Source organism: Haloarcula japonica DSM 6131, from assembly GCF_000336635.1.
In the GTDB taxonomy this organism is placed as follows: domain Archaea; phylum Halobacteriota; class Halobacteria; order Halobacteriales; family Haloarculaceae; genus Haloarcula; species Haloarcula japonica.
In genome coordinates, this window is sequence record NZ_AOLY01000042.1 from 102,136 (window position 1) to 217,478 (window position 115,343).

The following is a 115,343-nucleotide window of genomic DNA, read 5'->3' on the forward strand; positions in this document are numbered from 1 at the left end:
TCGTAGAAGATGGCGGCCACCACACTCGCGGCAACCACGATCGTGAGGTCGTAGAAAACGTCGAGTCGACCGAGGAGAAAGGCAATCGTGCTGTACACGTAGGCGCTCACCACGGTGATCGCGACGAGAAAGTCCGTATTCGGCTGTCGCATCTTCAGACTGACATACGCACCCTGTAACAGCGGCAGGCCGGTAAACACGAGGACGACACCCGTCAGAACGAGAAAGAGCGGGAGGATCAACAGGCCATCTCCACCGCCGATCCCGGACGTACTCGCGTACATATCGAGCGTCCCCTCACCAAAGAACGACGAGAGCTGCGCCGGATAGAGGAGGACCGCATATGGGAGGAGCATGAACGTCCCGAAAATGACGCCAGCAGCGTAACGGAATCCCAGCACCTCGTCAATCCCTCGTTCATTCGGCTCGTCCGACCGGCGCGACTGTCCGATTATAGTCGGTGTGTCATCGCTCCCTCCAGCACGGAGGGTTGCCGAATAGCCGAGTGTACTCAGGGTATCACAGAGAGTTTCCTTCGAGACGCGATCAGGGTCGTATGTGATACGAACCGTCTCGGTGACGTAGCTTGCTGCCACGTCTACAACACCCTCGCAGTCCTCGGCGACTGATTCAAGAAATGCTTCACACGTCGCACAGTGCATCCCGTCGACCTGAAAGAAAGCTCGTTCCTCAGACCCTAATCGAGGGGTATCCGCATCGCGTTCGCCCGCCCCAGCACCGGACTCGCGCATGGGGTCGTCTGTCGGGTCCATCCGACTGTGGACTCCATCGCCACCGAGTACTCGATGGACGTTTCGACATCCATCACAGCAGAAGACGGTGTCGTTCTCACCCACGACTCTATCGTCAGGGACAGCCCTACCACAAAGCGCGCACGTGGAAGATGAGGATTGAGATGAAGACACAATTGATTACCACCGGCTGACAGCTGACCGAGCACAGCCATGGAACCTCAACGGCGACCTCGGCCGAAGCGCCATTACCGGTGATACAGAGGCATGGGTATTAAGCGCTGTTTGGAGACGAGTGTACTGGTAGATATCCTCGATCCGAAGCTCTGCTTCTGAGTACCAGAGAGAACATATGCCATCCCTCAAAAATAGGGAGCAGACGGATGCACGATCTAACCGGGTTCCAGCGGGACGTCTTGTACGTTATCGCCGGGCTCGAGGAACCACACGGGCTCGCAGTAAAGGCCGAACTCGACGACTACTACGAACAAGAGATCAATCATGGGCGGCTCTATCCAAACCTCGACGACCTCGTCGGCAAAGGCCTCCTGGAGAAAGGTGAACTCGACAAACGGACGAACGTGTACACGGTCACACAACGCGGAGTGCGGGAGATCGAGGCGCGACGTGAGTGGGAAAGCCAGTATTTAGAGGACGTGAACGCACCCACTACGTCGTAGAACCAGGCGAGTAGAACTCAATATCAAAGCGGGACTGCTTTACCCACTTCCCACGAATACGCATTGAGATGGCTCGGCTCGTCTTCTATCATCACCCACAGGCCGAGAATTTCTCACTCAAATATAGCTCGGCATCGGTAGCAGAGATCCGGTCTCAGCAAGAGCAATCCGACGAGTCGACAAAGCTCATCGGGTACCCCTTCGAAGCTCCGGTCTATGTGCTCTATGAAGGCGATTCAGAGATCGAATCAGCGCAAGATATCGACTTTGATCAGGAATGGCTGAGCGATCGTATTCGTGACCTCCCCCGTGCTGGGCAGGTTGTCGCATTCCGATTAGTAGAGTTGCTCGAAGCCGCGGTCGAAGTTCGAGATGAGGATGAGTTCCGGCTCTACAAGGAGTTCGAACCACAAAAGATCCAGCAGGCACTCGATCACGTCTCCTGGGAAGCACCGCTTCCGACCGTCGCTGGAGAGGTGATGTCGAATTTGATCCTCCGACATTCCCTCCCGAATGCGAATCATCGAACTGGCATCGCGATGCTGCAGTTCTGTATTGAGAGTGTGGACCCGGATTTTGAGATGCCACGAACGCACGTCGACGACGATTCCTGGCGAGAGTGGGTCGATCCCTATATCGTCGATTCCAAACGGCTCATTACTGTCCGCCGGAACAACCTCCGTTTCAAGCAACTCGAAGACTTGGACGTCGACGTCGTCGAACGGAAAGACGGGATCCAAATCCGATTAGCCGAGTTCGAGCTGGATATGCACTGGAGAGAAGCCCTCACAGAGTATGCTGGGCAGCACGAATCTCACTGTACGGACTTCGCGCAGGCAGTTCTCGAACGAGCAGGACGGGACGATCTACTTGACCGTCAAGGACCAACGAAACAAGAGTTCCTCACGTATCTGGAGAACGGACTGGTCGAACGGGACTTCAGAGAAATGTTCTGATCAGTCGCGAAGCTCGGCGACCGACTGTCCGACCTCGCGAACGTGTTCACTTCGCTCGAGGTCGAGTTCCTCGGCGAGGTAGTCAACTGTCTCTTCGAGGCTCATGGTGGAAAGAAGTCCGTCAAGCGGTATAAACCTAGTGCTGGTGCAACAATGTAGTCCATCAGAGGAAGCGTCTGTGTATACCAAACTACGTATCCCTCGGGAAAACTGTGGAATCGGTGACTGCATAGCGATACCCACCGAAATCACGCAGTGTCGCCATTTGCTGTCCATCAACCGAACTCAATTGAAAGAAGCTCCGAAGCGATCGGGAGCGTTTCAGTCTGCAGGTTGTGCGTCAGTCGCTGGTGTCCCGCTTGGAAGCTCGGGGATGGACAGGTCCACGCGGCGGAGCAGCTGAGCGTTGATCGCGACGATTACTGTACTCAACGACATCAGGAGCGCACCCACAGCGGGGGAGAGCAGAATCCCGATCGGTGCCAAGACGCCTGCTGCGAGCGGAATTGCGAACACGTTGTAGCCGGCCGCCCAGACGATGTTCTCCTGCATCTTCCGGTAGCTCGCCTTACTGAGTTTCACGAGCCGAACGACGTCCATCGGGTTGTTCTGGACGAGGATGACGTCGGCCGACTGGACGGCGACGTCGGTGCCGCTCCCGATCGCGATACCGACGTCGGCCCGCGTCAGCGCCGGCGCGTCGTTCACCCCGTCGCCGACCATCCCGACGAGCTTGCCCTGGTCCTGAAGCTCCTGAACTTTCTCGTCCTTGTCTTCGGGGAGGACCTCCGCGAACACCGTGTCGATGCCCAGTTCGTCGGCGACAGCGTTGGCGACATCCTGGGAGTCCCCAGTCAACATCGCCACCTCGATGCCCAGATCGTGGAGGGTATCGACGACACGAAAACTCTCCTCACGGATTACGTCAGCCATCGCGAACGCGGCAATCAGCTCGCCTTCACGAACAAGGTATACCACCGTCTGAGCGTTCTGTCCCGCCTCGTCAGCGAAGCGGCGGAGATGGTCGGGTATCTCGCTATCGAGTTGGGTTAACAGGTTTGGCCCGCCGACGTACACCTCATTTCCGTCGACGTTCGCACGGACGCCCCGGCCTTTGATCGCCTCGAAGTCGGTCGCGTCAGGTGCGGTGAGGTCCTGCTCGTCGGCGGCCTCGCGTATGGCTCGCGCGATCATGTGTTCGGAATCGCTTTCGACGGCTGCTGCCAGCGCGAGAGCGTCGTCCTCTTCCACGCCCTCGACGGTCGCCATGTCGACGACGCCGTGTTCGCCTTCGGTGAGCGTCCCCGTCTTGTCGAAGATGATGGCGTCCAGGTTCCGCGCCTCCTCCATCGCGATACGGTCCCGGACCAGCATCCCGTTGCGAGCCGCCAATGACGTGTTGATTGCGACCACTAGGGGGATGGCGAGCCCGAGTGCGTGCGGGCAGGCGATGACGAGCACTGTGACGACGCGCTCGATGACCGTTGCGTCGAATGAGACCGCGAGCGTCCACGCGATTGCTGTCACGACTGCCGCCGCGAGGGCGACGTAGAACAGCCAGCCTGCCGCTCTGTCGGCCAGTACCTGTGTCTTGGATTTGCTCTGCTGGGCTTCCTCGACGAGGCGCATGATTCCCGCGAGCGTCGTCTCCTCGCCCGTCGCACCGACGCGCACGCGGAGGCTGCCGTCGCCGTTGATCGTCCCACCGATGACCTCGTCGCCGGGGTCTTTCGAGACCGGTTTCGATTCGCCCGTGATCATGGACTCGTTGACGTCGGAGTCTCCCTCTTCGACGACGCCGTCAGCAGGGACACTCGCACCCGGCCGGACGAGTACGAGGTCGCCCTCGGAGAGTTCACTCACCGGGACCTCCTCAGTGTCGCCGCCGTCGGTAATCCGCTCGGCGGTGTCCGGCATCAGCTTCGCCAGTTCGTCGACCGCACTCGAGGCCCGTCGCACCGACCGCATCTCGATCCAGTGCCCCAGCAGCATAATGTCGATCAGGGTGACGAGTTCCCAGAAGAACGCCGACTGCGTCGGGAAGACCACGCTCGCGAGGCTGTAGACGAACGCGACGGTGATCGCCATCGAGATGAGCGTCATCATCCCCGGCGACCGATCTTTCAGTTCCGGTACCGCCATCTGGAGGAACGGCATCCCACCGTACGCGAAGACGATGACCGCGAAGACGGGGTTGATCCACTCGCTGCCCGGGAACGCGGGGACGGAGAACCCGAGCCACTCCTGCAGCATTTCGCTGTATAGCAGGACTGGGATCGACAGGAGCGTCGAGACGAAGAAGCGCCGGCGGAACATCTGCTCGTGGCCCTCGTGCATCCCGCCATGCCCCTCACCGTGGCTCTCATGGGAACCGTGGTCGTGTCCTTCGCCCTCGTGTCCAGCGTGCTCGTGCTGCTCGTCGAGCACTGTCTCACTCTCCGCAGCAGGGTGTGCCTCTTCTTCCAGTAGCTCCTGTTCTACCCGCTGCTCGTCCGACTCGGCGTCCGATTCATCCTGCTCGCCGTGTTCGTGCTGGTGACTGCTGTCGTCCTGCTGGTGTTCCCCTCCAGGGGGATTCTCATTTGTATCTTTGTGGTCGTCCATAGCCCATATTCTCTGTAGAGGTGGATCCGCTGGCCCCCTGAATCTTCCCCACTGAACTGTACAGCAGGACCAGCGTAGCGAAGCTTCAAAGACAACGGTTGGCCGTTGTCTCGGAGTGGTCCGCGCGATTCTCAGGCGTAAGCGGTGTACCCGGCGTCTTCGACGGCCTCCACGAGAGCTGTGACATTTGCCTCACCATCGACGCTCGCCTGTTCGCTCTCCCTGTCGACGGTCACGTCAGTCACGCCGGATACCTCTTCGAGGGCCTCTTCGACCGTCTGCTCACAGTGACCGCACGTCATGCCTTCCACGATGATCGTCGTCGTCATACAGGGATACACACGGCCTCCTCTCTTTAGCGGATTTCCCCTTCGATCATACTGATATCGTGGGGCTCAAACTTTAGATTCAAAGTGATACCTGCGGCCGTAACGAACTAGACATCGGATGCGCCAGGTGTCAATAGCGAGGTGGCTCAAGTATCGTTGTGACGCTCTCTGTACGTCTTCGCCGCTAAAAAGACATAGAGTGCGCCGATAGCCCGAATGCCCAAGCGGAATCGCTCGTTCCATTCTATCGACTCTGGACGCTCGTACAGGAACGCGGTGGCAAATCTCTGATACAGGTCGGGAAATAAGAGGACTATCGCACCGAACACGCCGGTAAGATTCATCAGCAATGCGTATGCTCGCCCGTTAAAGAGTGAAAGCGCAGCTATCAGAACACCCTCCGACCGGACTGCTGGACGTATCCACCCTCTCACTGTTCCCTCGTCTGGATTCGAAATGGCGAGTTTCTCGAAGAGCTCGACGATTTCGTCCGGGAACAGCGCTGAGATAGCGCCGAGGACACCGACGAGTGTTCGAATCATACGATATGGTACGACCGATATGGATATAACTCCCACTGCGACGCTACACTATCGAGAACGAGGGGAGTCCGAACAGTAGCGGCTTCGAACCGGGCACGACGCGCAGAGGCCGCTTGTCGAATGGGCGTCCTGAATCCTTATGGATTCGGGGCATACAGGGCGTAGAGGATAGACAGCATCCCGGCTGCGGTGACGAGTGCTGCGACGAATCCTGCTTCGAAGATCGACACCTGGAGGAGTTCGAAGAGGACGCCTTCAAGGAGGCCGCCAAGCCCGACCAATGCGAAGCCGGCGGCGACGTACAGGAGTAACTGCGTGTGATGTCGTTGGTACCCGCGATAGGCCTGATATGCGATGACCAGTGCTAACGCGGTCGTGAACAGTTTGCCGATGACGAATAGCGTGTGGTCCATGATTCAGTCTCCCCGCATTTCCTCGAAGATGGTCGTAATCCGGTCGGCGGGGTCAGGCCGGATGTCGATGTTGACGTCGAAGCCCTCCGCCTGCAGGAGGATTTCGATGCGTTCGAGGCGCGCCTCATACTCGCTGTAGTGTCGTCCCCCGGGGTCGACGTGCGTATACTCCTCGAGGAGGCCCTGCTCGACGAGGCGGGTGACACGGCGTGAGACGGTCGGGCGTGACATGTCACATTCCTCGCTGAGTTCCTTCGCAGACAGTCGGTCGGTCTTCGTCGCCACGAGGATGTCGCGAGCGTACTCGTCGTTGAGTGTAGCGAAGATTTCCGACGGGTCGGACTCCTCGGTCACACGTCTCTACTCGCGACAGGAGCGTAATATAGCCCGCCGATTTTCTGACTCAGAACGCCGGCTCGCTACTATATCGTCTCTGCCTCCGTACTGATAGTTGAAGGTGCAATAACTATGTCCACACTTGACTCCGGCATGAACCAGCTCGAGAGCAGAGTCGGCGGCCTGACCGTCGGCGGGAAAGTTCACAGTCTCAGTGCGTGGTTCGTGCTCGCGCTCCGTCTCATGATGGGGTACGCGTTCGCGTACTCTGGGTTCACGAAGATCACCGGCGAGTTCGGCGCTGGCGGCTACCTGTCGAACGTCGCGGCGACCAACGGGAACCCGCTCGCGGGCCTGTTCGCGTGGATGGGCTCGACGCCGTGGTTCGTCGAATTCGCCAACGTCGCTGTCCCGTGGGGCGAGCTGTTCATCGGACTGGGCCTGCTCGTCGGCGCGTTCGTCCGCCTCGCGGCGTTCTTCGGCGCGCTCATGATGCTCATGTTCTACTTCGGCAACTGGGACATGGGCCACGGGTTCATCAACGGGGACTTCGCGTACATGCTCGTGTTCCTCGCGGTCGCCGCGTTCGCCGCGGGCCGCATCCTCGGGCTCGACCAGTACATCGAACAGTACGAGATCGGTGGAGAAGCGCTCGTCGAGCGCTACCCCGCCCTCGAATACATCCTCGGCTAACCACGCCGAACTCTCTTCAGGAGTACAATAATGCAAAATCCAATTCAATCACGCGGGATTCGTTCTCTGGGACTCATCGTCATCGGAGCACTGACGCTAGCCGTCATCATTGGAATGACCCTGACGCATGCTGCTGTTCCAGATACAGTTATGTGGGACTGGCATGACGGGATGTGGAATGATGGTCACATGGCCGGGTGGGGAATATGGAGCTGGGGGATAATGTTGATCGGTTTGCTGTGGATGGCACTTCTAATCGCCCTCCCCGTCTACATCGTCTACTGGCTGACAACGCGGTCGTCATCGGACGGCCCCACCGAGGATAGCGCACTCGCTGTCCTCCAGGAACGGTACGCTCGTGGCGAAATCGACGACGAGGAGTTCGAACGCCGGCGTGCTCGACTCACGCCTGACGGCGGCCGTTACTGACTGTTCTTCCGCTACTCGTCGACTTCCGTCTTCACGACGGTTGCTGGGCGGGTCGTCAATCGCAGGACGCGGTCGGTTACGCTTCTAAGCAAAGCCCGGTATTCTTCCGGTCGGTGTTTCGTCCGAGCACAAGTAGATCCATATCTTCGGCGTCAGCATACTGTACAATCACCTCTGCCAGTCGGCTGGCCTCTGCTACCGCGATTGCGTGAGATTCAGCCTCCTCAAAAGCAACGCCCCGTCAGTTGAGAGCAAAATCTTGTCGTACATCCTCTTTCCCCGGAGAAACTAACTCATAATAACCATCGCTCTTGGATAGTGGCGTAGCTGGTAACACCTTTTGTAACTTCACAAAGTTTGGAGATTATCGTCTCTCAGGGTTGAAGAGTCGAGGGTTTGGCTCTGTTTAAATCCTTCTCTTCAGACTCATACTCGTCCGAAACAGCTGGTCGCTGAAAAGTGCAAACCTAACATTGCTGCATGGATTTCGGCCAGTACTCTACACTTCCATTGTTGAGTAACGAGAATCGAACTCCGACGCAGTTCTCGTCGCCGTCAACGAACTCGGCTATATCGACCTCACGGGTTTCGCCATCCATCATGGTCCGGACGACGTAGTGACCTGGCTCATCGACAGGGTCCTCCACGTTGATGTTTGCAGTATCCGACGTCGCTCCCAACTGGTACGTTTCGGAAAACACCGACTTACCGTCCTCTTCGACGACCACGTCAACTTCGTACTCTTCCTCACGGTCGTTCTGTAACCAAATCCATGCGAGCTGTGGTTGTGGCCGGTTCTCGCCAATTTCGAGACAGCCGCCGAACAGCGAAGTCACACCGAGTAAGAGAAGGGCACGCCGCTTCATGTGGGTGCTATCCCGGTTGGAGTGTCATAGTGATTCGGATACTCAACCGGCTATACACCTATGTATACTACCTATCCTGAACGATTTGCGGGTGATGATTGTAGATCTGAACGACCGAGTCAGCGGTAAGACCGCGTCTGCAATCCGAGTGGTGGTAACTGATTCTCGATCAGTGGAGGGCCGGTCCGTCACTTATCACTGAGATGTGGATACACTAACTGGAGTTCGCCATCCAGCGTGTAGTCACTACTGAGAGTGCCGCCACCCGAGAGTTCGATGGTTGTGTGGATATTGAGGCGTGTAGCCGTTTCTGACCCCGGAATTACGATGAGATTGAGTGTGCTGATGGTTTCGTCTGCGAGGTCGTCTAAATCGGTGATCTCGATGATCGTTCCGAGCGCTTGATCAGGCGTATAGAGTGCTACCGATGGTGGTGGAGAGCTATCCCCTTCCACTGGCGAGACGACGGCGACCTCTGCGGGGGATTCCATTGCTGTTTCGGGCATCCAAACTCTCAGTTTGATCGATTCCACGTTCGTCCCGCCCCGGTGCCATATCTCGGTCGATAGATCGATACGTCCGGATGTCACGCTTCCATCGACACTTAAGTGACCGACCTCCTCGTCGTTCTCTGTGAAAATGAGAGCCTTCCTCCCGCTAGATTCCGTATTTACAGTCGGTTCAGAGAGTGTTTTGCTACCCGAAATTGTACTACATCCTGCTGTTGCGGCGACGCCAGCAGCACATACAGATGCAAGGTACGTCCGTCGGTTCACGTGGGGAAAGAGGTTTCCAGTTCATAATGTCGTGAGGAACGCTCAAACCCGTATTTGGGTCTCGATCGCTCTCACATCTGGATCGATACCTGCATTACCTGTACTGATCGATTGAGGGTACAAAACTATCAAATACTGAGGATTTCAACAGAGCCGGGGATTTCTATGACGACCAGCTGATGCTAAGCTATTTCCTGTTATGAATCGTACTGATTAGCATGGGTACCAGACCAACTGACCTCCGGATGGACATTGGGCGGATTGCTGACGAGTCGGTCGCCCGTGTCACGCCTGACGCCACGGTTGCCGAGATCGCTCACACGATGATCTCCCAATCGCGGTGTGCCAGGTACGTGGTCGTCGAAGAATCCGATCAGATCTCTGGTATCATCACCGATCGAGACCTGATTGCTAACCTGCTCACCGAGGAAAGCGAGTTAAGTGTGCTCACAGCCGAGACGAGTGGAGACGACGTACGAGCTGCTGACGTGATGACGCGTGACCCACTTACTGTGCCAGCAGATGCTGAGATTCCAAAAGTCCTGAGACAAATGAACGAAGCGGGTGCTCGACACGTCCCGGTTGTTGAAGACGGGAGCGTTATCGGGATGATCACTCTGGACGATTTAATTACGCATGTTGCTGGTGAGAGCGCACACGTTTCAGCTCAGATGGATAACGTAGCGGGCATCATCCGAACAGAGTCTACGCACGATTGAAACGCTAATTTGGACTCAAAGTTTTTCGTGTTGCTTGTGCTTCCAGAAATAGAGTCAGTTGAGAGAGATTATCGCATGAGGAGCCGTCTAAGGACGTAGTGGAGGATGCCGCCGTGTTCGATATAGGTCACGGCGGCCGGCGTGCCGACCTGTGCTGTGACCGGGAACTCGACAGTCGACCCGTCCGCGCGCTCGGCGATAACGGTCAGTTCGTCCATCACGTCGAGCCCGTCATCGAGGCCGTGGATCGTGAAGATCTCAGACCCATCCAGACCGAGAGATTCCCACGAGTCGCCATCATCGAACTGCAGGGGGAGCACACCCATGCCGACGAGGTTGTCGCGGTAGATGCGCTCGTAACTCTCGGCGATGGTTGCGCGAACACCGAGTAGGTCCGTTCCTTTCGCCGCCCAGTCCCGGCTGGAGCCGGTACCGAACTCTTCGCCTGCCATCACGACGAGCGGGACTCCCTCCTCGCGGTAGCGCTGGCTGGCTTCGAACACGGTCGTCTGCTCGTCGGTTGGGTGGTGGATCGTATAGCCACCCTCGACATCGTCGAGCATCTCGTTCTCGATGCGGACATTGGCGAACGTTCCCCGCATCATCACCTCGTGGTTGCCCCGGCGCGCGCCGTAGGTGTTGAACTCGTGCGGCTCAACGCCGTTATCGAGCAGCCACTGGCCGGCAGGGAGGTCAGATCCGAAGGGGCCAGCAGGGCTGATGTGGTCGGTCGTAACGGTATCGCCGAGTGTCAGCAGGCAGCGTGCATCCTCAATATCGGCGACGCCGGGTTTTTCGAGGGGGAAGTCCTGGAAGAACGGCGGCTCTCGGATGTATGTCGAGTTGTCGTCCCACTCGTAGACGTCACCTGTGGGCGCGTCGAGAGCAGCCCACCGCTCGTCACCCTCGAACACAGAGGCATACTTCTCCTCGAACATCTCAGGAGAGACGTTCTCGTGGATTGCTGCCTGCACGTCCGCTGCGTCGGGCCAGATGTCCGCCAGATACACCGATCCCCCCTCCTCGTCGGTGCCTAGCGGCTCGTTCTCGAGGTCGACGTCCATCCGCCCTGCGAGGCCGTAGGCGACGACGAGCGGCGGGCTCGCGAGGTAGTTCGCGCGGATCTTCGGGTGAATACGCGCCTCGAAGTTCCGATTTCCGGAGAGGACGCTCGTCGTCCAGAGGTCGTGGTCGTCGATCGCTTGCTCGATGGGATCGGGAAGTGGTCCGGCGTTCCCGATACAAGTGGTACAGCCGTAGCCGACGACCGCGTACCCGAGCTCTTCGAGATACGGAAGCAGGCCCGATTCCTCGAGGTACTGCGTGACGACGCGACTGCCGGGTGCGAGACTCGTCTTGACGTACGGCGGGACATCTAAACCTTTCTCGACGGCGTTCTGGGCAAGCAGACCAGCAGCGATCATCACCGACGGGTTCGAAGTGTTCGTACAGCTCGTGATGGCGCTGACGAGGACGTCTCCGTGTCCAATTTCCACTGTCTCACCGTCGAGGTCGACCTCGACGCGTTTGGTTAACGGGTGCAGTTCCGATTCGGGTTCGACCTGAACACCGCCGTCGGTCTCCGCACCAGCTGCATCACCTTCGCCGAGCCACCGCTGTAGGGCGTCTTCGTCGACATCATCGAGGTCGTCTTCGAACTCCCCGTGGAGAAGTCCCCGGAAGCTCTGTTTCACGTCCCCCATCGGAATCCGGTCCTGTGGCCGCTTGTGTCCGGCGAGACTCGGCTCAACAGTCGAAAGATCGAACTCGACCACCTCGGTGTATTCCGGTTCCTGTTCTCCGAACAGCCCTTGCGCTTCGAGATACTCGCGGACGAGGTTGATGTGGGCGGGGTCACGCCCGGTGAGTTCGAGATATTCGAGCGTCTGCTCGTCGACCGGGAACATGCTGATCGTCGAACCCTGTTCGGGCGCCATATTGGCGATCGTGGCCCGGTCGGGGACTGTGAGGTTCTCCACACCAGGACCGAAGAACTCCACGAACCGGTCGACGACGCCGACCTCGCGGAGCCGTTCGGTAATGTGGAGCACGAGATCCGTCGCCGTCGCGCCTTCGGGTAATTCGCCTTCGAGACGGACGCCAACGACCTCGGGGAGTTTCATCGTAACCGGCTGGCCGAGCATCGCCGCTTCCGCTTCGATGCCGCCGACGCCCCAACCGACCACACCGATGCCACCGATCATCGGGGTGTGGCTGTCCGTGCCGACGAGCGTGTCCGGCAGGAGCCAGTTCTCGCCGTCTTGCTCGCGGGCGTGGACGACCCGGCCCAGATGCTCGAGATTCACCTGGTGGACGATGCCGGTACCCGGCGGGACGACGTTGAAGTTCTCGAAGGCGTTCTGGGCCCACTTGATCGCGCGATACCGCTCGGCATTGCGCTCGTACTCCAGTTCGACGTTCTTCTCGTAGGCGTCTTCGGAGTCGAAGTAGTCGACCTGGACGCTGTGGTCGATCACGAGATCAATAGGAATCTCCGGTTCGACCAGGGTTGGGTCTCGATCTTTTCGGTCGACTTCGGATCGAAGGGCCGCCAGGTCGACGACTGCGGGCACACCAGTGAGGTCCTGTAGGACGACTCGTGATGGAGAGAACGGAACCTCCGCGTCCGGTACGTCTGGCTCCCAGCCAGCAGCATTCTTGACGTCCGCCGCAGTAACAGCTTCGCCGTCGGCGTTCCGGAGCACCGACTCAAGCAGAATACGGATGCTCACCGGGAGCGTGTCGAGGTCACAGAGTCCCTGTTCTTCGAGTGCTCGAAGATCGGCCATCTTGTACGTCGTCCCGCCGACGTCGAGCTCGCGGACGGCATCGAACGGAAGTGTATCAGTCATAGTATCTACACCTGGGATTGGCAGTCGTATCAATCCCTCCCCGAATCCGATTCGACGAGAATCGGGATTTGTTACGCGGAGGCATCGTATCCAGCGTCTTCGACCACAGTCACGAGTTCATCCCGTTCAGCGGACCCTTCGACTGTCGCGGATTCTGAGTTGCGATCCGCAGTTGCGGAAGTAACCCCCTCAACTTCTTCGAGTGCTTCTTCGACCGTCTGCTCGCAATGTTCACAGGTCATTCCTTCGACGGTGATTGTCTGAGTCATATCCATTCGTAGATAGGGGCGAGTATTCTATGTGGTTTTCTGCTTGGAATCCAATGTTATCGCAGCCTAGAATCGCCGATTTCGAAGGTGAATAGTGGACAACAATAATGTATCCTGCGAGACGAAGCGGTCGTATGCGCAATCTAGATGAAACCGACCTGGAAATCCTCTCGTTACTCGCTGATGACGCCCGCCGCCCGTTCAGCGATATCGGCGAGGAGGTCGGTCTGTCGGGGCCGGCCGTTTCCGACCGGGTCAAGCGATTACAGGAAGCTGGCATCATTAACAACTTCACGATTGACGTCAACCGAGCTCATCTCCGGGCTGGTGTTCCGGTATTTATTCAAGCCGAAATCGGCTCAGCATCGCTGGAGACCGCCCGCAATCAAGTTCGGGAATCCGATGGCGTTGAACACGTCTTCACGACCGCAGAAGGGGATCTTTGGTTCTATGCTCGTGTCGAAGCCCAGAACGTTCGTCAGTGGGTAGATGGACTCTTCAACGAGGTCGATGTAGCGGGTTACACCGTCACACTAATCGACGAGATCGAATGGACGCCGTCCGTCGATGGCGTCGAATTTGCGCTCACCTGTGCCGAATGTAACAATACCGTCGATAATGAGGGTGAGACGACGCGAATCGATGGTGAGATCTATCACTTCTGTTGTCCATCTTGTCTTGCACGGTTCGAAGACAGGTATCAGCGACTCGAAGAGGGAGCATAACGCGCTCTTTGGAATCTAAATTTTCCCGCGGTCGAAAACCCACCTCTCGAAGCAGCAAATCGCCTAAACCTAGACCCCGTATAGTAGAACAAGCATGACAAGCCAAACAATCCATCTTGATATCACGGGAATGTCCTGCGCCAACTGTTCGGCGACGATCCAGGACACTCTCGAATCGCTCGACGGGGTATCGGAGGCGGATGCGAACTTCGCCACCGACGAGGGTTCCGTCACCTACGACCCTGAAGAGGTATCGCTCAAAGAAATCTACGACGCGATCGACGAGGCCGGGTACGGCGCAGTCTCTGAGACGGTAACGATTGCCATCTCCGATATGACCTGTGCCAACTGCGCCGAGACCAACCAAACCGCTCTTGAAAATATTCCGGGCGTCGTTAATGCGGAGGTCAATTACGCAACCGACGAAGCACAGGTCACCTACAATCCTGCGGAAGTATCTATTGGTGCGCTGTACGATGCTATCGAGGAGGCTGGCTACTCGCCCGTCCGCGAAGATGGTGCCGACGAAGAGTCGGGCCAGGACGCACGAGATGCCGCCCGTCAAGCCGAAACTCGGAAACAACTCAGGTTGACCCTCTTTGGGGCAGTGTTATCGGCACCGTTGCTCTTCTTCCTCATCGACAATTATCTGCTCGGTGGCGCGATCGTCCCTGAAGCCGTCTTCGGTGTGGAACTTGGCTGGGTTGAGTTCCTCCTCGCCACGCCGGTACAGGCGATCCTCGGCTGGCCGTTCTATAAGAACTCGTACAAGGCGATCGTGAAGAACGGCCGCGCCAATATGGACGTGCTGATTGCGATCGGTTCAACAACGGCCTATCTATACTCTGTGGCAGTCCTTGCTGAACTCATTGCAGGTGGACTTTATTTCGACACGGCAGCCCTCATCCTCGTGTTCATCACGTTGGGTAACTATCTCGAAGCTCGGTCGAAGGGCCAAGCGGGTGAGGCCCTCCGAAAGCTCCTCGAAATGGAAGCCGAAACGGCGACCATTGTCCGCGAGGACGGCAGTGAAGAAGAAGTTCCACTCGAAGAGGTCACAACTGGTGACCGGATGAAAATTCGTCCAGGTGAGAAGATTCCCACAGACGGTGTCGTTGTCGACGGTCAGTCTGCCGTCGACGAGTCAATGGTCACTGGCGAATCTGTGCCTGTCGAGAAAGAGGAGGGCGATGAGGTCGTCGGCTCGACGATTAACGAGAACGGCGTCCTTGTCGTGGAGGCGACGAAGGTTGGAGAAGACACGGCCCTCCAACAGATCGTCCAGACAGTCAAGGAGGCCCAGTCGCGCCAGCCCGACATCCAGAATCTCGCCGACCGCATCTCCGCGTACTTCGTGCCTGCGGTCATCGCGAACGCCCTTCTCTGGGGTGTCGTCTGGTTCCTGTTCCCCGAGGCTCTCGCTGGCTTCGTCGACTGGCTCCCGCTGTGGGGTCAGGTTGCTGGCGGCCCGGCCCCGGTCGGTGGGACCGTTTCAGTCTTCGAGTTCGCGATAATTGTCTTCGCGTCCTCGATCCTCATCGCCTGTCCCTGTGCGCTGGGGCTGGCGACGCCCGCAGCGACGATGGTCGGGACGACGATTGGTGCCCAGAACGGCGTCCTGTTCAAGGGCGGTGACATCCTCGAACGCGCAAAAGACGTCGACACGGTCGTCTTCGACAAGACGGGCACCCTCACGGAGGGTGAAATGGAACTCACCGACGTGGTCGTCTTTGATAGCGATGGAAATGTGGTGACTGACGGTGGCGAGCCGACCCCAGATGGTGGACAGCTCAGCACCCGTGAGCGCCTCTCAGAGGATGATGTGCTTCGACTGGCGGCGATAGCTGAAAGCGGCAGCGAACACCCGCTCGCCCGTGCAATCGTCGAAGGGGCCGAAGAACGCGGCCTGGACGTGACTGAGCCTGACGACTTCGAGAACGTTCCGGGCCACGGGATCAAAGCAGTCATTGGTGACAGCGAGGTGCTGGTCGGCAACCGCAAGCTGCTGCGGGACAACGGGATCGACCCCTCTCCCGCTGAGGAGACGATGGAACGCCTCGAGAACGAGGGGAAGACGGCGATGCTGGTCGCCTACGAGGGGGAGCTCGTGGGTGTGGTCGCCGACGCCGACACAGTGAAGGAAAGCTCCAAGCAGGCTGTCACAGCACTCCAAGAGCGGGGAGTTGACGTGATGATGATTACGGGCGACAACGAGCGAACTGCCCGTGCGGTCGCTAAACAGGTGGGTATCGACCCGAAGAACGTCCGCGCAGGAGTCCTTCCTGAGGACAAGTCCAACGCGGTCGACAGTATTCAAGACGAGGGCCGGCAGGCGATGATGGTCGGTGACGGCGTCAACGACGCTCCGGCACTCGCGGTCGCACACGTCGGGACAGCAATCGGCTCCGGCACCGACGTCGCCATCGAAGCTGCAGACGTCACGCTGATGCGAGACGACCCGCTCGACGTGGTAAAGGCGATCCGAATCTCAGACGCGACACTCCAGAAGATCAAACAGAACCTCGTGTGGGCGCTCGGTTACAACACGGCGATGATTCCGTTAGCGTCGCTCGGCCTCCTCCAGCCCGTGCTCGCTGCAGCAGCAATGGCGTTCTCGTCGGTGTCGGTGCTGACGAACAGTCTCCTGTTCCGGCGGTACACCCCCGATCACGACTACAAGCTCTTCGGATTTCTTCGCTAACCGTCACCTCTAGATCAATGTCGAATATTTCCCGGCACACGGTTCGAAGGTACCTCGTCGAGACAGCCAGTAGCGAACCGACATACCTCCGGGCTCGCGAGATTGCCAGCGACCTCGACGGATCTCCCAAGGCAGTCGCGCAGTATCTCAGCCAGCTCCAGGACGAACTCACAATCGTTTCACTCGAACAGTGGGGGCGCTCGAAAAGCACGACGTGGCGATTGGAGGTGAACGGGTCGTGAGTACTGTCACCCGCCGCGTCGAGACTGTCCTTCCGGAGACCGGCTCACGCGAGTGGTGGGCGCTGTACCTGCTGGCCCCGCTCGTCCTCCTCGGTGGGGGCATCCTCGTGTTTCCGACGTTGGTCTACGACCGGTTCATCTGGCAGTATCTCTGGGGACCAGTCGTCGCCGATGCGGCCGGTCAGCCAGTCACGCACGAGGGGGTTCGTGCTGTCCAGGGCTACAACGCGGTGAACACGGTAATCTACCTCGCGGCAGTCGTATACAGCCTCCCCGGACTACGTGCGTATCTCGACCAACTCGACGTCACGTTCGACGCACGACTGGCCTACGGGTTCGCTCCGATCATCATCGCAGGTGGGGCGATGCGCGCCCTCGAGGATCTCGGGCTGCTCGGGGACTACGCGGTGTGGTTCATCACGCCATCGATTTACATCGTCGTCACCGCTGTCACCATCCTCGCGCTCGGTGTCGGTGCACTCTTGCGTGACCAAAATATCGGATCTATCCCGCTAACAGTCGGGCTCGTCGGGTCGGTGTGGGCTGTCGGGGCCGTCTGGTGGGCTGTTTGGCACGGCCTCTCGACATCGACCCCACTCCGCCTATGGGTTCCTGTCGCGACGACGGGGATAGCGCTCGGCGTAACCGCACTCTACTACTGGGGCGCGAGTTTCGTCAATATCACACACCTTCGACACCCGCTAATTCTGCTGGCCGTTTTCGGCCAGTTGTGGGACGCTGCGCAGAATCTCATCGGTGTGACGTTCCTCGGCTACTCCCCAAAGCTGGTCGTGACGAATCTCGTGTACCAGGCGACTGGATTCTCCGGATCGACGTTCGTGCTGAAACTCGTCGTGACTGTCGGCATCGTGTGGTATCTCGCCGATGCGAAAGAGGAGATGAATCACACGTGGTGGTGGCTTATGACGTTCTTCATCGGAGCGATCGGACTCCCGATGGGCGTTCGTGGGTCACTTCGGATGCTGTTGGGAGCTTAACGATGGCCTCAAAGATTGGCAAAAACCGATGACACGAACGTCCAAAATTGCGGTAATAGGTGGAGGGATGGCCGGGCTTGCAGCAGCTGCTGGATTCGACGACGCTGGATTCGTCGTCGAACTATATGAGCGGCAGTCCTACGATAGCAAACGCGTTAATTGCGGAGAAGCGATGACAGCGGTATCGAAGATCCCACTCGAGCCGACTGTAGAGAACGGCTTTCTCAATCCGCTGCCAGCGATGGAAGTGGAGGTGTATGACGGAATCGACGCCGATCGCCACCGCACTGGAGCCGGCACCTTTCCTGCTGCGGATACATATATAACGGACCGAAATGTCGTTGAGCAGTCCTGGGCAGAACAACTCTCAGAGAAGGGTGTTGACATCCACGAAAACCAGTCTATCACACGGACAGATTTCCACGAGTTCACCGATGAGTATGATCTCGTCGTTGATGCAACCGGTCAGCCATCACTCTCTAGTAAAGCGCTCGGAACAACCAACGAGTATTCAGGATATATGGTAGCGCTTAACAGTGATGTCGAAGGGGACTTCACCGAGTTGTACCCGAACAGCCGGATAATTCTGGAGAACTATACAGGGTACTCGTGGGCATTCCCGAAGACATCGCAACGAGCCAACGTTGGTATCGGCTGGACGGTCAGTGACCGGCCTAGTGATTATATGAAGGCATTGAGGGAAGCCTGTAAGCGGAATGGGTGGCCAGTCCCGTCGCAGGAACGGACGAACGTCGCAATCATTCCCGAGGGACCAAGCCTTGATCCCGACAGAACCTATCTACCGGAGCATTCCGTCGTACGGGTGGGTGATGCTGCAGGTATCGCAAACCGACTCACCGGAAAGGGGATCTCACAGGCCGTTGAATCGGGATTCTTGGCCGCAGAGTTGGCTAACAGCGGCCAATTACACAATTTTCCTGACAGTTTATATCAGAGGATGAAAACGGAGTACATTTTCGCCACAGTTGTGAGATACTTTCTTGAAACTCGTAATCCCAAGGTTCTGGGAGCAGCAATTCGTGCCGCTGCCGGGATCGATATTGAAGACGTTGACCGGTCTCCGAGTACAGTTCTACTGCGTCTCCTCCGCCACCCTGTTTTGTTTGCCCGTATTTTCTCGAGACGACGAGTTTTAAACCGTGTCTATGGAGGAATGACTAACCAATGGGAGTTGATTAATTGACATCCGCTCGAGTTAAATTCTCAGAATCTGTTAGCTACTGGGAGGATCGGTAAGTACAGAGGATTAAATCAGCAAATGGAGTCCCTCAAGCGAATTTTCCGAGATCCAGAATTCGGTGGGCTCGGCTTCATCAGTGTTCCCGCTTACACGCCCCAGCACACAATCAGTCCGTAGAGGGTGACCGAATTCCTTCTTGAGAATCATCCAACTCACCTCGGATATCCGCGTTCCTGAAATGAGCCCCGACTCTTAGAAATCACGAACACCATCAATCTTTTTTACTACATCTGACAAAATCAGCCGTGAGGTGAAGTATGCCATGTCAACTCAATCCATCCGTACGAATTTTCTCGGAACCGAGACGTCGTTCTCGGTCTCGGGAGCCTGGTTGTCGTATTGGATCCTGCTGCTCCGGCTGACCGCCGGGTGGTGGATGCTCCACGCTGGCCTTGACAAAATCTGGGCGTGGCCCTTCGACGCCAGCTGGTTCGTCGGCGGAGCCGCTCAGGGCACGATTCTCGCCCCCTTCGTCACGCCGTTCAGCGACGGCATCCTGTTGGCGTTCGTCAACGTGGCGGTACCGCTTGGGCAAACCGCCATCGGTCTCGGGCTGATACTCGGTGTCCTCACGAGGACCGCCGCCTTCTTTGGTGCCTTCATGATGCTGTTCTTCTACTTCATCAACGGCTACGGTGGCGGCTGGGCCAACGGTATGGTCACGGGTGAACTCCTTGGGATCATGGTCTTCGGAACCATTGTGGCACTTGGAGCGGGCGGCGTCCTGGCAGTCGATAACCGCCTGCGTGAGATGGAACTGTTCGAGAACACGCGATTACGGAAACTCCTCGGGTGACTACCAATGAGTGACTTATCAACGGCAGACCAAATCGCCATGTACGTCGGCGGTGGCCTGGTTGTCTTGGGCGTCGTCGTGATCGGCCTGCTCGACATGCTACTGGGAGCCGGGCACCCAGTCGATAGCGAGGGAGCAATCGAACACGCTGCAGTGGTCCCCATCGACATTAGGGCGGGCATCATCCTGCTCGGCTTGGTGATTTGGGGACTCGTCGCCGTTTACAAGTTTGCCGCAGGGTCGGCACCGTCGGGATCGACTACGGGCCAAACCCCATCCGGCATGGACGACTAGTTCAACAACTCAGTCCGTGGAGCCATTTGCCAGTTAACTTTTCGCGTTGCTCGCACTAACGTCCATCTGATGCACCTAAACGTGAAGACAAACACGATTTTTAGGAGTAGCCCTGTCGTTTCTTGGTTTTCCTTCTGGTCAGTACGCGCGCTTTATTCAGCAGAACGAACTTAACACTCTTTGGTTTGGTAGAAGAAACGGGGATTAATACGCAATTAGAATTTCCGAATTTAAGACTGAAATTAGTATATTACAAATAATATTTCAATATAGCCTTGACTTCCGATTCTGGTTTGTCTTTCGAAGAAAGGTGTACGGGTGTTTTTTCAATTCAGCTGTCCTTCGGTTAATCGTTAGAACGGGGTAATCTGCTTCCTCGATCACTTGAGCTGCGACGCTTCCCTGTAATAGCCGACGAATGCCAGTCAATCCTCGTGTCCCCATTGTAACAAGGTCGATGTCAGTCACCTCAGTGTATTTGAGAATCTCCTGCTGAGGTTGACCAAAGCTCAACGTAGTTCGGACAGGAACGTCCAAGGTCGCTGCCTTCTCCGTAATGTCCTCCAAGAGCCGAGTTCCCCGCTGTTCCCAAGAGTCAGTGACCTCTTCCCACGTGAATCCAGGCCGACTCGAATAGGACTGTTCGGAAATGATAAAAAGTCCATGTAGGGTTGCATCATACCGTTTAGCAATTTGTAGCCCATGTTTGAAGGCCACAGATGCCTCGTCGTATCCATCCGTAGGCACGAGAATATCTGTGAACTGACTAGTAGATAACTCTCCTACCGGATCAGAGGGATCCATATCAGGTATCGTCAAGACAGGAAGAGAGATATTTTGAATGATGTGGCTGGAGACGTCTCTCCGGAGAATTCGTGCTAATCTAGTCTGTGTAGGTTTCTGGTGGACAAGCAAATCGATATCATTCTCCTCAGCGTATTCCCGAATAACACCTGGAGAGTGCCCACTATCCACTGCTGGTATCACATTGAGTCCGAGCGAGTGGGCCTGATCCACCACGGGTTCAATTACCGCTGCTGCGTCCCATTCCTCTTGTTTAGTGACTTGATCGGATTCCACCTCCGTGCGTTCCTCATCTTGAATATATAACACGTGGAGAGCCGCATCATACGTTTCTGCAAGTGATAGGCCATATTGGACCACTGAGTCCCTTATATCAGCTCCGTAGAGTGGAATGAGGATCTGGTTGTACAGGTTGATGTCCGCACCTTCTCGAACTTCTAGATGGCTGGGGGAGTTCATACATATCTATACGTAACGACGATTTACCGTGCTTTCTGTTAAGAATCGAAACCGGGAGAACAGTCTCTGGGGTGGTGACTTGAGGCTTTTATCGCAAGTAACTCGCTATAGCACGTCTATTTCGAAAAGAGTGGAGACGTCGTTTGGAGTCGCATCAGTTCGACGAGAGCGTATTTCCCACAGTTTCGAGGAGTGAAGTGTCGGAGTCGGTGCGACGAGTCATGCTCTGGGTCATGTTGGGCGCAATTTAAGGCCGATATGCTCGTTGACGGAAAACCGTCACGGCAGCACCCTCGACCGATGAGGGTCGCCACATAGAGACGAATACGGGACTCTGACCTTTGGGGTTTCCTCCTCAGAACTGAAAGTCACCTTCCCCGTCGTGCTTGAATCCGTTCTCAATACACAGGAAAGGTCGACGTACAATTGAATACTTCCGAGCCAAGTGACGAGCATATGGAACGGGCCGTAACTCGTCGCGAACTACTACGGGTCGGTGCGACGACAGTCGCACTCGGAACCGCCGGTTGTTTGGGGTCATCGAGTGGGGATGAGTGGGATATCGAGGGAACGCTAGCGGTGACGAACGCCCAACAATACAGTTCACCAGGCTGTAGCTGTTGTGGAAAATATGCGTCGTACCTGCGGGAACAGCTCGACACGACGCTCGGGGAAACCGAAACCGAGGACGTGACGGATCTCAAGCGCCAACACGGTATTCCATCGGATCTACAGAGCTGTCACACACTCGTCCTCGACGAGTACGTCGTCGAAGGACATGTTCCTGCCGAGGTTATCGCGACGATGCTCGAGGAAGAGCCGGCGATTGACGGCATCGCGTTGCCCGGGATGCCGGCTGGATCGCCGGGGATGGGCGGGACGAAGTCCGACACATTCACCGTCTACAAACTCGGCGGCGGAAAGACAGGTGACGTGTACACCGAAATCTGAACAGAAAACACCTGGTCAAGATACTTTGGGACGGCAGTCGACACCCTAAACAATGATTCGACGACTCCTCCACGATCTCGGATACGTGCTTGCATACGTCCTTTTCCTCGGCGCGAATACGCCAGAATCGGTCGTTACCCGTCTTCGCATCGCCTATCGCCTTGTCGGTGTCCGGATCGTCGAGACGCCACAGGTTGATTCGGTCGAACGGACGATCTTCCTGTGTCCGTACCGAAATCTGGGCACTACGTGGGTTAGGGAGAAGTGGATCTGTCACGACATCCTGGACCGCGTCGACGACGGATACGTGACGTATCTCCGACGGCACAAGGGAATCGACTACCAGCGTCCTCGCGGGTGTGCCGACCTCGCGTACTGCGACGAATCCGAGTACTGCTATTCGGAGGTTTCCGAACTCGAGTAGGTGGCCGATGGATCAGAGTACTCTCCGCCACCGAATCACCGACCAGTTTTCTTACCGCGGCGAGCGAGCCGATATCTGGCGGGCGTTCGACCTCCTGTTCGATACTGACGAGTTCCTCAATCTCGGCTACTCGGAGTGGTACCAGCCACATATAGCCGGTTCGAGTCAACGTCGCCTCGTCACGGAAGTCGGCTCAAGGGTCGCGTCGCATCTACCCACAACCGACGGAGTGCGCCTCCTCGATGTCGGCTGCGGTCGGGGGGGTCCAGCCCTCCACCTCGCCTATCAGTTCGGCTTCAACGTCACTGGTGTCGACCTCGTTCCGTACAACATCCAGATGGCAACCGAGAACGCACGGGGTAAGCACCTCGATTCCGAGTTCATCATCGGTGACGCGACACAACTCCCGTTTACCAGGGACTCGTTTACCGCGTGTACAGCCATCGACGCACTCGTATACCTCCCCGAGCGGAATCGCGTTTTCGCTACAGTCGCAGATACCCTCGAACCCGAGGGGGTTCTCGTAGTCTCCGATCTCGTGATGCAGTCAGACGTGACTGAAACGGAACGGAGATTGGTCGATTCATTTGCGGATGCGTGGGATATGCCGTCCTTGGGTACTGTTGAAGGATACAAAGCTGCTCTCGACGAGACGAGCTTTGAGCTCAAAGCGGTCGAAGATATCACGAAACACAGCGTCGGACGCTTCCGAAAGTGGACGACGCTGTACCTCCAGCTACTCACGAGCCCGCTCCGGGCTCTCATTGAACGACTGTTAGGAGCGTATGATCTCGATCCCCCAGCGATTACTGAGCAGGTACGGAAGGCTCACCACGCGCTGCCGTTCCTGCGACACGTTATCTTCGTTGCGGAACTAGAGACTACTTGACTGCTACTTGCACGGCGCAAGAAAGAATCGGATCGTCACGTCGACGCTTGAGCATCCACGAATTTGGATGGACCTGTGGGGTCTTCACTGCTCGTGATTGTCGTGTGGTGGATCGTGACCCATAGGTTTAGAATTGGTTCAGACTCCAGTATTTATATAGGACACAGATAGGAATCCGTTGGTATACTCGAACGATAGTTCGGGATTGTGAGGTACTAACCGTTGATTGTGGAGTCAGAAAAGCCAAACCGTGCAGCACGGCTCAAATCGCTATGTATCCCGACTTTGGATTGCTAAGAACAAATTGCTTGATTCAGGCCCTCGTACCATTGATGTGGGGTGAAACCGAATGGCAACTGATCCAGTCTGTGGAATGGACGTCGATGAAAGTGATCCGGCGGCCACAGCTGAGTACGACGGTCAGACGTACTACTTCTGTGCCGAGGGCTGCAAGGAGACGTTCACCTCGACACCGGAGGAGTACGTCTAACCGTCACACCCCACACCTGCGTCGTAGCTCCCCCACACCCACCCCCATTCCGCCTTTCGATGACCCAACCAGAACTTGACGACACGGATCGCGAAATCCTCCGTCTTTTAGCGGAGAACGCGAGACGACCCTACAGCACTATTGCTGAGGCTGTAAATCTTTCACCCCCGTCCGTTTCAGCACGCGTCCGTCAGTTGGAGCAAGAAGATGTCATTCGTCGATTCACCGTTGATCTCGACCTCACACAGTACGAAAACCGGATACACGTCATGGTACGCCTCCAGCCTGAGCTCGGAAAGACGGATTCTCTTCGAGAATCGATCCTCGAGACCCCAGCCGTAGAACACGTATTCACAACTGCGGAGGGCGAAATCGTAGCTGTTGCGACGCCGCCGCGGAATACAGTCGGAAACTGGGCGCAGCAATATCTACCACTGACTGACGTGCGGCGATACGACGTACAACTGCTGTCGAACGCTGCTCAATCAGCGTATGCCGAGGGGACTGAATCCGCACTCAAATGTGCAAATTGCGGAACCACTGTCGGTGAAGACGGACTAGCCACCCGTGTCGGTGGTTCACTCCAGCAGTTTTGCAGTGAGAACTGTGAAACAACGTATAGGGAACAGTATACAGAAAGTCAAGAGAAATCTGATGCTTAGAGTCTAGCATTAGCTGTATACTCAATTCCTGATTGCTTACGAGTTTGCTGCAAATAGTTTTGATTTGAAACAGTAATCGCAGTGAATTAGAAGCGTGTGTATACACCTATGGAAGCGTCCACAACCACCAAAGGAGAAGCTACAAGCAACAAGGTACTCGTCCGTGCTAATGAGATTGAAAAAACGTACGGATCGAGTTTTCCATTTACGCGGTCAGTGACCGTCCTCACCGATGCCGATCTCGAAATTCGGACGGGGGAAATCGTCGGGATCGTCGGCGCGAACGGGTCGGGCAAATCCACGCTCATGAACATCCTCGTCGGTGTCCTCGAACAGGATTCCGGAACAGTCGAACGGACGGGAACCGTTGGCTGGTGTCCACAGGAACCACTGCTTTACGACCGCTTGACGGTCGGAGAGACGTTCCGACTGTTCGGTTCCGGATACGGAATGACCGCCGAAGAAATCGATGAGGCCAAACACCGCTTGGCGTCGAAACTCGATTTCGAGCAGTACCTTGACTACCGAATCGACCAACTCAGTGGTGGAAACCGGCAGAAAATCAATCTCAGTATCGCCCTGATGCACGATCCGGACGTCCTCATGCTGGACGAGCCCTACACTGGATTCGACTGGGAAACGTATCTCACGTTCTGGGATCTCGCCGAGGAACTCGCTGCCGACGGAACAGCTGTCACGATGATTTCACACCTGATCGAAGAGCAAAGTCGTCTCGACCGCATCTATGAGGTTCGTGACGGACAGGTCTACGACGTGACTGACCAGGAAGGCGAGACTGATGCAACGGCCAGTGAACGGGGGGAAGAGACCGATGAATAGGGTTTGGACGGGGATTCGGGCGAACGTCTCCACCTTCCTCAGAACCCCCCTGAATGTTGTCCTAGCACTTCTCCTTCCGATTGTCGTTATCGAAGGCTGGGGACAAGCAATGGCTGGGTTACCAAGTATGCCGACGGTCGAGGCGATTCCGATCGAGCTAGGTCGCCTTCTCGGAGCGATATTCGGGGTCGCCATCATTGCCGGCCTGATGGGACTCGCGCAGATGATTAGTGCGCGTGCAGCCGATCGGCGACTCGTTCAGACAGGCTATCCACCCCGAACACTGCTTGCGACTCGATTAGCGGCGCTCGGAGGAGTGACCGTTGTCGTGGCTGCCGTAAACTACGGCGTTCTCTGGCTGACGATTTCACCGGGAGCCCCTGTCCTGACGTTCGTATTCCTCGTACTTGCCGGCCTCGTCTATGCGTTTCTTGGCGCACTCGTCGGGGCGCTCCTTCCACGACTGTTCGAAGGCTCGCTCGTCGTGGTGTTCCTTGCAATGATGGATGCGTTCCTCAGTGGCGACAGTCCGCTGGCCGCCGACGTTCCCGAGTTCGTGGAATACTTCCCGCTCTATCATCCAAAGGAACTCCTTCAGGAGGCGATGTTCCAAGGCACATATACGACGGGTGATCTCGGCTTCGTCGCCGGATACCTGCTAGTCCTGCTTGTACTCGTCACCGCAGTGTTCGGAGTGACGATGCGCACCAGTGGTGGGTGGTCCGCATGAGTCGTACGACAACGGCGTTCACAATCGGCATCAAAGAACAGGCGCGAAACTACGTCCTCGTCGCTCTACTGGTCGTCCTACCGGTCTCGTTCATCACGTTGGCGTTCGCAGTCACCCAGGACGTCGAGATGCCGGTTCGGACGCTCGTCGACGGTGAGACGGTGACGGTCATGCGAGGGATGCCTGAGGTCCACGGCGTGATTATGACGCCGATTACGAGCGCCCTCATCGCGGGACTCGCCGGGTTGTTCCTGATGCGAGAAGCCAAAGACACAGACGGTCGTCTGGCAGTCGCCGGCTATCGTGCACGACAGGTAATCACTGCCCGGTTTGGGGTCCTCGCAGCAATCACTCTCATCGTTACCGGCGTCTCAGTCGGCGTGATGCTCGTCGATTTCCAGCCTGAGCATCTCTGGTGGTTCGTCGCAGCGATGCTCGTCGTCTCGGTCACGTATGGTCTCATCGGGATGCTCGTCGGGGCCGTTTTCGACCGCCTAGCCGGGATGTGGCTAATGCTGATTCTCCCGATGCTCGATATCGGACTCTTCCAGGATCCGCTGTTCATCCAGTCCGAGCCCGAATGGTGGATGAAACTACTCCCCGGCTATTGGCCCGTCCGTGTGATGGTCGATACCGGACTCACAACGGACGTAGATACGACTCTCTCATTGGTGTGGGCTACTGGATACCTCCTCCTCGTAGCTGTCCTCACAATCGGCGTCTACTACCGAATTACACAGGAGAAGTAAGATCAGGCCAGTAGACTACTTACTCCGGTAACTGTAGGGGAGAAGACCCAAACAGCACTATATCCAGCTTCGCTCAATTGGATAGTTTGACTCGGATTTCACTACGACCGTCTGATCGGGCAAACGGTTCGGTGGACTCTGGTTGCTGCTGTGTCCCTCGTTCTCTGGGCACCGATGAGTGCGGCTTACGTTCCGCGGAGAAGTGCCGCGGCGTAGGAACAGGTCTTCGAAGGACTCCTGAGCGAGGGACCTCAGGCGTGTAGAAATGGCGACGACACCGCGCCTTACCGAGATGGGTCTTCACTCCCAGTCTCCAACCGTTCACGACGCTTCTGGAACTCTTCTTCGTCGATCTCGCCTCGTGCGTAACGACGTTGGAGGGTTTCCATAGCGGAATCGTCACTCTCTGGAGGTGCATCGCCTCGACCCATTGCCCAGTAGAGGAAGCCGCCGACCAGCCCCAGCATCCCGAGTGCCCCGCCGACGAACGGCAGCCCACCGAACCATCCACCGTTCCGGCCGTGCATCATCCCTGGACCCATCATTCCGCCATCGGTACTCCCACTGCCGTCGACGTCCGAGCCGACGGCAACGGCGCCGTTCTGGACGATCGTTTCGCTGTCTGGGACCTCGCCGTCCGGGATCGGGCTGTCTTCAGCTGGACCGCCAGGGCTACCAACGACGATGCGACCGACCATGCCGACCGTCTTGTGAGGGATGCAGTAGTAGTCGTACGTTCCGGGCACCTCGAACGTGTGCTCGAAGCTCCCCTGCGAGATGGTCCCGCTGTCGAAGGCGGTGGCGTCGGCGGGAACGCGGTCCGGATAGGCCGTCGCCGAGTGAGCTCCGGCTGCTATCTCGAAGCGGACGGTCGTGCCAGGTTCGACGTGGAGCCCGATCGGGTCGAAGTAGTTGTTGCCCATCTTCACGACGGGCGTCTCCTGTGCGGCGACTGGTTGGGTGAATCCCGCACTCGCGACTGTGCCAGCACCGAGCGCTCCCAGGAACTGGCGTCTACTGTAGTCTGTCATTGTAGCTGGTTGGCTTCTGTTATCCACGGATGATGCTGGCGAGCCGGTTCGTGAGTCCGGGCGATTGCTGGCCGGCGCTCTCGATGGCAGCCTCCAATTCGTCCCGGTCGACGATGCCGATGAACTCGGCCGTCTGTTCCCCGTTTGCATACACGAGCGTCGTTGGCGTCTTTCGGACACCGTACTCCTCGGCCGTCTCCAGATCGGTCTGGATGTCGACCTCCCGGAACTCGACATCCGGATACGCATCTTCGATACCCTCGTTTTTCTCTCGCTGCGTTGCGCACGCTCCACAAGTCTCCTGTGTGAACAGGATAACTTCCGTCATAGTAGCTAGTATGGTCTTATGCTTTTAGCACACTTCTATTCACATCCGAAAGCTGTGAGGGTCACAGATTTCGGATTCCAAGGGGCCGGACGTGAGTAACGCCGGAGGTTGGTGGTCGGACCGTCACTCCGAGCGTTCGAGCTTGTTCCGACGCGCCTCGAACTCTTCCTCGGTGAGATCTCCGCGGGCGTATGCCATACGCAGCTCCTCCATTGCGGGATTCCGCGACGACTGCGATGCCGTCACGCGACGGAAGACGAGATATCCGCCACCGAGCAGGAGGAGGAGGAAGACCAGCTGGACGAGCATCCCGACGAGTGGCCACCAGCCGCTGGTCGTCCCGTATCCACCCATCATTCCACCGTATCCCATCATCCCGCCGAATCCCATCCCCATCGTGAGCAAGGGGAGGACGATGATCGCCCCGAGGATGAGGAGGACGATGGTTGTGGTGTCGAGTTGGTTTGATGATGTCATGGTTCAGATCTCGGTCGATGATTCGAGTTCGTCCGCGACGCTGGCGAGAACGCGTTCGAACCGGTCGTGGACCTCGTTCGCGATCGAGTCGAGTGCCTCGTTGTCGGCGATGCCGACGAGCTGTTGTGGGTCGACGGCACTCACCATGACCTCGCCGCCGTCGGTTTCGTAGACAATGACGTTACACGGGAGGAGTGCGCCGAGTTCGATCTCTTCGTTCAGGCCCTCGTGTGCCAGCCCCGGGTTGCACGCACCGAGGATGCAGTACTGTCGAAACTCCTCGCCGAGTTTCTCCTCGAGCGTCGCTTGGACGTCGATGTCACAGAGGACGCCGAATCCTTCGTCTTTGAGCGCCGCAATCGTCGTGTCGACGACATCGTCGAACTCACCGGTGACTGAAGTCTGTATTGTGTATTCCATGAAGTATCATACCCCGTCTACGGGGTTAACGGTTGGGTGCCGCAACGGCGGCCGTTGGGAATATGATGTATCGGCTGGAACAGCAGCTGCTCCAGTCATCCGGTGCGTTCGAGCTGTTCTCGCCGCCGATCGAATTCGTCATCCGAGAGCTCTCCGCGGGCGTAGCGCTCACGGAGAACCGACAGCGACTGCTCTTCGTTCCCACCGGAGCCTCGATTGAGGAGCGCATAGACAATGTAGAGCGGAACGGCGATGAGGAGCCCCATCCAGAGGAACCCCCAGAGCCCCATCGCTCCACCGAAGAGGCCCCAGCCGCCCCCCATCATGCCGCCGCCGTAGCTCCCACTACCGTGGGCAACAGCCGGTCCAGTCGCCGCAACTAGCAGCGGGACGGCGAGGATCGCGAGTCGCCGAGCAGTGCGTCCGATGTGAGTGGTGAGTTGCGTCATTATCTTGCGTTGGTGAGTTGTGGTGTTCGATTGGAGCGATCGAAACGGCCAGAGCCGTCAGCAGTGGCCCTGCCCGTACATCCCGCCGTTGTAGCCGTCGTCAGCCCCGTCGTGGTATTCCCCGTCAGCCATGTCCTGGGCCATCTCGTCGACGGTCACACCCATGTGCGACTCCATCCACTCGACGCTACCCGGGCCCATGTGTTCGGTCATCTGTGCCTCCATCCAAGTGGCCCATTCATCTGCGGTGGCATTGTCCGTAGGCGCGTCGTCAGCGGTCGTTGCGTTGTCGTGTGCGCTGACTGCCGGTGCGGCGAACGCGAGTCCGACAATCGCGAGCGCCACGAGCAGCCACCGGCCGAGTTTGAAGTTGGTCATTGTCTCTCTCCTCGGTTACTCGTAGGCCTGCTCGGGAGTTATCGACATGGGTGTGAATCCATACAGGAGAACGTTCGAGAACGTCTATAACATCTTCTAACCGTTTTGCTCGAGGGAGACCGTTCATACCTACGGAATTCGAGAGGGAGAGCGCCCGATAGATAGCGACTATTTTCCCGGTTGTTGCTGCCGAAGGTCATCACTCGGATACACACGATAGGTCCGACCCTGTCGTTCCCGATACAGCAGACCTCGCTCCTCGAGTGAACTCACGGTCTGGCTTACTTTACTCTTCGAGAACTCAGATCGATCCCGAAGTTCAATCTGCGTGATTCCGGGGGAGTTCAGGACGGGTTCGAGGACGCGTCGTTCATCATCCGGTAAGAGATCGAGAACGCGTGCTTGGGGGTCCGATTCAGGATTGATAGACGTCGCCGGTGCAGCGTCATCATCCATCGACGTAGCTGTTGCCGCCGATGTCTGTGCAGGATCGACAGGCGCCGTTGTGTCGGCCACTTCTGGATCGGTGAGTTCTCCCCGGACCACGTAATAGACGCCACCGATAACGCCAGCAACCAGCAGGGTTCCAACCACGTACCAGAGGGGGTCTGGGCCGTGCATCGTTCCCATAGATGAACCCATCATTGACCCCATCGATTGCTCGATAGCCCGACGCTGTTGATAGGCCCGCCAACTGAGTACCCCGCCGGCCAGGAGAACGAACCCGAGAAGCACACCGACGACAGTATCTGCTCGACGGCGATTCATATGACAGCCCCGAGTTGCGGGATTTGACTATTCATACCGTCTATTTGAGCGCAGTAGGTGTGACAATTGCGGATTGAAACTGTGATGATGAACCCCATCACAGCGGATGAACCACAGTGCGATCATCAGTGGTCATGATCGTGATCGTGGCTCGATATTTGCGGGCTTTGATTAGTAAATTCCGTTGGTTCTTCTTCGAACGTACGCTTGCATTTCTTTGAGCAAAAATAGTACGTCGTCCCATCGTGGGACGCACTCGGGCCCTCATCGTCGGTTCGCATCCCGCACACCGGATCTCGATACTGACCTGGTGCGCCGAGTCCCCGCCGGTAGACATACAGAAGGAACCCGGAGAGCGCAAAGGCGATAATATTGAGGTAGAACGTGTAGTTGAGCTCGAAGTACGTCTGTTCAGTCGCCGTCTCGCCGCCCGCCAGATCTGGAACGATACCCAGCGCGTCGAACAGCAGCTCCATGAGGAAGCCGGTGAACGCCATCGTGACGAAGAAGACGCCGAGGATGTACAGCATCACCTTCCAGCCGTAGTACTTCCGGTAGACGTTCAGGACGGGCACGGTGATGAGGTCGGCGTAGACGAACGCGATGATCCCGGCGAAGCTGACGCCACCACCCCAGAGCGCGACGGCGAACGGGACGTTGCCCATACTGCCGACGAAACTGAGGACGGCGATGATGACGCCCATGACGGCGTTCTCGGCAGTCACGAGCAGGCCGTCGCCCTGAATGAACAGCGTGTTCCACACCCACTGCGGGACGAAGACGATGACGAACCCAGAAATAAGGAAGCCGGCGACGATGTCTTTCCAGATCATCGACCACTCCTTGCGGTACTGATTCCCGACCTTGTACCAGCCACCCCACGACAGCAACTCGTCACGCCACCCGCCGCTACTCGACGTCTCCTGGCGATAGGTCTCCATACAGCCCTCCGAGCAGAATTTGAGCGTCTCACCGCCGTCGGTCGTGAGCGTGTACTCGTCTTTCCCCTCCATCCCGCAGGTGGGATCTTCCGTGACGCCCGCCTGGCGGTCGCGCTCGTTGAGCTTCTCGCGGACTTCGTTAAACAGGTTTTCGGGAAGCGTGAGGTGGACGATGGCGGCCATGACGGCGATGAGAATCAGGCCGCCGAGCAGTTCCGCGACGAGGAACTCCCAGCCAAGCAGGATGAGAATCATCAGCCCTAGTTCGACGATGAGGTTCGTCGACGCGAACATGAACGCGAGGAAGTTCACCGCGTGCGCCCCCTTCTTGAACAGGCCCTTCCCGATGGCGACGGCGCCGAAACTACAGCCACTGCTTGCTGCTCCGAACACAGTCGCCTTGGTAAGTCCAGTTAGATCGCCCTCACCCAGCACCTGTGCCATCCGCTCCTTCGAGACGTAGACCTGGACGAGACTCGTAATCGTGAGGCCCATGATGATCGCCCACGCCGCCGTCCAGAGAAATCCGACACCGATACGAAGGGATTCAAGAACTCCGTCGATTATCGTCGCCTGCATAGGTGTATCATTGTAGGGATCATCTATTGCGGTTTTGATTAGAATATACTGCCTATGAGGGTATCAGTACTATGGCATCGTAACCGTCGGCCATAGATGATCTATCGTGAAGAGGGGAAAACATTGCAAACCTCCACAAGCTCCACGGAATCCGACTTCAGATTCAAAAGGGGAATCTGATTAAATCACGCCGACGTATTAGAGGCTAATGGGACCAGTAGAGACCGATGATATCCCAAATGAGGGGAACACCACCTGGAAGAACAGCCTTCGCCGGCCTGCTCGGTTGTCCAGTACGGTAACTGTCACATCCACTTCCTAATTTACGATGGCTGTCGATCTGGCAATCCATGATGCACTCGTTCTCACAGCCGACGAGCGGAACCGCCTGTACGAGCGCGGCACAGTATGCATCACCGATGGCTGTATCGAAGAAGTCCGACCATCACGTGCAGGAGACGGAGAATTAGAAGCATCCACCGTTATCGACGGGAACGGGAAACTGGTGATGCCGGGGTTGGTGAACGCCCACACGCACCTGGAGATGACACCGCTCATCGGTGCGTTTAGCGAACTCGAGCTGACGGAGATGCTCGGGAGTGGGACGGCCTTGTTTAACAGACTAGGGAACGGCGAATTCGAGTACCTCGTCGAGGCAGGCGTCGAGCTCGCAGCGCTCAATTTCCTCCTGGGCGGTGTCACGACCGTGAACTCCATGGACGCACGGCCTGCCGCAGGTGCGGAGACGTTCGGGGAAGCAGGGCTCCGCGGATTTTTCGGCCCGGCGATCTCGGACCTCTTCTGGGACCAACCAGTCGATCAGCAGTTCGCCCGTGCTCGCGAGTTCGTCGAAACGTACCACGACACGTACGACGGCCGAATCAGGGCGACGATCTGCCCGCACGACGACTGGTCGTGTACCCGGCAGCTGTGGGAACGGACCGCATCCCTCGCCGCAGAGTATCCGGACCTGCTCGTCCACACGCACTTGCTCGAACTCGAGGAGAGTAACACGATGGCACGAGCGAACGGTGGCGAGGACTCGGTAGGATTGCTCGACGACGTTGGACTCCTGGACGACCGACTGGTCGCTGCTCACTTCCGCCTCGGCGACGAAGAGGACATCCAGCGAACCGCCGAGGCGGACGCGGCTGTTGCGCACTGCCCGTCCGTCTTCTGTTACTGGAATCCGGACGGGGAGACGCAGTGGACGCCCGTTCCCGAGCTTCGAGCCGCCGGCGTCGACGTCGGAGTAGGGATTGACGACCACTACTGGCACGACTCGTACAGCATGTTCGGTGAAGCGCGGCAAGCTCGGCTGGCGGCAAATCTCAAGCGTTCAGCCGGGCAGTTCGACTCGATGGAACTGATACGAATGCTCACTATCGAGGGCGCACGCGCGCTGGGGATGGGCGACGAGATCGGCAGTATCGAAGCGGGAAAGCGCGCGGATATTATCCTCCTCGACGTCGACAAACCGAAGTTCACGCCACTGACCAACGTTCCCGCACACGTCGTGAACAACGCGGTCCCGGCCGACGTCGAGACAGTGATCGTTGACGGCGACGTCGTCCTCCGGAATGGTGTGCCCGAGACAATGGACTCGGACGACGTGCGACAGCGAGTAAATCAGGCTGTCGAACGCTTCATGGACGAGACAGGCTGGGAGTTAGACATTGGTGGTAGTGAACCGCCGACCAGCATCGAGACTGTACGGGACCTCCCAAAGCGTGGCCCTGCGCGACTCCTGACTCGCCTCGCGATGCAATCCGCGCGTGATCGGTTCTCCTTCTAAGACCCTGCCAGCGTAGGGGTGGTTCCCCCTCAGGAATTTCTGTGGGCGCGAACGAACGCACGTCGCAGGACGGTCAGAAGAACGTACGTCTCGTACTTCTGGGTCTGGCAGTGCTCGCAGGGCTGCATATCCTCGACGATCTCCTCAATAGCGTCGTCGTACTCGTCGGTGAGCGTAGTGAGCGCGTCCGTGATCTGGGGCTGGGCAGCGTCGATCATCTCCTCGACGGCGGCGTCGGCCGAATCTGGTAGTGAGTACGAGAGGACGATCGTGTTCGCGTGGTAGTACTTCGTCGTCCCACCACGCCCCTCCTCGAAGCGAACGACGTCGACGAGGCCCGCATCCCGGAGCTCGTTGATGTGATGGCGGACCGTGTTCTCCGTCCGGTCGATGCCGCGATCGTCGAGGCGTTCGTGGACCTCGGTCGCAGTTAGGGCTTCCTCGGACAGAATGTCGAGGACCATCGCCCGCATCGGCTCGTCGATGGCGTCCGAAATCCGAGTGTCTCGCACCGCGATGTCGTCGAGACGGTGGTCGGTATCGGAATCACTCATACGAGGACTGAGCGCGAGCACGCGGGAAAAGGTAGCGGGGCAGGAGTCGGGTAGGTGTCTGTCGAGGTATCCAGTACAGGATGGACCCGCGATAGCGAAAGCTCTAGACGACCCGTTTGACTGTTCCAACGACTCGTATCCGAATTCAAACATATCATATAAAAAATACTTATTGAGGTACGGGCACTATCTCAAACTGTAATGAGCGACACAACCCAATTCCGCGTCCTCGACTTCGACTGCCCGACCTGCGCGAGTACCGTCGAACGCGCCCTGTCGAACGTCGACGGCGTCCAGCACGTCGAAGTCCACTACGCGACCGGCCGCGTCGAGATCGAGTACGACGACAGCGTCGCTGACCCCGACGCCTTCGCAGAGACCATCGAAAACCAGGGGTACACTCCCCAGCCCGCCTAACACTATGAACAAACAATCGATCACGCAGTACTACCGGAACCACCGGAAGGCCATCGTCACGGCGACAAGCGGCCTGCTGTACGGCGGTGGCTGGAGTCTCGGCTACCTCACGAGTTTCGAGATGGCAAGCGCCGCCATCCTCGTCCTCGCGACGGTCGTGGGTGGCTACGACATCGCCAAGACCGCTTACCACGAGGTCACCAACCGGACGCTCGGCATCAAGACGCTGGTGACGCTGGCCGCCATCGGTGCTATCGTCATCGGGGAGTACTGGGAAGCCGCCGCCGTCGTCTTCCTGTTCAGCCTTGGCAGCTACCTCGAAGGCCGGACGATGCGGAAGACCCGGACGGCACTTCAGGAGCTACTGGAGATGACGCCCGACACGGCGACCGTCCGTCGCGACGGGACACTCCAAAAGGTCTCCGCCCGCGATGTCGAAGAGGGCGAAGTCGTCGTCGTAAAGCCGGGCGGGAAGATCCCGGTCGACGGAACCGTCGTCGACGGCGAGAGCGCAGTCAACCAGGCGCCGGTCACCGGCGAGAGCGCGCCCGTCCACAAGGCCGACAGCGACGAGGTGTACGCCGGGACGGTCAACCAGGAGGGCGCGCTAGAAATCCGGACGACGGGAGCGGGATCGGATACGACTCTCGAACGGATCATCCGTCGCGTCGAGGAGGCCCAGGAGGCTCAGTCGCCCACGGAGAGTCTCATCGACCGGTTCGCGAAGTACTACACGCCGGCCGTCATTGCCCTGGCTATCGGCGCGTACGCGGTCACGCAGAACGCGATCCTGTCGCTGACGCTGCTGGTCATCGGCTGTCCGGGCGCGCTGGTCATCGGGCCACCGGTCAGCATCGTCTCGGCCATCGGTAACGCCGCCCGGTCGGGCGTGCTGATGAAGGGCGGCGAACACCTCGAACGCGCCGGCAAGATCGATCTCGTCGCCTTCGACAAGACGGGGACGCTCACGAAGGGCGAGACCACCGTCTCCGGTATCGAGGGGTTCGGCGTCGCCGCCGCCGACGTCCTCTCGCTCGCAGCGACCGCCGAGAAGAAGAGCGAACACCACCTCGCGGACGCCATCGTCGACATGGCCCGCGAACGCCAGACGGCTGCGACGGACGGTGGAGCGACGGTCGCCCAAGCGGACGATACGGACGTGGGGCGCAGGTCGGTCCCCGATCCCGACGACTTCGACGTGGTCGCCGGCAAGGGCGTCATCGCCCATGCCGATGGCCAGGAAGTCGTCGTCGGCAACCGCGCGCTGCTGGACGACCGCGACGTCGATGTCCCCGATCGGGTCGCCGACTACGTCCGCGAGCGTGAGGGGCGCGGCGAGACAGTCGTCCACGTCGTTCGGGACGGGGACATCATCGGCGCGATTGCGATGCGGGACGAGCTCCGGGAGGCCGCTCCTGGGGTCGTCGCGGCGCTCCAAGACGCTGGCATCGAGACGGTGATGCTCACCGGCGACAACGAGCGGACGGCCGCTGCCGTTGCCGAGGAGGTCGGTATCGACGAGTACCGTGCCGAACTCCTCCCCGAGGACAAGCAGTCCGTCATCGAGGGCTACCAGGCCGACGGCCACGTCGTCGCGATGGTCGGCGACGGCATCAACGACGCGCCATCGCTGGCCACTGCCGATGTCGGCATCGCGATGGGTGCTGCGGGAACGGACACCGCTATCGAAACGGCTGACATGGCGTTGATGGCCGACGACCTCGAACGCATCCCGTACGCGGTCAAACTCAGCAAGGCGACGCGCTGGAACGTCCTCGAGAACGTCGGGCTCGCGGTGCTGACCGTGACCGTCCTCCTCGCGGGCGTGCTCACCAGCTACGTCACCCTCGCGTCGGGAATGCTGGTCCACGAGGCCAGCGTCCTCCTCGTCATCCTCAACGGGATGCGACTGCTCCGCTACTGACCACGAGACACGATCACAACCACAACTCATGACATCGAATTCGACTGCGACTGACACGACCCAGACGAGAACCAATTGGCAGGTCGACTACGACGCCGACCCGATCGAAATCCGCGACCCCGTCGCGGAGGCCCTCGGCGTCCTCGAACCGGGCGAGCCGTTCGTCGTCACCTACCGGGACGCGGTGAAAGAAGCCGGACACTCCTGTCCGACAGCCTCGGGTGCCTATCGGATCGTCCAGCTCGGGCTCGACGCCCTGTATCCCGACGACTATCCAGTCCGGAGCGAAATCGAGGTCCAGACGGCCGGCCCGCAGGACGATGCCGCGTACGGCGTGATGAGCCGCATCATCTCGTACGTGACTGGCGCGACCGGCGATGACGGATTCAGCGGGCTCGCCGGCGGCTATGGCGGCCGCCGCGACCTCCTGCGCTTCGACGCGTTCGACCCGGACACGGCGGACCCGACGTTCCGGTTCCGGCGAACCGACACGGACGAGACCGTCGAAGTGACCTACCACGTCAGCGACGTTCCTGACGGTGGACCCGCAATCGGGAACCTCCAAGGGATTCTCGACGAATCGGCAACTGACCAGCAACGAGAGGCTTTCGCTGACGCCTGGCACCGCCGGGTACAGGTCGTCCTCAGCGACGACTCGCTGTTCACCGTCGACGCGGTGTGAACGCGACGGTCTACCCCTCTCACTCGAAATAAGTTACTGCGGTACACTATCGATCTCCTCAAGGGCCTCAGTAGCGACATCACCTAACTCACCAGCCTCGATATGCGAGTACCGCTCACGAACCATCTCCTCAGAATTATCGAGATATCGGGCCGCCACAGTATATCCGAATGCCCGGACCAGAACCTCGCCCATGCCACGACGGCCACCGTGCGGAGCAAGATAATCGTGTTTCGGATGGTCGATGTCGATCTCCGCGGCCTCCGAGAGTCGTTGGAGAATCGACCGTGCGCCGTCCGTCGTGATCGACGGCGGCCGAATGTCCTCATCGAGCGCCAGCAGCAGGTCGCGAGCGTACTCCGCACGGCGTTCAATGATTGCTTCTGGGCGTTCCCCTCGTTCGGCGAGGTTTTCCCGGACGAGCCCTGCGAGCGTCCGTTGGTCGAACGTCGGAAACACCGGCCAGCGCTCCGTTGGTGGGTCCATCAACTGGCGATAGCTTCGCAACGGCGAGATCACCGGATCGGGAAGGCTCGCGGCATCCCATTGCTGTTTCTTCCGGTAGACGTCCATACTCCCGTCGTCGACGGAGAGGTCCTCCCAGCGGACGCCGCGCCGGCGCGGGTCGTTCGGATCGCGGAGGAGTTCGCCAACGCGGACGGCGGTGTACGCGAGGACAAACACCAGCGCCCGGTCACGAGCCGCCTTCAACGCCGCGTAGCGTGCTCGCTGCTTGTCGAGGGGATCAGTATCCTCCGGGAGTGTCGTGTACGCCTCGACGGCGTCGCGGGCCCGTTCGTCGACGTGACGGGTGAGGGCGTGGCGCTGTTCGGACGTCCAGGCCTGCTGGTCGCCGGGCTTGCGACCGTCGTCCTCCGGCAGCGGCGCCATCGCACTCGCTCGCTGCGCGTAGTGGGCCTCAAGATATCCCTCGTTGACGCACCAGCCACACCACGCAGAGATATAGCGGTAATAGGTTTGTACTGTGTTCTGCTTGAGTCCCCGATCTCCACCGAGATGTCGGGCGTACTCCCGGAACACGCGTTCGTCGAGATCGTCGAAGGTCGGCTCGCGGCCGACGTCGTCGGCGATCCCGGTCCAGTCGTCGGCGCCGCGGTCGCCGGCGGCCCACTCGGCGAACCGTTCGAGCTCGCGTGCAGCGTTACGTCGATAGTTCCCACCGCCGCCGCCCCGGCCTTTCCCCTTGTCTTGGAGGTAGCGCTCGAAGCTGTCGTCGAGCGGCGTCGAAAGCGCTCGGTCAGGCATTCACCGGCCCTCCACCGTCCTGCAGCCCCGGTCTCGGGTCCTCTACCCTGGGGGAAGCGTCGTCGTGAGGCGGTTGCAGCATTCGTGCTTCACCGACGGCGCCGGGGTACTTCAAAGTGGTCGTGATTACCGGCGTAATCAGAACCATCGAGTACAGAAATCTCATAACCATTTTTCCGATGATAGAAGGGTTCTATCCCGCGAAATTCGGATTTGGCCCACGGTATAAATCATATGCCGCTATACCAAAACCGCGACCGGGGAAGTCCACGTTTTCGGGATCTCGATTTCTACCAACCACTAGCTTGGTGATACTTTGATTGGACAGCAGTACCGTGAGACGAGACAGCTATGAATTCGATAAGAATCNCACGTTTTCGGGATCTCGATTTCTACCAACCACTAGCTTGGTGATACTTTGATTGGACAGCAGTACCGTGAGACGAGACAGCTATGAATTCGATAAGAATCTGGAACAGTCGATTTGGCGACTAATGTGACGACTTGAAACCGCTCGCTGCCGCGCTCGAAACTACGATGAGTTCTAACCGATTGATGGCAGTCGATGACGACGCCCCCGCGCTCGCGGGGGCGGTCGTCTATCACGCTGGAGAAGTCTGTGAAACAGTGGATCATCTCTGGCGTGTCCTTGGAGAGGTATCGATTCCAGTTGACGGACTCACCGACGACCGCCAACAACACAAGGTCACAAACGGCACTGAACCGATGGCTCGGGTGTATCTCTATCAGGAGATCTACGACCTCGCCCAGAGCGAGGTCGCAGATCGCCTCGAAAACCGGCCATCACTCCTGAAAACACTTGAATTGGAGAAGGCACCGAGCCAGCAATCACTCTCGTACGCGTGGGAGCAGTTCGGCGAACAGACCAAACGGACGCTTAACGCCGCAGCTACGGGTATCGCACAAGAAGCCGTTGATCATGGCGTCGTGTTGGAAGCACGGGTTCCGATTATCCCAGATGAAGACGATATCGAGGAGAACGATGATGAACCGACCGTAACACGCGAGCACGTTCGAAAGCAGGGGAACAAGATCGTCGAGCTCGCCCGAAGGCACGCCTTCGGCGAGTTCGACTCTCACAGAGCCGATAACAGAGTCTACGAGGACGAACAGATCCTCGATCTGTTCGCCTCGGCATGCCTCACCCAAGGAAGCGCCCATTCTGAAGGCGAAGCTGGCTGGTTTCTCGACGAGAACGACACCTGTGACGATTCGACGTTCCTCCGTGTAATCAAGCAGTTCGCAATGTCGGCTGATCAGGAGGTCTCTATCCCACTCCAAGAGCAACAAATCGAGGATATCGTCGCGTTCACCGAGGTGTTCCGCGAGTATCTCATGGACGCGTTCGATACTGCCACCGAGAACATCCTCCAGACGATACGTTACGAAGATCCATTCGACGACCGCCACGTGGTGGCGGCCGTCGATTTCACGCACGTCCCCTATCACGTCTGGCCGTGGATCGACAAGGACGACCAGATCCCAAAGTCGACGTACCCGCCCATGGTGAGCGGGTACGTCGACGACGGTGAGTTGAAACACGGCTACACGTTCGCGACGATCACAATCGTCGGGAACGACGTTCCGATCATCCTTGGGATTGAGGGCGTCAAGGAACATTCAGACTGGGAACCAGTCGACGCCCCAGCTGACTCGAAAGCAGACGTCGTAGCGCGTCTGCTTTCGAGAGCCCGGCGGTACGTTGATCTCGACGAGATTCTGCTAGATCGTGGCTTCTACACCAGAAACGTCCGTGCAGAGATCAACGGTCGTGGCTTGCTGTACACGATGCCAGTACCGAAGTACGAGCCGGATTACGAGGCCATTGAGAAAATCGAGAGCAAAGACGGGGTAGACGCGGCCGTCAACCACGACGTCCCCGTCGGGATAGACGGGGACGTCGATCATACTGCAGAATATCTGTACGTTCCAGCCACCAGTGACGACGCTGAAGGCAAGTACGCCGTATTCGTGACCAACCGCGATCACGTCGATCCCGACGAGATCGCTCACGTGACGAACAGCTATAGCCGTCGCTGGGACATCGAAAACCAGTACAAGTCGGTGAAAGCGTACCTCCCCAAGACCTCCTCAACAGACTACCGAGTACGGTTGTTCAACTTCACGTTCGCAGCGTTACTGTACAATCTGTGGCGGCTTACCGACTTTCTGGTGAAAGTCGGCGTAGAGCGGGAAATCAGGTCGCCGCCAGTCGTGACCGCCAGGACGTTCGTCCGGGCGGTCGGGAACTTTCTCCGGAAAGCCGGGTGAGAAGGTGATGCAACACCTGTCGCTCGCCTGCGGCAAGCCGCAGGACTCGCGGTCTGAGCACGATATCAGCCGTTCTCTTCCGAGCGGCACGTGACTTCCCGCTAATCGGCGACCAATGCATAGCATCGCCGTGAGAACACCTCAAGCTCCGTCTGATTCGACCGATATTCGTTTGTAGACGCTCTACATCCCGAAAACGTGGGAAGTTGAGACTACAACGGGTTNAACACCTCAAGCTCCGTCTGATTCGACCGATATTCGTTTGTAGACGCTCTACATCCCGAAAACGTGGGAAGTTGAGACTACAACGGGTTTAGCGGGGCTATGATGTGTGGTTTCGGCTGTTTCAGTGGTCGGGAACTGCCTCAGATTGCTCTCCAAACGCCTGATCTTGTTGCACTGCCAATCATGATCGCGAATTTCGACGACTTCTGACAGCGTTGCCACTCAAACTCCGCATTCACCCGGATTGAGAACCTCACTATCCGATTCCTGTCTCCTTTTTCAGCAGCGTCAGCGTATTATCTGCCGTCACCATCGGAGAGTGCTCGTACTCACCGGTCAATTCGACCTGTACGAGTAAATCGACCGCACGCCAAATCGAGTACAGCAGACACGCGAATGCGAAGTAGAAGAACCGCAACCCGAAATCCTTCGAGGTCGTGGCGGCCATGAATCGCTTAATCGACCTGTACCCACTCTCGATCTCCCACCGATACCCGTACTCAGTGAGGAAGCCACTACCGCGATTGGACATGAACACCGAGTACTGGCGGTGGTCGTCGTGCTCTGAGTCCTCTTTCCGCCGATAGATCAGCGTCGTCTCGTGCCACTCGTTCTTCCCGAGATGGAGTTTCCTGTCGGTTTCGTACCGATCCTGGCCACGCTGCAAGAGTCGCTTTGCTTGGGCTTTCTCGCTGGTTTGCATTCGTTTTGGGACGACGTAGGAGAGTCCACGCTGGCTGATCATCTCCATAACGTGCTGACTATCGAACTCCCGGTCCATCAGCACGTTATCGATGTGGACCAACTCCTCAGCAGAGTTGAGCAAATCCTCGACGATATCTTTCCGACTCTCGCCCTTCCGAACTGGTCGCGCATCCAGTACGATTGGGACAGCGTTCCCGACTAGCTGGACTGTTGCCCACTGGTAGGCGTACTCATCAGTCTGCTCTTTTGTCCCGATGATTTCGTCTTCATGCTCGGTCCTGTCGCCTGTGAACGAGTCCGCTTCCGTAATATCGATAGCAATGATACCAGCCCGGAAGAATTCCTCCGTCTCCGCTACTTCATCCAACAGTCGATTCATAGCCTGCCGGTACATCTCCCGGATCTGTTCAATCGACAAGTCGCGGATGTGTTCGCGATGGGCGTGACCTAGCGGTGTCCGGTCACGGGTTGATTCATAGACGAAGCTGCGGGCTCCTTCGTTCGCAGCCAATCGTTCCCGAAGTCCGAGATACGTTTGTAAGTCCCAGTAGGCATTCTCATGGATCTCACAGCTCTCGTCACGATTCAGTGAAAAAGATGGGAAGACGATGCGGCTGATGTGGTTCGTGACCGATGCCGCTTCGTTGAGAATGGTTTGATCGTCTGGGTTTGATTTGCCCGCTTCGTCATCCTCTGATGGGAAGGTCCGTTCTGGCTCGCGTGGGACAGTAACGCCCGCGTCCTAGGCTTTGATCAGAATCATCCGGGCGGCTGCCTCAATTGTCTCGCGAAGCTCTGTTGTGAATCGTTCGTGCCAGCTGCGCCACAGCGTCGACTGATCTGGGACTGTCTCTATGCTTAGTCGCTCACAAAGTTCTGGACTGTGAGTGAGGTACGTGAGGAGTGCCGTTTCGTGGGTCCAGTCGTGAAGTTCTTTGAGCAGAAACAGTCGGAACAATTGCGCCATCTCGTAATGGGTTGCTCCAGAATACCGGTCATGTGGCCGAAACTTGAAATACGCTACTGGGTAGTGAGACACGAACTCGTCAACAGAATCGTGGGCCTCGTGGTCGAACCATGAGGAGGAAACAGCCCGGATGTCTTCTTTCAGGGCGGCGAGAGAACTCCGATCGTAGAGTGGCGTCGAATCATACGCTGGCCATTTGACGAGTGATTTCTGTGCGATTCGTCGAAAGACAGTGCGTTGAGAATCACAACTCGCAACCACTGCAAGATGCTGGTCACGACATGCCAAAAAAATCGTCTAACTGGTAATAAGGAAAGCACATTCAGATCTCAATATCGCTAACAGTAGTTGCCAATACGGTTCTTTATTCAGTCGTAGGGGGAAATCCCTGCCCAGTAAGCCTGCTTACTTGTCAACAGATAGTCCCGACTCGAAGTGGTACTCTCACGTATTGCTTTGATCTTCCCATGTTATAGAGCCAGAACAGGACGAGTGGCCTCAAAGGGAACAATACAATAGCGATAATGTCAAAAGGTAGAAAGAGCAAGAACAGAGCAAATGTTTTTTATGAAACGATAGTGTCATGGGGCATAGCTGAACTTCAGGTCAAGAGAGTATCTGTCTTATGACTTCGCAAAAGTGAGCTTACGTACCTTCCCTGAATTGACCAGAGAACTGATCGAGGGCCACATATAAGAGTTATAGTTCGTCTGTATAACACACGTACACCTGTTATCGGCTGGAAGTGGCACACGCATACGCTCGGGCCATTGCTGAATGCCTCAACCACTATCCTTTGTCCCTGCAGATAGTAGCCCACCTCCCGGTTGTAATTGAGAATCTGGATACGCAAACTAGCACTCTCCGGCTCGTCATTGATACAGCTCCGTACAGGGATCACTCGGTACTGATTATTGGTCTGTATTCGAAAAACCGATTCGACCGTCGTCTAATCAGTACACTATTACCGTATCAATGAATCACAGTACTTGCCGAAATACCGTTTTCCTGCCCCGATATACGCGTAATCTCCCTGTATTCCAATCATAGTAGAATTTATTTGTGTCGTGGGTATAGGTGGTTGTATGAATACCGAAAATTCAGATGACGGGGGAAAGCGAATCAAGGCCGTGCAACGGGCGTTCGAAGTCGTCTCTGTCCTGAGAGAAGAGGGAACGGTACGAATACAAGACGTTGCGGACTCGCTTGATATTCCAACGAGCACTGCACACGTCCATCTAAAAACATTGGAATCTGTCGGTTACGTAGTGAAAGACACAAACGGATACCGCCTCAGTCTCCGTTTTCTTCAGGATGGGGCCGTGGTTAGAAATGAACTGAGGGCATACCCAACGGCGAAAGTAGAAATTCAAAACTTGGCCGAAACTACGGGTGAGGTCGCCAATCTCGGTGTCAAGGAGGGTGGACAGCGTGTTATCGTCTATCAATCAGAGGGTAGCGAAGCCGTGTACGACAATGCCCCCATCGGTGAGTTCACGAACATGCACTGGACCGCACTGGGCAAAGCAATTCTCGCTGAATTACCTGAAGATTACGTGCAGAAGATTGTCGATCAATACGGGCTTCCAACTGCGACAGAAAATACGATCGCTGAATTCGATCAGCTCCTTGAGGAACTGGCGACTATTCGCGAACAGGGATTCGCGCTTGAGGACGAAGAACGACGCACCGGAATTCGGTCGATAGCGGTTCCACTGAAAGTGGAAGAGAACGTCGTCGGTGCAGTTTCCATCTCTGGACCAAAGGAGCGTTTTAACGACAGCAGAATCACGAATGAACTGTTGCCAGCACTCAAAGACCGAACGAACGTTATTGAGGTCAAGATCGCCTACGAGTAGTCTGTTGCCCGCCATTTCGACAAAGATTGGGTACTTGTGGGATTGAGAACAGTGTATCTAATTAACAGGTCAGGGAGAGATTTTTCCACTAATAGTAGAATAGTTCATGGACTATCATTGATATACTGGCTGCCCGTGCTATACGAACTACTGAGATATGCTATCCGCATCCGAGAACCGCATTCTGGGGGAAATCTTATATATTAGGAATCTCTCAGTCCTTCCGTATGAATACTGCACTGATGCTACCACCGTCGCCAGATAGGCGATGGACACTAGCTACGCAACTGGGTGTCGATTGTGGCGTCGTCCGGTTTTGGGGGGTTGACGACTGGTGGGAGTATGATACGCTAATGCGGACACGAAACCGATTTGAGGATCACGGAATCTCACTGCAGGTCGTCGAAGATAGGCCTCCGATGACAAAGACCGTCCTCGGGCAGGAAGGGCGTGACATGGAGATAGCCAGGGTGAAGCAACTACTCAGGAATATGGGCCGACTGGGTATCGAGACGTACTGTTGGGTCTGGACTGAAAATCCCGTCGGCGTCTTGCGGACATCTGATTCAATCCCAGACAGAGGCGGTTCGCTACTAACAGGCTATGACCATGGATTGGGTGAACGAGCGGGCGACCACCCTGCTGCAGGTATTAGCGAAGCGGAGCTATGGGCGAATCTGGAATATTTCCTCGACGAAGTTGTGCCAGTGGCTGAAGAGGCCGGCGTGAAGATGGCGCTTCACCCCGACGACCCACCACTCTCACCGGTACGAGGGGTTCCGCGGTTAGTTACCTCACTCGAAAAATACGAGCGTATTCTCGATTTATACGACAGTCCAAATCACGGAGTGACGCTGTGTCAGGGGAACTTCGCCGCGATGGAGACTGACGTTCCATCGGCTATTCGGCGGTTGGGTGATCGTATTCATTTCGTTCACTTCCGGGATGTTGAGGGGACACCCGAGTCGTTCGTGGAGACTTGGCACGATGACGGCCCGACAGACATGCGTGCGGCCATTGAGGCATACCGCGACGTAGGGTTCGAGGGACCGATTAGACCGGACCACGTGCCAAAGATGCTCGGCGAAGAGGATCGAGAGGGTGTCCACGCAGGCTACACAGATATGGGGCGGTTATTTGCCATCGGATATATTCGCGGACTGCTCGAACAGACGGCGTAGCTTGCTCGGCATCTTCGTTGCTATCTTTCAGGTAGCCGTTGTGCATTGGTCGACGTAGTAGCCAGAAGAGCAGTTCTGTTTAAATTATGGATCACTATTGGACTCCTCCAACACGTTGTTGACATACTCAATCTATAATTGAAATGTATTATTGGGAAAGATATAAGTAGTCGGGTATTGGTTTTGAGTATGTATGCCACAGCAGAGCCGACGAAACTTCATCGAACAGGCAGCTGTATTGGGCGGCGCAGGCGCTCTCACATCACTGGCAGGTTGTTCCGGTGACGGCGGGGACGGTAGTGGAGATAGCTCCGACGGAAGCGGGACGACAGGGACCAGCGACGGAGGATCCGGTGGGGAAACCGAGATGCTCATCGGGAGTGTGTTCCCAAGCGGACACGTTATCAACGAGATGGCGAACTCCTGGGCGGAGAGTGTCGCAGAGGAGACCGGAGATCGCGTTTCGATAACCATCGAGCCCGCCTTCGGCGGCGAATCAGAAGTGATGGAGCAGACCCGTATCGGGTCGATTGACGGGACCATCATCGGCACTCGATGGGTCATCGACTACGATCCCGAGAACTTCTGGGTCGAATCACCGTTCGTCTTCGAGAACTGGGAGCAACAGAAGCGCGCATTCCAGACAGAGTACCTAGACGACGGTCGGGAGCAACTGCGTGAAGAGGGCAATCAACTCCTGATCAACCAACCGGTGTATCGTGGCTACCGACACACCAGCGGCAACAAGGCCTTCGAGACTCCCGAGGATATTCAGGGAGTCAATCTCCGTGTGCCGGATCTCTCGCCGTGGGTGAACATCTGGGAAGGTATCGGCGCCAGTCCCACAACAGTGGCCTTCGACGAACTGTACAGCGCGCTTCAGCAAGGCGTCGTCAAGTCGCAAGAGAACCCAGCTGAAACCGTTCTTTCCGCGTCGCTCCATGAGGTGCAGAGTCACTATACGCTGACTCGACACCTGGCCTCAACCGGGTGGTTTACTCTCAATGCGGATACCTTCAGTGGGATGTCGGATGGCGACCAAAGCGTCGTCAGAGACACCTTGACCCAGAGCATCCAGGATCTCAGTAGCGATATCCAGGAATCCGAGTCACAGGCGCTTGACGAACTGGAAAGCGAGGGGATGACACTCGTCGAACCGGACCGCGATGCGTGGCTGGCGGCCGCCGAAGACCCACTCCGTGCGCAGTTCGAGGAGAGTTGGAACCCATCGTTAGAAGAAGTGCGAAACATTTGAAAGGCGGGCTGGATACACTGAACTATGGTCGAGCATAGTGGTAAATCGGAACCAATGCGGTACTTAGACCGAGCTGTCAAGATCACAGCCCTGTGTCTGTACACGCTGATGATACTAGTCGTCGGGTTGCAGATACTGACCCGATGGGTGATCGGATCAATCATTGGCAGTAGCCTGCCGTGGACTGTCAATCTATCACAGATGCTGCTCGTCTATATCACGTTTATCGGTGCCGCGGTTGCAAGCGGCAAGCGTGAGCACATCTCACTGGACCTCCTGTCATCACGGCTTTCCGACACGAAGGTACGAGTCCTTGCCGGGCTTCAGTCGGTACTTGTCCTGGTATTTATTTCAGTTCTCGTTTCGGGAGCATACCCGCTGTATCGACAGAACCAGGGCTCTGTCATCGGAGCGTTGCCGACACATCCACCGTTCACGCAGGCGTGGCTATACGTTCCAGTGGTTATTGGTGGCATCATCATTGCCATTTACAGTATCCGTGACCTGTGGGCAGTAGTCATGTCACCGGATGATCTCGTGGGAGATATCAAACAGGGGAATGAAGATGATAATTGAGAAACTCAGTGGAGACTGTAAAAAGTACAGCACAACAGAGGTGACGGCGTAATGGAAGATATCGTTCTGCTTACTCTCTTTGTGGGGATACTACTTGGACTCTATCTAATCGAAGTCCCCGTCGTCTACGGACTGGGACTGACGAGCCTAATTCTAATGTGGACGACATCCATTCCGTTCGAACCACTACTCGTGGCCCAAACGATGGTCAGTGGCAGCAACTCATTCGTCCTACTGGCGATTCCACTGTTCCTCCAGACCGGCCTACTGATGAATTCACTCGGGCTGACCGACGTCATCTTTGACTTCGCGAAAGCGATTGTCGGGCCGATTCGAGGCGGGATGGCCCACGTAAACATAGTGGCGAGCATCATTTTCTCGGGTATGACCGGGACGGCAGCGGCCGATGCAGCAGGGCTCGGTGCCATCGAGTACCGAGCAATGCGTGATGCGGGGTATGATGAAGGATTCAGTGTTGCAGTCACGGGATCGTCATCGATTATCGGTCCGATTATCCCCCCGAGTGTGCCACTTATCATCTATGGAGTTATCGCACAGGTCTCTATTGGGACCTTGTTCATCGCTGGCCTCGTTCCAGGTCTCATCATGGGAGTTGGCCTGATGGTTCTCTGTACCATCTACGCGAACAAACGTGGCTATGAACGCGGTGACTGGTGGTCCCTCGGTGAAATCGCCAAAACAGGATACCGTGCGCTCCCGGCGCTGGGAACGCCAGTTCTCATTATCGGCGGTATCTTGGGTGGATTATTTACAGCCACAGAGGCAGGTGCGATCGCACTATTCTACACGCTACTCATCGGGACACTCTTCTACAATTCGCTTAGCATTGAGGAACTGGTGGAATCTTTCAGCGATGGAATGACTCGAACTGCCTCGCTTACGTTCATTGTCGCTGCCGCTGCCCTGTACGGGTTCCTCATCAGGCGAGCACAGCTTCCGGAGGTCCTTGCAGAGGCGGTCACAACAGTCTCGACCGATCCGCTAATCATCCTCCTGTTGATCGCTGGCGTGCTATTCATCGTCGGCCTGATGCTGGAGACTATCGCAGCAATTACGATTCTCACTCCGGTCTTCCTGCCGGTCATCGAACAGACAGCGATAAGCCCGATTCACTTCGGTGTCGTGATGATTATTACGTTGATGATTGGGTTGCTAACACCGCCATTCGGCGTCATTCTGTTCGTCCTTAACGCCGTTACTGGCGTCTCATTAGAACGGATCACTCGGAACATGATTCCGTTCTATATCCCACTACTCGTGGCACTCATACTTGCAATTGTGTTCCCGGCTATCGTTCTGTGGCTCCCGGAAACGATGGGACTTCTCTGAGTCCCTCGCGCTGTTTCTCTCCCTGCGATGGGGTAACCGTAAGAATAAGAACGTAGCCACCAGTTGGAGTTAGTGTATGACTGACTCAGCGACGCCTACTGTCAGTGTCGAAGACAAGAACGCAGTGGTTATCGGTGGAACAAGTGGTATCGGTCGGGCCATCGCATTAGCATTCGCAAACGATGGGGCAAATGTCGTCGCATCAAGCCGCGACGAGGAGGCCGTGGAATCAATGGCAGCGGAGCTGCGATCTCATGGTGCGGAAACGGTGGAAGTTACCTGTGACGTGCGCGAGATGGAATCCATCGAACGGCTTTACTCTGAGGCCACTGCCGAGCTAGGTGGCATCGATATCCTGGTTAACTCGGCTGGCTCCGTCGGGAAGGCACCGATCACTGAGATGGAAATGGACGAGTGGGGTCTCGATATCGACACCAACCTCACCGGTGTCTTCCGTGCGTGCCAGGTGTTCGGACGCGAGATGGAGTCGGGAAGTATCATCAATATCTCGTCCATGTCGGCTGGGCAAGCCCGAGAACAGCGACCTGCATACTGCGCCGCGAAAAGTGGTGTCAACGGCCTCACCCGCTCGGCAGCCGCCGACCTCGGCCCGGAAATTCGCGTCAACGCTATCGAGCCCGGATTTGTCGAAACACCGCTGGCTGGCGATGCCTTCGAAGAGGGGACGGAACTCCGAGCGAAGATAGACGAACGAACGCCGCTCGAACGAGTCGCACAACCAGACGAAATCGCTGGTGCAGCAGTTTATCTCGCCAGCGATGCATCCTCGTTCACTACAGGAGAAACGCTGAAGATAGACGGTGGCTACGACGACAGTTCACTCTGACTCGTCGCTGATACGGACAACGCCTTTCACACTCTCTGGTTCTATCGCCCGGTCAAATGCCGCCTGTGTTTCGGCAAGCGACTGCTCGAAACTCACAATGCTATCAACATCGTATCGACCCGCTCGAATCCCTTCGATAGCCTCTGGGTACGTATTGCTAAATCGGAACGACCCGTGCAGGTCGTATTCATCGGTAATCAGGCCGACGACATCTGTTGGGAGGTCCGCATCTATCGGAATCCCCACAAAGACGATGCTCCCCCCTCGTTTGACCGTTTCAGTTGTCAGTTCAATCGCACTATTGGCTCCCGAACTCTCCAAGACGATATCGACACCGGGACCATCGACATACTCTTCAATTGCGGCAACTGGGTCCGCAGAGGAAACGTCGATGGTGTGCTGGACGCCTCGCTGCTCGGCCAACTCCAGCTTTTCTGGGACAACATCCGTCAGAATGACCTCTGCGCCTCGGTCAAGGGCGACTTCCGAGACGAGCTGTCCGATGGGACCACCACCTGTGACGAGGACTGTGTCACCGTCTGAGACATCACCTCGGTCACAGGCATGAATGGCCACACTTAGAGGTTCAGCAAGTGCCCCTTCGCGAAGCGAGACACCCTCCGGAAGTGTATAGACGAGGTCAGCAGGCCATGCAACGTATTCCGTTAGCGCCCCATCAACCGGTGGCGAGGACAGATATTCCATCTGCTCACAGAGGTGGTACGTACTATCGCCGTTGCAGTACGAACAGTCCCCGCAGGGAATACCCGGTTCAATCGCGACTCGGTCCGAGACGGAAATAGTCGATACATCGCTTCCGACCTCTACAACAGTCCCCGAAGATTCGTGTCCCAGCACGTGTGGGAAGTCAACGACGTTGCCGCTATTTTCTCCATGTTGGTAATAGTGGAGATCAGAGCCACAAATACCAACACGGCTGATACGGACGAGTACTTCATCTGGATCGAGACTCGGCTGTTCCCGTTCGACTACGCTCAGCTCCCCAACATCGGAGAGAACACACGTTCGCATAGTTCGAAATTGACGAACAAATATTTAAGCTTTGCGCGGTTTGCACAATCTGACAGTAAAGGTAGTAAAACGAATAGCAGCGGAAAGTGTATGTTAAGTAAGTCAGAGGAGTCGTTAGAGAGGCGTTTCTGGAAAACGAGCGTCCCTCGACCTCCAGTGATTGGCTTGCTAATAGCTGAGCGTCACGGTGTAAGCAAGACCGCTCATCCAGCAGGTTCTGTGATAATCGTAACGGGCCCATCGAAATCCAGTACCAGTTTTTGTGCCTGATCACCAAAGAGCATCTTCCCGGTTGGAGACCGTTTTTTGCCAGTAGCAAAGATGTGGGTACTATCCCACTCCTCGGCAATATCTAGAATATCCTCAGGTATCGTGCCGATAACCCCGATTGGTGTATACTGAACGTCATCACCAAAGTACTCTTTACCGATCTCGGTGGCCTCAGCCTCAGCTTTGGACTCTATTTCTTCGATACTATCACCACGTTTCCTGGCTTCAGCATTGGTCAGAACCTCATCTTGATACTGATCTCGGTCAACTACTCGACACAACAGGACCTCTGTGTCAGTACCTGTGGTATACGTTTTTGCTGCATTGAGTAACTGTTCATTCGGGTTAGCACTATCTAATACGACTATTATCGCACCCATAGAATGACTTGAATGCCCCAGAATACATAATTTATACGATTGTGATGATATTGGGTCAGTCCAGCGCTAAAGGCGTGACTCCCCCATCGGAACTGGAGACCAAACAAATACCAAAACCGACCGCTCCTATATTTGTATGAGAGTGGTATCCATCGGGTGCAGTGCTGCCTGTGAATGTATGGTTCGCTTGAAGAATTGATTTAACGGAACCGCTCAATTTGTTGACTCCCCTCACCGATTAGGCAGGTGTGCTCGAAGAGATTGACGGCATCCCCACAAGAGTCTCTTGGACTGATAATTCTGATAGACACGTGCTCTTGAATGACACGATATTTAATAACTAACAATCAAAACGTAATACGTTTTTGTGGCTATCGTGTTCAGATTAGCTGCTTCCATGCAAAACTGAATAACCTGAGCCAATCGTCGGCTGTTTCTGCTTCAGTGTTGCTGAAATAGTTTGAGAAATAGATAATTCGCCGTTTTACTTCTCTGGATATACGTTCGGCAGCGTTCCGACTTCCCTGTTTTTCGTATTCGATATCGTATCTATGTTGGTAGCACTCGGGTTGTACCGATTTGGAGTCATTGACGAGAAATACGGCATCGTCAACGTCGTGTTTCTCGTTAAATTCGGTGAGAAAAGAGTGAGCAAAAACTGTCGTTATGGTCGGTCTAAGCTTTGTATGAAGCCATTCGTTCGTTTGAGTATCGACGACAGCGTACAGCCAGTACTGTTCATCATTGAGTTGGATCACGGTCTCAGCAACCGCAATATGATCCGGTTACCGACCATCTTCGGGCTGTAAATCAGCCTTGTTCACCCAATTATGGAGAGTTGAGCGAGCGCGTTTGACACAGAATATATCAAGAATGAAAACAGTATTCGAAAGCGACAATCCAGCCAGATACAGTTGAATACTCAGCTTCAACAACAGTCGCGGTGTCGCTTCCCACTCCACAAAATCTAAGTCGAGGTGGTCAATACTTCCACTGGTACTATAGGTTCACTAATCATATAGTTGAATGTAAGCGCTTCTGGAACCACCGTTACTTTGGGTTGTTGAGCAAACTTTCATGTAGCTCAGCATCTGTCGCTCAATACTGCTTGCTGCTTTTGAAGCAGCGGAACACACCCAACAGCACATCGGCTGCCTTGCCCCCACGTGGCTGAAAATAACATCTCGAACCGCCTGACGGAAAGAGTGGTACGCCTGTTCTGCTAACGTCCTTGTGTACGCTTCCAACGTCCTCTGACTACGCCTGCGAGTACCACTGGACCTCGCCACGGCCTGCTCACTTCTCAATCTCTCACTACCCAGTACTGTTGGAAGTATCTGGAGTGGGAGCAGCTGTTGCAGTTGGCGTGGGTGTTGGAGTAGCGGTAGCCGTTGCAGTTGGTGTGGCGGTAGTCGTTTCGGTTGGTGTTGGCGTGGGCGTCCCCTTATCAGAGGACGGTGTGCTTGTAGTACCTATGGCAAATCTCCCTGATTTAGAGTTACCGTTGTATCTAACTTGAGCAGAATAGGCTCCTGGTTCACTGGAATTAAACTGATTGAATGGGATTCGGAATCTAAATGAACCAGTTTTTGAGAGGGTAGTAGTGCGATTCTGGTTATAGACTGACCCATTGGTCCCATTTACCACAATCTCAAGGGAAACATTTCTTTGGGGAGTATCACCGCTGATGTTCCCCGCAATCTGGAGTTCATTCGTATCCGTGGTTCCTGCCTTAATATCGGTTAACTCTGGGTTTGTTTGAGCACAGCTGTCTGTGTATGGGAGTCGACCCGTACCTGGAGCTGTCATATCAAATATAAGACAGCCAGAATACATTGCTATGAGAGAGAGAATAATAATACCTATGCCGCTCACGCAGCCGATAAGTATCAGCCGTTTCTTTGTGTCGGAGTCGTCCGAGGGTGGTTCTGCCCCTGTTAGATCAACACGTCGTTGTTCGCGAAGCGCTTCGACATCATCTTTTGTGTCTCCTATTAATTTTAATCTGCTGTAATTCCCTTTCTCAATTACTAGGTCATGAGAAGAAACTGACTGACCATTGGCGTTTTCACTGACAGCAATTTTGTTACAGCCGTCATTCCCCCAAAGTTCGCTAAAGAGTTCGTAGGCTTCGCTGTATTGTCCAACACCTAGAGTCACTCGTTTGTAGTCTGATAGGAGATCCTTGATGTCTTGTATCGTACTGGGATCCCCCAACGATACACCCGAGCCACTGCTTGAGAGCAACTCAAAGAACTTTGTATCCTCGTTGGAGGTATCGAGGAATTTGTTATACCTGTTTTCAATGCGGTCTTCTACCGCTGACACAATATTCCCGATTTCAGATCGAGTCGAATATTGAAAGAGAGCATAATACTGTTCTGACCGGCTTGTTTTGTTGTCTCTAGCCCGAAAGAAAATCACGATTTCTTTCCGGCTCCTGTCAATAGCGAACCGAACGCCGTCAAAGAAGAAATCTTTAATCCGCTCGTTGGTTGGGCCAGCTTCATCTTCAATTGGTGACCCTTGGGAGTCGTATATAGTCAACTCTGCCATGTTAGCTCCTCCCCAGTCTGTCAAGGAGTCGACCAAAGCCAACCGTTAATACCGACCCTTGATCTCGCATTGGGATCTTGTTTCCTTGTTCATTAGTTGTTGTCTGGTAATAGACCGGCAGAATCTCCGTATTCCCTGTCTGTGCGAGCAGAGCACTGATATTCTCGTTCTGTCTGAGCCGCTGGTTGACATAATCTTGGAATTCGTCAAAGTATTGATGAGGCTCCAATCCCTGCTGCTCTTCAAATTCATCGGCCAAGTTATCGGCTTTCGTAGCTATCAGTATGACTTCTTTATCATCCGCGGCCTGTAGGATGCTGAAGTACGGGGAGATGTCTAATGGTTCGTCATTCGTGAACCGTTCACAATCAATCATCAAGAGGAGTGTATCCGCTTCTTTCACCCCTTCTGATAGCCGGGTAAGCGTTGTATCCATGTCTTCTTCATCGGTGGCCCCAGTAATGGCGTCAGGCAGTCTATCAAGATACTCGCCTGCATAGTCATTTCCTGATAGTTTGATATTCGTTGGGAACACTGATCCCTGGACATACTGGAATTCTAGCGTATTCAATTCACCACGGCCTGTCGCTTCCACAATCCAGCCCTCGGTCTGCCGGTCGAGAGCTTCTATCATCGAAATTAAGTCTTCACTGGGATTCAGAGGCGTCTTATCATCACCCGACTGAAATCGACCAAGAGCTTCCAGATATGCACCGATTAGAAAGAGACTTTTCCCCGATGCCGGAGCACCCAGTATGAAGAAATCCTTGTTCGCATCATACTGGATAAACCTACTCACCACAAGCAGGAATAGGCCTGATGTGACCGTGTTAGAAACAAGATTAGTTCTATTTAGCGAGACAGATAGGCCCTCAATGGACTGAATAACCACGCCACTGGACGAAACGGCGAAAATTTCTGGATACTGGATGTGATATTCCAGGAAGGTCAACCCGACAACTATCAGCAGAAGGAAGTAAATACTCTCTGCCGCCCGTCTAAATTCCAGCGTTTGTAATTCATCCGTGTCGAATAGCTTTGTCCCACCACCGAATATAAAGCCAGCCAACAGACTCCCCAACAACCAAACGATATTGTTTGCTATATCACTGGGACCCGGTCCGAAGCCTTGTGCCGTGATGATAACTAATGAGATGAGAACCCCAATCCAAAGCAACATTGCTTGGATTCGTTTCTTGTGGTCGACCGTCATTAACACCAGTAATCCGAGGAAGAACCCAAGTCCGATAACGCTCACCTGAGTAATTCCAACCAGTAATTGTAAGCGGACTACTGAACGGACCAAATTACCGTTTGCATATCCCTGCTCAACCATTTTGGCGACAGGGATGCTCAGCCCCAGAATAAGGCCAAAGTACACCAGCAGCAGGGCTTTTTCGTTATTGTCCTGCAGCCATTCAATAATATTTGCCATTATTGTTCAGAGTGCTCAATTTTTTCGAGGTACTCACTCAGGAGGTCTTCGACAATCTCCGATTCTTCACGAAGATAGAAGCCCACATCGGCTTCATTCTCCATGTTGAGAGTGTCATTTCGCCGAATGTAGTACCCGTCTTCCAGCCCATAGCTATGGTGAATCAAGATATTGTCGGTTGTCTCCATCTTGTGTTCATACCCTGAGAAGTACCCATCAGGCTGGACAACCTTCCGGATATTATCAAGGAAGACTCCACTTATGAATACGCTGAGCCCGATATCCCATGGCCCTCCAATATCGCGTTTCCAGCTCGTATAGGGGCTGTCGACGGCAGTTCCGCTAGCACCCAGGTCAAAGGCATTGCTGAATAGCTCTTTGAAGTCTAGGATGTCACTATCCAACTGGTCCACTGCACGGCTGAGTATTGCTACCCGGACCTTGGTCTCATCATAGCGATTCCGCCCCTGACTTAGTTTCCGGCGTTGCAGTCCAGAGTACTGCTGTTTCCGCGCATTCCTTGCAAGCTCTTCTAGCCCATTCTGTATTCGTTGCTTCTCAGCTTGACTGCTGGAGATGTCGCTCGCAGCGATATCCGAATTACCCGTCGCTCTGAACACGTCATTTGGCTTTATTTGATTGATGTAGACGTAATCTTCATCCAGTCGAGTATTGGTATCAGACTCTTCATCGTACTGATTCCGTTTGCTGTTGAACGACTGAATGCTCTTAGTCCACTTGTCGTGGCGACTACTCAGACTCTGGAAGAGTTCGATAGTGGGCTCATAGAGGTCAATCTCAGATTTGACTGATTCAAGTTCGACCTCAAGATCTTCCTTGTGTTGTTCGAGATCATCCGTCTCGCCAACATCATCCCAGAACGCTTCTTCAGCTATCGGCTCTAAGTCCGCCACCGTAACATCGTCTTCCAGCCTCGATCGAATCGACCGGATATGGCCCTCCGAGATGGTATCAACCCTGGTTTTGAGCGCGTCTATGATGTCGGCTTCAATCTCATCACGACGTTGAGATAGTTCCCGGATGATGGACTGCCCATCAAACCCTACATCTGCGCTGAAATCTCCTGACGGGGGCCCAACAGTGAATACACCGTGTTCGTTGAGTTTGCTCTTCTGGACGCGGAAATCCTTATGCCCCTCTTGGCGGTCCTCTTCTGTGGAGCTTTCCCATGGGGTAATACTCTCTAATGTACTTTCCTCCCGATTCATCTTAATAAAGGCTGTGCGGGCCCGCTTTAGTTCTGTTAGAGAACTCTGGATGTCACGGCGCGTCTCGTCAAACACGATCCCCGCGGCATCCAACATCGAATCAAGCCGTTCGGTGGTGTCAGTGATATCTGATTTACTGACGTTTTCCACCTCGTCCGGAGTTTCCGCATTGATTACCCGGCTAGAGAACCGTTCTAGTTCGGTCTTCAGATTCCTGACCTCGGCTTCAACGCTCTCGACATCACAGTTGTCTAATTCCTCAAGTTTGGGAGTAACATCTTGTTCCCAATCAGCCAAGAGCTTCTCTACTTGTTCGGACATCTCCTCGCGAACGTCCGCTAATTCTTCCTCTGTTTCCGCTAAGTCACCCTCAATGCGCTCCTGTTGAGACTCCAAGTCCTCCAGTTTGGTCTCCAGTCGATTGAGTTTCACGCCTGGGCCCGTTGAGTCATCATCGGAGTTTATGAGGAACTCGATTGCACCCCGGATTCGGCTGTCATCGATGGCCTTCCGCCGATCCATAATATCTTTGCGCCGACCCAATAGCTGAAATTCTTTTTCGAGAATTCCTGCCAGATGCTCGTCAATATTGTCTACGAATGTGCCGACTTCGTCTCCGGATGTATCGACTGCTCGCATTGAAGCGACGGTCAGTGAAATTTGATCAGTTAGGGAATCCCCCTCGCTCTTAGCATCGGTCAGGATCTCTTGGAAAATATTTACTGACTCATAGTTGAGTTCGTTGAATAATTCGAACTCAGTGAGTTCTTCTGCTTGCTCAAACCGATCACGAAGGTCTGCCTCGTCAAGTTCGGTGACACCGGCTTCGACATCGATATCGAAATGTGCTGTGAGGAACCGTTCTATCGAATCATAGATCTCCTCCTCTTTTTCAAGTCCCTCCTCTTTGGTGTTTAGCAATTCCCGCATGGTATCCCGAGCTTCGTTTATTGCCTCTACCCGGTAGCGAAGGATTTGTGGGATTCCAATTGTGAACGGAGCATACGTCGGGGTATTTGCGAACGGATCTTCAAGATTTTGTGTATTGTAGTACGAGGATATTAGATACGCAATCGCTTGGTCTAGTTCTTCTAAGAATTGGTCAGTTTGGATCCTATCCCCGGTCTTACCCCCCCAACCAGTCGGATCGATCGGGATGAGTACCATGTCCTTGAACAACTGCTCGTTCTGAAGGCTCGCATACTCAAGCTCTGAGAGGGCTGCGAAGGCATTCGTATTCTCTTCCATTCCCTCAGTATGATTGGGTAGAATACCGAATAAGGTAACCTCTGCAGTCCTCTGACGTTTCTTGAGATGTTGGACAAGATCCAGAAGGATTCCGGATCCGGTGCCACCGCCTAGGCCCGCCAAGACAGCGACTTTACCCTTCTCAGGGAGGTCGATATAGGAATTAATCGAGTCGTCTTCAGCGTATGCCTTGTAGTATATTGCCTTTCCGAGGCCACGTTTCCGGACGACACCCTTTGCAAAATCAAGGTTTTCGTTTATGTATTCGTCTTCGAGCCACCAATTCTCTTCATCCATACCGTTCCCGGATGTGATCCGTGGAACAGCAGCCTCTCCCATTAGATCAATACTTGAATTAAGCTGGATGTCTTCTGTGACCAATTTATACTCAACGTCAATCGATCCGGTCCGACCCACGTCTGGGTCACGCAAATTCTCTTCTAATTCGTCAATGCGCTTCTTGACCTGAGCAACCCTCTGACGGTCGCTGTTTTCCTCACCCTCTGCACTATCAATTATTGTAACCGTCAGCGACTGTGGGTTTGGTCGTGGTTTCAGGATACCTTTAACAATCCACTCTGTTTCAAGTATAGTAAGTCCAATTTCTTTTCCTGCTCCACCAATTGTAAATATTCGCTCTGGAAGATTCATCTGTTTTGCGGTTACTTCTTGAGCCTGTCCGAGAATCTCATTAGATGTAGTTGACCAGCAAACAGAATGGCCACAATGCGAGTTTCAGAAAACAAACACCGATGGGAATNGAGCCTGTCCGAGAATCTCATTAGATGTAGTTGACCAGCAAACAGAATGGCCACAATGCGAGTTTCAGAAAACAAACACCGATGGGAATTACCCCGCTATCGTCTCTGCCACTGAGTGGCTGTCCGGCTCTTGGCCGGACCGCCACAGCTTCAAGAGGTTATGTGTCGCTGAGAACAGTGACCACTCTGCCTGTGCCCCCTTCCGCCCACGCAAGAGGAACCGATCGCATCCGCGTGTAACATGCTGTCCAAAGACTGCCTCAACAGTCTGACCACGTTTGCTATAGATGTCTCTGCCACGTTGTGTTCTAAGTTTCCGCTCCATGCGCTCTTTCGGTCCGTAGGAGTTCGGGATCCGCCCGCGAGGCGGATCCATCTCCCGGAGTTCCTTCCGTCGTTTCCACTCTTTGGTCGTGGCGATGAACAACTCGGTTTGCTCATCAGCTAATTGGGCGTTGGCTTGGCTCCAGTAACCAGCGTCGCCGATTAGTTTCTCAGGACGTTGTCCGTTGGTTTCCTCGCACTCTGCGAGCATTGGGTCAAGTTGCTGAACATCGTTTGCGTCGGTCGTAATGTCCTGTGCAACGATTATCTGATGAGCGCAATCAACCATCGCTTGGCTATTGTATCCCTGTTTCCAGCCGTTACGAGTCTTGAGGAGCTGACTTTCTGGATCAGTCGTGTTCGCTTTCTTGTCGTCCGGAAGCTCAACCTCCTCCGGAGGGTTGGGCTTCCGGCCTCGTTTTTTCCGCCCCATCTCTGTTTCTTCCTTCTCTCGCTCACGAATCTTCCGGGCTTGCTCTTCCTTGCGCTGTTGTTCTTGTTTGTCAAGCTTCGCTTTGGCCTCCTGCAGTCGTTCAAGCCGGTCCTCGTGCTCCCGGAGCTTCTCCGGGAGCTCGTCCCCACGCTCTTCTGGACCGTACCCCTCATCCTCAGCCTCGTCAACCGCTTCTGCCTCCTCGAGGATGTTCTCTATCTCTGCTTGCAGCTGCTCACGTGTCTTGTTTGCGTCAACCGCAGCGTCCCCCTGAACACGTCGTCCGTCGACCGATACTTCCTCAAGATCAGCGAGGCCAGCCTCACGGCAGAGACGAAGAATCTCCTCAAAGAGGTGCTTGAAGTCCTCTCGGTGGTCTTTCCGAAAATCACTGATCGTCCGGAAATCTGGCTGCTGGTTCGCAGCCAGATACCGGAACGCGATATCACGTTCGAGCAACCGATCTAATTTGCGCGAACTCCGGACACCAATCGAATAGCCGAAGACGAGGATTTTCAATAACATCACAGGGTGGTAGGACGGCCGCCCGCGGCCGTCCTGCTGTGGATCCGGATAGAATGGCTCCAGTCTCCCTTCGCTGTCGAGAAAATCAATCGTGTCAGAAACGAATCTCTCCAGGCTGTCTTCCTCAACCCATTCCGAGAGGTCCTTTGGAAGGAGGTGCTGTTGATCTTGATTATATCTAATAAAATTATAGCTCATCTGCTAGTTCCGTTGCTGTATACGGGTTTGAGCTAGTAATAATTACCGATATGATGGAATATTGACTATCGAGATTTCACGCCATCAGGCGATGTTTTTCGGACAGGCTCTNCGGGTTTGAGCTAGTAATAATTACCGATATGATGGAATATTGACTATCGAGATTTCACGCCATCAGGCGATGTTTTTCGGACAGGCTCTGTCCTTCGGCACACTACTGATATCGCCGGCAAGCAGAACGCTCTGCCACTCAAACTGGGTGTCGATGTCATAGACGAGAAACCGGCGACGGTCTGCCCGATTGCGCGACCGGCCCGGGTCGCGGTCAGTCCGAACGGCACCCAATCAGATTTGCCGGTCACGGCGTGGCTGTCTTCGGCGCAGTCTCCGGCGGATGTCGACGTCGAACTCGATGGTCTCCAGCACGTCGCCGTGATACAACAACCATACAATATCACCCATCTGCGAAAAATAGTGACACCCATCCGACCACATCAGAAATCCGCTCGGTACGGGAGTGACAGAGGGTAATTGAGAGAAGAAGGCGTCTTAACTTTCGGCAGTGGGGGCTGAAGTGTCGGACTGTTCATACTTGTTCTCGAACTCTTGAATCAGTTGGCCCATCTTCGCGTACCAGTCGTTGAGCATCCGCTGCATCTCGTCTGCGATCTGTGACGGGTCCGTCGGCGAGTAGACGTGGTAGTAGCCGCCCTGGTCGTAGTTGATCTGGTCCTTCTCGATGAACCCCGTCTGGAGGAGCCGCTGGACGGCGCGATATGCAGTCGAGCGCTCGCGGTCGACCGCGTCGGCGAGTTCGTCGACGGTCAGTGGTTCGTCAGCCTCGACGAGCGCCCGAAAGCACTCTTTGTCGAGTTCTTTGAGCCCGTGGAAACATTCCAACAGCCCCTCACACTGCATATCCCGGCGGAGCTGTTCAGACATCGAATCTGGCATCGTTATCACCTCCTCGTAGCCGCTACGCGGTAATAAGACTTGTGTACGGTTCACACAAATGCACGCACGACCCGGTAAAATCTGCCCTCTGGAGGACGGATGTGTGCGTTCATAACATATCCGCTACAGACCACACCGAATGGCTAGTCTGCACCCGTCGCGGTTATATCGCGTGTCTCGATCCGGGTTCGCCAGTAGCCCTGGAGATATGCCCCGAGAAACATCCCAGTGAGCGCCCAGAGGATAGTGACGTTGCCGATACCGAGGCTCGCGTAGGCAGCCCCCGGACAGATGCCGGACAGCCCCCAGCCGACGCCGAAAATGGCACCACCGATCAGGACGTTCCGGTCGAAGGACTTCAGACGCCGTTCAAAGGTGTCTCCGGTCAGCGGCGCGCGGCCGAGGAGGCGGGGCGCGAGGAAGAAGGTCACCCCCGTCACGGCAGCCCCGCCGAACATCACGAACACCAGCCCGAAGTCCTCGAACTGGAGGAAATCCAGAACGACTTCCGGGCGCGCCATCTGGCTGTACGCGAGTCCGAACCCGAAGACGAGGCCGCCGACGAGAATCAGCGGCATGAATGCGGGGTGGCGGTCGTCGCTCACGTGTCGCTCCCTCCGGTCGCTCCCGTCTGCTCGTTTCGAGACTCTCGCTCCGCTCGACTCGCGAAGCTCACGGACTCACCCCCAATGCGGAAACCAGCTGTGCAGTGATGATGGCGACTGCGAGGAACGTCAGGACGCCGATGATCGACGTTTTCGACGCTGAGCCGACGCCACAGACGCCGTGGCCCGACGTACAGCCCTTCCCGACGCGTGTTCCGATACCGACGAATAACCCACCGAGGAGGAGTCGCCACGGCTGGACGTCCGTGGTCCATGCGCCGCCCTGATAGACGACCGCGTACACGGCTGCCCCGAGGATGATACCGAGCGTGAACACGACGCGCCAGTCACGGGAACTGACGTACTGCTGGAACCGGGACCGGTCCGAGACGTACGACAGCGTCGACTCCAGGAACGTACTCGCGCCGGCGCTGATGCCGGTGCCGAGATAGATGACGACAGTCCCGAGCCCGACTAGCAGGCCACCGACGGCGTAGCGACTGATGCCGTTCGGAAACAGTTCGGCGGTTACCTGCAGTGGGAGTGCCTCAATCACCATTGGCGTGGTTAGTCACCCGCAAGGGATTCCTGGCTAGCGGCGCAGTTGTTCGGCCCGAGTTCCAGCGTGAACGCTTCCTCGTCGTCGACGGCGTTCTGCCCGAGGTTCGTCGCGATGATCTCCTCGTAGTTGGCCGGTCGCGGCGGCATATCTGAGAGGACGAGCTCGACGAACGCGTCCTCGTCCATGGTGAGCGCGTCCATTTCTTCGACGAGCTCACCGATTGGTGCGGTAAAGGTGCCGTCCTCGGCGGGTTCGGCGGCGTCGCTGAAGTGCGCACCGCCGACGAGCGTGTCGTCGGGCAGGGGTAGCACGCGCTCTTGAAGCGACTCGTAGAGCATGCGTGCGGCTTCGGGCGCGCCCTCGTCGCCCTCTTCGAGGTCGGGGCGAGCGACGCTCTCGATGAGGAGCCCGTCGCCCGTTGCGAGCAGGCTCCCGTCGACAAGGTAGGAGGTCATCCCGGTCGTATGGCCGGGCGTGGAGACTGTCTCGATAGTCGCGTCGCCGACATCGAACGTGTCGCCGTCTTCGGCGGTCGTCAGGTCAGCGTCCTGCCGAGCTTGCGAGGCAGGGCTCGTGGAGCTTTGCTCCGCGGCGTAGGTGACGCCGCGGTCGACGGCGGCCTCTGGAATGACGCCCTCGACGCCTTCCGCGTCGAGGTTGCGAACGCCGGAGATGTGATCGGCGTGGATGTGCGTATCGAGCGCGTACTGCAGGTCGACGCCGAGGTCGGCGGTGTCTTCGAGGTAGCGGTCAGTGAACGCCCGCAGCGGGTCGATGATAGCGGCCTCACCGTCGTTGTACAGGAGATAGCCGAGACAGCCCGAGGACGGCCGCTGGTACTGCAGGAGTGTACCGGCACCGTCGTAGCGTTCGACCTCGACGGCCTCGTAGATACTTGCCCACCCGTTCATGCCGTCTTCGAGATGGTTGACGTCGTAACCATGTTCTGCGAGCGTACCCGCGACATACTCGCTTGCGCCGCCTTTCGCACACAGGACAGTCACTTCGCGGTCGTCAGGGACCCGTTCGAGGACGTCGTCGATGTCGTCCTCGAGGAACTCGAAGTACGGGACGTTGAATGAGGTGACGGTCTCACCGCCGATACGCCACTCGTCGTAGTCCGATTGCATACGAGTGTCGAGAAGCGTCACGTCCTCGCCGGCGTCGATACGGTCTTTGAGCGATTCTGGAGCTACCGATTCAACGTCGATGTCTGGCGTCGGAAAGTCGTCAGCGTTCATGTTGTACACTCATTTCTACCGGACGGATACACAAAAGCATTTGCATGGTAATTCACATTCTAAACAATACTATCCACCGGTCTAATTTATATAGGAGTCCAATATACCTCAAAAAAGGTCTAAAAAGCACGTTTAAACAGATACGTGAGCGGACAGTTGTTTGCATACTGCCCAATAGCCAACAATCTTTTACTTGACTAGGTGGTATTGTGCGATAGCTCCAAGACAATCTAACGGAGCAAATAACCAATGAACGCTGAATTTGACATCGCGGAGACGCTCGACGTGAAAGGTGCATCGTGTCCCATGCCAGTGGTGAAAACGAAGTCGGCTACCGATGACCTCGACGCTGGCGACGTCCTCGAAGTGCTGGCGACCGACCCGGGAAGCATGAGCGATATCGACGGCTGGGCCGCCGGCACCGAGGGCGTTAAGCTCGTTGACCAGGAGGAGGGCGACGACGTGTACAGGCACTACGTCCGCAAGACCGCGTAACGATGAGCACGGACACACCAGACGCGCCATCCGACGATGCGCCCTCCGATGAGCCGCCATCGCGTACGGAGCTGGCTGCCCGCGTCGACGAACTGGAAGAGGCGCTCGCCGAGGCCACGACCGAGGACGACACGAAGAAGATGAGCATCATCGCGACGAAGGGCACACTCGATATGGCGTACCCGCCGCTCATCCTCGCTAGCACCGCCGCTGCGTTCGGGTACGAGGTGACGGTCTTCCACACGTTCTGGGGGCTGGACATCCTTCACGAGGAACGCTCGAAAAACCTCAAACTGAGCTCCGTCGGCAACCCGAACATGCCGATGCCGAACGCGGTCGCCGCGATTCCCGGCATGGACCGTGTGACGACGAAAATGATGGAGAAGAAAATCGCGGACAACGATACTGCGACAATCGAGGAGTTGCTGGAGACGAGCCTCGACATGGGCGTTGAGTTTCAGGCCTGCCAGATGACTATCGGCCTGATGGACTACGACGAGGCTGACTTCTACGATGGCGTTACCACCGGTGTCGGCGCTGCGACAGCACTTCAGGACATGGCTGAGGCCGACATTCAACTTCTCGTCTGAAACGACTAATCGCGTGCAGGCAGCCCCGGCGGACAACTATTTGATTGAATCAGTATGTGCAAAAATATTCTGTGGATATTACAATACTATCCAGTATTATACGTGGAGCCTGCCTGTGGAGGGAAGCGCTGAGGAAAAACTACTGAACGGAGTCCTGATGAACCGCTACGGGTCCTCTAAGCTTGTGAGACGGGATTTGCCTCCGCTTCTCCCAGGTGAACTTGCTACCATCGAATCACGCGTATTCTTCGATTACGGAACGCAATTGTGCTTCGTCCTGCAGTCCGACGAGTCGTTCGACCAGCTCCCCGTTGGTAAACAGAAGCAGCGTCGGGACACCTCGAACGCCGTACTCGGTGGCGAGCTTCTGGTTCGCGTCGACGTCAATCTTCGCCACTTTCGCAGCGGTCTCAGCGGTGACGGTTTCGACGACGGGTTCAAGCATCTGGCACGGCCCACACCAGTCGGCGTAGAAGTCGACCAGAACCACGTCGTGATCGGTAGCCGTATCGGACAACCCGGCTTTTCCATCGACCGTAATCGGTTCGGAGAGGTTTCTTGATTCAGATTCGTTGGCACTACCCGGTTCATCTCGGGTACGAAGCTCATCCAGTTTTTATCATCTGATCTCCGCTAACTCGTCAGTCCTCACTCCCCCACTCGGACCGGATTGACCCATCTATTTTGCAGACTCTGTGCAATAATGCCTTGCACTGAGGGAGTCCATACGAGACCCAAAACTGGAACTCGACCAGCAGTCGATTCCCATCCCCGGCGTCACGGCCGATGGTTCTCTCAAACGGTAACTGAGGTCGGACAGTCTCATATATGACACCAAGTCGGTGTTACCTATTGTGTGGGATTTCACAGATGGATTCGGCTCAGTACCTGTGTCAGTGCTCGGTAATGGTGTACTTCACTGGCCATTAGATAGCCACATCTCTTCCGAAGTACCACATAACAAAACATACTCGGCCGACGCGCTACAGTTGCGATATCGACGAGTACCGACCCGACCGCTCGATCCGGAACTCGAAATATCTCTCCGTTCATTCGACAATGTATCCGAAGAGACTTTGTTCTGTAGGTACAATACAACACACGAATGGTACTCCCAATCGACCCGAGCCAGATCGACCCTGAAGACATCGGCGAACAACAGGCAACGCTCGAAATGAGTCACGAAGACGCGATCGAACACGTCCGGGACGTGTTCACCGACGCCGGATTCGGCGTCCCTGTCGAATTCTCGCCCTCCGAAATGCTCAACGAGAAGGTCGACGCGGATCGTGACCCCTACTACGTATTGGGGGCCTGTAACCCAGAGGTCGCTGACCGTGCCCTCGACGCGACGGACAACAAACTCGGTGCGCTCATGGCTTGTAACGTCGTCATTTGGGAAGAAGAACCCGGACAACAGCGCGTCTATCACGTCTCGATTATGCGTATCGCCCGCCTCGTCGGGATGGCACCCGACAACGAGGAGATGGCAGATATCGTCGCCGATACCGGTGAACTCGTTGACGAGGCGTTCCAGAACCTCTAACATGGGGTATCACACATTCGACGCCGGCCGGGCCGACAAGCTCGAGGACGCACAGCAACGGTACCGCTCCCTCTCCGCCGAAGAGCTCCGCTGGGCGCTATCGCCTGAGCGTGACGAGACGGTCGCAGACCTCGGGAGCGGGACCGGCTTCTACACCGACGATGTTGCACCCGCCGTCGAACAAGTGTACGCTGTGGATGTCCAGGAAGCGATGCACGACTACTACCGCCAAAAAGGCGTCCCTGACAACGTCGCCCTCGTGACAAGCGGGATCGACGACCTTCCATTCGATACCGGCAGTCTCGACGGGGCGTTCTCGACGATGACGTACCACGAATTCGCTAGCGGCGAGGCGCTGAGCGAGGTTGCACGGGTGCTCACGCCCGGCGGGACGTTCGCCATCGCCGATTGGGCGGCGTCCGGCAGTGGTCGCAACGGTCCGCCCATCGACGAGCGGTTTTCCGCTGCCGAGGCCACGGACGCGCTCCGGCAGCACGGATTCACGATCGAGTTCGAGGCGGTGCGACCGGAGACGTTCCTGCTCGTTGCGAGTGCCGAATAACAGAACTGGCTACTGGTCACGTCATTTTTGCTATGGCCGAGTCTAACGCGGAGCCTCTGCGTTTCAAGGGGTTCCGCCGTCGTGAACCGGTCGTCAACTGGCGAACAGGCGTTGCCCTGCGCGTTCACGATCGGCGGCCAGCACCGCTCCCAACGGGACGAACGGCGTCATCTTGTCTATTCCCATCTCACTATTGTCGACTGTGGCCGTCATCACCGGCTGAAGGTCGGCCAGAATTCGCTGGGTATCTGTGAGGCCGAGCGGGAGGGGGTGTGAGTGCTCTCACGGAACTCCGTGGCTAGCGCCACGGGGACCCAGTCTGCGGTGGATTACTGTCGCTGTTTTCCCGCGACGAGCATCCAATTTCCGGCGGTCGGTTGAGTAACCACGCACGGCAGTCCGTGTGCGGGCAAGACTGTTGGATGGCTAACTCCTTCCTAATTACACGCAAGGGATCGAATCAACACAGGTTTGAATCCCCAATGGACAGAGGTGAACACGAATGTCCGATCGTGACTCATGGATATCGAACCTCGGCTTTGTACTTGCCGCCGTCGGTGGTGCGGCGGGCCTCGGGAACATCTGGCGGTTCCCGTGGCTCACTGCCGGGAACGGTGGCAGCGCGTTCCTCCTCGTCTACCTGCTCGTCGTCGTCGGAATCGGCGTCCCGGGGCTGCTTGCTGAGTTCGTCCTCGGCCGGTGCGGGCGACAGACACCAACCGCAGCGTTGCGCTCGCTTACCGGCTCCCGCTGGGGATCATGGCTGGGTGCGTTCAACGTCCTCACGACGCTCGTCATCCTTTCGTTCTACTCCGTCGTCGGCGGGTGGATCCTTCGCTACACGCTGGTCTCGCCAGTCGGGACGTACTTCGGGCAGCCCCAGCAGTACTTCGGGGCGATGAGCTTCGGCCTCGAAGCGGTCGCCTTTCACCTGCTGTTCCTCGGTATCGTCGCCGCGATTGTCTTCTTCGGCGTGAGCCACGGCATCGAACGCGTCTCGAAGGTGATGCTGCCTGGCGTCGTACTAATCCTGCTCGGCCTCGCGGTATGGACGGCCACCCAGCCGGGTACGGCCGCCGGCTACGCGTTCTATCTCAGCTTCGACGCCGACTATCTCGCTGCCAACTTCCTGAGCGTTATCGGGCCAGCGGCGGGCCAGGCGCTGTTCACTCTCTCGCTTGGCGCTGGGGTAATGCTGACGTACGCCTCGTATCTCGACGACAACGCATCCCTTCCGCGAGATACGCTGGTCATCGCTGTCTCGAACACGTTCATCGGTGTCCTCGCCGGCTTGGTCGTCATTCCGCTGCTGTTTTCCCAGGGTGTCGACCCCGGACAGGGCGGTCCTGGCGCGTTGTTCGTCGCCCTCGCGACGGCATTTGCGACGCTTCCGGGCGGGGAACTCGTCGCGACGGCGTTCTTCGCGACCGTTTTGATGGCCGCGGTGACCAGCGGTATCAGTCTGCTCGAAACGCCGGTCGCCACACTCGTCGACAGTTTCGGCGTCCCGCGACGCCGTGCAACGGTGCTGGTCACAGTCCTGCTTGCGGTCACTGGGAGCGGGCTGGCACTCACGAGCCCGGTGTTCCAGTTCGTCTCCGGCACGCTCGCAGATCTCATGCTGACCGTCGGGCTGTTCGCATTCACTGTTATCGTGGGCTGGCTGCTGCGCGGGGAAGCGCTGGCGGAGTTCCGCGCTGGAACCGATCGCTTCGAATGGGTAGCCAGACCGTGGCTGCTGACCGTTAGCTGGGTGCTCCCCGTCGTCGTGCTGTTCCTGTTGACCAACACGCTCGCGTCGCTCGCCGGAATGTCGCTGGGGTTCGGCGGCCGAGCGCTTATTGCTGTGGTCGGCACCGTTGTCCTTGCTGTCGCAGTTACGAGCGGAAGCTGGAGCGACCGACTGAGTTCGAGCTAAATACACCCGTCTTGATTTTGCTGATATTCCGAGCATATCTCCACCGAGAGAGCTTTCTTTTCCACTTTGGCTTACTGCACAGCGTTCGCCATCGCCCCTCGTATGCAGTGTAATAATTCCTAAACTCAGTATTGCTGCCATACTCACGGAAATGCATTCTATCGGTGATCGCGCCGGGTTTTTTGTTTGTGCCCCCTGTTCGTGGTCGTATGAAACTTTACGAGGATGTTTCGGTTGGCGACGTACGGCAATCCGATGGATACACTGTGTCGAAGTCCGAGATCGTAGAGTTCGGTGAGAAGTACGATCCACAACCGTTCCACACCGATGAGGACGCAGCGAAGGATTCCGTCTTCGGCGGGCTAGTCGCCTCCGGGTGGCAGACCGCCGCGATCTGTATGCGTCTCAACGTCGAGAACAGCGAGGACATGGCAACTCAGGCTGGCGTCGGCGTCGACGATCTCCGCTGGCATCAGCCGCTCCAGCCCGGTGACACGCTACGACTACGAACTGAAATCATCGACAAGCGACCCTCCGACAGTGACCCCAGCCGGGGGTTCATCACCACCCGCCACGAAGGCCTGAATCAGGACGACGAGCTGGTTATTTCATACGAGGCGACAGCCATGATCCGCCGCGAGACCGACGAGTGACGACACAGGCAATGTGTGGTACTTGCCAGTAACGTGGCACTTTCCCGTTTTCAGCCGTGCTCTGGCCCACAGCACCGCTCCCGTCGGAACAATCTGAGACAGCCCGCGAGATTGCCGCGTACGCATTCAGGACGTGTATTCGAGTCTTAGTCACAAACCAGTACGCATCGGCGAGGCCTGCTGGTACCCGCTTATCTCAAAAACGTCCAAGTGGACACACTCTCACGCCTTCGACTAGACTGCGCTGCGTTCCGTCTCGACCGCCTCGACGTACGCCTCGACGACATTCTCGATAATCGCTTCTCCGGCCTCGGTTGTCGCCGCTGTCGGATCACCGAGGACACCGTTTTCGGTGATTGATTTGAACCCTTCACTTAGCAGCCGAGCCGGCGAAATATCACCTTCAGGTCCGGGTTCGACATTCTCCGTCCTGACGAGACCTTCATCGATGGCTAGCACAATCGCTGTTTCGGCGGCTCCGGCGTGGATTACATCCTGTTCGTACTCGATACCGGCCTTGCTGAGACCCTCATTCAGCAACTGCATGTGTTCGTCGAGGTCGGCGAGCGGGATCACTGAGGCTTCGAGTTCTCGTGCGATGTCAGGAGCCACGGTTTTGACCGGCCCGAAGTTCCCACCGTGAGTCGGGACGAGAACGATGTGTTCGAAGCCATGGGTGTCGAGGGATCTGCAGTACGACCGAATGACATCCATCAACGTCTCGGGTGGAACGGTTATTGTACCGGGGAACTCCATATGATGTCCCGAACATCCGGGGCGAATTGTCGGGGCGGCAAGAGCATCACCCATTTCAACCGCCATTCGGCGCGAGAGTTCGTCCCCGTCCAGCGTATCCATGTTCAGTGGCAAGTGTCGGCCGTGTTGTTCGATTGAACCGACAGCGACGATTACCGTCCGTGTTCCGTTGTCGAGGGCAGACTCTATCTCTGGCCATACCATCTCCTCAAGACACACTGACCTGCGAGAAGACATTGTTGTCAGTCAACTGCCTTGATGTAAATGCCTGACGAAACCTGAACACGATCTCCCATCAGTCGGCAGCGGACCCGCTGGCTGCCTGCTTTTCTTGCCGATGAACTTATTGACGGCTGACTGCCACAGCTCACGTGTTGGTTTTGTGTACCAACTCTGACTGCCTTGCACAGGGCGGAGTTCGTCTGAAGCACAATTGCTGGCACTCACTTTCCCTTCCCAGGTATAATTCGTTTTTACCCCTCTAAACAGTCAGTACAGCGGCCAGCACCGGGTAGCGAGGGCTGACCACATTCCGTACACGCATCGAGGCCTACGCTGGAATCCCCCCGTGGGATCGGTATCGTGTTCAGTGCTTTTCGCAATCGCTTCCTCATGCCATCACGTACTGTGGCTAATTATTTTAATATTTGGGGAAAATCTGTCTAAGGTGACCCAATCAGTACCCTGGGAGTCTTGAAAACTCTCACTTGTGGTCTAAGTACGTGGTCTTATACACGTACAACGACATTTACCCACCGTCAATTCGGTGTGTCAGTCAATACGGGTAGAAATATACCCACGATCACTGCTGTCCGTCAGCGCGGCCTGACGATGCCCGCGCTTTCAGTGCCCACACGTTGGATTCTCCTGCAGTTCGGACTCAGAGAGGAGACTGCTTCCTGCATGAGTCGAAGTCGTGTGCTGCCTCTTGCCCGTTGCGTGGCGCAGTTGGCTGTGCAATCAGTTCGTTCATATGCCACTAGCTATCACCACAGAATAATGCCCTCCACCGGACAGCTCCTCCGTACAGGGGATAGCCGTCGGACGGAACTACTCGGCACTATCGTCTCGAATTCGCTTCCGATTGTTGGCGTTGCGTTCTTCGACTGGAGTGCGGCTGCATTGCTGTTTCTCTACTGGCTTGAGCTTGGAGTCGACTCGGTCTGGGCACTCGTCCGAGCAGTGTTCGCCGGTCGCCCACCGGAGATTGAGACCGACACCTTACTCGTTGGACCGTTGGCGGAACGACAGTTCGCCATCTCCGTCCCGCGAACAGATTTGCGAGTCTATCTCACGACGCTGCTTGTACTCCCAATTACCGTTCTCATTCTGGCGGGCGTCTGGTTGTTTACTGGGGCCCTGCTGATCGGTCCACTCCCGGAACCCAGCACGGAGACGGTAACTGGCGTAATGCTTGCAACTGTCGGAATTTTCGTTCTGACGGGTGTCACAACGGCACGGAATTACTTCTACAGCGGGGAGTATCGGAAACACAACTCGACGACAGCGTTTCGCGGACTGTTACCACGGATAGTAACCGTCTTTTTCGGCGGCATACTCACGCTGACACTGATAACAGCAGCTACGGAGGGGCCTGAAGCGGAACTCGGCAGTCTCGACCCGACTGTTGTCGGACTGCCGCTGGTACTCATGGTTGTCTGTTTCAAATTCACGTCTGACCTCTTGGGCGTCTACAGCGACCGTCTTGCCGTCTATTTCAATTCGTACGATCAGGAATACGGCTGGCAAACGGCCCCGTCGAAAGCACGAACTATCGACGGGTCACTCGCTGATGCACCTGAGCGGGTTCGTCCGGTTCGCTGGGGACGGGTCATCGGCGGCCTTCTCCGATTCCCAGATCACCCAGGAAGCCTGTTTATTGGTGGCATGGGGCTGCTCGTTGCGGTCCTGTTTGCGATTGGCAGTGCGTGGGACATCGTTGCCGTGATCGTTGTCGCAAGCGTTGGCATTCCGGTTCTCCTGCTGTGTCTCGATCAGCTATTGCGATACGGGGCGATCGAATACCGAATTGACCCTGCCGCTGGTGTGCTCGTCGCATATGATCGTCTGTTTGGAACGGCACTTTGGCGAATCGAGTCGTGGGAGGAACGTGGCCTGCGCGTTACGAAGACGCCTCTTGATTCACTGCTTGGAACGGAGACGGTTACTATCGAACACGCTGAAGGCGAGTATATACTGCCACATTTGCCCGATACCGCCTCAGTCGTTGCGATGTTTGACCGACAGCCAGACCGGGCAGAACAGATACTCCTCGGTCGGGCCGGGGTACTCGGGTGAGGTGTTTGAGTGGCCTGTGGCGGACTTCGTTATCTGTCATCGGCGACGGTGTTGTCGGTCCACAGGTCGTAGCCGACGACCAGCGCCATGCCACTCGTCGGAATAATCAACAGCAGCCTGCCAACGGGGGAGAAGTCAACGCCCGCCATCGAGAGACCGATGTATGCAACAGCCAGTACCGGTGGGACAGTGAGTGCAACACCGAGTCGGGTGCTGTCCGCCCGGAGGTAGCCAGTGCCCCAGACGACGAGTCCCAGGAGTATGAGCGGGATCGCAAGAGCCCAGATGAGGAATGCGGTGAGCTCTCTCCCGATATCGTTTGTCCCGGCTGTTGTGAACAACAGCGTTCCGAGCAAACAGGCTCCGGCCCCAACGAGAGCACTGAACGCGAACACGCGCTGTAAGCGAGACATCGACGCGCTGTCACGCCTGAGTACTGTGCCCAGCCCGATTAACAGCAGCGCATTCGCGCTTATGATGAGTCTCGGTCTGAGCGTCCGTTGTACCCAAATTGCGCTAAACGGCGGTGGATTGAACACATACGAATCACCTGGTCTCGGTGTCGGCCAAAGTTCGAGTGGCACTGCGGTGATGAGCAGACAGACCGCACCCAAACCGAGGATTGGACCAGCGAACCGATATGAGCGACGCCACATAGCGGGTCACTCACCTCCGAGGGCCACGACGGTGCCGTCCGGTGACACGCTCACGATTCCGCCATCGAGTACCGCAACTGAGATTGCCTGATACTCGGTCGGATACTGCCATACTGCCTCGCCGAGGCGCGTGGTGAACGCGGTGAGGCCATCATCACGCTGGAACGTGAACACAGCATCGTCAGCCGCGGCAGTCACCGCGCCACCGATATTGATTTCAGAGCACCACCGGGGCTCTGGTGGCCCGTTTTCGACGCGGTCGAAGGCGAACGTCGCGCTGGAGGACTCACCCGGGCGCTCGATTGCGTACACGCTATCGGGCGTCACGACCGGGAACTCGAGTGACCGTCTGTCGTCGAGACGCCACTGCTCGGTCCCGTCTGTGAGTGACCGGCCTATCAGGTCGCCGTACGTGCTGCTCACATAGACGGTCCCATCAGAGACGACGGGATATCCTTCAGATCGGTCCGAATGTTCCCACTGGACCTCGCCGGTTTCGGCATCCACTGCCGTTATCCGCTCACCGGCGATGACGACGGTACTGTCGGCCACGGCCAGCCTCGTCCCGTCGGCGGTCGCCGTCCACTGTCGGCGTCCGTCGTCGGTCGACAATCTCGCTATCCCGTCAGTCGTGGGAACGACCAGGGCGTCGTCAGTCACCGCTGGAACGCCTGCCCCGGCCGTGTCGGTGTTTCGCCACGCAACTGCTCCGTCCGCAACCTCGAATGCAGCGATACCGTTCGCCGTTGCGAGAAAGACGCGACTGTTAGCTATCACCGGTGGCGCTGGTTCGTCTCCAATGTCGACCACTGACGGAACCGTCGCCGGTGTGAGATTGTGCCGCCACTGCTCTGTGCCGTCACGGAGCGATAGGGCGACGACACCGGTCGCCGTCGTTAGCATGACAGTTCCGTCGGCAACGACCACCGCGCTTGCACCGGTGGTTTCACCGTCACCGGACGTTGTTGAAATATCTGCGTGCCATCTGACCGATGGTGTCGTGGTTTTCAGTCCGACTGGCGCATAGCCTGTGTTCGTTGCGTCGAACCGCGGCAACGGCCACGAGCCGTCGGGCACTGTCTCGAAGCCGGTGCTGTCGATATCCGATTCGACTGTATGAGATGGGTCCGGTTCGCCGTCGTCAGGGCACGACGACGAACAGCCAGCGATACCGGCGACTGATCCGGTGGCGACCATTCCGAGGAATGTCCGCCGCAACGTGGAGGGCATCGACTGCTCGTTCTGATAGCTCGATAAAAAATGTTATCTACTACAGTGTTCGCGGTGGACTGTCTCAGGTCTCTGCCTCATATCCCGCATCCTCTACAACGGCGATGAGTTGCTCGGGGCTGACGTCGCCGTCGACAGACACCTGTTCGGCGTCTTTATCGGCCTCAGCGCCTTGGACACCAGCGAGCGCCTCGATGGCCTCCTCGACGGTCTGCTCACAGTGACCACAACTCATCCCTTCGACGGTCAACGTCGTAGACATAGCAGTTTTGACGAAGCATGCGCAGAACTTCTGGGTTACGACTTACCTGCTAGAACATTAATAAATAATAGTGATAGAATAGGATTATTCACCCTCAACAATTCAATACATAGTCGTCTCTATATTAGATTGTTACCACTACTGCCCTCCGTGCTCAACACAGGATAGTATCCAACCGTTCGGAGTCACGCCCAGCAGCACTCGGTCAGTTTCGCTGCTAGCGGCCCTGATCTCAGAACTCGGTTCTGACCGAGCTACAGTAAGTACTGCTGAGGCGTGTTCGTGACTCACACAGCCGATTGGAAGCGGGTCCGGTCCAAGAGCGATCGCGGCCGTTGGAACTTTTAAATGGCAGTTGAAGGGATTGCCTTGGTCTGCTCAAATCGTACAACGGTCCGTCGAGCCCGTGACAATCGCTCCCGACGGAGAACTGCGTACGGCCTGTATATGACCACACCAGCCTTTTAGTCTGACTCGGAAACGTCAACAGTGAGTACCGGAACGGATGACTTCGTGACGACCTTCTGCGCTGTGCTCCCGAGCATGTTCTTTTCGTACTTGTCTGCCTGCGTTCCCATCGTAATCAGGTCGATATCGGCGTCAGCAACGTAGGATACGATGCAGTCTGCTGGTTTGCCCCGCTGGATAGCTGTCGAGACCTCGATTCCTTCCTGTTCCAGCGTGTCTCGGACTACCGACGTGGCCTCTTCGCCCTCCGTTCGCAGGTTCTCCAGTACCTCGTCCTGCATCTCGTCATCCATCGACAGGAACGCTCGGTCGTCGATGACATACAGTGCGTGGACGGTGACATCACGCCCGTCGGCAATGTCGATTGTGTGTTCCAGTACCTGCTTCATTGACGCACTCCCATCCGTTGGAACGAGAATATCGCTATACATCGTTCGTACAAATCAAGGTGTCACAAACATCCTTTTCGGTTCTGTTCAGGCATCGTAAACACGGCAGCGGTACCACGATTGTTGCGGACGATGCTCGGTTCAGACCTGGGTGGCACGATTCAGAGATAGCCGAGTCGCTCCAACCGCGACTTGACATCTATGTCGTCGAAGCCATCGATATCGTATTCTGCCATTTCGTCCTCTCCGGCAGCGAGTTGGGTGATATCGAGCGTCTCACTGTGCTCTGCCGAGTCAGCGATAACGTCCGACGGCGGGCGGTCAATAGGTGTCCCGTCGCTCGGCTCGGACCGCCGGCCCCGCACGACCGCTTCGTACTCATCATCTCCCCACGCTGCGCGCTTGTAGACAGTATCGCCGGGTCCGTCTTGGTACACGAGCGACGCAGACTGTCGGAATCGGTCCGGTTCGTCAGTGTACTTCTCGGCGTACTCCGCCGTCTGCCCGGTGGGCGGTGCCTGATACGCAGTCGTCTGCCCATCGGGTGCGACGAACCACCCGGAGTCGTCCGCTTCGCCATCAAAGGTAGCCAGCACGGCGTCGGGCAACCGTGACAGCGTCGCCAAGGACTCGATTCGCCGCCCTTCGGTCTGCCCCGGTCCGCGGACGACCAGTGGGACGTGAAACAGTTCCTCCTGTGTCCCCATCCCGTGCATGACGGCCGGTGGCTCTGTGGCGGCCTGTGGCGGCTCTCCGAACCCATCACCGTGGTCCGATGTGATGACAACGAGCGTATCGTCTAAAACACCGCGTGCCTCCAGAGCACCGATGACCTCCTCCAGAATGGCGTCGGTCTGTCGAACCGCCCCGTCGTACAGCGGTTCGAGTAGCTGCCCGATGCCTGCCGGGAGTTGCTCCCCGTAGACGCTCCACTCCCATTTGATCGGGAGTTCGTCGTGCATTGCCCAGTAAAAGTCCGCACCCCACTCATCGTAGGCGTCCCGCGTCGCGTACGGCATATGCGCGTCCATCAGATTCAGGCACGCAGCCCAGGACGCCGATTGCTCGTCGACCCACTCTGTCAGCCTGTCAGCATACCAGAACCCGTCGACACCGTTGCGGGTCTCGGAGGGGTCGTCAACGTCTGTCGAGTCGGGCCGTTCCGTGACGACGGTCTCGAAACTGTCGCTGAGGCCGGACGGGTGCACTGTGAGATATGGGTTTTCGGTGAACACGCCGGTTTCGTAGCCCTCCCCGTTGAGGTAATCAAAGATGGTCTGGCCGGGTTCCAGCCGTTCGGTTATCTGGAGTTTGTGGCCCTCAGAGGGAACACCGGTGAACAGGCTTGTATGGGCCGGCAGCGACCAGCTCGCGGTCGTCCGTGCCTGCGTGTACACCGTCGCCTCACGAGCGAACTCTTCCAGAAAGGGTGTGGTCTTGCGCCGATGACCTAACAGCGAAGTGTTCGCCGCGCGTACGCAGTCGAGAACGACGAGTAACACGTTTGGCCGACCCATTGTCAGACTTTAGGAGGTGTCCACGGCAAAAGTATGTTCTGTAATCCGGATTTTCGATGTCGTAGCGGTGACTATATTTACACGTCCGAGGATATCATCTGACCGACGTTTGCCACTGATTGCCTCCGCGTCAATAGGCGGCTCCAATTTTGTGTCAGTAAGCCCATGCTCTCCTCCCACTGCCGTCAAAAAGCATCGCCAATACTCATGCTGTGACACGACATCTTCAATCAATGAGATAACACTATCCTCTCAAAACACGGTAGGCTAGGCTCCGCGGGAGTATATTTTATGTAGGTCGACAGTCTGATGGTAAGCACGTGGTCAAGTCAACGGTCCGGTTTCCCGAAGCGGTGATGGACTGCGTCGAGGAGATGGTAGCGGAGGGTGTCTTCTCGAACAAGTCCGAGTTTCAGCGGTTCGCCGTTGAGTACGTCCTTTCGGAAATCGAGGACTACGAACCCGAGATGGTTGATTTCGACGAGCTACAGAAAGAGGTTTTCCAGGACCCGCCGGCTTCCAGCGGGGCTGAGATATCGCCGGAGATCAACGAGAACTTCTACGAGAACGCTGCGCGCGTCCGACAGTTCGCTATCCGCGGTGATATCGAGACCGCAGAGGAGTACATCGACACTGCGTACCCCGTCACAGACCCTCGCTGCTTACTGCTTGACGACTTGCTCGAACCCTATCGACAGCGCGAAACCGAGGACGAATAGGTCGCTTCCCGGAGCCGATACTCGGTTGAATCTTCTCCGGAGTGTCAGTCGTCGTCAGCGCGGGCCTCTGGCGCTTCCTCCGAACGTGGCCCAGCAGCGTGTCCCTCGTGGGTTAACGCCGTCGCGAACAGTTCCTCCGAGACAGCGGGCACGTCTGTATCCTCGACCGCTCCCTCGGATTCGATGTCGTCGACTGAGCGCGGGTACTTCCTGAGATCCTTGTGGATAGCAATGCCCGCGTCCGCGCCCTCACCCATCGCGACTGGAATCTGGTTGTGGCCCGGCGTCAGGTCTCCGACGGCGTAGACGCCGGAGACACTGGTCTCGCCGTGGTCGTCGACGGCCACTGTCCCGTCATCGTTTCTATCGAGCCCCAGTTCATCGGCCAGTTCCGCGTGGTAGTCCGACCCCAGCATCGGGAAGCCGCCCTTGTACTCCCGAACGCTTCCGTCCTCGAATTCGTACGCTGATAGCCAGCCGTCATCGTCGGTCTGCTTCCCGGAGAGCTCCGTCGCAACGATCTCGACCGGGTGATTGTCGAGCATCGTCTGCGTCTCGTCGCTCCACTCGGGCTCCTCGCCGCGAGTCAGTATATCTACGTCGTCGGTGTAGTTCAGCATAATCATCGCGACGTGGGCCGCGGCTTCACCGGTCCCCATCACGAACACCGGCTCACCGACGAACATGAACGCGTCACAGTGGAGACACCAGTGCAGTCCCTTGCCGGTCCGCGGCAGCGGCGGGTCCGGACGTTCGTCGGCGAACCCGGTCGCCAGGACGACTCGCTTAACCACCAGTTCGCCGTCGCCCGTCGTTACGGTGAATCCGTCCTCGTCCCCGTCGGCGAGTGGCTCGACCGACTCCACGAAGCCTCGCTCGTAGGTTCCGCCGTAATCCTGCACCTGTTCGCGTGCCGTCTCCAGGAACTCGTTCCCTGAAACGTCCTCGGTGACGCCGATGACGTTGTGTGTATCGGTCATCATCGCAGCGCGGCCCCCACCGCGGTTGATGACAATCGTGTCCATCCCTAGTCGGGTGGTGTACAGTGCGCTCGTCAGCCCGGCCGGCCCGCCGCCGACCACGGCTACATCATAGTCGAACTGCCCATCGGTGTACATTATCATAAGACACGTGCTCGAGGAATAAAAACAGCAGAACAGCGGCCACTTACACACCAATCTGTCGCTAGTGAGCCACTTCCCGAGCGATGCGAACGACAGGCTCTGGCCCTCCGTCTTACCCAGGACCGAGGGCTGCGATGTCGGCCCCGACCGTCGCCTGTGCATCAGCCGGGTTCGGATCACTGTCAGCCAGATGCGTCCACTCGTGGGCAGGCAGCGCCGATAGGTGCTCAGTGATCGCCGTGCTGTACGGCGTCGCTTTCACTGTGCTTTCGCTGTCGCCCCAGATGTGGTTGATGACGGTCATCGAATCGATGCGTATCTCGACCGACTCCGGGTCACACCGTGCTGCCAGTGCTTGCAGCCCGAGATGGAGGGCAGCGTATTCGGCGACGTTGTTGTTCGTCCGGGAGCCGACCGGACGCCCGAGTCGGGCAATCGGCGTCTCGTCCGCCTGAATTACGGCCCCGGCACCCGCCGGACCGTTACTGTGCGCGCTGCCGTCCACATAGAGGACGACCTGTGACACAGTGGCCTCGGCCGTAGTCTGCTGTGATGGTGGCGGGCCTGATTCGAGGAGATCGTCGATTGCGGTCCGTATTTCATCAGCAGTGGTCTCCGGGTCGAACAGGCCACCGTAGCCAGCGACGGCAGCATTGATTGCATCAATAGCGGGGGTGAGTTCGTACCGGTACAGCGCAAGCAGTTCGTCGACCCGCATCGCCAGCGGCGAGAGCGTCTCCGCTGGCAGACGCTCTCTATCATCTGCTGGCTGGTTGTGACGGTCCATCAGTAATACGTAGCTGCGGATGGCTAAAAGACACTTCGCCGCGACAGGCGAGGGATAGCAGGCTGCGCCCCGTGAGTACCAGTTGCTGACTGCGCCAACGTACCGGTGCACCCATTCGGGGAGATTGTTCAGGGTATCCAGCCGTGGCGCAGAACCTGCTCTCTCGATTAGAAGCGAGGGATAACAGGTCAGATAAGCCGGCACGCCCTCCGGACAGCCAATGAACGTCGATAGGATCACAGTAAGCCACACCGCTATGGAGAAAGCTGACCGATACCTAACGCCAGAGCAACTCAAGACCGTACTGCGGGAACACACTGGCTACGTTTGCCGACGCACGTCACCGAACCACGACGACCTCTATCCGAACAACGAATTTACACTCCGCGGTGAGTTTTGCGGACTACCGCTCGATATCGTGTTCGCCGTTGAAGACGACCACGTCACAGTCATCACACAGATGTCACAGCACAGCGACAGCCTGCGCGGACAGTTCTACGAGTACGTCGGTGACACCGCCGAGGACGCCGTCGAACACGCCCGGTCGTAGAGCGCACGAGTTCAGCGGACTGTCCGCGGCTAGGGCCGCAGTTAACAGCACCGAGACCGTAGCGGTGGCTACGATGGACAGACGGACGTTCCTCGCTGTCAGCGGACTCACAGTCGCGGGGACACTCACAGGCTGTAGTGCTCCCAGTGACGACCGCCAAACGGACGGTGCTCCAGCGACGGATTCCGGACAGACAGACGATGCAGCGACTGCTGTGACTGTCGAGACCGTCACCGATGGGCTCGAATCCCCCTGGAGCATCACGCCGCTGCCTGATACCTCGCAATTGCTGGTCACAGAGCGCGTCGGCCGCGTGGTGCTAGTCAATCCGACGGACGGCACAGTCACACCGGTCAGTAACGCACCGTCGGTGTACGCGAGCGGACAGGGAGGGATGCTCGATACGGCGTTCCACCCCGAATTTCCGGACCCGGCGTGGGTGTATCTCACGTATTCGAAGGCCAACGACAGCGGTGAGTCGGCCACACATCTGGGCCGTGGCCGCCTGAACGTGGCTGACGCGCAGTTCGAGACGTTCGAACAACTGCATGTAGCAGAGCCGTTCGTCGACTCCGACGGGCACTTCGGTTCTCGTGTCGTGTTCGGTCCCGACGAGCTTGTGTACATGACCGTCGGCGACAGGCAGTTCAAGGACTTCGGGCCCGACCACGTCGCACAGGACCTGACGAATGAACTCGGGACGACGCTCCGACTGACGCCCTCCGGCGGGATTCCCGATGCGAACCCGTTCACTGACGACCCGAACGCGGCCGATTCGACATTCAGCTACGGCCACCGTAACGCACAGGGAATGACCGTCAACCCCGACACCGGCGCTATCTGGCAGACTGAGTTCGGCGAGCAGGATGGCGACGAAATCAACATCGTCGAACGTGGCGCTAACTACGGCTGGCCGGTCGCTGACGAGGGCTGTACCTACGGCGGCGGCGACCCAATCGGCGTCAGCCACGCGGAGCGAGACGACGTCGTTGCACCAGTGTATTCGTGGGACTGCGGTTCGGGGGGGTTCCCGCCCAGCGGCGCGACTTTCTACACCGGCGACGCCTTCACTGAATGGAACGGTGACCTGCTCGTCGGTGGGTTGGCCTCGCAGTACCTTGCCCGGTTTACCGTCGACGGGCGAACCGTTCAGGAAGCGACACCCCTCCTCGCCGACCGAGGGTGGCGCATCCGTGATGTCGTGGTCGAACCCGAGACTGGGAACGTCCTCGCCGTCATCGATTCGCCGGACGCACCCATCATCCGACTCCGCCCTGCCTGAATCGGCTGATTCGTCGACAACCGTGAGGACCGGCGACCTGTGCCCGTGATCTCAATTGGCGTTGGAGCGATACACCAACGGTGAACGGGGCCGTCCTGGCCCCATACTCCCACAGATTCCTATCGATTAGACCCGGTTAGTGAGCCCCGTACCGCGGCATTTTTGCTTCTGAACCCGCTACACTAGCTGTGAACCAGACTGCGATTCTGCACGCCGCGTTCGGAGTACTGATCGTCGCAGGGTTCCTCGTTTCGGCACCACTGAGCTATGGCCTGTACGGGCTGGGGGCTGCGTGTTTCATCGCCGGCATCGTACTTGCACGGCGAGACAGCGACGGATCGGAAGCCGCGGACACCGTCTAGCCGCGGACCTGCGATGAATGGTGACCAGTGTGGACTGTAGCGATTGTGGGACTCTCGCCGTCCCAACATACCTGCTGTGTGTATGCATCGACTGGTGTCTGCCCGGTCACGCTTCCTGTAGTCGACCACCGTCGACGGCCACGTTCTGACCGGAAATGTAGGCAGCCGCGTCACTACAGAAAAACAGAATCGGTGCCGCAACGTCCTCAAATGTGGCCGGCCGCCCGCGCGGGTACTCGGAGACATCCACCACAGTATTCTCGACCGCAAAGGGCGACACAGCGTTGACCGTAATCCCGTCGTCCTGTGTATCGTACGCCAGTGTGCGCGTAAACTGCAGGACTGCCTTTTTGGCTGCGAAGTACGGGAAGTTCATCGGCACTGCCCTGTCATCTCGCGCGTCCGCCACGCCGAAGTTGATAATCCGTCCCCAGTCGGCTGACCGCATTGACGAGAGCGCTCGCTGCGAGCACAGATACGTCGAGTATAGACACCCTTCAACAGCAGTTTTCCACTCATCGAGGGACAGTAGTACTACCGTGACGAAACGACCCGCAGAACGGGCCGGTGTCGCGGACATCGATTACACGGGCATGCAGGTACTTGTCGCCGGTTCGACCAGCGGTATCGGGCGCGAAGCGGCGCTGTCTCTCGGCCGCGGTCTGTTTACTCCTTTCGCGCAATAACGGCGACAAGCGGATTGTTTTGGGGTTGCTCTGTGATTGTCTCCGTTACCGTCAGCCCACCTGCACGACAGTACGTCTTGACCAGCGTTGTGCGCTCGTCCATGTCAGTAACGCGCCACGCCCGGACCGCTTTCGTGGGAAACATCCGGTTCGTGAAGCTGATGACGACACGGCCCCGCGGTGCCAGAATCCGGTCGAATTCACTGAATACAGCGCCCGGATACTGGAGATACTGGACCGAGAGCGCGCACAACACTGCATCGAACGCGTCATCATCGAGCGGCAGGGATTGCTCCCGGTTGAGGTCCTGCACGAACCATTTGTCGAGTGCGTCGTTAGCTGCAAGTTCAGCTTCGTTGAGGCCGTGACCGACAGTCCGACCATAGTCCACGTCCGGCAGGTGTGAGACCCAACTGCTCATGCAGTCGAAGATTCGGTCGCCGGGAGACAGCACCGACGCGTAGATGTTTGTCAACTTGTTTATGAAGCCATCATCGGCGTGTGTCACGAACCGCGGGTTATCGTAGAACGCTCCGTCATCGCCTTCATCACGCCGAGACCGCCCCAGCGAGGTGAGAACCGACGCCATACTACTGGTTAGAACTCCATCAAGAAAACCCGAACGGCGGTTAAGCGGTGACTCGCTCCACACTGGGCGTACAGATGCGTCCGTGTGTCGCCGATAGCTATCCTGTGACTCATTCCTTCGTCATCCGAGCCAGCATCCATCGGCCGGCGCACCACCCCCGAGTAACTTCCACCAACAGAGGACAACAACAGCGAGTGAGCCGTATACCGCGGCGTGCTGTCAGTCGTCGGCAGGCGTCTCGGCTTCCTCCGTGGGACCGAGCGGTTCCTTGGGCTTGATCGGGTCCCCCGATTCCAGTCCCTTTTCGGCGAGTGCCATGCTCCCCATGACCTCGATGATGAGTCGGTTGGCCAGCCCGCTGGTGACACCACCGTTGTATGAGCTACTGTCGCTGGTGTCGTAGGCCGGGGAGACCTCGACCACGTCGAAGCCGAAGTCCTCGGGATCGAGGGCCTTCACGACCTCGCGGACCATGTAGATAGCCTCCCGCGGAACGAGGCCGCCGGGTTCGGGTTCGCCGGTGCCGGGTGCGTAGGCCGGCTCCATCACGTCCACGTCGAAAGAGACCCACACTGCGTCGGTCCCGTCAGTAGCTCGCTGGACCGCGTCGGCGACGATATCGTCGAGGTCCATCTCGCCGACATCCATGGAGGTGTACCACTTCATATCGGCCTCTCGCATCTCCTCGTAGGTGTCCGGACCGGGCCAGAACCCACGCGGACCGATGAGCGTGTAGTTCTCCCCGGCCATGAGGTCGTCGTCGAAGACGCGCTTGACCCACGCCCCGTGGTCGTACTCGAAGCCGGTCAGGCCCTCGTCGCCCGTGTCCGCGTGACAGTCGAAGTGGATGAGGCCGATGTCGTCGTAGCCGTTCGCTTCGGCCCAGCCCTTGATGTCGGGGTAGGAAATAGAATGGTCGCCGCCGATGACAATGGGCGTGGCCTGCTCGCTGATCTCGTAGACCGCGTCCTCGATGTTCAGCTGGCTCTGACGGGTGTCCCCGGGCGAGACGGCTGCATCGCCGGTGTCGGCCACGCTAAACGTGTCAAAGGGGTCGATACCAGTCTCGATGTTGAAGTGCTCGTAAGGGGGCGAGGGGACCGTCGAGGCGGCCCGGACTGCACGCGGGCCGTATCGAGTGCCCGGACGGATAGTCGTCGCCGTGTCCAGCGGCGCACCGAGAATACCGATGTCGACGTTCTCCTCGTCGAGGGCGTCGCGCTCGACCTCGGGGAGTTTGAGGAACGTCGGGATGCCGCTGAAGATGGGTTCGTTCGCTTCTTTGTGCTTTTCGCCGTAGATGTCGTCGCCGTTTCGGTCAGTCATGATATAGTGGTTTCCCGGGCTCGAACTGGTCGAACCCAGCGTGTGTATCGACAAAAGTAGATGATTGAGAACTACGGATAAGCGTTCCTTCGGATGTGTAAAACCCACTCCTATGACCACGAGTGGACATGTACCGTTGGAGTTTCCTTAAGGAATTTAATGCCGCCTTGCCCCTCTCGCCATTACTCCCCGGTGACCAGCGATGGATCGTTCCGGAAGGCCAGATGTGTCGCAACCGAAAGGCTGTCGCGGGCGTGTCTGGCGCTGCGTTCAAGCAGGACCACAGCGCGCTGGAGCGCCAATAGCGGTTCCGGACGTTCGGCTTCGAGGTGAGCGTTCAGTTCAGCGATCCTGTCGTCGACTAGATCGAACGCGGCGCGGGCATCTTCGGTCGCGTCGTAGTCGGGGGTCGTCACCGCCGACCGGGTCGCACTGGCCGCGTCGTCGAGTGCGTCCCCGAGTTCGGTGAGCTTTGACGTAGTCAACTGATCGGGCGTCGCCGAGTCGGTCGCCAGCCCCGCGATCTCGATGGCCGTGTCGGCCATCAACACTACATCCTGTGCGACCGAACGGTACCCGATGAGCGGAAAGCCCGTCTCCAGCCCGACAGTCTGGTTCAGTCGCGGGTTCCGATAGATGGTAAACACCAGACGCAAGAACAGGTAAAACAGTTTCTCGACCTGGGCGCGGCGGCTCTCCACCGTCTCGACGAGGGCCGTGTCACCCTCGATGAGCGCGGAAATCGCGTCCCCACGTATCACTGCCTCGGTACGACTGAGTCGGCCCAGTAGCGTCGGGAGATCGAAGTCCTCGGGCGCGACCGAGCATCGCACTGTCACCGTTGTTTCGGCCTGTTCAACAATACCTAGCCCCATTAGTCGGCGCTCGGCGTTCATGACGGCGGTGCGGTGTTCAGTCCCCAGTGGTGCCGTCGCCTCGACTCTGATGAGCTGTCGACCAAGAACGTACTGCGTGATGATGGCCCGCTCCAGCGCATCAGCAGTCAGCGCATCGGCGTCGATGGTCGCTTCCACGTCCTCGATAGTGGGCTGTTCGGGGACGACGAGCAGCGACCCGCCATTCTCGTCGCGCTGGACAATGACCTCGTCACCCTTCGAGATGTCGTGTTGCCGTGCCCAGTCGACGGGCACTGTCACCGCCAGCGTGGACGAGCCCAGCTGCTGGACTTTCCGTTTCATTCGAATCGGATCGGGCGTCACCGCACACCACTCCTATGAATTTTCGAAACGTCCATCAATTCTTCTATATCTTATCTAATTAGGACGTATTTTCTACTTCCGGTTGAAACAAATTCTTCGCACGCGCAAGAAACTGAACGATGTATAAACACTCACTCAGCTAAGGTATTAAAACAGTCTTAGGAGTTACGCACCGTACATGTGTCCACTAACATACTCCTACAGTCCATGCTCGTTGCGGGATAACTCTACTGTGTAAACAATACTGTCATAATCGCTTTATGCAGTGCTCAAAACGAAACTGATGTGACTGAATACCGTCCGGCCCGGAACCAATCTGGGCGTAAAACTGTGGAATCGGGCTACAGAGGCGATGATAGTTGTTCAATCGTCAACAGTGGTGGTTCGCCGTGAGCGTCATCCTCTACGGGCTCGCCGCCACCATCGTGACGATGATGGCCATCGGGTTCTACGTCGCGAAGAAAGTCAACGGCGACAGCATCAACTACATCGTCGCCGGTCGGGGACTCATTCTCCCGTTAGCTGCAGCGACGCTGATGGCACAGTCGCTTGACTCGAACGCGACGCTGGGCAACACCGACCTCGCAGCAGGCTTTGGTTTCTGGGCCGGCGCGGCACTGCCTGTCGGGCTGGCGCTCTGTCTGTTCCTCACCGGACTGTTCTTTGCGAAGCCGATGAATCGACTCAACCTCACGACCCTGCCGGACTTCTACCGCCGGAAGTACGGCCGCACCGCCGAGATCGTCGCAAGCATCATCATGTCCGTCGCCTATGCGTTCCTGCTCGCGGGGAACCTCGTTGCCGGTGGGTACCTCTTCCAGATTTTCGTTGGGACGAGCTTCCAACTGGGTGTGTTCATCATCGCCGGACTCGTGCTCGCGTACACCGTCGCAGGTGGACTGTTCTCGGTCGCCTACACCGACGTGTTACAGGCGGGCGTCGCGTTCATCGGCTCCATCGCGCTCATCGTTTACGTCACGACGAACTACGGCATCACGGTTCCGTCCGGGATGGGGCCGACGAATCTCGGGCAGCTCACTGACCCGAGTCAGGGGGCGTACATCAACCTCGCTACCATCGTCGCTCTCGGTCTCGGTGACATCGTCGCCATCGACTTCATGGAGCGCGTGTTCGCGGCCGATAGCCCCGAGACTGCACAGAAAGCCTGCTTTATCGGAGCCGCCGGCACGCTCGTCATCGGCGTCCCGTTCTCCGTTGTCGCACTGTCGGCGAACCCGATCCTCGCCTCGCTTGGTGTTGAGGCGGGGAACCAGGCCGTGCTGTACACGCTCCTACAGAACGCTATCCCACCGTGGCTGGCTGCACTCGTCCTCGCCGGTATCGTCGCCGCCTCGTTCTCGACGAGCGACGGGGCGATCCTGGGAACGTCAGCCGTCATTGCTCGGAATATCGGTAACATCCGCGTCGACGAGGAAAGTACCACCAGCCCGGCAGCCGCCGCGGACGGCGGCGTTGACGAGGGCTTCTTCGGCTCGGAGAGCGACAAACTCCTCACCGTCACGCGCCTGATGTCGCTCCCGATTACGCTGCTGGGTGTGTTCCTCGCGATACGGGTGTCCGCGACCGGGATGTTGCTCGTGCTGGCGTTCGACATCATGCTGGCCGGCGCGTTCGTCCCGCTGGTGATGGGACTGTACTGGTCCGATATTGCGACCACGCCGGCAGCACTCGGCTCGATGATCGCTGGCTCCGCCACCCGTCTCGTGCTCTTCGTGATGGTGCCGACGACCTACGCCTACGAAAACACGCTCCTGTACATCCCTAACGACATCTTCACCGCCGCTTTCGACGGCCTGCCGACGTTCATCGCCGCCGCGGTGGGACTCGTGGCATTCCTCGTCATCGCTTTCGTCACCAAGGACGACTACCCAATATACAGCGTCGAGAAACAGAGCAACCCCAACATCGTGGCCGGCGGCGAGGAAGACTGAGTAGATACCGCTTTACCGCCAGCGCTTCCGATTTCACTGTCGACCATCCCACACCAGCCCCGAGTTGACGCACTCAGACCAGTTATCTCAGATGAGCCGTGGCAGTCTGGCCGGCTCTTCGTGAGATGTTTCTCCCATCACTGGGACCTCTTGCCAATTAAACAACCCCAGTCGGAACAGCCGGTAACTGTAGGGCTCCCCGTGTGGGGCAAACACGACGAGCGCGAACCGGTCACGGATGTTCCGTCGGTCGGTGCCCGTCAGACCGGACGGCGTCGATGCCGACGTGTGTGAGTGATAGAACACGCGAGGCTCCGGCGGAACCTGCTCGGTTGCCGTGGCGGCGAATCGACGCCGCGGCCTCGGTGAAACATTTTCGAGCGGCACGTGATCGGTCGCATACAACTGGTCATCCTGTAGCGTACACGCGAGGTATCCCCCGGCCTCGTGGGGATGAGTTGCTGCGATATGCGCCGCTATCGCGTCTCGAATGTCGTCGGGAACCGTGAGCGCTCGGGCCCGATGACTGAAAGGCACAGTACCCATAGCAGGTGACCGAGACATAGAGTTGTTTCGGCTGGCCAAACGGTAGTGTGTGGCCACCTCACTGGCTTCCGGAGCCACAAGCAGGGTTCGCAAGCCCACAGAGATTGTTCTCTATGTGGCGCTACGCTTATGTCGCCGGCCTGTTCATCCAGTTCACTCGCGCTGTGGCCTGCGGAGTCGGCACGCATTTCGTCGGCGGTTTTATCGGGTAGGTGATACAATTTCTAGCATATGGTTGACCAGCCTGTCGATGTCGACGCAGTGGGCGAGAACATCGCCGGTGAGGCACCCGCTGATGAGCCGGAAGCCGTCACCGACGACGCTGTCGTCCACGACGACAACGTTGAACTGGAACGGACTATCGGGCTGGTCGGTGGGCTGGCAATCGGAATCGGGACGATGATCGGTGCCGGAATCTTCGTGTTTCCGGGGCTGGCGGCCGCAAACGCTGGCCTCGCAGCCACCCTTTCGTTCGCAATCGGCGGGCTGATCGCGTTGCTCGTAGCGCTTCCGACCTCCGAACTCGCGACGGCCATGCCACGGAGCGGTGGCGGGTACTACTTTATCTCGCGTGGAATGGGGACGGCGTATGGCGCAATCGTGGGTCTCGGGCTGTGGCTCGGGCTGATGTTCGCCTCGGCGTTCTATCTGGTCGGGCTCGGCCACTATGCGAGCGCCGTGTTCGCTGAGCTCAGCATCGCGCTCCCGTTCAGTCCGGTCATCGGCATCGGGCTGCTGTTCGGGGCTGCACTGACGGCACTGAGTATCGGCGGCACGGAAAACACCGCAAAGATTCAGAACGTGGTTGTCGGGATTCTCCTCGTCGTGCTCACGGGCTTCCTTTCCTACGGTGTCCTCGACGCTGTGGGCGTCTTCGGTGGTGGCACCGTGCCGGAGCAGTTCTTCTCCAGGGGGTACTTCCCAGTGTTGACCACCGCTGCGCTCGTGTTCACGTCGTATCTGGGGTTCGCCCAGGTCGCAACTGTTGCGGGTGAAATCAAGCAACCGGGTCGGAACCTCCCGCTGGCGATGGTCGGCTCGGTCCTGATTGTGACCGTTTTTTACGTCGTGACGATTTTCGTCGCGACCAGCGCCTTCGGCGCTGAACGTCTCGGGGAGTTCGGCGAGACTGCGATGGTCGAAGTGGCCCGTGACTTCCTTGGGTTGCCCGGGGCAGTCGCGATTCTGGGTGCCGGTCTGTTGGCGACGTTTTCCAGCGCGAACGCGTCGATCCTCAGTGCCTCGCGGGCTGTATACGCGCTGAGCCGCGATGCCTTACTCCCCAGAAAGGCGAGCGAAATCAACCTCCGGTATGGCACACCACACGTCGCACTGCTCTCTGCTGGCGGCCCGATTCTCGTCCTCGTCGCGACTGGCCGGGTCGAACTCCTCGCCGAAGTCGCCTCGTTCCTCCACCTGATTATGTATGGGCTGATGTGTATCGCCCTGCTCGTGTTGCGGCGTCGGAACCCGGAGTGGTACTCACCCAGCTATAGAGTACCGGGCTATCCGGTGGTCCCGGCCGTGGGTGCGCTCGCGAGTTTCGGCCTGATCGTCTTCATGCAGCCCGCGTCAATCGCTATTGGCGTCGTTGTCATGCTCGTCTCGTACCTCTGGTACCGTTATTACGCTGGGGACGTGACACTCAAGGGAGATATCTGAATATGACCGACCGTCTATCGATACTCGTTCCGATCCGCGTCCTTGAGGGAGAATCGGTCCCGGAGGGTGTCCCCGAACTGCTCGCCCACGCGCATGTGGTCCTGCTGGGGTATCACGTCATCCCGGAGCAGACCGCGCCCGGACAGGCCCGGATGCAGTTTGAGGACCGGGCCACGGAACGGCTCGACGAGTACGAGGAGATGTTCGAGGACGCCGGGGCCACCGTCGAGCGGCGACTCGTGTTCACCCATAACGGCCAGAAGACCATCGACCGCATGATCGCCGAGCACAACTGCATGGCTGTTCTCGTTCCGAACGCTACAGGGCCGGTCGAAGACGTCCTGGTCCCAGTCCGTGGTGCCATCGGCGTTGACCGTCTCGCCCGCGTCGTCGCCAGTGTGTTCGGAGACATGGATGCCGACGTGACGTTATATCACGTCGCGGACGAAGACACAACGGACGACGATATCCAGACACTGCTTGGCGGAATGGCGGACCGGTTGGCGGAGTTCGGCATGGACCCGTCGACTATCGAGACGCGGATCGACCGTGATCAGAACCCCCTTGACGCAATTGTCGACGTAGCTGATGCGTTCGACACGGTCGTGATGGGTGAAACCGACCCGTCGCTGGCGACGTTTGTGTTCGGAATGCCAGCCGATCAGCTCGCCAACCGGTTTCTCGGGCCGGTGTTCGTAGTCCAGCGCGAACGCGCTGAAGAGGACGAGTAACTCTCCCTGATTCTGCATTCGGTCGGCTGGATAGCTGCCGGTGCTTACTCTCTTGTCATGCCCTCAGTGCCCCACCGCCCACGGATAGCCGCCCGTTGCCGCGTGGGCGTGGTCGTGTTCAGCGTCCACTGTGCGCTCGTCTGCGCTGGTCCGCACGATGTCGTCAACCCGGAGGATCTGTGTCACAACAGCGACTGCCCGTTGCAGAGCACTCCTGAACACTGTGGATGGTTCCAGAACACCCGCCGCAATCATATCGTGGGGATGGCCATCGGGGCCGACACCGACTGTCTCTGAACCACCGTCGTGTCGCTGTTTTATCGCTGTCAGCGTGCTCAATGGGTCTGTGCCCGCGTTCGTGGCCAGTGTCCGTGGGATGGCTTCCAGCGCGGTCCCGACCCCATCGAAGACGAGCTGTGTCCGGTCCGGTATCCCACGGGAGAGAGCGGCGATGTCCATCGCCAGTGCGGTCGGCACCGCACCGCCGCCCGGCAGAAACGCGCCGTCGTCGAGTGTGACACGCGTAACGTCGATACAGTCTGCCACGATTCGGCGGACCTCTTCCGCAACGTGTGGCGTGCCGCCACGGAGCAGCAGTGTTGCTCGTTGTTCCTCGGGGCAGCCCTGCAGCGTGAGCGTCTGTGTAGTCCCGACTGTACGCTGCGTGACCGACGCAACGGTGCCGGTGTTGTCCGCGGTCAGTTCATCAACGGACATGACTGGCGTGGTTCCCGTCACTCGGGTAATGACATCGAACTCGTCTCGCCGAGTTCGCTCGACAGGGAGTACGCCCCGTTGAGCGAGCGCGGTCCTGACGGCCTCGTCGATAGACTTCTGGCAGAAGAGTACGGCCGCACCCGACTGCACCACCTGCTCTACCAGCTCTGTTTTCCGGTCCTGTTCGTGGGCCTGAAACGCGTTCCGCTGTGTCGCGTCTTGTAGCTCCACCGATTCGACATGGTTCGGTTCCTCGATGCCGATTTCGGCGTCGACCATTGCGATAGCCGGCTCGTCCTGCGTTTGGATGCTTGGGTGACTGAGAGCGTCGAGGGATGTCGAAGAGGTTTCCAGATCGACCACCACGCCGTCGAGACAGACGGAGTCCCGGAGTTCGCCGCCGGGGTAGGACTTGAGCGTAAGCCTCGATGTGTCGAACTCAACTGCCCGCAGCGCACTGAGGGTCAGTTCGGCGAACCGGTCGGTCGAAGCGTCGTCCCACCGCCCCGTGACGGCGGTCTTCGCGATCTGTGTCAGTCGGTCGTCGTGCCGGCTGTGCAGGCTACGTTCGTACTGCTCAAGTTGGTCAAGGGCGGTTTCGGCGGCCGTGACGTAGCCGTCGATGATTGTCGTCGGATGAAACCCGTTTGAACGAAGCGTTGCGGCCTCTTCAAGCAGCGCACCGACCAGCACAACTGCCGTCGTCGTTCCGTCCCCAACGGCACTGTCCTGTGCAGCCGCGGTCTGTTCGACCAGCCGCCCGACTGGATGCGTGATATCCATCCACTCGATGATGCTTGACCCGTCGTTGGTGACGATGACCGTCCCGTTCTCGCCGATGACCATCTTGTCCAGCCCGTTGGGCCCGAGCGTTGTTCGGATTGTGTCGGCGAGTTCGCCTGCGGCGATGTGTGTGGTGTTCGGCTCGGCACTGCCATCGTCTTCAGTCGTCTCTCCCAACATTAGTGTCGACAGTCCGTGTTGTCTCTAGCCCTCATTACAGCGGGTCGTCAGTGAGACAGACATTACCGCGGTCGGTGCTGTTGTGCTCGATCCCCTCCGGGGACGCGTCGAAGTCGAACGCGCCAGTCGGGAGGGCCAGCGTCGAACAGGCGTTTGGAACGTCCACGACGCCGCTCTGTCGCCCTTCAACCGGGACGGTGCCGAGGATGTGCAGCGCCTGCTGGCCGGTGTATCCGAACTGCTTGAGATAATCGATGGCCTGGAGACAGGCCCGTCGATACGCGGTGTGGGAGTCGATGTACTTCTGCTCGCCGTCCTCCGTGACGGAGTAGCCACAGAAAGTGACGTAATCCTCGAAGTTCGGCCCGCGGTGGCCCGGCTCGAAGATCGGGTGGTCGACGCCGAATTTCTCCATCCCGTCTTTCACGAGGTCGAATTCGAGATCGACGTAGGCGGCCATCTCGATAGCGCCACAGAAGGATATCTCGCCGTCGCCCTGCGAGGCGTGGAAGTCACCGACGCCGAACTTCGCCCCCTCGACGTACACCGGGAAGTACACCGTTGACCCGATGGAGAGGTCCTTGATATCGTGGTTCCCGCCGTGTTCCCGGGGCGGAACGGTCCGGGCCGCGACCTCCGCGGCTTCTTCGGCCTCGTCGGGGTCCATCTCTCCCATGAGCGCACCGTCGGGTGTCGGCGGGTTTGCCACGGCTGGCTCTTCCTTCCCGGTCGGATGGTTCGGTATCGACTCGGGGTCCTCGGCGTGCTTGTCGATGAGTTCCTGTTCGCGTTCGTTCCATGTTTCTAGCAGTTCTTCGCTGGGTGCACACCCTGCGAGGCCGGGATGTATCTTCCCCTCGTACTCGACATCGGGAATGTGGCGCGAGGAGACCGTGTAGCCGTCGATATCCCAGATGGATTTCGCTGCCTTCGGGAAGTGGTCGGTCAGGAAGCCGCCGCCGTTTTGCTGGGAGAACGTGCCAGTGAACCCGAACTCGGAGCGGTCGTTGAGCGGCCCCATGTCGTGGAACTCGACTTTCAGCAGGTCACCCGGCTCGGCACCGTTGACGTGAACGGGTCCTGCGAGATAATGCACTTGCGAGAGATCCACGTCGCGGACCTCGTTGGCGTTGTCGTTATCGGTTATCTGTCCGCCAGTCCAGTCGAGCGCTTCCAGTCGCATGCTCTCGCCGGGGTCTGCTTCGACAACCGCCGGGATGTCCGGGTGCCACCGATTGAACGGGTTCGCACCCGGCTGTTCGTCTGGCGCACTGTCCACATCTACCTCGAACTTTGTTTCTGGCATTACGGCTACAGTATCGGATAGATTACACATAAGTGTTCGGACGATTGACGTTTATGAATTACAGTTTCCGACGATAGCAAACAGTATTCAGAGGGGTATATCCGCTAGATAACCACATATAAGCATAGATGAAGAATATAAGTGTACGTGGGCGACAAGAAGATTCAATTTGGTGTCCGATTAGTTTTGTTTATGATAGATGTGAAGAATCGCCGATTATAGATGATCTTGCCATGGTCTATCACGCATCATCTTGCTGGTGCATGGATCGATTGATCACGCAGAATCCTCGGAACTCAGCCGGGTCGTGAAAGCACTCGCAGACTGGGAGCTCTGCAGCATTGATACACACTCACAGCCAGAGATTATACGAAAGCAGGCGAACGGCGGTTTACGAGAGTCACACCAGATTCTCCAAATATTCGAGGGCACAAGCACCGTGTATGCGCCGACGGACGGTTCTCAAATCTACCGGTGCGGTTGGAACAATCGTTGGAGTCGCCGGGTGTCTCGGCGGTGGTCGCTTCGGCGATTCGAATCCCGATGTTGTCCTTGAAGAGCCTGACCGGGAGTTCGAGAGCAGCGACGTTCCGTACCTCGCATGGGGCGAGCAGGTTCCGGACGTGAGTGTCGCCACGCCGACCGAATCACGCGAGGTTCGGTTGCGCGATGTCGAAACGCCGGCCCTCCTCACGTTCTTTTACAGCCACTGCCAAACTGTGTGTCCTGTCCTCATCTCGACCCAGCGGAACATTCAGAGCCACGCACAGAACAACGGCTACGCTGATGCGGTCACGTTTTTCCCGATGACCTTCGACCCCGGCCGTGATACCGCAGACCGCCTCGGGGTGTATTCCGACGAGATGAACGTCGACGCCGATAGCGAGAACTGGCAGTTCCTTCGTCCAGCGTCGAAGCAGCGGGCGAAGGAGGTCATACAGGATCAGTTCGGGGTAATGTTCCAGCGTACTGACTCTGAGGACATGGATATGTACATGTTCACGCATACAGCACTGACGCTACTGGTCAACGCCGATGGGTTCGTCGAGCGTGCCTACCGCTCGAAGTCGCCGGACGAAGAAACCATCATTGCTGACCTGAAGACGGTGAGAAACGCGTGAACCGCCGGCAGGTCGTTGCGGCGATGGCTGGGCTCGGTCTCACCGGTGGAAGTCTCTGGGTTGCCCAGAACGGGCTGTCGGGTATCCAGCCCCGGGACACAGACCAGCTTCCGATTCGTGTTGAGACGCTTGATGCGCGCGGTTCGTCGGCAGGCGAGACGGCCGTACCGACGCCGGGCACTGTCACGGTAGTCGACCTGTTCGCCACGTGGTGTGCGCCCTGTGATGACCAGCTTGAGATACTCGACAAGATTCGGCCCGAGTACACTGACGTGTCGTTCATTTCAGTGACGAACGAGCGGCCCAGCGAGACACTGACGAGGGCTGACATCAGCGAGTGGTGGAACCGCAACGGCGGTGCCTGGACTGTCGGCCTTGACCCCGGCAGCGAGTTGCTGGCGGCGTTCGGGGCCGACGGACTTCCGTACATCGCGATTGCCGACGAGAACGGGACTGTCCAGTTCGGCCACGGCGGGCTTGCCGATGGAGAAACGCTTCGAGACGAACTCGACGCACTGGTGTAAGATGGTTGGCGCTGCCGCACTCGGGACACTCGCGTTCGCCGCGGGCGCTGGCATCACGACGTTTTTCGCCCCGTGTGCGTTCCCGCTTCTTCCGGGGTACATCGGCTATTACATGCGCGAAAGCGACGGGAATGTCGGTATGCTGCCACCGGCCACTGCCGCTGCTGGCGGAGCGCTTGCCGCGCTCACCCTCGTTGCGCTGCTCGTCCTCGCACTCGGGCAGCCACTAAAGAACGCACTCCCGATGTTCGAACCAGTCATCGGACTCGGTCTGGTCATGTTCGGCGTCGTGATGCTCCTGAACCGCGAGCCCGAATTCCGCGTCCCGCTGCCACAGCGACCGGCGTCGGTAACCGGATTCGGCGTGTTCGGTGCTGTGTACGCGGTCGCCGCAGCGGGCTGTGTCGTGCCGCTGTTCTTCGGCGTCGTCACCCAGGCGCTTGCACTGCCAGTCCACACAAGCGTTCTCGTCCTGACGGTGTACGCGCTGGGGGTAGCGCTTCCGCTTGTCGGTGTGACACTTCTCGCGGGCGTTGGCATCTGTATCTGGCACACCGTCGGCACATACCTGCAACGGATACACCAGCTCGCAGCCGTCGTGATGATACTCGCCGGCAGCGGCCAGATTTACCTCGCGGTGTTCGAACTCGGCGTGGTGTAGTTTCAATCGAGCGGTGGATGGCTCCTCGCGAAAACGGCCTGTTCGCTGTTCCCAGCATCGACAGCGACAGAGCAGCGGTCCGAGTGTGGACACTTCGATACCCAACCTGACGCTGTCTGGATGTGCGTGGCGAATCCAGCGACTCCGTAGCCAAGCTACAGTGAAGCCGCGTCGCTCGTCGGGGCGGAGGAATAGGTATGAATGGTGGCGGCGAACCGGATTTCCCAGAGGCTCGCGCACTCCAGTACTCCCCGGAACGCTGGTGGGCTTATCTTCCGTGTTCGGGATGGGTACGGGAGGCAACCCCACCGCTGTGGCCGCCTATATCATTACTCTGGCAGCCACAGTTATAAGCGTAGCTACTTGGAGACAGGAACTTCTTGGACACAGTTCAGCCGCTTAGTAATACAGTATCGAAGCACGGAGGGCGGGACTCGCTTCGGCGTTCTGTTCCGGAGTGGTAACATGCCGTCCCGACCGGCGGTGCCTGAGTGGTACCTAGGTTCGTTGCGACCTAGACGGCGTACCGAACGCAGCTAGCCGCTCACTCAAACCGGCCGTTGAAGACGATCTCGTCCAGTGGCTTCCGACCGCTCGGCTCTTCACGCTCTTTGAGGTCGTCAGGTAGCGTCTCGGGGTCGGCGCGCTCACCGACGGCGACCATCGCCTCGGCGTCGAATTCATCTTCGGGGACGCCCAGTGTGTCGTGAATTCGGTCCCAGTCGAAGCCCGCCATCGGATGAACAGCCAGGTCGCGCCGGGCGCCTTCGAGAGCGAGATTCTGCCACGCAGCGCCGGTATCGAAAGACCGCGTCACAGCGGGTTCGCCGTTGTGGTCGAGGGTGACCTTCGAGAAGACGGCGATGAGCGCGCCAGCGTCGCGTGCCCAGGAGCGATTGGCTTCGTTCAGCAGACCGAGGAAGGCATCCCACTCGTCGTCCTCGCGGGTGGCGTAGACAAACCGCCAGTGCTGATTATTGAACGCGGACGGAGCCCAGCGTGCGGCTTCAAACAACGAATGGAGGTCATCGTCAGCGAGTGAGGCACCAGTCATTGCACGCGGCGACCAGCGATTGACAAAGAGGGGGTCGACATTGTGGACAGGGTCACGGTATTCAGCAATCTCGTCGTCGAGATTATGGCCGGCATTCGTCTGTGACATTATACATCTCTGTTCGGTTCCCTCACTTATGTACTACTGGCAACATAAGTACAATCAGGTGACACCGATGTTATTTTCGGGTAATTATCAAGTGACATGGCATGAGATAGCACAGGGATATACAGCCGATCAACTCAGTGCGCGACCGTTGTCGTATCTTCCAAATTGATACGTCGGAGCCAGTCGACCCAGATCAGAATCGAGGGTCGCGTTTGAACTGCGACGATACCCAGAGAGTTCCTCAGCAGCTAGACGAAGGGACGCCGAGTGAGACGCCGGCAAGGAAGATGGGTAGGCCGGCGATAGCAACGGCGGCGGCGCTGGCCGTGGCCACGGGGATGAAAAGCACACCCAGCCCAAACGGCGTAGGCAGTATCGGGAGGACTGGTAGCATCGACAGCACAAACCCGATGGCAGCCGTTTTCATCGCTAACCGACGGTTCCCGTGGCCGACTGCGTATCCGGCCGGGAGAAGCACAAACGCCGGTCCAAGAAGCAACAGTGTTGACACGGGGAACGTGAACCCGTCTCTGACAACCATCGGCACCGCCGCTATCGTCACTCCGAGTGCGATGCCTGCGCCGACTACTGCGCCGCCAACGACAGTCCGATAGCTTGTGCGCTCACGGACACGCCGCTGAGAAAGGGCTATTCCGCACACGAACAGCGCAGTGCCACCACCGAACAGCGGTGCCGCTATGCCACCTAACCGCAAAACGCCCGTCGCTCCGAGAAGCGACAGGACAGCCGCCAGCGCGCCGACGCTGGCGAACACGGCCCCTGAGGAGTCACGGACTCGTTCCAGATCCCAATCGAGCCAGGCGACGCCCCCGGCGGCAGCGCCGATCAAGAGGGTAAACACCGCTGCGGGGAGCGTGATGTATGCGAGCGCCTTCATCGTTATCACGGGACCGAGCAGTGTTCCGACTGCGAGTAGACTCAACAGCGGCCCAACGGCCGTATCACGGGGGACGAACGTCACGATACGCCCGTCGTCGAGTTCGGTCAGCGTCATCCGCTGTCCGTCGTCTGAGAGGGTTGTGCCGTCGATAGCCCGTCCGATTCGCATCCCGTCGGGAGCAACGACAACGAGCCGGTCAGCACCGAGGCCATCGAGGTTTCGATAGCCGTAGGCTTCAGTAAACTCGCCAGTCCGGACCGTGCCGCCGACGGACTGCTGAGCGAAGTCGGCCTCGCGATAGCGTAGCGTTATGACGCCATCGCCGGAAACGTTCGCGCTCAGGAGTTCGGTGTCCCACATCGCTCTGTCGGCGATAGCAGTCCGCAGGCTCTCGTTTGCCCGAAGGCGTGCAGTCCCTTCCGTGCTAGACAGTTGGTTGTGGACGACCCACGTTGCACTTCCGTTGTTGTTGACGGAGACGGTTGCATTGCTGTGGGTGACAGTGACCGAGACGCCGTGGGACTCGGCTGTCGATTCAAACGAGTCACCGCAGGCGTCACACAGCGGCCGCGGCGGGGGCGCTGCGCCAGCGGGTATGGCGGTACAGAGGAGCGACGCACAGACCAGACAGAGGAGGGCGAGGTGATGGAGTCGATGCGGGGCCATGTAATATACCTATCCTGTCATGTGTTAAGAGGTATCGAATACTCAAACAACGGTTATACAAACACGGACAGCAGATGACACTTCGGCCAATACGTCTCTGCTAATTATACCGCTCAATACATATCTCGCCTGCGATTCCGGCCGGATTCAACTTTCGGCGGTATCGGTGTAGTTGCTGAGCGGAGCCGCCGCCGTCTGGGATTCGTCGAGTATCTCTGACGCCCACTTGCCCAAATTGGAATGCGTCCAGCGGATAACATCGAATCCGCTGTCAGATCATCTGGCATGTTCTTATCTAGTATAACAGCTTATACGGACAGAACAACGATAGTAGACAGAACGCCGTGACAGCAATCGAGATCGAGTCGCTCCGGAAGTCGTACGGCGATGTGACCGCGATAGCGGATCTCTCACTCAGCATCGACGATGGTGAGTTCTTCGGACTACTCGGGCCGAACGGGGCCGGCAAGACCACGACGATGGAGATACTCACCGGGCAGCTCAGTCCGGACAGTGGACAGGCAGCGGTGCTCGGTGCCGATCCGGCAACCCAGCCCACAGCGGTCCGCGAACGAGCGGGGATTCTCCCCGAAAAGGAGTCACCGCCGAGTTTCATGACGCCGCGCGAGTACTTCGACTTCGTCGGTGCGATCCGAGATATGCCCGGCGATGCGGTGACAGCACAGACCGAGTCGTGGGCCGAGCGACTCGGCTTCACCGAGAAGCTCGACACACTGTCCTCGGACCTTTCACGGGGCCAACAGCAGAAAGTGATGATCGCCGGCGCGTTCTTCCACGAACCGGACGTCGTGTTCATCGACGAACCGCTGGCAAACCTCGACCCAATCGTTCAGGAGCGGGTCAAGCGCTTCCTGCGCTCGTACCGGGACGCCGGCAACACGATTGTCGTCACGACACACGACGTAGACGTCGCTGCCGAACTCTGTTCGCGGGTCGGTATCATGTACGGCGGCGACCTCGTCGCCGATGTCCGGCCGGCGGAACTCGATGCCGATGTAACGCTCCTCGATGTGTTTCTGGACAACGTTGACGCAACAGTGGAGCAGGGACCTAAATCACTGACACATGAGTGACGGACGGGCGCGCAGGGTGTTTGTCGAGATGCTCCGGGAGGAGTGGCGACTCCACAGCCGGCTCTTCCGCGGCAGTCACTTCTCCCTGTTTCCGGTGTTCATCTGCCTGCTCGTTGGCGGCGCAGCCAAGCTTCTCGCCGTTACCGGAACTGAACCGGAAACCGTGTTCGCCGGCCTCCACGCACTGGTCTTCGTCTTCGGGCTCCACACGGGGTCTATCGGCTTTGTGGGACGGGATGCCCTCCGGAACCTCCTCGGTGACGTGACGCTGCTGGTGTTCTCTGCCCGCACGCTCCCGCTATCGCAGCATACGCTGCTGGGACTGTTCGTCATCAAGGACAGTGTCTACTACGCAGTGCTGTTTCTGTTGCCGATGTCTCTTGGAACGGTGCTTGCAGTCAGCGGAGCCGCCGGGCCCTTCTTGGTCGCTGAGACTGTCTCCCTTCTGTGGACGACGCTGGCACTGACGTTCGTTCTCGGGATGGGTACGACGATTGCGGCCCTCGGTCTCGCTGGCCGTGGCGTTCCCGGACTGGCGTTATTCGCAGCCCCACTCGTCGCCGTCGGCACAGCGCTGGCCAGCGGTGTCGACGTCGTATCCTACACTCCCTACGGTCTGTTTCTCACTCAGACCCCCCTGCGGGTCGGCACGACGGTTATCAGTATCGTCACCGTCTTTCTGCTGGGCGCAACTACTTTTGATGCGACCACGCCCCGTCCCGCCCGAACGGTCGAACCGGCCTTCCGCCGGTGGTGGCGACGGATCGGTGACCCCGTTGCAACGAAGAGCCTGCTCGACATCCACCGGAGCGCAGGCGGATTCGGGAAAGTCCTCTTCTCGGCGGCGGTGCTGTTCGGTGTCACCGCCGTGCTGGTCGATTTCGCCGGTCAGATCACGGGTGTACAGCCGTCGACTGGTATCTCATTCGGTGCGATTCTCGGACTCTCGGGATTCACGACCTACAACTGGCTCACGCAATCTGACGACGTGAGCCTATATTTCGCCCATCCTTTCACTGTGAAAGCCGTTTTCGCAGGGAAGTTTCGGGCATTTCTCCTGCTCGGCCCGCTGGTCGGGCTCGGGTTCTACGGTCTCGCACTCGTCTGGCATGGCGGGTCGGTCGCCGAGGCGGCCATCGGGGCCGTCCTGCTCGTCGGCGTCGCCTGCTACATCTTCGGCACCACCGTGTACCTCACCGGCCTTTCTCCGAACGAGTTCCTCTTCGATACGGCCCTGTTCGCTGTTTTCGGCGCGGCAATGGTTCTCCCCCTGGTCCCGATCCTCATCGCCGGGTTCGCCATCTCACCGCTGTCCGGGACCCTGCTTGCCGCACTCGGTGGGGCTGGTGGCGTTCTGGGCGCTATCGGCGCCGGCCTTTACCGTCGGTCGTTACCGAAGTGGTCGACGCGGTATCACAAAGCGTGAACTGCAAAAGGGTATCGTGCTCGGAGTCCCGCTCTGAATATATTCGCACAAAGGTTCTCTACGGCAGCTAGTGATCGATAGATCGCATGGCAGAACAACAACTCGATCTTCGAGAGATTCCGCCGCCGAAGCGACACCCGAAGATCTTCGATGCGTTCGAGGATCTGGACAGCGGAGAGGCACTGACGCTAGTCAACGACCACGAACCGACGCCGCTCTATCACCAGATGGCCGCAGAGGTGCAGTCGTTCGACGCCGAGGGCTACACCGTCGACCGCATCGGTCCGAACGAGTTCATCGCGACCCTCCCGAAAAAGTAGCGTGCGACTGCAAGCTGAGAGCGGGGCCGGCTACGTCGATTGAGTGGGGCCTCGATTTCCCGAACGAGAGCGTCGTCCGGGTCCACGGCCAGATCATCGCCTGTAGCGGACACCCGGCTGCGATACCCTGCTCGAACGTCGTTGCTCGCATCGCGGTTCCCGAATAGCTTTCCCTGGGCAGTGTATTGATACCGGGACGTGAACCGTCGTACTGCGAGGGTACTGAACGGCGTGCTGGCGCTATGCTGTCTCGCGCTCGTCTTCGCTGCTGTGTATCCATTCAGTACCGCGAGCCCGCATTCGGACAATCCGCCCGACGCACGGTTTACCGTGCCCGAGTCCGACGAATATCGGGCGACGGGAGCCATTGTCGCGGATGGCGAGACAGCGTTCGAATTCGAGGGTGCTGTGACCGCTGACGGGGGCCGCTACCAGTTCATTGACGAAGGCGATGTTCGAACTGAACAGTACCAGGCGTCAGCGAACAGCCCGGTCTACAGCCGGATAGTCGTTGACGGTGACGGTACTACCGACCGACGGCAGGACCAGATCCGGAGCGATACTGACCAGAAACTTCTCCGGGTGAACCGGACTCAGGGGACGGTCACATTCATTGTCAAGGGGGAGGGCGGAGACATGGCGGACGCCATTTCGGGAACAGCGTCGGTAGTCGTCAGGAGTCTCTACGTCACCGGGTACGAACGGCAAACCGATGAATCACAGGAAGCGACCGTGTACAAACCGAAAAACGGCTGGTACGAGGGTACAGAATCGTACCGTGTGACAGAGGCTACGGGCGAAGTTCGAACAGCCGGTGACACGACCGCTGTTCGCTCTGCGACGGTCACGTGGGACCAGACAAGGCCAGCGGGGACATACGCGGAATCCGTCCTGGTCAGACTGACGAGTGACGCCCCGCGAACGTACGACCTCTCCTTTGAGTTCGATTCGGGCGAGACGACGGTGAACCAGCCGGCGTGGGTCACTGAGATACGAACCGAAGCGTAGCCGGTCAGTCACAGTGGCCTGTCGTAGGGGGGAGCGTTGTTTGGCACGACAGCTGTGAAACCGCCTCCAGTGATGCGTTTCGCCGCGAATTGTACTCTGCGAAATCTTTTTATCATATATCGGTAAATAGTATGAACAATTATGGTAAATGGGTCTGTGAACCACGATGCGTCCGAGGAGTCAGGCAGCGAGACGACGCTGACAATGGACCGACGGACCCTCCTTGCGTCCGGGTCTGCCGTCGTAGGCAGTACGCTGCTTGCAGGCTGTAGCGGAAACAGTGATGGCGGAGACGGCGGCGGCACCGATAGCGATGGCGATGGAAGCGATGGAAGTAATGGCAACGGCGGCAGCGAAACGACGGACATCGCAATCGTCTCGAGCCCGGCGGGATTCGACGACAACGCGTTCAACGACCTCGCGCTGGAAGGATTGCAGACGGCCGCCGAGGAGTACGACATCAGCATCAACCAGGTCGAGGAGACCGAGCAGTCCCAGTACCAGTCCGTCCAGGCCGAACTCGCCCAGAGCGGCGACTACGACCTGATCGTTCTGGTTTCGTACAACCACACGGAGGCGCTGTCCCAGAACGCGCCGGAGTACCAAGACCAGTACTGGATGCTCATCAACGACTACGTCGACGAGCCGAACGTCACGGGGTACACCTGGGCGAACCATCAGATGTCGTACCTCGCGGGCGTGCTCGCGGGGACGATGACCACGGAAGACCTGTCCCACGAGGGCGGATCGACAACCCCGGACAGCGCGCAGGTCGGTTTCGTCGGTGGCGTCGACGGATCGCTCATCAACGCCTTCGAACAGTCGTACGTCGCCGGTGCCGAGTGGGTCAACGGAGACGTCGACGTAAACGTCGGCTACATCGGGAACTACACCGACACCGACACCGCGGCGGACATCGCCAGTTCGCAGTATAACGACGGTGCCGATATCGTCTACCACGCCGCAGCCGCGGCTGGTCGGGGCGTGTTCGAGGCCGCCCAGGAGAACGGCCGCTTCGCTATCGGCGTTGACGCGGACCAGTCACAGACACTGCCGGACTTCCAGGACGTCATTCTCGGCTCGGCGGTCAAGTACATCAACGAAGGCACCCGCGAGGTGGCCGCCGCCGTCGCCGAGGATAACTGGTCGACGGTCGCGGGCGCGAACACGCTGGGCCTCGAAGACGAGGCTGTCGACTGTGTGATCGGGCAGGCGTTCCAGGGGCAACTCCCCGATGCCGTCGATGCGAACCTCGAAGAGGCCAAACAGGCCATCGTCGACGGCGATATCGAGGTGCCCTGTACCGCCGCCGGCTGTAACTAACCACACCTGTTCTCATCAGATGTCTACCCACTTCTACCATGGCCGATAGTGAGCGGGACGACGATCAGGTACCGCCCGATGTCCGACTGAGCGGGATAACCAAGCGGTTCGGCGACGTCGTCGCCAACGACGGCGTCGACCTCACGCTCGAAAAGGGGTCCGTCCACGCTTTGCTCGGCGAGAACGGCTCGGGGAAGACGACGCTGATGAGCGTCCTCTACGGGCTGTACGATCAGGACGACGGCGACATCTTCGTCCGTGGGGAGCGTCAGGAGTTCGATTCGCCGCGGGACGCCATGGACGCCGGCATCGGAATGATTCACCAGCACTTCCAGCTAGTCGAGCCGATGACCGTCCTCCAGAACATCGTTCTCGGCCACGAACCGACCGAACGCGGACTAGTCGACATCGAGAGCGCTCGCGCGGATGTCGAGGCGATAACGGACCGCTACGGGTTCGATGTCGACGAGTATCTCGACGTGCCTGTCCGGGACCTCGACGTGGGCGTCCAGCAGCGCGTCGAGATCGTTAAGAGCCTCTATCGCGGCGCGGAAATCCTTGTTCTGGACGAGCCCACGGCCGTCCTCACGCCCCAGGAAGTCGAGGGGCTGTTCGACGTGATGGCGGAACTGACGGCGTCGGGCCACTCGCTCATCTTCATCACGCACAAGCTCGACGAGGCGCTGACCGCCGCGGAGGACATTACCGTGTTGCGCGACGGCGAAGTCGCCGGCACCGTCGACGCCGCCGGCGCGACCGAACAGGAACTGGCGCGGCTGATGGTCGGCCGCGAGATCGATTTCGACAGGAAGCCACGCGAGACCGCCATCGGCGACCCGGTCCTCGGAGTGGCGGACCTGCACGTCAGTGGTGACCGGGGGCTGGAACAGGTCAGCGGCGTCGATTTCACCGTCCGTGAGGGCGAGATACTGGGAATTGCGGGCGTCCAGGGCAACGGTCAGACTGAACTGGTCGAGGCGCTGACCGGGCTTCGCCCGGTCGAATCGGGAACAGTCAGCTTTGACGGGGAGGACATCACCGGAACGAGCCGTCGTGACCGCATCGAGCAGGGTATCGCCTACATCCCGGAGGACCGTCAGGAGGAGGGCATCGTGATGGATTACGACATGATACGGAACTCGCTTTTGGGTTTCCAGACGACTCAACCGTACGTCGAACGCGGCGTCGTCGACTGGGCGGCCGTCCGGGACCACGCCGAGGGCATCGTCGAGGAGTACGACGTACAACCACCGGACGCGACGACGGAGGCGGCGTCGCTGTCAGGCGGTAACCAGCAGAAGTTCGTCGTCGGCCGGGAGATAGAACACGACCCGACGGTGATGGTCGCCTCCCACCCAACGCGGGGCGTGGATATCGGGTCAATCGAGTTCATCCACGACCGCCTTCTGGAACTTCGGGACGCCGGTCTCGCGGTCGCGTTCGTCTCCTCGAAGCTCGAAGAGGTCCAGAAGCTCTCTGACCGTATCGCCGTCATGTACGAGGGGGAGTTCGTCGACATCGTCGACCCCGAGGCCGTCACCGAGGAAGACCTCGGCCTGCTGATGACCGGCGCTGATCCCGGATCGTCGACGGACCAATCGGCCGCCAAGCGGAGCTGGAGCGACGGCGGCACGCCAGCCGGTGACCGGGGTGATGAGTCGTGAGCGGTGCGGGGTCGAATCGGACCCGCGCTGTTCTGGATAGAATCGCCGCTCGGTTGCTCGATGCCTCCGTCGGGGAACGCATCGCTATCGCAGCCGCGTCCATGACGTTGGCGTTACTGATCGGGTTGGTTGTCGTCGCGTTTGCGGGCTACGACCCGGTACAGTTCCTCGGGAACGTTGCCGTCGGCGCGTTCGGTGACGCGAACGCGCTCGCGCGGACGCTGAAGTTCACGACGCTGTTCATCCTGACAGGGGTCGCTGTCGCCATCGCGTTCCGGGCGGGCGTGTTCAACATCGGCGTGCAGGGGCAGTTCGTCGTCGGCGGGTTCGCGACAGTCATCGCCATTCTCCAGCTTGCACCGTTTCTGCCGACAGGAGCTACCGGCGGCGTTTTGCTGATGGTCCTCGGGACCGTTGCAGGCGTTATCGCCGGCGGGGCCTACGGGGCGCTCCCGGGCATTCTGAAAGCCTACGGCGACGCGAACGAGATCGTTACGACCATCATGCTGAACTTCATCGCGACCGGTGCCGTTGGCTATCTCGTCGACGGCCCGTTCCGCGGCGAGGGGAACCGTGCGCCCAACACGGCCCGGATTCCCGAGTACGTCTCGCTCCCGCGGGTCGTCTTCGACGTGCCCGATTTCTCCGTCGTCGGACTCGCGGTGACGCTTGTGGTCGTCGCCGCCATCGCGTGGGTCCTGGCGCGAACGCGGTTCGGATACGACATGGTGACCAGTGGCCATCAGATAGCCGCCGCGACCTTCTCAGGGGTGAACGCCAAGCGGACGGTTGTCGCGACGATGACTCTCTCAGGGATGGTCGCCGGTATCGCTGGCGCGCTGTTTGCCATCATGATTCAGGGATACTACAGCGACCCCGCCGGTATCGGGACGTACGGGTTCGACGCTATCGCGGTGAGTCTGCTCGCGGCCAACAATCCGTTGGGTGTCGTGCCCGCGGGCTTCCTCTTCGGTGCACTCGACTCGGCCGGGAGTCACATCAGGATCAACAGCGACGTGCCGGTCCAGCTGATCGACGGCATCATCGGTCTCGTCGTCCTGTTCGTCGCCGTGCCGGAACTGTTCCGCATGGCCGCCGAACGTACTGGCCTGGGTGGTGAGAACTGATGGATTTCGATGACCGCGGAACACGACTCCGACTCGGAGCGGCAGTCGGGACGGTCGTGCTGGCACTCGCAGCAGCCGTCGCGCTCGGCTGGCCTCTCGCGGATATCCTGACCGTCGGGTTCGTCGAGCGGACGCTACAGGCGGCGACGCCCATCGCACTGGCGTCTATCGGCGGCCTCTATGCCGAGAAGAGCGGCGTGTTCAATATCGGTCTCGAAGGGTTCATGATATTCGGGGCGGCTAACACCGGCGCGCTCGTGTGGCTCCTCGGCGGCGAATCGCCCACCCAGGCGGACCTGTGGGTGGCGATGGGACTCGCTGTCGCACTCAGTGTCGCGTACACGGTCCTGTTCGCCGTCCTGCTCATCCGATACAAAGCCAATCAGATCGTCGCAGGGCTGGCCGTCTGGTTCATCGGGCTCGGATTCGGGCCGTTCACGGCCGTGCTCGTCTGGGGGAACCGCAACAGCCCGGGCCTCGTGAGTATGGCTGACGTGACCGTGCCGGGCCTCGCCGAGTTGCCGGTCGTCGGTCCGGTCCTGTTCGACACGTCGCCGCTTGTACTGCTGACGATACTCCTTGCGATTGGGGCCTGGGTGTTTCTGTACCGGACCCGCTACGGCTACTGGCTGCAGGCCGCCGGCGAGAACCCCGAGGCACTGGACACCGCCGGCGTCAGTGTCAATCACGTCCGGTACGCGGCAGTGATTTTCTCGGGTGCGATGGCCGGCCTCGCCGGTGCTGTGTTGCTCGCTCACTCGGGATCGTTCACAGGAACGGGCCAGACGATGGTCAACGGCCGCGGCTGGATCGGTATCGTCGCCTACCTGTTTGGCAACTACAATCCGCTCGGCGCGGCCGCCGCCGCGTTGCTGTTCGGGGGCCTCGACATGCTCCAGATCCAGTTCCAGACTGTCGGCATCCAGGTCCCGAACCGGCTCGTCAATCTGTTCCCGTACGCCGCTGTCGTCGTCGTACTCACGGTCTGGAGTTCGACGCGGATGCCGTCAGCGCTGGGCGAACCCTACGAGAGTGAAGACTGAGCGCCGTAGAGACTGGGCGATACAGGACGGAGCGTCGAAATTCCGTTGACACTTCCTTGACAGGCTGAACGTGCCACGTGTGGCGTGTGTATGGTCGGTCTTTATTCCCTCCCCTGTGAACACTTGGGCAGTATGGCATCCTACGACGCGTTTGACCCGGCTGTCGAAATCAACGGGCAAACGGTACTCACAATAGTCGAGGAAGCGATGGGGAAGTTCTCAGACGAGTACCGGAAACGGGCGCTAGCAGCGCTCGCTGCGGAAGGGATCACCGAACCGGCGGCTGACGAGTGGTACCCACAGCAGGCTTGGCTGAACGCGTTCGAGACGATTGCCGATGACCTGCAACCGCACGTCCTCGACCGACTCGGCGAACAGATCCCGAGCGTCGCGGACTGGCCGAACGACTTTGATACTGTTCCGGAGGGGCTCCAGTCGATAGACGAGGCCTACCAGCGCAATCACCGTGGCGGGGACATCGGACAGTACCGCTTTGAATCCGTGGCCGAGCGGACCGGCGAGGTGACGTGTGAGAACCCGTATCCGTGCCCGTTCGACCGTGGCCTCATCCGGGGCATCGCCCAGCAGTACGCACCGGTCGATGCGTTCGTCTTTCTCGAGGAAACGGGCGAAACGTGTCGTCGGAACGGTGACGATGCGTGTACCTACACCGTCTACTGGTAACGCGGTGACTACTGTTCGTAGGTCTCAAGCGCCTCGCGGAGTTCGGCAGCCGAGTACTCCGACGCGAGCTGTACGATCTCTTCTAGGTCTTCGTACGTCTCGCGGAGGTTCTGAATGGGCTCTTGCTCGCGAGCATCTTCCGGTACCTGTTCTTCCGCCCGGCGGATGGTCCTGAGCGTCGTCTGGACTTCCCGCTGGATGTATTGCTGGAACACGTCCTGTAGGATGAACCAGACTTCGCGTTCAGCCTCGAACCGGACTCGCCTGCCGCCTCCCGTGGACGACCTGCGGTGGATGAGGCCGACACGCGACAGCGTCCGCGTGACGTTACTCACCGTCGATTTCGCGTAGCCCGTTTCGTCGACGAGTTCTGGGATGGAGAGAGGGTCCGATGCGAAGTACAGCACGCCGTAGATTCGCCCGGCACTTCGGCTGAGGCCGTACACTTCGGCCGATTGCTCCATCGATTCGATGACGCGTTCGCGTGCGACCGCGCTGTCGTCATCACTCATGCATCCGAACTGGCTGCCCTGTTTGCCGCGTGTCCTGCTGTGTCATATCTCCGGCTATTACTTCCGTAAGTATTAAATTGTTTGATTGGTTTGTTCGGATTGAGCCGAACAAACAGAAGCGAACTCCCTACAACCCATGGCAAGCGTCTTCCCCCATCACCCGCCGGTTGACTATGCACCCCGAGAACAGACGAACGTCGTAGTCAACGGTACCGAACCGACTGACGTCCTTCAGATTCTCTCGTCAGAGGCCGCCCAGGAGATACTGGGGGCGGTCAGGAACGAACCGCGGACCGCATCGGATATCGCCGACGCAGTCGACCGCTCGCTCCAGAGTGTATCCTATCATCTCGACCGCCTCTGTGAAGCTGACCTTATCGAACCCGCCGAAACGTGGTACTCGGAAAAGGGGACGGAGATGACAGTGTACGCCCTCGCCACGGAACGACTCGTCGTGCAGTTCGGTGACAGCGCTGACCGGTCTGTGTAGCGTCACCAGCTGTTTCGAGCATTGTCTGTTTCCGGAAGTTTCCGTCAGGAATAGCTCCGTTTTCGCTGTCGAGACAGGAGACAAACAGACATATTCGACCGCTTCTCGTACGCCGAATATGGATGACGGGACGGGCGCGGAACGAACGAAGGCGACAGTGTTACAGCGGGTTTCGAGCGTACTAGACGCCGACGCTCACGACGCGACGGAGCTCGACGGCGGGGAAGTCGGGTCGGTCTACCGTGTGTCGTTTCGCGACCGCCCTGATGTGGCGGTGAAAGTCGATGACTCACCGCTCGGAATCGAGGCAGCAATGCTTCAGTACCTCGGCCGTGACACGCCGCTCCCCGTCCCAGACGTCCTCCACGTCGAACCGGAACTGCTCGTGTTGTCGTTCGTCCGCGGCGACGGCCGATTCGGTGAACGGGCCGAACGTGACCTCGCGCGCCACGTCGCGTCTCTCCACGATATCTCGGCCGACGCGTTCGGCTTTCCGTTTGATACCCTCTCGGGACCGTTCAGCCAGCCGAACCCGTGGACTGAGTCGTGGATCGATTTCTTCCGCGAGCAACGGCTCCGCCCTTTTGCAGATGCCGCACGGAACGATGGAACCTTGCCAACCGCGGATTTCGACCGGATACAGCGACTGGCGGAAACGCTCGATAGTCGTCTCGTCGAACCAGCCAAGCCATCACTCCTGCACGGTGATATCCGCCCCGGAAACGCTGTGGTTGCTGACGGAACCGTACGGGCCGTCCTCGATCCAGCTATCTACTTCGGCCACGCTGAAGTTGACCTGGCGTACGTCGACCGACTGGATTCGATGGGTGCTGCCTTCTACGACGAATACCAACGGCACCGTGACATCTCCGCGGGGTACTTCGAAGAGCGACGCGATGTGTACGTCGCCTTTCACGCGCTGGAAAACGTCCGGTTTTTCGGCGAAGACGGACTCCCAAGGCTCGACAGTGCGCTAAACCGTCTTGGTCTATAAAAGCCACAGATAGTGGCCTCGATGGCCGTATCAGTCAGCCAACGAGATGTTCTGCCGGAGGTCGTCTTCGATTGCCTCCAGCGTCCGACCCTTCGTTTCGGGGACGTAGCGGTAGACAAACAACAGCCCTACGAGGCTACAGAGGCCGAACAGCCAGAACGTCGCAGAGGTTCCGACACCGTCAGTGAGGACAGGGAACGTCAGCGACACGAGGAGATTCGCACCCCAGTTCGCGACGGTGACGACACCCATCGCCGACCCACGAACCGAAAGCGGGTATATCTCTGATATCAGGAGCCAGAAGACCGGGCCGAGACCGATCGCGAAGAAGGACACGAACAGCATCAGACTGATCGTGGCGATAATGCCGAGGCCCCCGCTAAGACCGGGCAGGTAGAATACGGTACCGAGAATGGCGAGCGTCGCAACCATTCCACCGACACCGACGAGGAGCAGTCGGCGACGACCGACACGGTCGACGAGCATAATCGCTACGACGGTCATCACTACGTTGATCGTCCCGATACCGACTGTCGCAAGGATCGAGGCCACACTTCCGAGGCCGGTGGATTCGAGAATCGTCGGAGCGTAGTAAATGACCGCGTTGATACCGGTGATCTGCTGGAACACGGCGAGTCCGAGCCCGACCACGAGCGCTGGGCGGAGCCACGGGGCCAGCAGGTCCCGGACGCCGGTTTCGGACTGTGTCTCGACGGTCTCCTCGATCTCGTCGAGCTCTTGGTCGACGCCACTGGATCGCGTCCGCTTGAGGACGGCTCTGGCCTCGTCTTTCCGCCCGTGCTCGAAGAGCCAGCGTGGACTCTCGGGCATCTTCAGAATGCCGATAGCGAGGACGACGGCCGGGACCATCCCGGCACCGAGCATCCAGCGCCACGCACCTGCGTCGGCGAACGCGTAATTGACGAAATACGAGAGCAGGATTCCGGTGGTCACCATGAGCTGATTGAGCGAGGTAAGCCCGCCGCGAATGTGCGGCGGCGCGATCTCTGAGATGTACAGTGGGCCGACAATCGACGCGAAGCCGATAGCGACGCCGTCGATAAGCCGACCGGCGACGAGGACGGGGACGGTCGGCGCGACGGCCATCGTGAACGAGCCGACGAAGAACACGATGGCCGCGATGAGGATGAGACGACGGCGACCGAGGCGGTCGGCTAACTGGCCGCCGACGGCCGCACCGGCCGCGGCCCCGGCCATCGCGCCACTGACGATGATCCCCTCGACGAGCGGCGACATGACGAACGAGTCCTGGATGAACAGGAACGCGCCCGAGATGATCCCGGTGTCGAACCCGAATAACAGTCCGTTCAGCGCGGCTAACGCGGAGACGACGTAGACGAACCGGTCGCCGTCACCGCGGAGGACGTTTCGTATGGTGGCTGTGGACATCTGTGTAAAATTGACTCGAATCTGTGTAAAAGTCTTTCCAAGTCTTTTCGCACGACGGCGGAGCCACTGAGAGATACCTGTGGCAGGCCGTGCCGAAAAACGGTGCCGCTATTCGTCTCTACCGTCGGTGATAATTGTCGCGAGGTGCTCCCGGTCGAACAGGTGCGCCTCTGTAAATTCTTCGGGGAAGTACTGCTTCGCGTACCGTTCAATCATGAATAGGTTATGCAGCGGGCCGGTGTAGATTGGGCCGCCGCGAAACACCCTGTCATTCTGGACGGCCCGCAACCGACTGCCCACTTCGTGGTCTTTCATATAGGCGAGTACTGAGTTCTCGAACTCCTCTCGGGTCTTCCCCTCGCGATGGTATCGCAGAAGGAGTGAGTCCGGATCTATCTCCAGCAACGTCTCGTAATCGAGCGATTCCGAGCCGGAGTACCCTTCGACGCCGGTATCGGCAAAGGCGTCGGAAATTCCGAGCGTCTGGAAGTGTTCCTTGTTGGCTCCGTTCCCGCTGATCCGATACGGCGTGAACGCTTCCGGTTCCTCGCCGGCGAACATGAGCGCGGCGTTCGGTCGTTGCTCCGATGCCGGGAGCCGAGCCTGCACCGTTTCGACCAGCTCGTCATGTATCGAGCGGATCGCCTCGAAGCGCGCCCGTTCCTGAACCATTTCAGCCACCTTCTCGAAGGCCTCGTACAGGCTGTAGTACTGGTAGTCGTGCCAGTCGTCAGTCCGCCGGAAGATGAGGTTCCCGAGAAACGGTGCGACGTTCTCCCGAATCTCTGTGAGGTCCGACTGATTCCACGCCCCAAGCCAGTCGATAAGCGCGTTGGGATCGATGAGGTGCAGGTCTGCGTCCATCTCGTAGAACGGTTCCTTCGAGACGCCGTCGTTCCAGAGCTGTGTGAGCCCATCGAGGTCAATAGACACTCCATCAAGTTCCTCGTAGTGCAGCGTCTTGTATCGTCCACGGTACCAGATCGACTGTACTGCATCGCCGTGACCGAGCGCGACCAGCATGTCGATGTAATCCGCGGTGAACGGGGCGATTGTCTCGGGCACAGTTTCGAACTCGACGGTGCCGACTGGCTCCATCGTCACCGAATACGGTCCGTCGGAAGTCACTGGCTCGGTAGCGCTCGGTTCGGTATCCGTGGTACTGTCGTCGGTCCCGGTTTCCGCAGATTTCGGACTGCTGTCGCCCGAACATCCGGCGAGTAATCCACCGAGGGCGAGTGTCCCACCGCCTTTCACGACTTCTCTCCGCGTCGGTCGTTCGAACGTCGCTCCGTCCGGGTCAGTCATTCGAACTCACCCGTGACGATATCGGCGATTTGCTGTCGGTCGAAGAGTTCGGTGTCGGAGGTTACGTCGCCGAAGATATCTGGATAGAGCTGCTGGGCCGCCCGCTCGGTCAAAAAGAAATTGTGAATCGGACCCTGCCGAAGGTAGCCACCGCGATACACGCGTCCGTTCTGTACCGCGGTCAGTTGACTGCCGACGGTGTGGTCCTGCATGAACCGCAGGACGGTCTCCCGGAACTCGGTCGCAGATTTTCGCTCGTGGCCGCGGACGAGGATAACGTCTGGATCGACCGCTAGAAGGGTTTCGTAGTCGTACTCGCCCCGGTTGGTCGTACTGAGGTTCTCGATATCGGTTCCGGCGAGCGCATCGGTAACACCGAGGTCACGCCACTGCTTCTTGCTCGTGCCGTTATCGTTCAGTCGATAGGGCGAGAACGACTCCGGTTCGTCGGAGCCCTCGAACGTAAGGAGGACGTTCGGACGCTCCTCAGCTGGCGGGAGCTGACTCTGCAGGTCCGCAATGTAGTCGTCGTGTAGCTGCCTGAACGCCTTGTACCGTGCCTGTTCCTGAAAGACCTCCGCGACCTTCTCGAAGGCTTGATACAGCGTGTAATACCGGTAGTCGTGCCACTCGTCGGAGCGACGGAAGATCAGATTCCCCACGAACGGGGCGACGTTTTCGGCGATCTCGTCGACGTCCGACTGCGACCAGTCGAACCAGTTGACGAGCATCTGTGTGTCATAGAGATGGACGTCGCTGTCGAGTTCGTAAAACTCCTCTTTCGTTCGGACTTCCGGATACGCGTCAATCGTCTCCTGGTCGACGGACACTCCGGGGAGTTCATCGTAGACGTACGTGTAGTAGCGGTCCGCCCCGCCGATACCTGTGAGGCCATCGGCCTGCCCGAGGGCCACGCCCATATCGGCGTAAGTGCCACCGTAAGGGAGCCATCGCTCGGGAACCGTCTGGAACGTAACGTCGCCCACCGGCTCCATGGTGACAGTATAGGACTCCGTCCCAGTTGCCGTGGCTGTCTCCTCATTCTCGGCTGTGGTGGACTCTGTGGCAGTATTGCCGGAACATCCGGCGAGCAAACTGCCGCCCACAATCAGCCCGCCACCCTTGATATAATCTCTGCGTGTCGGCTGTTCAAGCGTCGGTTTATCGCCGTCAGTCACTGTCCTTCACCCGTGATTATGTCAGCCACCCGCTGGCGGTCGAACAGCTGTTCCTCGACGGGGATTTCGGGGTACGGATCCCCGTCGACGTAGCCCGGCCATTCACCGAACTGGTCGGGGTACAGCTGTTTCGCGGTCATCTCCGTCTGGAACAGGTTCAGGATCGGACCCTGCCGACGGGCACCTTGTGCGTATATCCGCCCCTCTTGTACAGCGGTGATCTCTCTCGTCACCTCGTCGTATTCCAATTGCGACCGTATATCGGCGAGATTGTGCGACCCCGCCATTGGCCCGAGAACGAGCAGTACGTCCGGGTCGGCTTCGAGAAGCAATTCGGAGTCGAGCGTGATGTTCCGTCCGTTGTCACCGTACCCGTCACCGACAGCATCGGCTAACGCATCGGTCGCACCCAGCGGGCGGGTGTGAGCAGCGTAGTAGCCCGGATAGTTCAGTTTGTAGCCCCAGATTTTCTCGTCGGATGTGGAGAACAGGACCACGGCCGCGCTCGGCCGCTCACGTTCCGACGGAAGGCCCGCCCTGATAGTCTGCATCATCGAGTCGCGGATAGATACGAACGCCTCGTACCGTTCCCTCTCCTGAAAGACCGCCGCGATC

At 58.0% G+C, this 115,343-nt stretch carries 114 protein-coding genes, 1 rRNA gene and 3 pseudogenes (2 of these 118 only partly in view); 60 read left to right on the top strand and 58 right to left on the bottom strand.

The window, feature by feature from the left end; translation table 11 throughout:
• Nucleotides 1-773, bottom strand: partial view of a heavy metal translocating P-type ATPase gene (locus tag C444_RS18495; protein WP_004594578.1) — the 5' end (the start) only. 1,600 nt of this gene lie to the left of the window's left edge; only the first 773 of its 2,373 coding nucleotides appear in the window; the start codon lies at nt 771-773; its stop codon lies beyond the left edge, outside the window.
• A 362-nt stretch (nt 774-1,135) separates the two neighbouring features.
• Here C444_RS18495 and C444_RS18500 point away from each other — a divergent pair, with 362 nt between their 5' ends.
• Together C444_RS18500 and C444_RS18505 are read left to right on the top strand one after the other, a co-directional pair.
• Complete coding sequence (locus C444_RS18500; protein ID WP_004594579.1) at nt 1,136-1,432, top strand: PadR family transcriptional regulator; 297 nt, start codon at nt 1,136-1,138, stop codon at nt 1,430-1,432.
• Between the two features lie 68 nt (nt 1,433-1,500).
• Nucleotides 1,501-2,388 carry a hypothetical protein gene (locus tag C444_RS18505; protein WP_004594580.1) on the top strand — a complete coding sequence of 296 codons (888 nt, stop codon included), beginning with the start codon at nt 1,501-1,503 and terminating at the stop codon, nt 2,386-2,388.
• A 321-nt stretch (nt 2,389-2,709) separates the two neighbouring features.
• Here the strand turns inward: C444_RS18505 and C444_RS18510 are convergent, their stop codons facing one another.
• From C444_RS18510 to C444_RS18530, 5 genes are all read right to left on the bottom strand, one after another.
• A complete protein-coding gene (locus C444_RS18510; protein WP_004594581.1) occupies nt 2,710-4,992 on the bottom strand; it encodes a copper-translocating P-type ATPase in 2,283 nt (760 codons plus the stop codon).
• Nucleotides 4,993-5,123: 131 nt separating this feature from the next.
• On the bottom strand, nt 5,124-5,321 hold the full coding sequence (locus C444_RS18515; RefSeq protein ID WP_004594582.1) for a heavy-metal-associated domain-containing protein: 198 nt from the start codon (nt 5,319-5,321) through the stop codon (nt 5,124-5,126).
• Between the two features lie 146 nt (nt 5,322-5,467).
• Nucleotides 5,468-5,863, bottom strand: a complete 396-nt coding sequence (locus C444_RS18520; RefSeq protein WP_004594583.1) for a hypothetical protein — start codon at nt 5,861-5,863, stop codon at nt 5,468-5,470.
• Nucleotides 5,864-6,000: 137 nt separating this feature from the next.
• Complete coding sequence (locus C444_RS18525) at nt 6,001-6,276, bottom strand: DUF7521 family protein (RefSeq protein WP_004594584.1); 276 nt, start codon at nt 6,274-6,276, stop codon at nt 6,001-6,003.
• 3 nt (nt 6,277-6,279) lie between these two features.
• Complete coding sequence (locus C444_RS18530) at nt 6,280-6,630, bottom strand: ArsR/SmtB family transcription factor (protein ID WP_004594585.1); 351 nt, start codon at nt 6,628-6,630, stop codon at nt 6,280-6,282.
• Nucleotides 6,631-6,744: 114 nt separating this feature from the next.
• On the opposite strand from C444_RS18530, the gene C444_RS18535 reads away from it, so the two are divergent.
• Complete coding sequence (locus C444_RS18535) at nt 6,745-7,305, top strand: DoxX family protein (protein WP_004594586.1); 561 nt, start codon at nt 6,745-6,747, stop codon at nt 7,303-7,305.
• Nucleotides 7,306-7,548: 243 nt separating this feature from the next.
• Nucleotides 7,549-7,734 carry an SHOCT domain-containing protein gene (locus C444_RS22805; RefSeq protein ID WP_004594587.1) on the top strand — a complete coding sequence of 62 codons (186 nt, stop codon included), beginning with the start codon at nt 7,549-7,551 and terminating at the stop codon, nt 7,732-7,734.
• A gap of 11 nt (nt 7,735-7,745) precedes the next feature.
• Here the strand turns inward: C444_RS22805 and C444_RS22810 are convergent.
• The 3 genes and pseudogenes from C444_RS22810 to C444_RS22815 form a co-directional block, all read right to left on the bottom strand.
• Nucleotides 7,746-7,918, bottom strand: a pseudogene (locus tag C444_RS22810) (universal stress protein); the annotation flags it as partial.
• 283 nt (nt 7,919-8,201) lie between these two features.
• A complete protein-coding gene (locus C444_RS18545; RefSeq protein WP_004594588.1) occupies nt 8,202-8,600 on the bottom strand; it encodes a hypothetical protein in 399 nt (132 codons plus the stop codon).
• A 188-nt stretch (nt 8,601-8,788) separates the two neighbouring features.
• A complete protein-coding gene (locus tag C444_RS22815; RefSeq protein WP_004594589.1) occupies nt 8,789-9,091 on the bottom strand; it encodes a hypothetical protein in 303 nt (100 codons plus the stop codon).
• Between the two features lie 503 nt (nt 9,092-9,594).
• On the opposite strand from C444_RS22815, the gene C444_RS18555 reads away from it, so the two are divergent.
• Complete coding sequence (locus C444_RS18555; protein WP_004594590.1) at nt 9,595-10,095, top strand: CBS domain-containing protein; 501 nt, start codon at nt 9,595-9,597, stop codon at nt 10,093-10,095.
• Between the two features lie 68 nt (nt 10,096-10,163).
• On the opposite strand, the gene acnA is transcribed toward C444_RS18555, so the two are convergent.
• Together acnA and C444_RS18565 are read right to left on the bottom strand one after the other, a co-directional pair.
• Nucleotides 10,164-12,947 (bottom strand): aconitate hydratase AcnA, encoded by a 2,784-nt coding sequence (gene acnA, locus C444_RS18560; protein WP_004594592.1) that lies wholly within the window; start codon nt 12,945-12,947, stop codon nt 10,164-10,166.
• Between the two features lie 71 nt (nt 12,948-13,018).
• A complete protein-coding gene (locus tag C444_RS18565; RefSeq protein WP_004594594.1) occupies nt 13,019-13,216 on the bottom strand; it encodes a heavy-metal-associated domain-containing protein in 198 nt (65 codons plus the stop codon).
• A 134-nt stretch (nt 13,217-13,350) separates the two neighbouring features.
• Here C444_RS18565 and C444_RS18570 point away from each other — a divergent pair, with 134 nt between their 5' ends.
• The 7 genes from C444_RS18570 (at nt 13,351) to C444_RS18600 (ending at nt 20,233) form a co-directional block, all read left to right on the top strand.
• Entirely contained in the window at nt 13,351-13,941 is a 591-nt protein-coding gene (locus tag C444_RS18570) for an AsnC family transcriptional regulator (RefSeq protein ID WP_004594596.1), read from the top strand.
• Between the two features lie 94 nt (nt 13,942-14,035).
• The gene (locus C444_RS18575) at nt 14,036-16,642 is read left to right on the top strand and encodes a heavy metal translocating P-type ATPase (protein ID WP_004594598.1); all 2,607 of its coding nucleotides are present in this window, start codon (nt 14,036-14,038) and stop codon (nt 16,640-16,642) included.
• 17 nt (nt 16,643-16,659) lie between these two features.
• Nucleotides 16,660-16,884: a DUF7123 family protein gene (locus tag C444_RS18580; protein ID WP_004594599.1), complete on the top strand. Its 225-nt coding sequence runs from the start codon at nt 16,660-16,662 to the stop codon at nt 16,882-16,884.
• Entirely contained in the window at nt 16,881-17,882 is a 1,002-nt protein-coding gene (locus C444_RS18585) for a DUF63 family protein (protein ID WP_004594600.1), read from the top strand. The genes C444_RS18580 and C444_RS18585 overlap by 4 nt, the downstream gene beginning before the upstream one ends.
• A 28-nt stretch (nt 17,883-17,910) precedes the next feature.
• On the top strand, nt 17,911-19,086 hold the full coding sequence (locus tag C444_RS18590; RefSeq protein ID WP_011222414.1) for an NAD(P)/FAD-dependent oxidoreductase: 1,176 nt from the start codon (nt 17,911-17,913) through the stop codon (nt 19,084-19,086).
• A gap of 319 nt (nt 19,087-19,405) precedes the next feature.
• Nucleotides 19,406-19,939: a DoxX family protein gene (locus C444_RS18595; RefSeq protein WP_004594602.1), complete on the top strand. Its 534-nt coding sequence runs from the start codon at nt 19,406-19,408 to the stop codon at nt 19,937-19,939.
• A 6-nt stretch (nt 19,940-19,945) separates the two neighbouring features.
• Complete coding sequence (locus C444_RS18600) at nt 19,946-20,233, top strand: hypothetical protein (protein ID WP_004594603.1); 288 nt, start codon at nt 19,946-19,948, stop codon at nt 20,231-20,233.
• A gap of 264 nt (nt 20,234-20,497) precedes the next feature.
• On the opposite strand, the gene C444_RS18605 is transcribed toward C444_RS18600, so the two are convergent.
• Entirely contained in the window at nt 20,498-21,496 is a 999-nt protein-coding gene (locus C444_RS18605) for a universal stress protein (RefSeq protein WP_004594604.1), read from the bottom strand.
• Nucleotides 21,497-21,952: 456 nt separating this feature from the next.
• Here C444_RS18605 and C444_RS18610 point away from each other — a divergent pair, with 456 nt between their 5' ends.
• The 8 genes from C444_RS18610 (at nt 21,953) to C444_RS18640 (ending at nt 27,231) form a co-directional block, all read left to right on the top strand.
• Entirely contained in the window at nt 21,953-22,447 is a 495-nt protein-coding gene (locus C444_RS18610) for a DUF411 domain-containing protein (protein WP_004594605.1), read from the top strand.
• A 52-nt stretch (nt 22,448-22,499) separates the two neighbouring features.
• Nucleotides 22,500-22,871: a hypothetical protein gene (locus tag C444_RS18615; protein WP_004594606.1), complete on the top strand. Its 372-nt coding sequence runs from the start codon at nt 22,500-22,502 to the stop codon at nt 22,869-22,871.
• A gap of 7 nt (nt 22,872-22,878) precedes the next feature.
• Nucleotides 22,879-23,760 carry a class I SAM-dependent methyltransferase gene (locus C444_RS18620; protein ID WP_004594607.1) on the top strand — a complete coding sequence of 294 codons (882 nt, stop codon included), beginning with the start codon at nt 22,879-22,881 and terminating at the stop codon, nt 23,758-23,760.
• Nucleotides 23,761-24,109: 349 nt separating this feature from the next.
• Nucleotides 24,110-24,250: a YHS domain-containing protein gene (locus C444_RS18625; RefSeq protein ID WP_011222411.1), complete on the top strand. Its 141-nt coding sequence runs from the start codon at nt 24,110-24,112 to the stop codon at nt 24,248-24,250.
• 59 nt (nt 24,251-24,309) lie between these two features.
• On the top strand, nt 24,310-24,912 hold the full coding sequence (locus C444_RS21455) for an AsnC family transcriptional regulator (protein ID WP_004594609.1): 603 nt from the start codon (nt 24,310-24,312) through the stop codon (nt 24,910-24,912).
• A 216-nt stretch (nt 24,913-25,128) separates the two neighbouring features.
• Nucleotides 25,129-25,752: an ABC transporter ATP-binding protein gene (locus C444_RS18630; RefSeq protein ID WP_004594610.1), complete on the top strand. Its 624-nt coding sequence runs from the start codon at nt 25,129-25,131 to the stop codon at nt 25,750-25,752.
• A gap of 109 nt (nt 25,753-25,861) precedes the next feature.
• On the top strand, nt 25,862-26,482 hold the full coding sequence (locus C444_RS18635; RefSeq protein ID WP_204365968.1) for an ABC transporter permease: 621 nt from the start codon (nt 25,862-25,864) through the stop codon (nt 26,480-26,482).
• Nucleotides 26,479-27,231, top strand: coding sequence for an ABC transporter permease (locus C444_RS18640; RefSeq protein WP_004594612.1), 753 nt, complete (start codon nt 26,479-26,481; stop codon nt 27,229-27,231). Before C444_RS18635 ends, C444_RS18640 begins: the two co-directional genes overlap by 4 nt.
• Before the next feature lie 284 nt (nt 27,232-27,515).
• Here C444_RS18640 and C444_RS18645 read toward each other — a convergent pair whose 3' ends face one another.
• The 8 genes from C444_RS18645 to C444_RS18680 form a co-directional block, all read right to left on the bottom strand.
• Nucleotides 27,516-28,262: a plastocyanin/azurin family copper-binding protein gene (locus tag C444_RS18645; RefSeq protein ID WP_004594613.1), complete on the bottom strand. Its 747-nt coding sequence runs from the start codon at nt 28,260-28,262 to the stop codon at nt 27,516-27,518.
• A gap of 19 nt (nt 28,263-28,281) precedes the next feature.
• Entirely contained in the window at nt 28,282-28,590 is a 309-nt protein-coding gene (locus tag C444_RS18650) for a thioredoxin family protein (protein WP_004594614.1), read from the bottom strand.
• Nucleotides 28,591-28,713: 123 nt separating this feature from the next.
• Complete coding sequence (locus tag C444_RS18655) at nt 28,714-29,067, bottom strand: SHOCT domain-containing protein (protein ID WP_004594615.1); 354 nt, start codon at nt 29,065-29,067, stop codon at nt 28,714-28,716.
• Between the two features lie 3 nt (nt 29,068-29,070).
• Nucleotides 29,071-29,487 carry a DUF302 domain-containing protein gene (locus C444_RS18660; RefSeq protein WP_004594616.1) on the bottom strand — a complete coding sequence of 139 codons (417 nt, stop codon included), beginning with the start codon at nt 29,485-29,487 and terminating at the stop codon, nt 29,071-29,073.
• A gap of 95 nt (nt 29,488-29,582) precedes the next feature.
• Nucleotides 29,583-29,936, bottom strand: a complete 354-nt coding sequence (locus C444_RS18665) for an SHOCT domain-containing protein (RefSeq protein ID WP_004594617.1) — start codon at nt 29,934-29,936, stop codon at nt 29,583-29,585.
• A 57-nt stretch (nt 29,937-29,993) separates the two neighbouring features.
• Entirely contained in the window at nt 29,994-30,314 is a 321-nt protein-coding gene (locus C444_RS18670) for a hypothetical protein (protein WP_004594618.1), read from the bottom strand.
• A gap of 168 nt (nt 30,315-30,482) precedes the next feature.
• On the bottom strand, nt 30,483-31,082 hold the full coding sequence (locus C444_RS18675) for a helix-turn-helix transcriptional regulator (protein WP_011222408.1): 600 nt from the start codon (nt 31,080-31,082) through the stop codon (nt 30,483-30,485).
• Nucleotides 31,083-31,207: 125 nt separating this feature from the next.
• On the bottom strand, nt 31,208-32,602 hold the full coding sequence (locus C444_RS18680; RefSeq protein WP_004594620.1) for a permease: 1,395 nt from the start codon (nt 32,600-32,602) through the stop codon (nt 31,208-31,210).
• 328 nt (nt 32,603-32,930) lie between these two features.
• Between C444_RS18680 and C444_RS18685 the strand changes: the two genes are divergently transcribed.
• On the top strand, nt 32,931-34,397 hold the full coding sequence (locus C444_RS18685; protein ID WP_004594621.1) for an amidohydrolase family protein: 1,467 nt from the start codon (nt 32,931-32,933) through the stop codon (nt 34,395-34,397).
• A 29-nt stretch (nt 34,398-34,426) separates the two neighbouring features.
• Here the strand turns inward: C444_RS18685 and C444_RS18690 are convergent, their stop codons facing one another.
• On the bottom strand, nt 34,427-34,951 hold the full coding sequence (locus tag C444_RS18690) for an ArsR/SmtB family transcription factor (protein ID WP_004048660.1): 525 nt from the start codon (nt 34,949-34,951) through the stop codon (nt 34,427-34,429).
• A 201-nt stretch (nt 34,952-35,152) separates the two neighbouring features.
• Between C444_RS18690 and C444_RS18695 the strand changes: the two genes are divergently transcribed.
• From C444_RS18695 to C444_RS18705, 3 genes are read left to right on the top strand one after another with little or no spacing between them, the layout of a single operon-like run.
• Nucleotides 35,153-35,368 (top strand): heavy-metal-associated domain-containing protein, encoded by a 216-nt coding sequence (locus C444_RS18695; RefSeq protein WP_004594622.1) that lies wholly within the window; start codon nt 35,153-35,155, stop codon nt 35,366-35,368.
• Nucleotides 35,369-35,372: 4 nt separating this feature from the next.
• On the top strand, nt 35,373-37,292 hold the full coding sequence (locus C444_RS18700) for a heavy metal translocating P-type ATPase (RefSeq protein WP_004594624.1): 1,920 nt from the start codon (nt 35,373-35,375) through the stop codon (nt 37,290-37,292).
• A gap of 28 nt (nt 37,293-37,320) precedes the next feature.
• Nucleotides 37,321-37,974 (top strand): hypothetical protein, encoded by a 654-nt coding sequence (locus C444_RS18705; protein WP_004594625.1) that lies wholly within the window; start codon nt 37,321-37,323, stop codon nt 37,972-37,974.
• Nucleotides 37,975-38,007: 33 nt separating this feature from the next.
• On the opposite strand, the gene C444_RS18710 is transcribed toward C444_RS18705, so the two are convergent.
• Entirely contained in the window at nt 38,008-39,240 is a 1,233-nt protein-coding gene (locus C444_RS18710) for a tyrosine-type recombinase/integrase (protein WP_004594626.1), read from the bottom strand.
• 555 nt (nt 39,241-39,795) lie between these two features.
• On the opposite strand from C444_RS18710, the gene C444_RS18715 reads away from it, so the two are divergent.
• On the top strand, nt 39,796-41,532 hold the full coding sequence (locus C444_RS18715; RefSeq protein ID WP_004594629.1) for an ISNCY family transposase: 1,737 nt from the start codon (nt 39,796-39,798) through the stop codon (nt 41,530-41,532).
• Nucleotides 41,533-42,013: 481 nt separating this feature from the next.
• Here C444_RS18715 and C444_RS18720 read toward each other — a convergent pair.
• A pseudogene (locus tag C444_RS18720) lies at nt 42,014-43,690 on the bottom strand (transposase).
• A gap of 824 nt (nt 43,691-44,514) precedes the next feature.
• On the opposite strand from C444_RS18720, the gene C444_RS18725 reads away from it, so the two are divergent.
• From C444_RS18725 to C444_RS18750, 6 genes are all read left to right on the top strand, one after another.
• Nucleotides 44,515-45,288, top strand: coding sequence for an IclR family transcriptional regulator (locus C444_RS18725; protein ID WP_049909618.1), 774 nt, complete (start codon nt 44,515-44,517; stop codon nt 45,286-45,288).
• Nucleotides 45,289-45,515: 227 nt separating this feature from the next.
• Complete coding sequence (locus C444_RS18730; protein ID WP_004594634.1) at nt 45,516-46,469, top strand: mannonate dehydratase; 954 nt, start codon at nt 45,516-45,518, stop codon at nt 46,467-46,469.
• Nucleotides 46,470-46,662: 193 nt separating this feature from the next.
• The gene (locus C444_RS18735; RefSeq protein WP_152420833.1) at nt 46,663-47,724 is read left to right on the top strand and encodes a TRAP transporter substrate-binding protein; all 1,062 of its coding nucleotides are present in this window, start codon (nt 46,663-46,665) and stop codon (nt 47,722-47,724) included.
• A gap of 24 nt (nt 47,725-47,748) precedes the next feature.
• Nucleotides 47,749-48,300 (top strand): TRAP transporter small permease, encoded by a 552-nt coding sequence (locus tag C444_RS18740; protein ID WP_004594638.1) that lies wholly within the window; start codon nt 47,749-47,751, stop codon nt 48,298-48,300.
• A 51-nt stretch (nt 48,301-48,351) separates the two neighbouring features.
• Nucleotides 48,352-49,650, top strand: a complete 1,299-nt coding sequence (locus tag C444_RS18745; protein WP_004594640.1) for a TRAP transporter large permease — start codon at nt 48,352-48,354, stop codon at nt 49,648-49,650.
• 76 nt (nt 49,651-49,726) lie between these two features.
• Complete coding sequence (locus C444_RS18750; protein WP_004594642.1) at nt 49,727-50,497, top strand: SDR family NAD(P)-dependent oxidoreductase; 771 nt, start codon at nt 49,727-49,729, stop codon at nt 50,495-50,497.
• On the opposite strand, the gene C444_RS18755 is transcribed toward C444_RS18750, so the two are convergent.
• From C444_RS18755 to C444_RS18800, 11 genes and pseudogenes are all read right to left on the bottom strand, one after another.
• Nucleotides 50,489-51,529, bottom strand: coding sequence for an NAD(P)-dependent alcohol dehydrogenase (locus C444_RS18755; RefSeq protein WP_004594643.1), 1,041 nt, complete (start codon nt 51,527-51,529; stop codon nt 50,489-50,491). The two genes, C444_RS18750 and C444_RS18755, sit on opposite strands and share 9 nt — an antisense overlap.
• Before the next feature lie 203 nt (nt 51,530-51,732).
• Entirely contained in the window at nt 51,733-52,179 is a 447-nt protein-coding gene (locus C444_RS18760) for a universal stress protein (protein WP_004594644.1), read from the bottom strand.
• A gap of 380 nt (nt 52,180-52,559) precedes the next feature.
• A pseudogene (locus C444_RS21470) lies at nt 52,560-53,165 on the bottom strand (IS6 family transposase).
• Nucleotides 53,166-53,493: 328 nt separating this feature from the next.
• Nucleotides 53,494-54,735, bottom strand: coding sequence for a hypothetical protein (locus C444_RS22470; protein ID WP_004594647.1), 1,242 nt, complete (start codon nt 54,733-54,735; stop codon nt 53,494-53,496).
• A 1-nt stretch (nt 54,736) separates the two neighbouring features.
• On the bottom strand, nt 54,737-56,170 hold the full coding sequence (locus C444_RS18770) for a hypothetical protein (protein WP_004594648.1): 1,434 nt from the start codon (nt 56,168-56,170) through the stop codon (nt 54,737-54,739).
• On the bottom strand, nt 56,170-59,298 hold the full coding sequence (locus C444_RS18775; RefSeq protein ID WP_004594649.1) for a tubulin-like doman-containing protein: 3,129 nt from the start codon (nt 59,296-59,298) through the stop codon (nt 56,170-56,172). The genes C444_RS18770 and C444_RS18775 overlap by 1 nt, the downstream gene beginning before the upstream one ends.
• 198 nt (nt 59,299-59,496) lie before the next feature.
• The gene (locus tag C444_RS18780) at nt 59,497-60,888 is read right to left on the bottom strand and encodes an IS1182 family transposase (protein ID WP_004594650.1); all 1,392 of its coding nucleotides are present in this window, start codon (nt 60,886-60,888) and stop codon (nt 59,497-59,499) included.
• 549 nt (nt 60,889-61,437) lie between these two features.
• Nucleotides 61,438-61,842: a helix-turn-helix domain-containing protein gene (locus tag C444_RS18785; RefSeq protein ID WP_004594652.1), complete on the bottom strand. Its 405-nt coding sequence runs from the start codon at nt 61,840-61,842 to the stop codon at nt 61,438-61,440.
• A 143-nt stretch (nt 61,843-61,985) separates the two neighbouring features.
• A complete protein-coding gene (locus C444_RS18790; protein ID WP_004594653.1) occupies nt 61,986-62,447 on the bottom strand; it encodes a YeeE/YedE family protein in 462 nt (153 codons plus the stop codon).
• A gap of 67 nt (nt 62,448-62,514) precedes the next feature.
• Nucleotides 62,515-63,006 (bottom strand): YeeE/YedE family protein, encoded by a 492-nt coding sequence (locus C444_RS18795; protein WP_004594654.1) that lies wholly within the window; start codon nt 63,004-63,006, stop codon nt 62,515-62,517.
• Nucleotides 63,007-63,014: 8 nt separating this feature from the next.
• Nucleotides 63,015-64,250 carry an MBL fold metallo-hydrolase gene (locus tag C444_RS18800; RefSeq protein WP_004594655.1) on the bottom strand — a complete coding sequence of 412 codons (1,236 nt, stop codon included), beginning with the start codon at nt 64,248-64,250 and terminating at the stop codon, nt 63,015-63,017.
• 249 nt (nt 64,251-64,499) lie between these two features.
• Between C444_RS18800 and C444_RS18805 the strand changes: the two genes are divergently transcribed.
• A complete protein-coding gene (locus C444_RS18805) occupies nt 64,500-64,745 on the top strand; it encodes a sulfurtransferase TusA family protein (protein ID WP_004594656.1) in 246 nt (81 codons plus the stop codon).
• 2 nt (nt 64,746-64,747) lie between these two features.
• The gene (locus C444_RS18810; protein WP_004594657.1) at nt 64,748-65,335 is read left to right on the top strand and encodes a DsrE/DsrF/DrsH-like family protein; all 588 of its coding nucleotides are present in this window, start codon (nt 64,748-64,750) and stop codon (nt 65,333-65,335) included.
• A gap of 235 nt (nt 65,336-65,570) precedes the next feature.
• Here the strand turns inward: C444_RS18810 and trxA are convergent, their stop codons facing one another.
• Nucleotides 65,571-65,948 carry a thioredoxin gene (gene trxA / locus C444_RS21905; protein WP_204365970.1) on the bottom strand — a complete coding sequence of 126 codons (378 nt, stop codon included), beginning with the start codon at nt 65,946-65,948 and terminating at the stop codon, nt 65,571-65,573.
• Between the two features lie 492 nt (nt 65,949-66,440).
• On the opposite strand from trxA, the gene C444_RS18820 reads away from it, so the two are divergent.
• From C444_RS18820 to C444_RS18835, 4 genes are all read left to right on the top strand, one after another.
• Nucleotides 66,441-66,881 (top strand): DUF302 domain-containing protein, encoded by a 441-nt coding sequence (locus tag C444_RS18820; RefSeq protein WP_004594659.1) that lies wholly within the window; start codon nt 66,441-66,443, stop codon nt 66,879-66,881.
• A gap of 1 nt (nt 66,882) precedes the next feature.
• Nucleotides 66,883-67,443: a class I SAM-dependent methyltransferase gene (locus C444_RS18825; RefSeq protein ID WP_004594660.1), complete on the top strand. Its 561-nt coding sequence runs from the start codon at nt 66,883-66,885 to the stop codon at nt 67,441-67,443.
• Between the two features lie 502 nt (nt 67,444-67,945).
• Complete coding sequence (locus C444_RS18830; protein WP_004594662.1) at nt 67,946-69,361, top strand: sodium-dependent transporter; 1,416 nt, start codon at nt 67,946-67,948, stop codon at nt 69,359-69,361.
• Between the two features lie 209 nt (nt 69,362-69,570).
• The gene (locus C444_RS18835; protein WP_004594665.1) at nt 69,571-70,014 is read left to right on the top strand and encodes a MaoC family dehydratase; all 444 of its coding nucleotides are present in this window, start codon (nt 69,571-69,573) and stop codon (nt 70,012-70,014) included.
• Between the two features lie 234 nt (nt 70,015-70,248).
• On the opposite strand, the gene C444_RS18840 is transcribed toward C444_RS18835, so the two are convergent.
• Entirely contained in the window at nt 70,249-71,007 is a 759-nt protein-coding gene (locus tag C444_RS18840; RefSeq protein WP_049909620.1) for a creatininase family protein, read from the bottom strand.
• Between the two features lie 762 nt (nt 71,008-71,769).
• On the opposite strand from C444_RS18840, the gene C444_RS18845 reads away from it, so the two are divergent.
• On the top strand, nt 71,770-73,068 hold the full coding sequence (locus tag C444_RS18845; RefSeq protein ID WP_004594669.1) for a DUF6498-containing protein: 1,299 nt from the start codon (nt 71,770-71,772) through the stop codon (nt 73,066-73,068).
• Between the two features lie 29 nt (nt 73,069-73,097).
• Here the strand turns inward: C444_RS18845 and C444_RS18850 are convergent, their stop codons facing one another.
• The 5 genes from C444_RS18850 to C444_RS18870 all read right to left on the bottom strand — a co-directional run bounded on the left by C444_RS18850 (nt 73,098) and on the right by C444_RS18870 (nt 77,590).
• On the bottom strand, nt 73,098-73,481 hold the full coding sequence (locus tag C444_RS18850; protein WP_004594670.1) for a hypothetical protein: 384 nt from the start codon (nt 73,479-73,481) through the stop codon (nt 73,098-73,100).
• Between the two features lie 249 nt (nt 73,482-73,730).
• Entirely contained in the window at nt 73,731-74,921 is a 1,191-nt protein-coding gene (locus C444_RS18855) for an outer membrane protein assembly factor BamB family protein (protein WP_004594671.1), read from the bottom strand.
• A gap of 97 nt (nt 74,922-75,018) precedes the next feature.
• Nucleotides 75,019-75,216, bottom strand: coding sequence for a heavy-metal-associated domain-containing protein (locus C444_RS18860; protein WP_049909622.1), 198 nt, complete (start codon nt 75,214-75,216; stop codon nt 75,019-75,021).
• 464 nt (nt 75,217-75,680) lie between these two features.
• Nucleotides 75,681-76,115, bottom strand: a complete 435-nt coding sequence (locus C444_RS18865; protein ID WP_049909623.1) for a universal stress protein — start codon at nt 76,113-76,115, stop codon at nt 75,681-75,683.
• 119 nt (nt 76,116-76,234) lie between these two features.
• On the bottom strand, nt 76,235-77,590 hold the full coding sequence (locus tag C444_RS18870; protein ID WP_004594674.1) for a sulfatase: 1,356 nt from the start codon (nt 77,588-77,590) through the stop codon (nt 76,235-76,237).
• Between the two features lie 320 nt (nt 77,591-77,910).
• On the opposite strand from C444_RS18870, the gene C444_RS18875 reads away from it, so the two are divergent.
• On the top strand, nt 77,911-78,309 hold the full coding sequence (locus tag C444_RS18875) for a ribbon-helix-helix domain-containing protein (RefSeq protein ID WP_004594675.1): 399 nt from the start codon (nt 77,911-77,913) through the stop codon (nt 78,307-78,309).
• Between the two features lie 44 nt (nt 78,310-78,353).
• Here the strand turns inward: C444_RS18875 and C444_RS18880 are convergent, their stop codons facing one another.
• Nucleotides 78,354-79,427: an NAD(P)/FAD-dependent oxidoreductase gene (locus C444_RS18880; protein WP_004594676.1), complete on the bottom strand. Its 1,074-nt coding sequence runs from the start codon at nt 79,425-79,427 to the stop codon at nt 78,354-78,356.
• 118 nt (nt 79,428-79,545) lie between these two features.
• Complete coding sequence (locus C444_RS18885; RefSeq protein ID WP_004594677.1) at nt 79,546-80,220, bottom strand: ribonuclease HI family protein; 675 nt, start codon at nt 80,218-80,220, stop codon at nt 79,546-79,548.
• 220 nt (nt 80,221-80,440) lie between these two features.
• On the opposite strand from C444_RS18885, the gene C444_RS18890 reads away from it, so the two are divergent.
• The 3 genes from C444_RS18890 (at nt 80,441) to C444_RS22475 (ending at nt 82,414) form a co-directional block, all read left to right on the top strand.
• Entirely contained in the window at nt 80,441-80,770 is a 330-nt protein-coding gene (locus C444_RS18890; protein ID WP_049909624.1) for a hypothetical protein, read from the top strand.
• A gap of 73 nt (nt 80,771-80,843) precedes the next feature.
• Nucleotides 80,844-82,052, top strand: a complete 1,209-nt coding sequence (locus C444_RS18895) for a PQQ-dependent sugar dehydrogenase (RefSeq protein ID WP_004594679.1) — start codon at nt 80,844-80,846, stop codon at nt 82,050-82,052.
• Between the two features lie 188 nt (nt 82,053-82,240).
• A complete protein-coding gene (locus C444_RS22475) occupies nt 82,241-82,414 on the top strand; it encodes a hypothetical protein (protein WP_004594680.1) in 174 nt (57 codons plus the stop codon).
• Between the two features lie 106 nt (nt 82,415-82,520).
• Here C444_RS22475 and C444_RS18900 read toward each other — a convergent pair whose 3' ends face one another.
• Nucleotides 82,521-82,994 (bottom strand): SDR family NAD(P)-dependent oxidoreductase, encoded by a 474-nt coding sequence (locus tag C444_RS18900; protein ID WP_239641338.1) that lies wholly within the window; start codon nt 82,992-82,994, stop codon nt 82,521-82,523.
• Between C444_RS18900 and C444_RS21910 the strand changes: the two genes are divergently transcribed.
• Entirely contained in the window at nt 82,954-83,100 is a 147-nt protein-coding gene (locus C444_RS21910) for a hypothetical protein (protein WP_193363366.1), read from the top strand. The two genes, C444_RS18900 and C444_RS21910, sit on opposite strands and share 41 nt — an antisense overlap.
• Here C444_RS21910 and C444_RS18905 read toward each other — a convergent pair.
• From C444_RS18905 to C444_RS18915, 3 genes are all read right to left on the bottom strand, one after another.
• The gene (locus C444_RS18905) at nt 83,081-83,689 is read right to left on the bottom strand and encodes a class I SAM-dependent methyltransferase (RefSeq protein WP_004594682.1); all 609 of its coding nucleotides are present in this window, start codon (nt 83,687-83,689) and stop codon (nt 83,081-83,083) included. The genes C444_RS21910 and C444_RS18905 overlap by 20 nt on opposite strands.
• A 219-nt stretch (nt 83,690-83,908) precedes the next feature.
• Nucleotides 83,909-85,015: an agmatinase family protein gene (locus tag C444_RS18910; protein WP_004594683.1), complete on the bottom strand. Its 1,107-nt coding sequence runs from the start codon at nt 85,013-85,015 to the stop codon at nt 83,909-83,911.
• A gap of 182 nt (nt 85,016-85,197) precedes the next feature.
• Entirely contained in the window at nt 85,198-86,214 is a 1,017-nt protein-coding gene (locus tag C444_RS18915) for an AbrB/MazE/SpoVT family DNA-binding domain-containing protein (protein WP_004594684.1), read from the bottom strand.
• Between the two features lie 410 nt (nt 86,215-86,624).
• Between C444_RS18915 and C444_RS18920 the strand changes: the two genes are divergently transcribed.
• Nucleotides 86,625-88,187 carry a sodium:solute symporter family protein gene (locus C444_RS18920; RefSeq protein ID WP_004594685.1) on the top strand — a complete coding sequence of 521 codons (1,563 nt, stop codon included), beginning with the start codon at nt 86,625-86,627 and terminating at the stop codon, nt 88,185-88,187.
• A gap of 87 nt (nt 88,188-88,274) precedes the next feature.
• Here the strand turns inward: C444_RS18920 and C444_RS21485 are convergent, their stop codons facing one another.
• A complete protein-coding gene (locus C444_RS21485; RefSeq protein WP_004594686.1) occupies nt 88,275-88,751 on the bottom strand; it encodes a Mov34/MPN/PAD-1 family protein in 477 nt (158 codons plus the stop codon).
• A gap of 213 nt (nt 88,752-88,964) precedes the next feature.
• On the opposite strand from C444_RS21485, the gene C444_RS18925 reads away from it, so the two are divergent.
• Both C444_RS18925 and C444_RS18930 read left to right on the top strand, forming a co-directional pair.
• Entirely contained in the window at nt 88,965-90,395 is a 1,431-nt protein-coding gene (locus tag C444_RS18925; protein ID WP_004594687.1) for an APC family permease, read from the top strand.
• Nucleotides 90,396-90,397: 2 nt separating this feature from the next.
• A complete protein-coding gene (locus C444_RS18930) occupies nt 90,398-91,126 on the top strand; it encodes a universal stress protein (protein WP_004594688.1) in 729 nt (242 codons plus the stop codon).
• 63 nt (nt 91,127-91,189) lie between these two features.
• Here C444_RS18930 and C444_RS18935 read toward each other — a convergent pair whose 3' ends face one another.
• Together C444_RS18935 and fmdA are read right to left on the bottom strand one after the other, a co-directional pair.
• Nucleotides 91,190-92,806, bottom strand: coding sequence for a TCP-1/cpn60 chaperonin family protein (locus C444_RS18935; protein WP_004594689.1), 1,617 nt, complete (start codon nt 92,804-92,806; stop codon nt 91,190-91,192).
• Nucleotides 92,807-92,840: 34 nt separating this feature from the next.
• Nucleotides 92,841-94,112: a formamidase gene (gene fmdA / locus C444_RS18940; RefSeq protein WP_004594690.1), complete on the bottom strand. Its 1,272-nt coding sequence runs from the start codon at nt 94,110-94,112 to the stop codon at nt 92,841-92,843.
• 443 nt (nt 94,113-94,555) lie between these two features.
• Here fmdA and C444_RS18945 point away from each other — a divergent pair, with 443 nt between their 5' ends.
• Genes C444_RS18945 through C444_RS18955 form a run of 3 tightly spaced genes read left to right on the top strand, consistent with a single transcriptional unit; the run spans nt 94,556 to nt 96,418 of the window.
• Nucleotides 94,556-95,233 carry an SCO family protein gene (locus C444_RS18945; RefSeq protein ID WP_004594691.1) on the top strand — a complete coding sequence of 226 codons (678 nt, stop codon included), beginning with the start codon at nt 94,556-94,558 and terminating at the stop codon, nt 95,231-95,233.
• Nucleotides 95,230-95,757 (top strand): TlpA family protein disulfide reductase, encoded by a 528-nt coding sequence (locus C444_RS18950; protein WP_004594692.1) that lies wholly within the window; start codon nt 95,230-95,232, stop codon nt 95,755-95,757. Before C444_RS18945 ends, C444_RS18950 begins: the two co-directional genes overlap by 4 nt.
• A gap of 1 nt (nt 95,758) precedes the next feature.
• Nucleotides 95,759-96,418, top strand: a complete 660-nt coding sequence (locus tag C444_RS18955; protein WP_049909649.1) for a cytochrome c biogenesis protein CcdA — start codon at nt 95,759-95,761, stop codon at nt 96,416-96,418.
• Nucleotides 96,419-96,620: 202 nt separating this feature from the next.
• Here the strand turns inward: C444_RS18955 and rrf are convergent.
• From rrf to C444_RS18970, 3 genes are all read right to left on the bottom strand, one after another.
• Nucleotides 96,621-96,743 (bottom strand): 5S ribosomal RNA (rrf, locus tag C444_RS18960).
• Between the two features lie 219 nt (nt 96,744-96,962).
• On the bottom strand, nt 96,963-97,580 hold the full coding sequence (locus tag C444_RS18965) for a nitroreductase family protein (protein WP_004594694.1): 618 nt from the start codon (nt 97,578-97,580) through the stop codon (nt 96,963-96,965).
• Between the two features lie 241 nt (nt 97,581-97,821).
• Complete coding sequence (locus C444_RS18970) at nt 97,822-99,147, bottom strand: hypothetical protein (protein WP_004594695.1); 1,326 nt, start codon at nt 99,145-99,147, stop codon at nt 97,822-97,824.
• A gap of 344 nt (nt 99,148-99,491) precedes the next feature.
• On the opposite strand from C444_RS18970, the gene C444_RS18975 reads away from it, so the two are divergent.
• The 9 genes from C444_RS18975 to C444_RS19015 all read left to right on the top strand — a co-directional run bounded on the left by C444_RS18975 (nt 99,492) and on the right by C444_RS19015 (nt 108,836).
• On the top strand, nt 99,492-100,241 hold the full coding sequence (locus tag C444_RS18975; protein ID WP_004594696.1) for an ABC transporter ATP-binding protein: 750 nt from the start codon (nt 99,492-99,494) through the stop codon (nt 100,239-100,241).
• Nucleotides 100,234-101,667 (top strand): hypothetical protein, encoded by a 1,434-nt coding sequence (locus C444_RS18980; RefSeq protein ID WP_049909625.1) that lies wholly within the window; start codon nt 100,234-100,236, stop codon nt 101,665-101,667. The genes C444_RS18975 and C444_RS18980 overlap by 8 nt, the downstream gene beginning before the upstream one ends.
• An 86-nt stretch (nt 101,668-101,753) precedes the next feature.
• Nucleotides 101,754-101,987, top strand: coding sequence for a DUF2249 domain-containing protein (locus C444_RS18985; RefSeq protein ID WP_004594700.1), 234 nt, complete (start codon nt 101,754-101,756; stop codon nt 101,985-101,987).
• 198 nt (nt 101,988-102,185) lie between these two features.
• Nucleotides 102,186-102,995, top strand: a complete 810-nt coding sequence (locus C444_RS18990; RefSeq protein WP_049909626.1) for a hypothetical protein — start codon at nt 102,186-102,188, stop codon at nt 102,993-102,995.
• 138 nt (nt 102,996-103,133) lie between these two features.
• Nucleotides 103,134-104,318 carry a BMP family lipoprotein gene (locus C444_RS18995; RefSeq protein WP_394324811.1) on the top strand — a complete coding sequence of 395 codons (1,185 nt, stop codon included), beginning with the start codon at nt 103,134-103,136 and terminating at the stop codon, nt 104,316-104,318.
• A 38-nt stretch (nt 104,319-104,356) separates the two neighbouring features.
• Nucleotides 104,357-105,982 (top strand): ABC transporter ATP-binding protein, encoded by a 1,626-nt coding sequence (locus C444_RS19000; RefSeq protein ID WP_004594706.1) that lies wholly within the window; start codon nt 104,357-104,359, stop codon nt 105,980-105,982.
• A gap of 53 nt (nt 105,983-106,035) precedes the next feature.
• Nucleotides 106,036-107,109: an ABC transporter permease subunit gene (locus C444_RS19005; RefSeq protein ID WP_049909651.1), complete on the top strand. Its 1,074-nt coding sequence runs from the start codon at nt 106,036-106,038 to the stop codon at nt 107,107-107,109.
• The gene (locus tag C444_RS19010; protein ID WP_004594708.1) at nt 107,109-108,152 is read left to right on the top strand and encodes an ABC transporter permease; all 1,044 of its coding nucleotides are present in this window, start codon (nt 107,109-107,111) and stop codon (nt 108,150-108,152) included. The genes C444_RS19005 and C444_RS19010 overlap by 1 nt, the downstream gene beginning before the upstream one ends.
• A 132-nt stretch (nt 108,153-108,284) precedes the next feature.
• On the top strand, nt 108,285-108,836 hold the full coding sequence (locus C444_RS19015; RefSeq protein ID WP_004594709.1) for a hypothetical protein: 552 nt from the start codon (nt 108,285-108,287) through the stop codon (nt 108,834-108,836).
• An 8-nt stretch (nt 108,837-108,844) separates the two neighbouring features.
• Here C444_RS19015 and C444_RS19020 read toward each other — a convergent pair whose 3' ends face one another.
• Nucleotides 108,845-109,348, bottom strand: coding sequence for a GbsR/MarR family transcriptional regulator (locus tag C444_RS19020; protein WP_004594710.1), 504 nt, complete (start codon nt 109,346-109,348; stop codon nt 108,845-108,847).
• A gap of 136 nt (nt 109,349-109,484) precedes the next feature.
• Between C444_RS19020 and C444_RS19025 the strand changes: the two genes are divergently transcribed.
• Together C444_RS19025 and C444_RS19030 are read left to right on the top strand one after the other, a co-directional pair.
• Nucleotides 109,485-109,838: an ArsR/SmtB family transcription factor gene (locus C444_RS19025; RefSeq protein ID WP_004594711.1), complete on the top strand. Its 354-nt coding sequence runs from the start codon at nt 109,485-109,487 to the stop codon at nt 109,836-109,838.
• A gap of 118 nt (nt 109,839-109,956) precedes the next feature.
• Entirely contained in the window at nt 109,957-110,832 is an 876-nt protein-coding gene (locus tag C444_RS19030; protein ID WP_004594712.1) for a fructosamine kinase family protein, read from the top strand.
• Nucleotides 110,833-110,862: 30 nt separating this feature from the next.
• On the opposite strand, the gene C444_RS19035 is transcribed toward C444_RS19030, so the two are convergent.
• From C444_RS19035 to C444_RS19050, 4 genes are all read right to left on the bottom strand, one after another.
• Nucleotides 110,863-112,242 carry a sugar porter family MFS transporter gene (locus C444_RS19035; protein ID WP_004594713.1) on the bottom strand — a complete coding sequence of 460 codons (1,380 nt, stop codon included), beginning with the start codon at nt 112,240-112,242 and terminating at the stop codon, nt 110,863-110,865.
• 108 nt (nt 112,243-112,350) lie between these two features.
• A complete protein-coding gene (locus C444_RS19040; RefSeq protein WP_004594714.1) occupies nt 112,351-113,550 on the bottom strand; it encodes an ABC transporter substrate-binding protein in 1,200 nt (399 codons plus the stop codon).
• Nucleotides 113,547-114,728 carry an ABC transporter substrate-binding protein gene (locus C444_RS19045; protein ID WP_004594715.1) on the bottom strand — a complete coding sequence of 394 codons (1,182 nt, stop codon included), beginning with the start codon at nt 114,726-114,728 and terminating at the stop codon, nt 113,547-113,549. The genes C444_RS19040 and C444_RS19045 overlap by 4 nt, the downstream gene beginning before the upstream one ends.
• Nucleotides 114,725-115,343, bottom strand: partial view of an ABC transporter substrate-binding protein gene (locus C444_RS19050; protein ID WP_004594716.1) — the 3' portion only. Its footprint extends 431 nt past the window's final position; only the last 619 of its 1,050 coding nucleotides appear in the window; the start codon falls outside the window, past its right edge; the stop codon is at nt 114,725-114,727. The genes C444_RS19045 and C444_RS19050 overlap by 4 nt, the downstream gene beginning before the upstream one ends.

Bases quoted from the DNA above. Each gene is read 5' to 3' on its own strand.
- C444_RS18500 (WP_004594579.1), top strand. From the start codon at position 1,136: ATGCACGATCTAACCGGGTTCCAGCGGGACGTCTTGTACGTTATCGCC.
- C444_RS18505 (WP_004594580.1), top strand. From the start codon at position 1,501: ATGGCTCGGCTCGTCTTCTATCATCACCCACAGGCCGAGAATTTCTCA.
- C444_RS18510 (WP_004594581.1), bottom strand. From the start codon at position 4,992: ATGGACGACCACAAAGATACAAATGAGAATCCCCCTGGAGGGGAACAC.
- C444_RS18515 (WP_004594582.1), bottom strand. From the start codon at position 5,321: ATGACGACGACGATCATCGTGGAAGGCATGACGTGCGGTCACTGTGAG.
- C444_RS18520 (WP_004594583.1), bottom strand. From the start codon at position 5,863: ATGATTCGAACACTCGTCGGTGTCCTCGGCGCTATCTCAGCGCTGTTC.
- C444_RS18525 (WP_004594584.1), bottom strand. From the start codon at position 6,276: ATGGACCACACGCTATTCGTCATCGGCAAACTGTTCACGACCGCGTTA.
- C444_RS18535 (WP_004594586.1), top strand. From the start codon at position 6,745: ATGTCCACACTTGACTCCGGCATGAACCAGCTCGAGAGCAGAGTCGGC.
- C444_RS22805 (WP_004594587.1), top strand. From the start codon at position 7,549: ATGGCACTTCTAATCGCCCTCCCCGTCTACATCGTCTACTGGCTGACA.
- C444_RS18545 (WP_004594588.1), bottom strand. From the start codon at position 8,600: ATGAAGCGGCGTGCCCTTCTCTTACTCGGTGTGACTTCGCTGTTCGGC.
- C444_RS22815 (WP_004594589.1), bottom strand. From the start codon at position 9,091: ATGGAATCCCCCGCAGAGGTCGCCGTCGTCTCGCCAGTGGAAGGGGAT.
- C444_RS18555 (WP_004594590.1), top strand. From the start codon at position 9,595: ATGGGTACCAGACCAACTGACCTCCGGATGGACATTGGGCGGATTGCT.
- acnA (WP_004594592.1), bottom strand. From the start codon at position 12,947: ATGACTGATACACTTCCGTTCGATGCCGTCCGCGAGCTCGACGTCGGC.
- C444_RS18565 (WP_004594594.1), bottom strand. From the start codon at position 13,216: ATGACTCAGACAATCACCGTCGAAGGAATGACCTGTGAACATTGCGAG.
- C444_RS18570 (WP_004594596.1), top strand. From the start codon at position 13,351: ATGCGCAATCTAGATGAAACCGACCTGGAAATCCTCTCGTTACTCGCT.
- C444_RS18575 (WP_004594598.1), top strand. From the start codon at position 14,036: ATGACAAGCCAAACAATCCATCTTGATATCACGGGAATGTCCTGCGCC.
- C444_RS18580 (WP_004594599.1), top strand. From the start codon at position 16,660: ATGTCGAATATTTCCCGGCACACGGTTCGAAGGTACCTCGTCGAGACA.
- C444_RS18590 (WP_011222414.1), top strand. From the start codon at position 17,911: ATGACACGAACGTCCAAAATTGCGGTAATAGGTGGAGGGATGGCCGGG.
- C444_RS18595 (WP_004594602.1), top strand. From the start codon at position 19,406: ATGTCAACTCAATCCATCCGTACGAATTTTCTCGGAACCGAGACGTCG.
- C444_RS18600 (WP_004594603.1), top strand. From the start codon at position 19,946: ATGAGTGACTTATCAACGGCAGACCAAATCGCCATGTACGTCGGCGGT.
- C444_RS18605 (WP_004594604.1), bottom strand. From the start codon at position 21,496: ATGAACTCCCCCAGCCATCTAGAAGTTCGAGAAGGTGCGGACATCAAC.
- C444_RS18610 (WP_004594605.1), top strand. From the start codon at position 21,953: ATGGAACGGGCCGTAACTCGTCGCGAACTACTACGGGTCGGTGCGACG.
- C444_RS18615 (WP_004594606.1), top strand. From the start codon at position 22,500: ATGATTCGACGACTCCTCCACGATCTCGGATACGTGCTTGCATACGTC.
- C444_RS18620 (WP_004594607.1), top strand. From the start codon at position 22,879: ATGGATCAGAGTACTCTCCGCCACCGAATCACCGACCAGTTTTCTTAC.
- C444_RS18625 (WP_011222411.1), top strand. From the start codon at position 24,110: ATGGCAACTGATCCAGTCTGTGGAATGGACGTCGATGAAAGTGATCCG.
- C444_RS21455 (WP_004594609.1), top strand. From the start codon at position 24,310: ATGACCCAACCAGAACTTGACGACACGGATCGCGAAATCCTCCGTCTT.
- C444_RS18635 (WP_204365968.1), top strand. From the start codon at position 25,862: ATGGCTGGGTTACCAAGTATGCCGACGGTCGAGGCGATTCCGATCGAG.
- C444_RS18640 (WP_004594612.1), top strand. From the start codon at position 26,479: ATGAGTCGTACGACAACGGCGTTCACAATCGGCATCAAAGAACAGGCG.
- C444_RS18645 (WP_004594613.1), bottom strand. From the start codon at position 28,262: ATGACAGACTACAGTAGACGCCAGTTCCTGGGAGCGCTCGGTGCTGGC.
- C444_RS18650 (WP_004594614.1), bottom strand. From the start codon at position 28,590: ATGACGGAAGTTATCCTGTTCACACAGGAGACTTGTGGAGCGTGCGCA.
- C444_RS18655 (WP_004594615.1), bottom strand. From the start codon at position 29,067: ATGACATCATCAAACCAACTCGACACCACAACCATCGTCCTCCTCATC.
- C444_RS18660 (WP_004594616.1), bottom strand. From the start codon at position 29,487: ATGGAATACACAATACAGACTTCAGTCACCGGTGAGTTCGACGATGTC.
- C444_RS18665 (WP_004594617.1), bottom strand. From the start codon at position 29,936: ATGACGCAACTCACCACTCACATCGGACGCACTGCTCGGCGACTCGCG.
- C444_RS18670 (WP_004594618.1), bottom strand. From the start codon at position 30,314: ATGACCAACTTCAAACTCGGCCGGTGGCTGCTCGTGGCGCTCGCGATT.
- C444_RS18675 (WP_011222408.1), bottom strand. From the start codon at position 31,082: ATGAATCGCCGTCGAGCAGATACTGTCGTCGGTGTGCTTCTCGGGTTC.
- C444_RS18680 (WP_004594620.1), bottom strand. From the start codon at position 32,602: ATGCAGGCGACGATAATCGACGGAGTTCTTGAATCCCTTCGTATCGGT.
- C444_RS18685 (WP_004594621.1), top strand. From the start codon at position 32,931: ATGGCTGTCGATCTGGCAATCCATGATGCACTCGTTCTCACAGCCGAC.
- C444_RS18690 (WP_004048660.1), bottom strand. From the start codon at position 34,951: ATGAGTGATTCCGATACCGACCACCGTCTCGACGACATCGCGGTGCGA.
- C444_RS18695 (WP_004594622.1), top strand. From the start codon at position 35,153: ATGAGCGACACAACCCAATTCCGCGTCCTCGACTTCGACTGCCCGACC.
- C444_RS18700 (WP_004594624.1), top strand. From the start codon at position 35,373: ATGAACAAACAATCGATCACGCAGTACTACCGGAACCACCGGAAGGCC.
- C444_RS18705 (WP_004594625.1), top strand. From the start codon at position 37,321: ATGACATCGAATTCGACTGCGACTGACACGACCCAGACGAGAACCAAT.
- C444_RS18710 (WP_004594626.1), bottom strand. From the start codon at position 39,240: ATGCCTGACCGAGCGCTTTCGACGCCGCTCGACGACAGCTTCGAGCGC.
- C444_RS18715 (WP_004594629.1), top strand. From the start codon at position 39,796: ATGGCAGTCGATGACGACGCCCCCGCGCTCGCGGGGGCGGTCGTCTAT.
- C444_RS18725 (WP_049909618.1), top strand. From the start codon at position 44,515: ATGAATACCGAAAATTCAGATGACGGGGGAAAGCGAATCAAGGCCGTG.
- C444_RS18730 (WP_004594634.1), top strand. From the start codon at position 45,516: ATGAATACTGCACTGATGCTACCACCGTCGCCAGATAGGCGATGGACA.
- C444_RS18735 (WP_152420833.1), top strand. From the start codon at position 46,663: ATGCCACAGCAGAGCCGACGAAACTTCATCGAACAGGCAGCTGTATTG.
- C444_RS18740 (WP_004594638.1), top strand. From the start codon at position 47,749: ATGGTCGAGCATAGTGGTAAATCGGAACCAATGCGGTACTTAGACCGA.
- C444_RS18745 (WP_004594640.1), top strand. From the start codon at position 48,352: ATGGAAGATATCGTTCTGCTTACTCTCTTTGTGGGGATACTACTTGGA.
- C444_RS18750 (WP_004594642.1), top strand. From the start codon at position 49,727: ATGACTGACTCAGCGACGCCTACTGTCAGTGTCGAAGACAAGAACGCA.
- C444_RS18755 (WP_004594643.1), bottom strand. From the start codon at position 51,529: ATGCGAACGTGTGTTCTCTCCGATGTTGGGGAGCTGAGCGTAGTCGAA.
- C444_RS18760 (WP_004594644.1), bottom strand. From the start codon at position 52,179: ATGGGTGCGATAATAGTCGTATTAGATAGTGCTAACCCGAATGAACAG.
- C444_RS22470 (WP_004594647.1), bottom strand. From the start codon at position 54,735: ATGGCAGAGTTGACTATATACGACTCCCAAGGGTCACCAATTGAAGAT.
- C444_RS18770 (WP_004594648.1), bottom strand. From the start codon at position 56,170: ATGGCAAATATTATTGAATGGCTGCAGGACAATAACGAAAAAGCCCTG.
- C444_RS18775 (WP_004594649.1), bottom strand. From the start codon at position 59,298: ATGAATCTTCCAGAGCGAATATTTACAATTGGTGGAGCAGGAAAAGAA.
- C444_RS18780 (WP_004594650.1), bottom strand. From the start codon at position 60,888: ATGAGCTATAATTTTATTAGATATAATCAAGATCAACAGCACCTCCTT.
- C444_RS18785 (WP_004594652.1), bottom strand. From the start codon at position 61,842: ATGCCAGATTCGATGTCTGAACAGCTCCGCCGGGATATGCAGTGTGAG.
- C444_RS18795 (WP_004594654.1), bottom strand. From the start codon at position 63,006: ATGGTGATTGAGGCACTCCCACTGCAGGTAACCGCCGAACTGTTTCCG.
- C444_RS18800 (WP_004594655.1), bottom strand. From the start codon at position 64,250: ATGAACGCTGACGACTTTCCGACGCCAGACATCGACGTTGAATCGGTA.
- C444_RS18805 (WP_004594656.1), top strand. From the start codon at position 64,500: ATGAACGCTGAATTTGACATCGCGGAGACGCTCGACGTGAAAGGTGCA.
- C444_RS18810 (WP_004594657.1), top strand. From the start codon at position 64,748: ATGAGCACGGACACACCAGACGCGCCATCCGACGATGCGCCCTCCGAT.
- C444_RS18820 (WP_004594659.1), top strand. From the start codon at position 66,441: ATGGTACTCCCAATCGACCCGAGCCAGATCGACCCTGAAGACATCGGC.
- C444_RS18825 (WP_004594660.1), top strand. From the start codon at position 66,883: ATGGGGTATCACACATTCGACGCCGGCCGGGCCGACAAGCTCGAGGAC.
- C444_RS18830 (WP_004594662.1), top strand. From the start codon at position 67,946: ATGTCCGATCGTGACTCATGGATATCGAACCTCGGCTTTGTACTTGCC.
- C444_RS18835 (WP_004594665.1), top strand. From the start codon at position 69,571: ATGAAACTTTACGAGGATGTTTCGGTTGGCGACGTACGGCAATCCGAT.
- C444_RS18840 (WP_049909620.1), bottom strand. From the start codon at position 71,007: ATGTCTTCTCGCAGGTCAGTGTGTCTTGAGGAGATGGTATGGCCAGAG.
- C444_RS18845 (WP_004594669.1), top strand. From the start codon at position 71,770: ATGCCCTCCACCGGACAGCTCCTCCGTACAGGGGATAGCCGTCGGACG.
- C444_RS18850 (WP_004594670.1), bottom strand. From the start codon at position 73,481: ATGTCTCGCTTACAGCGCGTGTTCGCGTTCAGTGCTCTCGTTGGGGCC.
- C444_RS18855 (WP_004594671.1), bottom strand. From the start codon at position 74,921: ATGGTCGCCACCGGATCAGTCGCCGGTATCGCTGGCTGTTCGTCGTCG.
- C444_RS18860 (WP_049909622.1), bottom strand. From the start codon at position 75,216: ATGTCTACGACGTTGACCGTCGAAGGGATGAGTTGTGGTCACTGTGAG.
- C444_RS18865 (WP_049909623.1), bottom strand. From the start codon at position 76,115: ATGTATAGCGATATTCTCGTTCCAACGGATGGGAGTGCGTCAATGAAG.
- C444_RS18870 (WP_004594674.1), bottom strand. From the start codon at position 77,590: ATGGGTCGGCCAAACGTGTTACTCGTCGTTCTCGACTGCGTACGCGCG.
- C444_RS18880 (WP_004594676.1), bottom strand. From the start codon at position 79,427: ATGTACACCGATGGGCAGTTCGACTATGATGTAGCCGTGGTCGGCGGC.
- C444_RS18885 (WP_004594677.1), bottom strand. From the start codon at position 80,220: ATGGACCGTCACAACCAGCCAGCAGATGATAGAGAGCGTCTGCCAGCG.
- C444_RS18890 (WP_049909624.1), top strand. From the start codon at position 80,441: ATGAACGTCGATAGGATCACAGTAAGCCACACCGCTATGGAGAAAGCT.
- C444_RS18895 (WP_004594679.1), top strand. From the start codon at position 80,844: ATGGACAGACGGACGTTCCTCGCTGTCAGCGGACTCACAGTCGCGGGG.
- C444_RS18900 (WP_239641338.1), bottom strand. From the start codon at position 82,994: ATGTCCGCGACACCGGCCCGTTCTGCGGGTCGTTTCGTCACGGTAGTA.
- C444_RS18905 (WP_004594682.1), bottom strand. From the start codon at position 83,689: ATGGCGTCGGTTCTCACCTCGCTGGGGCGGTCTCGGCGTGATGAAGGC.
- C444_RS18910 (WP_004594683.1), bottom strand. From the start codon at position 85,015: ATGACTGACCGAAACGGCGACGACATCTACGGCGAAAAGCACAAAGAA.
- C444_RS18915 (WP_004594684.1), bottom strand. From the start codon at position 86,214: ATGAAACGGAAAGTCCAGCAGCTGGGCTCGTCCACGCTGGCGGTGACA.
- C444_RS21485 (WP_004594686.1), bottom strand. From the start codon at position 88,751: ATGTCTCGGTCACCTGCTATGGGTACTGTGCCTTTCAGTCATCGGGCC.
- C444_RS18925 (WP_004594687.1), top strand. From the start codon at position 88,965: ATGGTTGACCAGCCTGTCGATGTCGACGCAGTGGGCGAGAACATCGCC.
- C444_RS18930 (WP_004594688.1), top strand. From the start codon at position 90,398: ATGACCGACCGTCTATCGATACTCGTTCCGATCCGCGTCCTTGAGGGA.
- C444_RS18935 (WP_004594689.1), bottom strand. From the start codon at position 92,806: ATGTTGGGAGAGACGACTGAAGACGATGGCAGTGCCGAGCCGAACACC.
- fmdA (WP_004594690.1), bottom strand. From the start codon at position 94,112: ATGCCAGAAACAAAGTTCGAGGTAGATGTGGACAGTGCGCCAGACGAA.
- C444_RS18945 (WP_004594691.1), top strand. From the start codon at position 94,556: ATGCGCCGACGGACGGTTCTCAAATCTACCGGTGCGGTTGGAACAATC.
- C444_RS18955 (WP_049909649.1), top strand. From the start codon at position 95,759: ATGGTTGGCGCTGCCGCACTCGGGACACTCGCGTTCGCCGCGGGCGCT.
- C444_RS18965 (WP_004594694.1), bottom strand. From the start codon at position 97,580: ATGTCACAGACGAATGCCGGCCATAATCTCGACGACGAGATTGCTGAA.
- C444_RS18970 (WP_004594695.1), bottom strand. From the start codon at position 99,147: ATGGCCCCGCATCGACTCCATCACCTCGCCCTCCTCTGTCTGGTCTGT.
- C444_RS18980 (WP_049909625.1), top strand. From the start codon at position 100,234: ATGAGTGACGGACGGGCGCGCAGGGTGTTTGTCGAGATGCTCCGGGAG.
- C444_RS18985 (WP_004594700.1), top strand. From the start codon at position 101,754: ATGGCAGAACAACAACTCGATCTTCGAGAGATTCCGCCGCCGAAGCGA.
- C444_RS19000 (WP_004594706.1), top strand. From the start codon at position 104,357: ATGGCCGATAGTGAGCGGGACGACGATCAGGTACCGCCCGATGTCCGA.
- C444_RS19010 (WP_004594708.1), top strand. From the start codon at position 107,109: ATGGATTTCGATGACCGCGGAACACGACTCCGACTCGGAGCGGCAGTC.
- C444_RS19015 (WP_004594709.1), top strand. From the start codon at position 108,285: ATGGCATCCTACGACGCGTTTGACCCGGCTGTCGAAATCAACGGGCAA.
- C444_RS19020 (WP_004594710.1), bottom strand. From the start codon at position 109,348: ATGAGTGATGACGACAGCGCGGTCGCACGCGAACGCGTCATCGAATCG.
- C444_RS19025 (WP_004594711.1), top strand. From the start codon at position 109,485: ATGGCAAGCGTCTTCCCCCATCACCCGCCGGTTGACTATGCACCCCGA.
- C444_RS19030 (WP_004594712.1), top strand. From the start codon at position 109,957: ATGGATGACGGGACGGGCGCGGAACGAACGAAGGCGACAGTGTTACAG.
- C444_RS19035 (WP_004594713.1), bottom strand. From the start codon at position 112,242: ATGTCCACAGCCACCATACGAAACGTCCTCCGCGGTGACGGCGACCGG.
- C444_RS19040 (WP_004594714.1), bottom strand. From the start codon at position 113,550: ATGACTGACCCGGACGGAGCGACGTTCGAACGACCGACGCGGAGAGAA.